The organism is Shewanella sp. ENK2, from assembly GCF_043568515.1.
GTDB lineage: Bacteria > Pseudomonadota > Gammaproteobacteria > Enterobacterales > Shewanellaceae > Shewanella > Shewanella japonica.
In genome coordinates, this window is record NZ_CP171406.1 from 57,672 (window position 1) to 173,014 (window position 115,343).

General features: G+C 40.4%; 94 protein-coding genes, 4 tRNA genes and 8 pseudogenes (1 of these 106 only partly in view). 32 read left to right on the forward strand and 74 right to left on the reverse strand.

Going from position 1 to position 115,343, the window contains the following annotated elements; all coding sequences use genetic code 11:
• The 9 genes from fdx to trmJ form a co-directional block, all read right to left on the reverse strand.
• Positions 1-336, reverse strand: coding sequence for an ISC system 2Fe-2S type ferredoxin (fdx, locus tag ACGEDC_RS00280; RefSeq protein WP_055024663.1), 336 nt, complete (start codon positions 334-336; stop codon positions 1-3).
• A gap of 8 nt (positions 337-344) precedes the next feature.
• The gene (gene hscA / locus ACGEDC_RS00285; RefSeq protein WP_055024664.1) at positions 345-2,207 is read right to left on the reverse strand and encodes a Fe-S protein assembly chaperone HscA; all 1,863 of its coding nucleotides are present in this window, start codon (positions 2,205-2,207) and stop codon (positions 345-347) included.
• Between the two features lie 78 nt (positions 2,208-2,285).
• Positions 2,286-2,810, reverse strand: coding sequence for a co-chaperone HscB (gene hscB / locus ACGEDC_RS00290; protein ID WP_055024665.1), 525 nt, complete (start codon positions 2,808-2,810; stop codon positions 2,286-2,288).
• Between the two features lie 56 nt (positions 2,811-2,866).
• Positions 2,867-3,190, reverse strand: a complete 324-nt coding sequence (iscA, locus tag ACGEDC_RS00295; protein WP_055024666.1) for an iron-sulfur cluster assembly protein IscA — start codon at positions 3,188-3,190, stop codon at positions 2,867-2,869.
• A 13-nt stretch (positions 3,191-3,203) separates the two neighbouring features.
• The gene (iscU, locus tag ACGEDC_RS00300; RefSeq protein WP_055024667.1) at positions 3,204-3,587 is read right to left on the reverse strand and encodes a Fe-S cluster assembly scaffold IscU; all 384 of its coding nucleotides are present in this window, start codon (positions 3,585-3,587) and stop codon (positions 3,204-3,206) included.
• A 39-nt stretch (positions 3,588-3,626) separates the two neighbouring features.
• Positions 3,627-4,841 carry an IscS subfamily cysteine desulfurase gene (locus tag ACGEDC_RS00305; protein WP_055024668.1) on the reverse strand — a complete coding sequence of 405 codons (1,215 nt, stop codon included), beginning with the start codon at positions 4,839-4,841 and terminating at the stop codon, positions 3,627-3,629.
• Positions 4,842-4,920: 79 nt separating this feature from the next.
• On the reverse strand, positions 4,921-5,382 hold the full coding sequence (iscR, locus tag ACGEDC_RS00310) for a Fe-S cluster assembly transcriptional regulator IscR (protein ID WP_055024669.1): 462 nt from the start codon (positions 5,380-5,382) through the stop codon (positions 4,921-4,923).
• 356 nt (positions 5,383-5,738) lie between these two features.
• Complete coding sequence (gene cysE, locus ACGEDC_RS00315; protein ID WP_055024670.1) at positions 5,739-6,560, reverse strand: serine O-acetyltransferase; 822 nt, start codon at positions 6,558-6,560, stop codon at positions 5,739-5,741.
• 55 nt (positions 6,561-6,615) lie between these two features.
• A complete protein-coding gene (gene trmJ, locus ACGEDC_RS00320) occupies positions 6,616-7,359 on the reverse strand; it encodes a tRNA (cytosine(32)/uridine(32)-2'-O)-methyltransferase TrmJ (RefSeq protein ID WP_394495726.1) in 744 nt (247 codons plus the stop codon).
• Positions 7,360-7,510: 151 nt separating this feature from the next.
• Here trmJ and suhB point away from each other — a divergent pair, with 151 nt between their 5' ends.
• The 5 genes from suhB (at position 7,511) to ACGEDC_RS00345 (ending at position 10,657) form a co-directional block, all read left to right on the forward strand.
• Positions 7,511-8,314, forward strand: coding sequence for an inositol-1-monophosphatase (gene suhB / locus ACGEDC_RS00325; RefSeq protein WP_055024672.1), 804 nt, complete (start codon positions 7,511-7,513; stop codon positions 8,312-8,314).
• 188 nt (positions 8,315-8,502) lie between these two features.
• Positions 8,503-8,913 carry a phosphate-starvation-inducible protein PsiE gene (locus ACGEDC_RS00330; RefSeq protein ID WP_055024673.1) on the forward strand — a complete coding sequence of 137 codons (411 nt, stop codon included), beginning with the start codon at positions 8,503-8,505 and terminating at the stop codon, positions 8,911-8,913.
• A gap of 133 nt (positions 8,914-9,046) precedes the next feature.
• Complete coding sequence (locus tag ACGEDC_RS00335) at positions 9,047-9,349, forward strand: PilZ domain-containing protein (protein ID WP_080916054.1); 303 nt, start codon at positions 9,047-9,049, stop codon at positions 9,347-9,349.
• Positions 9,350-9,463: 114 nt separating this feature from the next.
• Positions 9,464-10,129, forward strand: coding sequence for an AAA family ATPase (locus ACGEDC_RS00340; protein WP_055024675.1), 666 nt, complete (start codon positions 9,464-9,466; stop codon positions 10,127-10,129).
• Positions 10,130-10,330: 201 nt separating this feature from the next.
• Positions 10,331-10,657, forward strand: coding sequence for a VF530 family DNA-binding protein (locus ACGEDC_RS00345; RefSeq protein WP_055024676.1), 327 nt, complete (start codon positions 10,331-10,333; stop codon positions 10,655-10,657).
• A gap of 243 nt (positions 10,658-10,900) precedes the next feature.
• On the opposite strand, the gene ACGEDC_RS00350 is transcribed toward ACGEDC_RS00345, so the two are convergent.
• From ACGEDC_RS00350 to ACGEDC_RS00365, 4 genes are all read right to left on the reverse strand, one after another.
• On the reverse strand, positions 10,901-11,428 hold the full coding sequence (locus tag ACGEDC_RS00350) for a hypothetical protein (RefSeq protein WP_394495730.1): 528 nt from the start codon (positions 11,426-11,428) through the stop codon (positions 10,901-10,903).
• On the reverse strand, positions 11,425-11,751 hold the full coding sequence (locus ACGEDC_RS00355) for a hypothetical protein (protein WP_394495732.1): 327 nt from the start codon (positions 11,749-11,751) through the stop codon (positions 11,425-11,427). Before ACGEDC_RS00355 ends, ACGEDC_RS00350 begins: the two co-directional genes overlap by 4 nt.
• 50 nt (positions 11,752-11,801) lie before the next feature.
• A complete protein-coding gene (gene ribA, locus ACGEDC_RS00360; RefSeq protein WP_055024678.1) occupies positions 11,802-12,416 on the reverse strand; it encodes a GTP cyclohydrolase II in 615 nt (204 codons plus the stop codon).
• A gap of 84 nt (positions 12,417-12,500) precedes the next feature.
• Entirely contained in the window at positions 12,501-12,857 is a 357-nt protein-coding gene (locus ACGEDC_RS00365; protein ID WP_055024679.1) for a YibL family ribosome-associated protein, read from the reverse strand.
• Between the two features lie 266 nt (positions 12,858-13,123).
• Between ACGEDC_RS00365 and ACGEDC_RS00370 the strand changes: the two genes are divergently transcribed.
• Positions 13,124-13,741 carry a prepilin-type N-terminal cleavage/methylation domain-containing protein gene (locus ACGEDC_RS00370; RefSeq protein WP_055024680.1) on the forward strand — a complete coding sequence of 206 codons (618 nt, stop codon included), beginning with the start codon at positions 13,124-13,126 and terminating at the stop codon, positions 13,739-13,741.
• 9 nt (positions 13,742-13,750) lie between these two features.
• On the opposite strand, the gene nrdG is transcribed toward ACGEDC_RS00370, so the two are convergent.
• From nrdG to rssA, 3 genes and pseudogenes are all read right to left on the reverse strand, one after another.
• Positions 13,751-14,233, reverse strand: coding sequence for an anaerobic ribonucleoside-triphosphate reductase-activating protein (gene nrdG, locus ACGEDC_RS00375; RefSeq protein WP_394495735.1), 483 nt, complete (start codon positions 14,231-14,233; stop codon positions 13,751-13,753).
• A gap of 206 nt (positions 14,234-14,439) precedes the next feature.
• The gene (gene nrdD / locus ACGEDC_RS00380) at positions 14,440-16,560 is read right to left on the reverse strand and encodes an anaerobic ribonucleoside-triphosphate reductase (RefSeq protein WP_055024682.1); all 2,121 of its coding nucleotides are present in this window, start codon (positions 16,558-16,560) and stop codon (positions 14,440-14,442) included.
• A gap of 210 nt (positions 16,561-16,770) precedes the next feature.
• Positions 16,771-17,741: pseudogene (gene rssA, locus ACGEDC_RS00385) on the reverse strand (patatin-like phospholipase RssA).
• A gap of 132 nt (positions 17,742-17,873) precedes the next feature.
• Between rssA and ACGEDC_RS00390 the strand changes: the two are divergent.
• The 4 genes from ACGEDC_RS00390 to ACGEDC_RS00405 all read left to right on the forward strand — a co-directional run bounded on the left by ACGEDC_RS00390 (position 17,874) and on the right by ACGEDC_RS00405 (position 21,004).
• A complete protein-coding gene (locus ACGEDC_RS00390; RefSeq protein WP_055024684.1) occupies positions 17,874-19,259 on the forward strand; it encodes a DEAD/DEAH box helicase in 1,386 nt (461 codons plus the stop codon).
• A gap of 79 nt (positions 19,260-19,338) precedes the next feature.
• The gene (locus tag ACGEDC_RS00395) at positions 19,339-19,776 is read left to right on the forward strand and encodes a DUF3010 family protein (protein WP_394495738.1); all 438 of its coding nucleotides are present in this window, start codon (positions 19,339-19,341) and stop codon (positions 19,774-19,776) included.
• 160 nt (positions 19,777-19,936) lie between these two features.
• Entirely contained in the window at positions 19,937-20,536 is a 600-nt protein-coding gene (locus tag ACGEDC_RS00400; RefSeq protein ID WP_394498188.1) for a YgjP-like metallopeptidase domain-containing protein, read from the forward strand.
• Between the two features lie 33 nt (positions 20,537-20,569).
• On the forward strand, positions 20,570-21,004 hold the full coding sequence (locus tag ACGEDC_RS00405; protein WP_080916059.1) for an HNH endonuclease: 435 nt from the start codon (positions 20,570-20,572) through the stop codon (positions 21,002-21,004).
• A gap of 72 nt (positions 21,005-21,076) precedes the next feature.
• Here the strand turns inward: ACGEDC_RS00405 and ACGEDC_RS00410 are convergent, their stop codons facing one another.
• The 20 genes and pseudogenes from ACGEDC_RS00410 to smc form a co-directional block, all read right to left on the reverse strand.
• The gene (locus tag ACGEDC_RS00410; protein WP_394495740.1) at positions 21,077-22,366 is read right to left on the reverse strand and encodes a peptidoglycan DD-metalloendopeptidase family protein; all 1,290 of its coding nucleotides are present in this window, start codon (positions 22,364-22,366) and stop codon (positions 21,077-21,079) included.
• Positions 22,367-22,777: 411 nt separating this feature from the next.
• Positions 22,778-23,302, reverse strand: a pseudogene (locus tag ACGEDC_RS21290) (SbcC/MukB-like Walker B domain-containing protein); the annotation flags it as partial.
• Between the two features lie 1,424 nt (positions 23,303-24,726).
• A complete protein-coding gene (locus ACGEDC_RS00420; protein ID WP_394495745.1) occupies positions 24,727-25,200 on the reverse strand; it encodes a hypothetical protein in 474 nt (157 codons plus the stop codon).
• Positions 25,137-25,673 carry a hypothetical protein gene (locus ACGEDC_RS00425; protein WP_394495747.1) on the reverse strand — a complete coding sequence of 179 codons (537 nt, stop codon included), beginning with the start codon at positions 25,671-25,673 and terminating at the stop codon, positions 25,137-25,139. The genes ACGEDC_RS00420 and ACGEDC_RS00425 overlap by 64 nt, the downstream gene beginning before the upstream one ends.
• 140 nt (positions 25,674-25,813) lie before the next feature.
• Positions 25,814-26,488, reverse strand: a complete 675-nt coding sequence (locus ACGEDC_RS00430) for an AAA family ATPase (protein ID WP_394495749.1) — start codon at positions 26,486-26,488, stop codon at positions 25,814-25,816.
• Positions 26,488-27,747, reverse strand: a complete 1,260-nt coding sequence (sbcD, locus tag ACGEDC_RS00435) for an exonuclease subunit SbcD (RefSeq protein WP_394495751.1) — start codon at positions 27,745-27,747, stop codon at positions 26,488-26,490. The genes ACGEDC_RS00430 and sbcD overlap by 1 nt, the downstream gene beginning before the upstream one ends.
• 78 nt (positions 27,748-27,825) lie before the next feature.
• Positions 27,826-28,586: pseudogene (locus tag ACGEDC_RS00440) on the reverse strand (TSUP family transporter).
• Positions 28,587-28,790: 204 nt separating this feature from the next.
• Positions 28,791-30,170, reverse strand: a complete 1,380-nt coding sequence (locus tag ACGEDC_RS00445; RefSeq protein WP_055024691.1) for an SLC13 family permease — start codon at positions 30,168-30,170, stop codon at positions 28,791-28,793.
• Positions 30,171-30,607: 437 nt separating this feature from the next.
• Positions 30,608-31,525, reverse strand: a complete 918-nt coding sequence (locus ACGEDC_RS00450) for a M14 family metallopeptidase (protein WP_119969390.1) — start codon at positions 31,523-31,525, stop codon at positions 30,608-30,610.
• Between the two features lie 103 nt (positions 31,526-31,628).
• Positions 31,629-32,093 (reverse strand): GNAT family N-acetyltransferase, encoded by a 465-nt coding sequence (locus ACGEDC_RS00455; RefSeq protein ID WP_055024693.1) that lies wholly within the window; start codon positions 32,091-32,093, stop codon positions 31,629-31,631.
• Positions 32,094-32,171: 78 nt separating this feature from the next.
• Complete coding sequence (locus tag ACGEDC_RS00460; RefSeq protein WP_394495755.1) at positions 32,172-33,692, reverse strand: serine/threonine protein kinase; 1,521 nt, start codon at positions 33,690-33,692, stop codon at positions 32,172-32,174.
• Positions 33,693-33,742: 50 nt separating this feature from the next.
• Positions 33,743-34,156: a nuclease-related domain-containing protein gene (locus tag ACGEDC_RS00465; RefSeq protein ID WP_394495757.1), complete on the reverse strand. Its 414-nt coding sequence runs from the start codon at positions 34,154-34,156 to the stop codon at positions 33,743-33,745.
• Between the two features lie 244 nt (positions 34,157-34,400).
• Entirely contained in the window at positions 34,401-34,793 is a 393-nt protein-coding gene (locus ACGEDC_RS00470) for a ribonuclease E inhibitor RraB (RefSeq protein ID WP_080916064.1), read from the reverse strand.
• 10 nt (positions 34,794-34,803) lie between these two features.
• The gene (locus ACGEDC_RS00475; RefSeq protein ID WP_055024696.1) at positions 34,804-35,037 is read right to left on the reverse strand and encodes an RNA-binding S4 domain-containing protein; all 234 of its coding nucleotides are present in this window, start codon (positions 35,035-35,037) and stop codon (positions 34,804-34,806) included.
• Between the two features lie 118 nt (positions 35,038-35,155).
• Positions 35,156-35,992: an SDR family oxidoreductase gene (locus tag ACGEDC_RS00480; RefSeq protein WP_394495760.1), complete on the reverse strand. Its 837-nt coding sequence runs from the start codon at positions 35,990-35,992 to the stop codon at positions 35,156-35,158.
• A 212-nt stretch (positions 35,993-36,204) separates the two neighbouring features.
• Complete coding sequence (locus tag ACGEDC_RS00485) at positions 36,205-37,398, reverse strand: HD-GYP domain-containing protein (RefSeq protein WP_394495762.1); 1,194 nt, start codon at positions 37,396-37,398, stop codon at positions 36,205-36,207.
• 294 nt (positions 37,399-37,692) lie between these two features.
• Positions 37,693-38,154: pseudogene (locus ACGEDC_RS00490) on the reverse strand (DUF2919 domain-containing protein); the annotation flags it as partial.
• Between the two features lie 177 nt (positions 38,155-38,331).
• Positions 38,332-40,338: an NAD-dependent DNA ligase LigA gene (gene ligA / locus ACGEDC_RS00495; protein ID WP_394495764.1), complete on the reverse strand. Its 2,007-nt coding sequence runs from the start codon at positions 40,336-40,338 to the stop codon at positions 38,332-38,334.
• A gap of 79 nt (positions 40,339-40,417) precedes the next feature.
• Positions 40,418-41,503 carry a cell division protein ZipA gene (zipA, locus tag ACGEDC_RS00500; RefSeq protein ID WP_394495766.1) on the reverse strand — a complete coding sequence of 362 codons (1,086 nt, stop codon included), beginning with the start codon at positions 41,501-41,503 and terminating at the stop codon, positions 40,418-40,420.
• A gap of 20 nt (positions 41,504-41,523) precedes the next feature.
• Complete coding sequence (gene smc, locus ACGEDC_RS00505; RefSeq protein WP_394495768.1) at positions 41,524-45,009, reverse strand: chromosome segregation protein SMC; 3,486 nt, start codon at positions 45,007-45,009, stop codon at positions 41,524-41,526.
• A 188-nt stretch (positions 45,010-45,197) separates the two neighbouring features.
• On the opposite strand from smc, the gene cysZ reads away from it, so the two are divergent.
• The 3 genes from cysZ to ACGEDC_RS00520 all read left to right on the forward strand — a co-directional run bounded on the left by cysZ (position 45,198) and on the right by ACGEDC_RS00520 (position 48,608).
• On the forward strand, positions 45,198-45,962 hold the full coding sequence (gene cysZ / locus ACGEDC_RS00510) for a sulfate transporter CysZ (RefSeq protein WP_055024702.1): 765 nt from the start codon (positions 45,198-45,200) through the stop codon (positions 45,960-45,962).
• 293 nt (positions 45,963-46,255) lie between these two features.
• Positions 46,256-47,230: a carbohydrate binding family 9 domain-containing protein gene (locus ACGEDC_RS00515; protein WP_394495771.1), complete on the forward strand. Its 975-nt coding sequence runs from the start codon at positions 46,256-46,258 to the stop codon at positions 47,228-47,230.
• A gap of 247 nt (positions 47,231-47,477) precedes the next feature.
• Complete coding sequence (locus tag ACGEDC_RS00520) at positions 47,478-48,608, forward strand: hypothetical protein (RefSeq protein WP_394495773.1); 1,131 nt, start codon at positions 47,478-47,480, stop codon at positions 48,606-48,608.
• A gap of 77 nt (positions 48,609-48,685) precedes the next feature.
• Here the strand turns inward: ACGEDC_RS00520 and ACGEDC_RS00525 are convergent, their stop codons facing one another.
• From ACGEDC_RS00525 to ACGEDC_RS00535, 3 genes are read right to left on the reverse strand one after another with little or no spacing between them, the layout of a single operon-like run.
• Positions 48,686-49,069 (reverse strand): GGDEF domain-containing protein, encoded by a 384-nt coding sequence (locus ACGEDC_RS00525; protein WP_394495775.1) that lies wholly within the window; start codon positions 49,067-49,069, stop codon positions 48,686-48,688.
• Positions 49,060-49,917, reverse strand: coding sequence for a response regulator (locus tag ACGEDC_RS00530; RefSeq protein WP_394495777.1), 858 nt, complete (start codon positions 49,915-49,917; stop codon positions 49,060-49,062). Before ACGEDC_RS00530 ends, ACGEDC_RS00525 begins: the two co-directional genes overlap by 10 nt.
• A 19-nt stretch (positions 49,918-49,936) precedes the next feature.
• Positions 49,937-51,058 (reverse strand): beta-ketoacyl-ACP synthase III, encoded by a 1,122-nt coding sequence (locus ACGEDC_RS00535; protein ID WP_055024705.1) that lies wholly within the window; start codon positions 51,056-51,058, stop codon positions 49,937-49,939.
• Positions 51,059-51,428: 370 nt separating this feature from the next.
• Here ACGEDC_RS00535 and cysK point away from each other — a divergent pair, with 370 nt between their 5' ends.
• From cysK to ACGEDC_RS00550, 3 genes are all read left to right on the forward strand, one after another.
• Entirely contained in the window at positions 51,429-52,394 is a 966-nt protein-coding gene (cysK, locus tag ACGEDC_RS00540) for a cysteine synthase A (RefSeq protein ID WP_055024706.1), read from the forward strand.
• Positions 52,395-52,714: 320 nt separating this feature from the next.
• Positions 52,715-53,788, forward strand: coding sequence for a methyltransferase (locus ACGEDC_RS00545; RefSeq protein ID WP_394495780.1), 1,074 nt, complete (start codon positions 52,715-52,717; stop codon positions 53,786-53,788).
• Positions 53,789-54,385: 597 nt separating this feature from the next.
• On the forward strand, positions 54,386-57,064 hold the full coding sequence (locus ACGEDC_RS00550; protein ID WP_055024708.1) for a TonB-dependent receptor: 2,679 nt from the start codon (positions 54,386-54,388) through the stop codon (positions 57,062-57,064).
• Positions 57,065-57,144: 80 nt separating this feature from the next.
• On the opposite strand, the gene yfcC is transcribed toward ACGEDC_RS00550, so the two are convergent.
• The gene (yfcC, locus tag ACGEDC_RS00555; protein WP_225442274.1) at positions 57,145-58,623 is read right to left on the reverse strand and encodes a putative basic amino acid antiporter YfcC; all 1,479 of its coding nucleotides are present in this window, start codon (positions 58,621-58,623) and stop codon (positions 57,145-57,147) included.
• 307 nt (positions 58,624-58,930) lie between these two features.
• Entirely contained in the window at positions 58,931-59,359 is a 429-nt protein-coding gene (locus ACGEDC_RS00560; RefSeq protein ID WP_394495782.1) for a MarR family winged helix-turn-helix transcriptional regulator, read from the reverse strand.
• A gap of 100 nt (positions 59,360-59,459) precedes the next feature.
• Here ACGEDC_RS00560 and ACGEDC_RS00565 point away from each other — a divergent pair, with 100 nt between their 5' ends.
• On the forward strand, positions 59,460-59,975 hold the full coding sequence (locus ACGEDC_RS00565) for a DUF2798 domain-containing protein (RefSeq protein WP_080916075.1): 516 nt from the start codon (positions 59,460-59,462) through the stop codon (positions 59,973-59,975).
• Between the two features lie 89 nt (positions 59,976-60,064).
• On the forward strand, positions 60,065-60,391 hold the full coding sequence (locus tag ACGEDC_RS00570) for a DUF3861 domain-containing protein (protein WP_055024711.1): 327 nt from the start codon (positions 60,065-60,067) through the stop codon (positions 60,389-60,391).
• Between the two features lie 202 nt (positions 60,392-60,593).
• Here the strand turns inward: ACGEDC_RS00570 and focA are convergent, their stop codons facing one another.
• Positions 60,594-61,595 carry a formate transporter FocA gene (gene focA / locus ACGEDC_RS00575; RefSeq protein ID WP_080916077.1) on the reverse strand — a complete coding sequence of 334 codons (1,002 nt, stop codon included), beginning with the start codon at positions 61,593-61,595 and terminating at the stop codon, positions 60,594-60,596.
• A gap of 649 nt (positions 61,596-62,244) precedes the next feature.
• On the opposite strand from focA, the gene pflB reads away from it, so the two are divergent.
• A complete protein-coding gene (gene pflB, locus ACGEDC_RS00580) occupies positions 62,245-64,527 on the forward strand; it encodes a formate C-acetyltransferase (RefSeq protein WP_055024713.1) in 2,283 nt (760 codons plus the stop codon).
• A gap of 85 nt (positions 64,528-64,612) precedes the next feature.
• Positions 64,613-65,347, forward strand: a complete 735-nt coding sequence (gene pflA, locus ACGEDC_RS00585) for a pyruvate formate lyase 1-activating protein (RefSeq protein ID WP_119969429.1) — start codon at positions 64,613-64,615, stop codon at positions 65,345-65,347.
• Between the two features lie 18 nt (positions 65,348-65,365).
• On the opposite strand, the gene yfbV is transcribed toward pflA, so the two are convergent.
• On the reverse strand, positions 65,366-65,809 hold the full coding sequence (gene yfbV / locus ACGEDC_RS00590) for a terminus macrodomain insulation protein YfbV (RefSeq protein WP_055024715.1): 444 nt from the start codon (positions 65,807-65,809) through the stop codon (positions 65,366-65,368).
• Positions 65,810-65,984: 175 nt separating this feature from the next.
• Here yfbV and ackA point away from each other — a divergent pair, with 175 nt between their 5' ends.
• Complete coding sequence (ackA, locus tag ACGEDC_RS00595) at positions 65,985-67,184, forward strand: acetate kinase (protein WP_394495786.1); 1,200 nt, start codon at positions 65,985-65,987, stop codon at positions 67,182-67,184.
• Positions 67,185-67,247: 63 nt separating this feature from the next.
• Positions 67,248-69,392, forward strand: coding sequence for a phosphate acetyltransferase (pta, locus tag ACGEDC_RS00600; RefSeq protein WP_055024717.1), 2,145 nt, complete (start codon positions 67,248-67,250; stop codon positions 69,390-69,392).
• A 90-nt stretch (positions 69,393-69,482) separates the two neighbouring features.
• Here the strand turns inward: pta and ACGEDC_RS00605 are convergent, their stop codons facing one another.
• The 5 genes from ACGEDC_RS00605 to sigZ form a co-directional block, all read right to left on the reverse strand.
• Positions 69,483-70,157 (reverse strand): hypothetical protein, encoded by a 675-nt coding sequence (locus tag ACGEDC_RS00605; RefSeq protein WP_394495789.1) that lies wholly within the window; start codon positions 70,155-70,157, stop codon positions 69,483-69,485.
• Positions 70,158-70,168: 11 nt separating this feature from the next.
• A complete protein-coding gene (locus tag ACGEDC_RS00610) occupies positions 70,169-70,594 on the reverse strand; it encodes a hypothetical protein (RefSeq protein WP_394495791.1) in 426 nt (141 codons plus the stop codon).
• Positions 70,595-70,707: 113 nt separating this feature from the next.
• Positions 70,708-71,937, reverse strand: a complete 1,230-nt coding sequence (locus ACGEDC_RS00615; RefSeq protein ID WP_394495793.1) for a MalY/PatB family protein — start codon at positions 71,935-71,937, stop codon at positions 70,708-70,710.
• A 106-nt stretch (positions 71,938-72,043) separates the two neighbouring features.
• On the reverse strand, positions 72,044-73,495 hold the full coding sequence (locus tag ACGEDC_RS00620) for a glutathione synthase (RefSeq protein ID WP_394498191.1): 1,452 nt from the start codon (positions 73,493-73,495) through the stop codon (positions 72,044-72,046).
• A gap of 247 nt (positions 73,496-73,742) precedes the next feature.
• Positions 73,743-74,291 (reverse strand): RNA polymerase sigma factor SigZ, encoded by a 549-nt coding sequence (sigZ, locus tag ACGEDC_RS00625; protein WP_394495795.1) that lies wholly within the window; start codon positions 74,289-74,291, stop codon positions 73,743-73,745.
• A gap of 612 nt (positions 74,292-74,903) precedes the next feature.
• Here sigZ and ACGEDC_RS00630 point away from each other — a divergent pair.
• Positions 74,904-75,353 carry a hypothetical protein gene (locus ACGEDC_RS00630; protein ID WP_055024720.1) on the forward strand — a complete coding sequence of 150 codons (450 nt, stop codon included), beginning with the start codon at positions 74,904-74,906 and terminating at the stop codon, positions 75,351-75,353.
• 589 nt (positions 75,354-75,942) lie between these two features.
• Here the strand turns inward: ACGEDC_RS00630 and hrpA are convergent.
• Both hrpA and ACGEDC_RS00640 read right to left on the reverse strand, forming a co-directional pair.
• The gene (gene hrpA / locus ACGEDC_RS00635; protein ID WP_394495798.1) at positions 75,943-79,818 is read right to left on the reverse strand and encodes an ATP-dependent RNA helicase HrpA; all 3,876 of its coding nucleotides are present in this window, start codon (positions 79,816-79,818) and stop codon (positions 75,943-75,945) included.
• A gap of 141 nt (positions 79,819-79,959) precedes the next feature.
• Entirely contained in the window at positions 79,960-80,376 is a 417-nt protein-coding gene (locus ACGEDC_RS00640) for a CBS domain-containing protein (RefSeq protein WP_055024722.1), read from the reverse strand.
• Positions 80,377-80,924: 548 nt separating this feature from the next.
• On the opposite strand from ACGEDC_RS00640, the gene ACGEDC_RS00645 reads away from it, so the two are divergent.
• On the forward strand, positions 80,925-81,110 hold the full coding sequence (locus ACGEDC_RS00645) for a DUF6435 family protein (protein WP_394495800.1): 186 nt from the start codon (positions 80,925-80,927) through the stop codon (positions 81,108-81,110).
• Positions 81,111-81,407: 297 nt separating this feature from the next.
• Here the strand turns inward: ACGEDC_RS00645 and ACGEDC_RS00650 are convergent, their stop codons facing one another.
• Positions 81,408-82,823, reverse strand: coding sequence for a DUF4397 domain-containing protein (locus tag ACGEDC_RS00650; RefSeq protein ID WP_394495802.1), 1,416 nt, complete (start codon positions 82,821-82,823; stop codon positions 81,408-81,410).
• Between the two features lie 339 nt (positions 82,824-83,162).
• Between ACGEDC_RS00650 and ACGEDC_RS00655 the strand changes: the two genes are divergently transcribed.
• Positions 83,163-83,723: a hypothetical protein gene (locus ACGEDC_RS00655; protein WP_394495804.1), complete on the forward strand. Its 561-nt coding sequence runs from the start codon at positions 83,163-83,165 to the stop codon at positions 83,721-83,723.
• Between the two features lie 264 nt (positions 83,724-83,987).
• Positions 83,988-85,177 (forward strand): IS3 family transposase gene (locus tag ACGEDC_RS00660; RefSeq protein ID WP_394493236.1). Its coding sequence is split into 2 segments (ribosomal slippage): positions 83,988-84,246 and positions 84,246-85,177, totalling 1,191 coding nucleotides; the frame shifts between segments, so codons are not numbered across the junction.
• Positions 85,178-85,181: 4 nt separating this feature from the next.
• Here ACGEDC_RS00660 and ACGEDC_RS00665 read toward each other — a convergent pair.
• Positions 85,182-85,364, reverse strand: a pseudogene (locus ACGEDC_RS00665) (IS4 family transposase); the annotation flags it as partial.
• Between the two features lie 925 nt (positions 85,365-86,289).
• Entirely contained in the window at positions 86,290-87,315 is a 1,026-nt protein-coding gene (locus ACGEDC_RS00670) for an isoaspartyl peptidase/L-asparaginase family protein (protein ID WP_394495806.1), read from the reverse strand.
• A gap of 231 nt (positions 87,316-87,546) precedes the next feature.
• On the opposite strand from ACGEDC_RS00670, the gene ACGEDC_RS00675 reads away from it, so the two are divergent.
• The 3 genes and pseudogenes from ACGEDC_RS00675 to ACGEDC_RS21295 form a co-directional block, all read left to right on the forward strand.
• Positions 87,547-89,298 carry an autotransporter assembly complex protein TamA gene (locus ACGEDC_RS00675; protein WP_394498193.1) on the forward strand — a complete coding sequence of 584 codons (1,752 nt, stop codon included), beginning with the start codon at positions 87,547-87,549 and terminating at the stop codon, positions 89,296-89,298.
• Positions 89,298-90,473, forward strand: coding sequence for a hypothetical protein (locus ACGEDC_RS00680; protein WP_394495808.1), 1,176 nt, complete (start codon positions 89,298-89,300; stop codon positions 90,471-90,473). Before ACGEDC_RS00675 ends, ACGEDC_RS00680 begins: the two co-directional genes overlap by 1 nt.
• A 1,600-nt stretch (positions 90,474-92,073) precedes the next feature.
• Positions 92,074-93,249 (forward strand): annotated as a pseudogene (locus tag ACGEDC_RS21295) (translocation/assembly module TamB domain-containing protein); the annotation flags it as partial.
• A 142-nt stretch (positions 93,250-93,391) separates the two neighbouring features.
• On the opposite strand, the gene rplY reads toward ACGEDC_RS21295, so the two are convergent.
• From rplY to ACGEDC_RS00700, 3 genes are all read right to left on the reverse strand, one after another.
• The gene (gene rplY / locus ACGEDC_RS00690) at positions 93,392-93,679 is read right to left on the reverse strand and encodes a 50S ribosomal protein L25 (RefSeq protein ID WP_394495812.1); all 288 of its coding nucleotides are present in this window, start codon (positions 93,677-93,679) and stop codon (positions 93,392-93,394) included.
• 200 nt (positions 93,680-93,879) lie between these two features.
• Entirely contained in the window at positions 93,880-94,428 is a 549-nt protein-coding gene (locus tag ACGEDC_RS00695) for a DUF882 domain-containing protein (RefSeq protein WP_394495814.1), read from the reverse strand.
• A 152-nt stretch (positions 94,429-94,580) separates the two neighbouring features.
• The gene (locus ACGEDC_RS00700; protein WP_394495816.1) at positions 94,581-96,038 is read right to left on the reverse strand and encodes a L,D-transpeptidase family protein; all 1,458 of its coding nucleotides are present in this window, start codon (positions 96,036-96,038) and stop codon (positions 94,581-94,583) included.
• Positions 96,039-96,189: 151 nt separating this feature from the next.
• Here ACGEDC_RS00700 and ACGEDC_RS00705 point away from each other — a divergent pair, with 151 nt between their 5' ends.
• Positions 96,190-96,555: an HU family DNA-binding protein gene (locus ACGEDC_RS00705; protein WP_225442276.1), complete on the forward strand. Its 366-nt coding sequence runs from the start codon at positions 96,190-96,192 to the stop codon at positions 96,553-96,555.
• 637 nt (positions 96,556-97,192) lie between these two features.
• Here the strand turns inward: ACGEDC_RS00705 and ACGEDC_RS00710 are convergent.
• From ACGEDC_RS00710 to ACGEDC_RS00720, 3 genes are all read right to left on the reverse strand, one after another.
• A tRNA-Leu gene (locus ACGEDC_RS00710) sits at positions 97,193-97,278 on the reverse strand.
• A gap of 196 nt (positions 97,279-97,474) precedes the next feature.
• Positions 97,475-98,071, reverse strand: coding sequence for a uracil-DNA glycosylase family protein (locus ACGEDC_RS00715; RefSeq protein ID WP_394495818.1), 597 nt, complete (start codon positions 98,069-98,071; stop codon positions 97,475-97,477).
• A 48-nt stretch (positions 98,072-98,119) separates the two neighbouring features.
• A complete protein-coding gene (locus ACGEDC_RS00720; protein ID WP_394498196.1) occupies positions 98,120-99,472 on the reverse strand; it encodes a leucine-rich repeat-containing protein kinase family protein in 1,353 nt (450 codons plus the stop codon).
• 180 nt (positions 99,473-99,652) lie between these two features.
• On the opposite strand from ACGEDC_RS00720, the gene yqfB reads away from it, so the two are divergent.
• Together yqfB and ACGEDC_RS00730 are read left to right on the forward strand one after the other, a co-directional pair.
• Positions 99,653-99,967, forward strand: a complete 315-nt coding sequence (yqfB, locus tag ACGEDC_RS00725; protein WP_394495820.1) for a N(4)-acetylcytidine aminohydrolase — start codon at positions 99,653-99,655, stop codon at positions 99,965-99,967.
• 93 nt (positions 99,968-100,060) lie between these two features.
• On the forward strand, positions 100,061-100,804 hold the full coding sequence (locus ACGEDC_RS00730; protein WP_394495822.1) for an SGNH/GDSL hydrolase family protein: 744 nt from the start codon (positions 100,061-100,063) through the stop codon (positions 100,802-100,804).
• A 58-nt stretch (positions 100,805-100,862) separates the two neighbouring features.
• Here ACGEDC_RS00730 and ACGEDC_RS00735 read toward each other — a convergent pair.
• The 15 genes and pseudogenes from ACGEDC_RS00735 to ACGEDC_RS00805 form a co-directional block, all read right to left on the reverse strand.
• Positions 100,863-101,924, reverse strand: a pseudogene (locus ACGEDC_RS00735) (alcohol dehydrogenase family protein).
• Between the two features lies 1 nt (position 101,925).
• Positions 101,926-102,441, reverse strand: a complete 516-nt coding sequence (locus ACGEDC_RS00740; protein WP_394495824.1) for a TetR/AcrR family transcriptional regulator — start codon at positions 102,439-102,441, stop codon at positions 101,926-101,928.
• Between the two features lie 484 nt (positions 102,442-102,925).
• Positions 102,926-103,011: transfer RNA gene (locus ACGEDC_RS00745), tRNA-Leu, on the reverse strand.
• 50 nt (positions 103,012-103,061) lie between these two features.
• A tRNA-Cys gene (locus ACGEDC_RS00750) sits at positions 103,062-103,135 on the reverse strand.
• Between the two features lie 14 nt (positions 103,136-103,149).
• Positions 103,150-103,225: transfer RNA gene (locus tag ACGEDC_RS00755), tRNA-Gly, on the reverse strand.
• 181 nt (positions 103,226-103,406) lie between these two features.
• On the reverse strand, positions 103,407-103,955 hold the full coding sequence (pgsA, locus tag ACGEDC_RS00760) for a CDP-diacylglycerol--glycerol-3-phosphate 3-phosphatidyltransferase (protein ID WP_055026385.1): 549 nt from the start codon (positions 103,953-103,955) through the stop codon (positions 103,407-103,409).
• A 45-nt stretch (positions 103,956-104,000) separates the two neighbouring features.
• Complete coding sequence (gene uvrC / locus ACGEDC_RS00765) at positions 104,001-105,833, reverse strand: excinuclease ABC subunit UvrC (RefSeq protein WP_394495827.1); 1,833 nt, start codon at positions 105,831-105,833, stop codon at positions 104,001-104,003.
• 48 nt (positions 105,834-105,881) lie between these two features.
• Positions 105,882-106,526, reverse strand: coding sequence for a UvrY/SirA/GacA family response regulator transcription factor (gene uvrY / locus ACGEDC_RS00770; protein ID WP_055026383.1), 645 nt, complete (start codon positions 106,524-106,526; stop codon positions 105,882-105,884).
• A 312-nt stretch (positions 106,527-106,838) separates the two neighbouring features.
• A pseudogene (locus ACGEDC_RS00775) lies at positions 106,839-107,434 on the reverse strand (hypothetical protein).
• Positions 107,435-107,689: 255 nt separating this feature from the next.
• The gene (locus ACGEDC_RS00780) at positions 107,690-108,709 is read right to left on the reverse strand and encodes an HD-GYP domain-containing protein (protein WP_394495830.1); all 1,020 of its coding nucleotides are present in this window, start codon (positions 108,707-108,709) and stop codon (positions 107,690-107,692) included.
• 53 nt (positions 108,710-108,762) lie between these two features.
• Positions 108,763-111,537, reverse strand: coding sequence for a PAS domain-containing hybrid sensor histidine kinase/response regulator (locus ACGEDC_RS00785; RefSeq protein WP_394495832.1), 2,775 nt, complete (start codon positions 111,535-111,537; stop codon positions 108,763-108,765).
• The gene (locus ACGEDC_RS00790; RefSeq protein ID WP_394495834.1) at positions 111,525-113,192 is read right to left on the reverse strand and encodes a PAS domain-containing protein; all 1,668 of its coding nucleotides are present in this window, start codon (positions 113,190-113,192) and stop codon (positions 111,525-111,527) included. The genes ACGEDC_RS00785 and ACGEDC_RS00790 overlap by 13 nt, the downstream gene beginning before the upstream one ends.
• 124 nt (positions 113,193-113,316) lie before the next feature.
• Positions 113,317-113,460, reverse strand: a complete 144-nt coding sequence (locus ACGEDC_RS00795; RefSeq protein WP_394495836.1) for a hypothetical protein — start codon at positions 113,458-113,460, stop codon at positions 113,317-113,319.
• Between the two features lie 49 nt (positions 113,461-113,509).
• Complete coding sequence (locus ACGEDC_RS00800; protein ID WP_394495838.1) at positions 113,510-115,105, reverse strand: hybrid sensor histidine kinase/response regulator; 1,596 nt, start codon at positions 115,103-115,105, stop codon at positions 113,510-113,512.
• Between the two features lie 61 nt (positions 115,106-115,166).
• Positions 115,167-115,343 carry the final stretch of a potassium channel family protein gene (locus ACGEDC_RS00805; protein WP_394495840.1) on the reverse strand. It continues 483 nt past the right edge of the window, so only the last 177 of its 660 coding nucleotides appear in the window; its start codon lies beyond the right edge, outside the window — the gene reads right to left on this strand; it ends in the stop codon at positions 115,167-115,169.

The window sequence follows — 115,343 nt, forward strand, 5'->3', positions numbered from 1 at the left end:
TTACCCTTCACTTACCATATTAATGGTGTACTTAGGGATATCAATCACCATATCACAGTCAACAACTTTAGCCTGGCAAGATAAACGGCTTTCTGGCTCTAACCCCCATGCTTTATCAAGCATATCGTCTTCTAGCTCATCACTTTCTTCAAGCTCATCAAAGCCTTCACGAACAATACAGTGACATGTAGTACATGCACATGACTTTTCGCAAGCATGTTCAATATGGATACCGTTTTTAAGTGCAACATCTAAAATAGTTTCACCTACTTCAGCTTCTAACACAGCACCGTCTGGGCACAGCTCTTCATGGGGTAAAAAAACTAACTGCGGCATTTTATCACCTATATATTATCGACAGACTGACCTTTCAGTGCTGCTCGAATAGAATTATCCATACGACGTGAAGCAAACTCTTGGGTTTGTTCATCTAGTGCTTCAATCGCTTTTTCAATAGCATCGGTATCATCACCTTGAGCGGTTATTTGTAACTGTTCAATGGCAGCATGAATTTGTGCTTGTTCTTCGGTATTAAGTAAATCTGCGTCTTTTGCTAATGCAGCAGATAAAGTTTCAACCACTCTTGAAGCTTCAACTTGTTGTTCTGCCAGCATTCTGCGCGTGATGTCATCTTTAGCATGCTTCATTGAATCTTTCAGCATAGTCGCTATTTCAGTATCAGATAAACCAAATGAAGGTTTTACTTGAATCGTTGACTTAACTTCCGTCGACTTTTCCATCGCTGTGACACTCAGTAAACCATCAGCATCTACTTGGAATGTGACACGAATGTGCGCAGCACCTGCCGCTAGTGCAGGAATACCATTTAAAGTGAAACGTGCTAATGAACGACAGTCATCCACTAACTCACGTTCACCTTGGACCACATGGAAAGCCATGGCAGTTTGGCCATCTTTAAATGTGGTAAACTCTTGAGCTCGTGCAACAGGGATAGTGGTATTACGGGTCACGACTTTCTCAATCAGTCCCCCCATAGTCTCAATGCCTAACGACAGTGGAATAACATCAAGCAATAATAAATCTGATTCAGGTTTATTGCCCACTAAAATGTCAGCTTGAATCGCTGCACCAATAGCCACAACACGATCGGGATCAATTGATGTTAATGGCGTTTTACCAAAGAAACGTTCAACTTGCTCACGTACTAAAGGTACACGAGTAGAACCACCAACCATAACCGTTTCAATGATCTCATCAGTGGTGACTTCAGCGTCACGTAATGTTCTACGGCAACTGGCAATCGTTTTCTTAACAAGTGAGCCGATAAGCCCTTCAAATTCAGCTTTAGAAACATCAGCAGTTAATACGTCACCGTTTTCTAACGTAATACTCGCTGTGCTGGTTTCATCATTAGTTAGCTGCTCTTTGACTCGTCTAGATTCAATCAATAACTGTCTATTTAATGAAGCAGTTAATTCAGTCAACCCCATTGCGCTTTGCAAGTGATTACGCAACAGATGATCAAAGTCATCACCGCCAAGCGCTGAGTCGCCGCCAGTAGCTAATACTTCAAACACACCTCTATTCAAACGAAGAATAGAAATATCGAAGGTTCCCCCACCTAAATCATAGATGGCAATAACGCCTTCTTGTTTAGTGTCTAAACCGTAAGCAATAGCAGCAGCCGTGGGTTCATTTAATAAACGTAAAACTTTAACTCCCAGAAGCTCTGCTGCATCTTTAGTGCCTTGACGCTGCGCGTCATCGAAATAAGCAGGTACTGTAATGACAACACCTTCTAAGTCACCGCCAAGGGTTTTTTCGGCTCTTGAGATTAACGGCTTTAAAATTTCAGCTGAAACTTGGACTGGATTCACTGCGCCTTGCGCCGTGTTAAATACAGGTAGCCCGTTTTCACTTGCGGTAAAATCATATGGCAAGTTTTGCTCTGCAGACTGAATGTCTTTTAAGCTGCGCCCCATAAAACGTTTGACTGAGACAATGGTATTTTTAGGATCTTGTGCAGACTTAACTTGTGCCGCGTAACCCGTTTCGACACTATCAGAGCCGTAATGAACCACAGAAGGAAGTGAGTGTTGATTGTCATTATCTGGCAAGGTTGACGCTTCACCACTTCTAACAGCTGCAACCAAAGAGTTAGTTGTACCTAAATCGATGCCAACTGCAAGTCTGTGCTGGTGAGGTGCGGCGCTTTGGCCGGGCTCTGCAATTTGAAAAAGGGCCATATTAATCCAGTTATTTTGAGGGAAAAAGAACCATTAATTGTAGATAGCAAAAAGCTCTGTAATTGACAGAGCTCAGCGTTAATCTAGCAATGAATCTTCAACTCTTGCTAATTCATCCTGCAATTTTGCCATAAATTTCAGCTTTCTGATCTGATCAGCTGCAGATAAATCATCATTTTCTGCATTAGTGGCTAATAATTGGGCAAGGGATTGCGATAGGGTTTTCTCGTAGTCAGCAAATGATTGATATAAATCTTCGATTAAGTCATCAGCTTGCTGGCTATCTTTAATATCTTCTAACGCTTCACGCCATTCCATTTGCTGCATTAAGAAAGCAGTATCTTTCACTGTTGTAGTTTCATGGCTAATATCAACACCACGAAGACTTAACATATGTTCAGCGCGCTTTAATGGGTTTTTAAGCGTTTGGTATCCGTCGTTAACTTGCGCAGTGCGTTGCACTGATAACAGTTTTTGTTGTTCAGACTCGCTGGCAAATTTATCAGGATGAACCGCCCTTTGCAGCTCGCGATAGCGCTCTGCAAGGTTGGCGGTGTCGATATCAAAGGAAGGTGTTATTTGAAATAATTCAAAGTAATTCATTGGCAGATATCATGCTCTTTTTGGGTAAATGACAGTAAAGCTTTATGTGTATTAGATTACACAGTAAAGCTTTCACCACAACCACATTCACCTTTGGCATTAGGGTTGTTAAATTGGAAACCTTCGTTCAGGCCTTCTTTAACAAAATCTAATTCAATGCCTTGTAAATAAATAAAACTCTTGGCATCGATGATGATATTAACGCCTTCTATTTCGTAAATCTCATCATCGTCGTTTGCTTCATCAACAAACTCAAGCACATAAGCCATACCAGAACAGCCAGATGTTCTTAACCCTAGGCGTAAACCCAAGCCTTTTCCTCGATTAACTAGGAAAGATTTCACTCGTTCAGCCGCAGCTGGGGTCATTGTAATTGCCATCTTAACTCCGGTATTACTTGTCTTGCTTTGATTTGTACTCATCTAATGCTGCTTTAATAGCGTCTTCTGCTAAAATAGAGCAATGGATTTTAACAGGAGGTAAAGCAAGCTCTTCTGCGATATCAGCATTCTTAATTGTTGCTGCTTCATCAACACTTTTGCCTTTAACCCACTCAGTTACGAGCGAACTTGACGCGATTGCACTACCACAACCATAAGTTTTGAATTTAGCGTCTTCAATGATGCCGTTTTCGCCAATTTTAAGTTGAAGCTTCATCACGTCACCACATGCTGGTGCACCAACCATACCTGTTACCACTGAAGGGTCATTTTTATCAAATGAACCAACGTTACGTGGATTTTCATAATGTTCGATTACTTTTTCGCTGTAAGCCATAACAATTCTGCTCCGTTTATTGCTATCGATAATAATGTATTAGTGATGTGCCCACTGAACTTGGTCCAGATCGATACCATCTTTAAACATCTCCCAAAGTGGAGACATTTCACGTAACTTACCGATAGAATCATCAATTACTTTAATTGCATGCTCGATTTCTTCATCAGTCGTAAAGCGACCAATTGAGAAACGAATTGAGCTGTGCGCCATTTCATCATTTAAGCCTAATGCACGTAGTACATAGCTAGGCTCCAAACTTGCAGAAGTACAAGCTGAACCAGACGATACGGCTAAATCTTTAAGGGCCATCATTAATGATTCACCTTCAACAAAGTTGAAGCTCACATTAAAGATGCCGCTGTAGCGCTGTTCCATATCGCCATTAATATAAGTTTCTTCGATATGTTTAATGCCATTCCATAACTTGTCACGTAGACGCAAAATGCGCGCATTATCTTCAATCATATCTTGCTTAGCGATAGCAGCGGCTTCACCTAAACCAACAATTTGGTGAGTTGCTAATGTACCACTTCGCATACCACGTTCATGACCACCGCCATGCATTTGAGACTCTAAACGAATACGTGGTTTACGGCGTACGTAAAGTGCACCGATACCTTTAGGTCCATACATTTTATGGCCAGAAATAGAAATCAGATCAACTTTAACTGTTTTAACATCAATCGGTAATTTACCTGCACTTTGCGCAGCATCCATATGGAAGAAAATACCTTTAGAGCGACATAGTTCACCAATCGCATTGATGTCTTGAATGACACCAATTTCGTTGTTCACGTGCATGATGCTCACTAAAATAGTGTCGTCACGCATTGCACCTTCAAGCACAGACATTGGGATAATTCCATTGTCACTTGGCTCTAAATACGTAACTTCAAAACCTTCACGCTCAAGTTGACGACAAGCATCAAGTGTTGCTTTATGCTCTGTCTTACTGGTGATGATGTGCTTGCCTTTCTTATTATAGAAATGTGCAATACCTTTGATTGCTAGGTTGCTTGATTCAGTCGCACCAGAAGTGAAAACGATTTCACGGTGATCAGCATTGATTAAATCAGCTACTTGGTTACGAGCAATATCAACTGCTTCTTCGGCTTGCCAACCATAACGGTGAGAACGAGATGCTGGGTTACCAAACACACCGTCCATTGTCATAAATTGAACCATTTTGTCGGCAACACGTTTGTCGACAGGGGTTGTTGCGGCATAATCTAAATAGATAGGAAGCTTCATCATACACTCCGTACTGAGCGGTCATCTGTGCGACCACTTACAACGTACATATAATTGTTATCGATACATCAACACAAAATTACAAAGTAACTCTATGCTCATTCTGCATTTCGTCTTGCTTTAGTGAGATAAATTGCACATCGCGTTTATCCATTAATCCAGCAAGGGTAATGCCATCTAAAAATTCTGAAATCTGTTTACTTAAATCTCCCCACAAAGAGTGAGTGAGACAGCGGGAGCCACTTTGGCAATTCCCTTTTCCCTGACAACGAGTTGCATCAACTGACTCGTCTACAGCATGCACGACCATGCCAACAGAGATATCATTCGCTTCTTGCCCTAGGCGATAACCGCCACCTGGACCACGAACACTAGATACGAGACCATGTTTACGAAGTTTAGCGAAGAGTTGCTCAAGGTAGGAAAGCGATATTCCCTGCCTTTCAGAAATATCCGCTAAGGGAACTGGCCCGGTGGCTGAGTGAATAGCAACGTCCAGCATAGCTGTCACTGCGTAGCGACCTTTTGATGTCAGTTTCATAACGTATTTTGCTCCCATAAACTATAGGGCAATTTCATCATACCTGAGTATTTTAGTCAAGTATTTAACCCACTAAATTACTCAAGTATTTCCTCTCGTTCGCGTCTAACAATTTTAGGTCTAAAAATTTGCACGGCTATTTAACCTTTTTATAGTGCAAGATTCAATGCCAGTTACTCATTTATTAGGCGATAATGTGATAAAACGGCGCTGTGTCATAAAAATTTACATTGATCTTATTTATCTGCTCAAATAATAAAGCCGATACCCAAAATATGGGGATCGGCTTTATCGTTTTCAAGCTTCAAAAAGAATAAACAAACAAAAATAAATTGCCAGATAATTCAAAAAATGACCTAGATAATTGGGTCAAATTTGTCTATCTCTTGTTTACGTTTTTCAGCCGCTTCTTGTTCTGCTTCTGTAAAGTCATCAACATTCAACTCCGGCAATTTTTCAGTGCAAACTTCACCGCCCATGGTTTGCACCGCTTGACAGATTTCTTGCACTTTTGAGTCCATCAAATGCATATGATCAAGCATTTGGCCAATTGCACTCGCTACAGGATCTGGGTTATCTGGTGATACCGCATAGGCATCAAACCCATACTTCTTCGCCATCGCACTGCGACGCTCAGTTTGCTCTTTTGACTGTGCCGAAGGCGAAGCTACAACCCGACCAGGGATCCCGACCACGGTAGTATCTTTGGCCACGTCTTTAACAACAACTGAGTTTGAACCAACCCTTGCGCCGTCGTGCATAGTAATTGGACCCAGTATTTGTGCCCCTGCACCAATAACTACATTGTTCTCTAATGTTGGGTGACGTTTACCTGCTTGCCAAGTTGTCCCACCTAAGGTGACACCATGATATAAAGTGCAATCATCGCCAATTTCTGCCGTTTCTCCAATCACAACACCCATGCCATGATCGATAAAAAAGCGTCTCCCTATGGTTGCACCAGGATGTATTTCAACGCCAGTTAACCAACGCGAAAAGGTCGATAAACATCGTGCCAATAAATGCCACTTTGCATTCCATAGCTTATTACTAATGCGATGGATCCATATCGCATGCATGCCAGGATAGTTTACTAAAATTTCAAAACTACTGTTCGCCGCAGGATCGCGGTGATAAATAGATTCGATATCTTCCTTTAATCGCGCTATCACGCCCATGTTACAGTCCTTCTTTTACCACTCAGTTGTACGTCAAATTTAAGTTAACAATGGCTTATGAAGCTTTATCGTCTTTGCTGTTTTCTTGTGGCATTTTTTTATCAATAGAAGTCAAAATGCCACGTAAAATATTCATCTCAGCGGTTTCAATTCGAGCACGACTGAATAAACGCTTTAATTTAGTCATGATTTGGCCTGGATGATTTTTGATAATAAAATTTGTTTTCGTCAGGGTAGACTCTAAATGAACATAAAAGCGCTGTAGATCCTCAGAAAGTGGATATTCTTCTTCAATCGTCTCTTGCTCATCTAATGTTAAATGCGCCATACGGGTTTCGTAACAAATAATTTGTACGGCTTGAGCCAAGTTTAATGAACTGTACTCAGGATTAGCAGGAATAGACACATGATAAGTACACTCTTGCAGTTCTTCATTGCTCAGACCATGGTTCTCACGACCAAATACTATGGCTACCGGCCCTTTAGCGCTTTCTAATGCTAATTTTTCACCAGCTTCTTTTGGAACAAGCATTGGCCAATCAAGAGTGCGACTACGTGCACTGGTCGCAATAACCAAGCTACAGTCTTTAATCGCCTCAGTTAACGAGTCAACAATGGTGATATCTTTTATCAAGTCAGCTGCACCTGCAGCAAGTGCAATTGACTGACCATCAGGTTGAACTCGTGGCTCGGCTAAATATAAGTTAGATAAGCCCATGGTTTTCATAGCTCTTGCGGTAGAGCCGATATTTCCGGGATGAGAGGTCCCAACTAAAACAACGCGAATATTAGTTAACATCAAACTACTTTTTCATTCAAAAAAACACTTTGCGGATAGTAACACAAGCTGCAAATAATTCCTTATATGAAAATCTGCATTTGATAAACCTGCTAAAATGCGTATAATTGCGCGGCTGATTTATTCGTTCTTTAACATCCAGGGGATTGCTATGCATCCGATGCTGACTATTGCCACGCGCGCCGCACGCGCTGCGGGCCAAACTATTATGCGCGCCTATACTGAACTCGACAAAGTTGAAGTTGATTCAAAAGGTCTAAATGACTTTGTAACAAGTGTAGACAAGGAAGCAGAAGCTACCATTACATACCAGATTCGTAAATCTTACCCAGATCATACGATTGTTGGTGAAGAGGCCGGTGAAAATCGCGGCACTAATAAAGATTATGTATGGATAGTCGATCCTTTGGATGGTACCAACAACTTCGTTCGTGGTATCCCACATTTCGCAGTATCTATCGCAGTTCAATATAAAGGCAAAATTGAAGTTGCCGTTATTTATGATCCTGTTCGTGAAGAATTATTCTCTGCAGTTCGTGGCCAAGGTGCTAAATTAAACGAATTCCGTTTACGCGTAACTGGCGTTAATGAGCTAACTAATACCGTTATTGGTACAGGTTTCCCGTTCAAGTCTCGTCAACACACCGAAACTTACATGAACATCCTAGGCGAAGTATTCCCTGTATGTGCTGATATCCGCCGTGCGGGTTCTGCAGCACTAGACCTTGCGTATGTTGCTGCTGGTCGTTTAGATGGCTTCTTTGAAATTGGTCTAAAGCCATGGGACATCGCAGCTGGCGACTTAATTTGTCGTGAGTCAGGCGGTACTGTTACTGACTTTACCGGTAACCATAATTACTTAGCTTCAGGCAACGTTGTTGCAGGTTCACCAAAAGTGACTTCTGAACTGGTTAAAATTATGCGTCCTTTATTAAATGAAGGCCTAAAACGCTAGTCGTTATCCCTTTTTTAAAAACCGCCTTACATCCGTAATTGGCGGTTTTTTTATGCCTGTAATTTGCCTCAATTGTATCGACAACTTCAGATAAATTTACCTTTTATGATCTGGATCACTGAGCAAAGTCTCGCCTAGCAGAATATACTGAATTATCAATTAGATTCTAATAAGAGATATCCATTATTATGCCGCTCCCTATCCTTCGCCAAATCGGCATCAAAAGTTTGAAAAGTGTCGAACATGTCGTTTTGTTCATTATTTCTGTCGCCACGGTATTTGCTATCGGCGAAGAAATCATGCACATGTTCGAGATAAGAACTGTAGAACTAGCTGATTTACTGCTGTTATTTATCTATCTCGAAGTACTAGCCATGGTCGTTAACTACCTCGAGTCAGGTAAGTTACCTATTCGTATGCCAATTTATATTGCGATTGTTGCTCTAGCTCGTTACTTGATTCTTGATATGAAAGGCATGGATGACTGGCGAATATTGGCAATTTCAGTATCAACCATTGTTCTTGCTTGTACCGTTATTGTCATACGTTGGGGACAGTTGAAGTTACCTTACCCCAAAAATAAAGATTTAGATCATTAGAATGACACGAGATAAAGCGTAACCTTAAAAGCGATAAGTGACTAACTTATCGCTTTTTTTGTCGATGTTGATTAGTATGAATTAGCTACAAACTGAATAACACAGAGCAAACATAAAACGGAGTTGCAATCTCATGTCTAACGAACACACTGGATTTGAAGAAAAACGTCAATCTTTACGCGTCGACATGGAAGCAGAGCGTATTTTACTGCATTGGATTGATGCAAATGGTCAGTCACATGAAGACTTTGGTGTATGTATCGATTTAGCCCGAAAAGGCATTCTCATCGACTATAAAACTGCATTCTCATTAGGCGATTTAATCGCAATTACCTTCAATCATCAAACTGACAAGCAAAACACCATTAAGGGGCAAGTTTGTCGATGCACTCAAGCGTCTGAACATAGTTATCATATTGCGATGCAATTGCTTTAAATTGATGTTGATTAAAATTGCGCAATAAATATAAAACTGATGATTTAAAAAGTAATTATTGAACTATCCTTAGATAAAGAAGACGTTAACCATCATCTTAATAAAGGCAAGGTTATGATAATACTCGTTGGTGGAGAAAAAGGCGGTAGTGGAAAAAGTTGTTTAGCACAAAACCTAGCCGTCTATGTAACAGAGACATTTAACGCTAACGTGTTAATGGTGGATTGTGACCCTCAACGCACCACATCAGATTGGATACAAGCTCGTAATACCAAAGCCGAACTGAAACCCATTAATTGCATTCAGCTTTACGGTAAAATCCGCAATGATTTACTTAGTCTCGGCGAGCGCTTTGATTATGTCATTGTCGATTGTGGCGGCCAAGATAACCTAGCGATGCGAGCAGCAATGTCTGTTGCAACCTACGTTGTCATCCCATTAAGACCTAAGCGCCGCGATTTAAAAACCTTACCGCATATGGAAGATATGCTAAGCACCTGTAAAATGGTCAACCCGAAAATGGTCGCCACTATTGTTATCAGTCAATGCCCTTCTCTACCCTCACAATTTAAGCGTATTTTAGAAGCTAAAGACGTGGTTAAATCATTTGGCTTAACAGCCCTTGATGCCATTACCTTTAACCGTAATATCTATGATGACAGCGAAGAAAGTGGTGCCTCAGTGCTTGAAGTTGACCCTGAAGGAAAAGCGGCTCAAGAAATTCGTGCAATCGCGAAAGAGTTATTTGCTATTCCACCTGATAATAATTTTGAGTTTTAAGCGTTTAATCTCATTGTTTTATGCATTTAATATTATTTGTTTTATGCCTCAACTATAAGTGCAACAAAAGACAACCTAAATGAACTCAATGAAAACCTCCCTTTCGACTCTCATATACCTCACTTGTGCCTAAGTAAAGTTATCGAGTTAATGGTATCATTAGGCTAATTTTAAGATTTTAATCTGAGTGAACTCTGAGTCATGACACAAGCTAACAATCCACTGCATGGTATGAAACTTGAAACTATCGTCACTGAGCTTGTCGATAAGTATGGGTGGGAAGAACTAGGCAGCCGTATCAATATCCGCTGCTTTAACGATAACCCGAGTATCAAGTCTAGCCTAAAGTTTTTACGTAAAACGCAATGGGCTCGCGATAAAGTTGAATACCTGTGGCTTAAAACGAATAAGTTGCCTTTACCCGCACCTAAACCTTATGTCGAAAAAAGTGACAATAAACCCGCAACAAGCACGACACACACTAATAAGAGCACTGCTGGCGTGAATGCAGACATCTGGGGCAAGTAACAGCGAGCCTAAGACGTACCGCACTGTTTTCAATATTTGGCGCTAAACTTACTTGGAGCGGCTATAAAGTACAAAGTGATTATAAGGTACGAAGTGATGTTCGTTGAAAGTGATTCATGCTATCGCGTTCAGATAAGCCCGGTACGGTTCACGATGACTCATTTGCATTACATTCACAGCGGATACGCTGTGAATATCGCCGCCAATAAAAACGTAACCCAGAAAGCACCACAGCACTCAGCATTACATCGGAAATTCGAATATTAAACGCCAGACTTGTAGCTCACCATCCGTTTGGTAACTTACCCCAAATCTATTTGTACTAAACCAGCCCCAACCTAGCGGCTTAGACAGAGCCAATGTCGCACCGATTTCGTAAGTACTTGATGTTTGTAAATCATCATCTAATGGCGTTATAAATTTTAGCTTATTGAAGTACCAGCGGCCCGCAACAAATAACCGTGGTTCAACGGTATACTCGCCCCAATCCCAATGTTGCCCTACACCAAAATCTAGACCAGTTTGAAGCACTGAATAACTTTCTGAGCTATCGTTGATACTGCTTTTATAGCCAGCGTAGTAAACACGATTTACCCAAATAGGCGTGTACTTGGGTTCGGCGACTTCATATAAAGCCGATATACCTGTTGAGAATATGCCAACATTACTGGATTTAGAAAAATTGTGGCCATAGCCTAAATCAAGGTATGACTCTAAGGTTAGTTGCTCATCATAAAACCATTTATACTCAATACCTGGCGTAATGGTCATGGTACCAACATTGTCAGGTAATTCACCTTCAGGAAGATCGCTGAAAGAATAATCAAAAAGCCTAACGAAATAGGTAACCTTAACGTTAAAACATGGTCTTCTGATTCTTCAATATCAAATGCAAAGGGAATATTGACTACTGCAGCATTTTGCCCAGAGGCTCGGTATATACCGCTACCTATGTAGTTAGCAAACGCATAATGGTTCACATCTGGGTTATTCGAGTCAGCGGCATAACACGTTACACAAACCGACAAACCAATAAAAAGCGCTGCAAATGCTTTTGCAACGCTTCTTGATGTGTCTGAACAGGTAGATTTCAATTTTGTAAAAACCATGGGTTAACGATGATGTCCAGAATGATTATCTACTCTCATTTCTCATCATCGATAAAATGGTGCTCAGTCATCATATGACCCAGCTCAGTAGATTTTGTTTTCAAGTAATCCTCATTGTAGCGGTTTTTACCCACTTGCAAAGGCACTCTTTCAACAACTTCGATGCCAACGGCTTGCATCGCTTTCACTTTGCGAGGGTTGTTAGTCATCAACTTAACCTTACTGACACCAATTTGTTTCAGCATTGGCTCGATCATGTCGTATTTACGCATATCAGCTTCAAAACCTAAACGTTCATTAGCTTCGACGGTATTCGCGCCTTGATCTTGTAATTCATAGGCGCGAATTTTATTCAGCAAGCCTATACCACGCCCTTCTTGACGCAAATATAAAATAAAGCCTTGGCCTTTTTCAGCAATATTTTGCATTGCTGTTTGTAACTGGAACCCGCAATCACAACGTAAACTAAATAGCGCATCACCCGTCAGGCATTCAGAGTGAATGCGGCCTAACATGGCTTCAGTTGAGGTAAGTTCGCCATAAGTTAACGCCACATGTTCTTTACCAGTTTCTGTATCTTCAAAACCATGCATAGCAAATACGCCCCAAGGCGTAGGTAACTTAGAAGTGGCGATATATTTAATCGACATGGATAAACCTTTAAGACAACGCTCAATCCTTGAGACTGATCATCCTTGAACTGACGTTATGTCATGAAAACTTCGAATACTGGATTAGAATTTTGCAGGAGCAAAACCAGTAACAACTTTGATATTCATTTCACGGCCTACAGCCGTCATAGGATGAACAACCACTAGACCTTTTACCGATTTTTTTAATTTACCCATGTCAGCTTGTTCAGCTTTGGTGAGCTCACGGCTAAATTTCAAACCTTTGATATCTTGGCCTTGCTTGTTCAATAAACGAGACTGCTGATTTTTCAAACTGGCAATACGTTTAGTCACTGTCGCAATTTCTTTCTTAAACTGCATGATAACGGCTTTGTCTTCACGAGCTTCAGCGGCAGCAAGCTTACGACGAAACTTCTCTGCTTTATCATTTAATGTTTGCAGTTCTTGTTTTAAATTCATTTCTTTACCTTAAATTCTTTCATGCTATCGATAGCAAAAAGTTGTTTTGTTATCGAACAACACTTTTTCGAACGCAAATTATATACCTAAAGCGGCTGAATAAGCTAACTTCAAAACTTGTTACAGTGCATAATTTTGTGCATTACTGCAGCTAAATTGACCTTTAAGTTCAATAAGGTGTTAAATGCACTATCATTAATTGAGCCTGATGGATCTGTGGCCAAGTGATTAACGGACTCAATTTTCCTTTTGGGATATTCTTTAATATGCATAACAATAATAATTTACATCAAAATCTATCTAATCAAACCCAGCATCATGCAGGTTTTACTTTAATAGAGTTAGTTGTGGTCATCATTATATTGGGGATCATTGCTGTTATTGCTGCACCGAGGTTTTTATCCGTTGCTGATGAAGCTCACGCATCAGGAATACAAGGTGTATCTGGCGCTTTTGAAGGCTTTGATGAATTAGTATTTGCCAAGTCTGCCATATTAGGGATCGAGAAAAATGATCGAAATAGTAGTTCAAGCTCTACTGACAGCCAAGGTGGATTTTATTTAGAAACAGGTGAATTTGTCCAAACCATATTTGGCCACCCTTGGTTATATAATCAAGATGCATTGACGTATTTACTTGATGCGAGCTTACAAGATGAAGGCCAGAATCAACCTGATAAAGAATGTGTTACCAATAGTGATTTTTGCTTCATGCTATTTGAAGGCTCCAGTGGGCCCACTAGCATTGGAGTTGCCTATATCCCCGGTAACTCTGTCGCAGTTTATTACCCTTCTTACAGCGTAAGTGACCAATGCTTTGCTTACTATGTATTTGACAGAACAGACAATAATGTCATTATCGGTGAAACGATTACCGGTTGTTAAATATGCCGACTAACTTAGTATAATCAACTGACTCAAATCGTGAACCACTTGATTAGCGCTACCTTTCCATTTAAGGCTTGGGTCGGCAAGATCTTGCTCAAATTTGCCATCAATTAACACATCTACGTAAGCTAGTACTTGTTGCTGCTTTAAAGACATTTCCGCTAATTGGTAGCCACTCCACAACCAGATATCTTTATCTGGGCACTCACGCTTCACTCTTTTTACTAGCGCTAACATGGCAGGCAAATTATCCGCAAATAAAGGATCACCACCAGATAAAGACAAACCACGACGTTTAATCCGTGTATCTTGTAAATCTGCAATCACTTGATCTTCCATCGCTTGAGTAAATTCATTACCTGAGCGTGGGTCCCAAGTTGATTGGTTATAACAGCCACGACATTGGTGCTCACATCCAGCTACGAATAAGGTACAACGCGTACCAGGTCCATTTACCACATCGACTGGGTAATACTGATGAAAATTCATAACTTTAACCCTTTAAAAAGCTAATGCACTGTAGTCAACTGTCTTAAAATATGCTGTTTAATACCATATCTAGCACTTAGTGACTTATTCCTAGCAGTCCTATTTCAACTCGCCTTATTTGATCTCGACCTTTTAAGACTTTAGCCACTCAAAAGATAAGGCGCTATTCAGCGCCTTATTGTTTTTGATATGACATAGAACGAGTACTAGATGTGTTTAACGCGGCGTTTTACTTCTTCTTGCTTACCATGGTTAAACGGTCTGGCGTCTGGGCTACCTAAGTAACCACATACTCGACGAGTTACTGACACTCTACTTGGCTCATGGTTGCCACATTTAGGACAGACAAAGCCTTTACTTGTACAGTTAAACTCACCAACAAAGCCGCAATCATAACATTCATCAATAGGTGTATTGGTACCGTAGTATGGCACTCGGCTATAGCTGTAATCCCAAACGTTTTCTAATGCTTCAACGTTATGTTGCATATTAGGGAACTCGCCATAACAAATAAATCCACCGTTTGTTAGCTCAGGATATGGCAATTCAAAGTCAATTTTATCGTATGGGTTTACTTTCTTTTCCACATCTAAATGGAAACTATTGGTGTAGTAGCCTTTATCAGTCACACCTTCAACCACACCAAACTGTTTTGCATCCAACTGGCAAAAACGGCTGCATAGATTTTCGCTTGGCGTGCTGTATAAACTAAAGCCATAACCTGTTTCAGCCTTCCACGACTCCGTGGCACGCTTCATAACATTAATAATTTCAACGGCTTTAGTACGCAGTAGCTCACTATCAAATACATGCTCTTCTGTGCCGTAAAGAGCATTAATTGTCTCATGAAGTCCGATATAACCTAATGAAATAGACGCACGACCATTTTTGAAGATTTCAGAAATATCATCATCAGCTTTTAAACGAACACCACATGCGCCTTCCATATATAAGATTGGCGCTACGCGGGCTTTAACACCGACAAGACGAGCAATACGAGTATCTAACGCTTTACGCGCTAAAGTCATCCTCTCATCAAGTAATGCAAAGAAGGCTTTTTCATCGCCTTTAGCTTCGATTGCGATTCTAGGTAAGTTAAGGCTAACCACACCTAAATTATTACGACCTTCATGAATTAACTCGCCATTCTCTTCATATGTACCTAAGAAAGAGCGACAGCCCATTGGCGTTTTAAACGAACCAGTAACACGCTCAACTTGCTCGTAATTTAAAATATCAGGGTACATGCGCATCGTGGCACATTCTAAAGCCAACTTTTTAATATCGTAATTACTGTCAGCCGCTTTATGGTTAACGCCATCACGAATAGCAAATACAAGTTTTGGGAACACCGCGGTTTTACGGTTTTTACCTAGGCCTGCCATACGTACTGTTAGAATTGATTTTTGAATTAAGCGTGACTCCCAACTCGTGCCTAGACCAAAACCAAACGTCACAAACGGAGTCTGTCCATTAGCAGTGTGCAGAGTGTTCACTTCATATTCTAATGACTGGAATGCGTCATGACATTCTTTTTCAGTTTGCGCCATAGCAAATGCTTCCACATCGCTCACGCCCCACTCTTTACCAATCACCAGTTGTTTCTGGTAACTCTTTTGCACAAATTCCGCTAACACTTCATCGATACGGTTAATCGTTGTGCCGCCGTAAATATGGCTAGCAACTTGGGCAATAATCTGTGCAGTGACCGCTGTGGCAGTTGAAATTGATTTTGGTGTATCAATTTCGGCATTACCCATTTTAAAGCCATGGGTCATCATGCCTGCTAAATCAATTAACATGCAGTTAAACATCGGGAAGAAAGGCGCATAATCTAAATCATGATAATGAAGTTGACCCGATTCATGAGCAGCTACAATGTCTTTTGGTAACAAGTGTGATTTAGCATAATGTTTGGCTACAATACCCGCGAGTAAGTCGCGTTGTGTAGGAATAACTTTAGCGTCTTTATTGGCATTTTCGTTCAAAATTGAGCTATCACTTTGCTCAACTAACCCACGAATTTCACAGTTAAGTTTACTTTTTGCTTCACGGCAAATATCACGATCATGACGGTATTCAATATAATGACGTGCAACCTCTTTATGAGGCCCTTCCATTAATAGATTTTCCACTAAATCTTGTAAATGGTGAATTTGTACTTCTTCTTCGTTCGCGACTTGATTTCGGATTACACCCGCAATGGTAGCGGCGTAATCAACATCAGCATGACCTGTAGCCGTCGCCATAGCAGCAACGATGGCATCCCTAATTCTAGACTCATCAAATACAGTCCGACAACCGTCCCTTTTAATTACTACAGGCATTACTTTTACTCCATTTATGCACAGGATATAAACACTATATATCCACAACAAGAAACCAATAAACACTAGATATGGTGTATTAAGCTATAACGAAGACTAGAAATCTATGATCTGGATCATAGTTTGATGAGGGGAAGTGAAATGAAAAATATTACTGCCAAGCTCTGCACTATTTGGCAAAACAGAGCTTGACCGAGTAATTGAAAAACGTTATCGCCCTAAAGCAGAGTTGATTAAATGAGCAGTTTGACGCACAGACTGCCTGCCAGCTTCAATGGCTTCTGCCGCACGATGAAACTCCATGGTGCCTATATCAGCAAGCTGAGGAACTAAGCAAACATCAGGTGGATCGCCCATCAGTCTGGCACGTTTATGGCGCTGCTCTAGAATATCCATTGACTGAGACATCACTGCAATCATGCCAGGATGGGATTTAGTCGACATCGAAAACTTCTCTGAAAAGCTAGCAATGTACTCTTTACCTTTACCCAGAATATCCATAAAAGCAGAGTCTGGCTCTTTGGCTTCTTGTTGTTGTTTTTCTAACGCTGTAGGGGCACGGCTTTTCATCTGTTGTGGCAACATATGCATACTGTTACGGCGATGGCCGTTTAAATCAACAGCAATGACCACATCAACTCCCATCGCACGACACATTGATACTGGAACAGGATTCACCACAGCGCCGTCGACTAGCCATCTGTCTTCTAGTTGAACAGGGGTAAAAACCCTGGCATTGAACATGATGCTCTAACAGCGTGTCGTAAATCCCCTTCTTTAAACCAAATTTCTTGTCCGGAGTATAAATCAGTTGCCACCGCTGAGAATGGTTTTTTCAGTTGTTCAATTTTTAGCTCACCAATTCGGCCAGCCAGCACATCAAAAACTTTTTCACCGCTTATCAGTCCGCCTTTACGCCAGCTTAAATCCATCAGACCTAAAACATCCCAACTGGAAAAACCACGCACCCACGCTTCTAGCTCATCAAGATGATCATTGGCATACGCTGCACCTACCAATGCACCAACTGAACATCCTGCAATTTTATCTGGATGTATTCCCATTTCAGCCAGTTCTTTCAACACACCGATATGGGCCCAACCTTTAGCTGCGCCACTACCCAGTGCCACACCGACTCTTAATGGTTTATTCACCGCAGGCTCATTTTCATGCTCCGACATCTTTTACATCCCTTGTAGCTTAATTTGACTCAATTAATCTTATAAACTCAGCATAACTGAGCCTTTAGCTGTTGGCTATCGCCTAGCATACACGTTATAATATCTGGCTATCATTTTTTAGGGGATTTACCTTTGTTATTTACCGATTTTTCTTTAGACAAACGCTTACTTGAAAGTCTAAAGCATATGGGCATTTCTGAGCCAACCGAAATTCAGCAGCAAGCCCTGCCAATTGCCTTAGCAGGTAAAGATTTAATGGCATCTTCAAAAACCGGTTCAGGTAAAACCTTGGCGTTTTTGTTACCCGCACTTCAGCGTGTTATTTCAACAAAAGCGCTTTCTAAAAAAGACCCTCGTGTATTGATATTACTACCGACAAGGGAATTGGCTCAGCAAGTATACGGTCAATTACGTTTATTAGTGGCAAATACCCAGTATAAAGCGGTGAGTATTTTAGGAGGGGAAAACTTTAATGATCAAGCTAAATCGTTATCTCGTGACCCTCATTTTATTGTGGCTACACCCGGGCGTATCGCTGATCACTTAGAGCAACGTCATCTTTACTTAAATGGGTTAGAGCTCCTTATTCTTGATGAAGCCGACCGAATGCTTGATTTAGGTTTTGCGCCGCAATTAAAAGCCATTAACGAAGCTGCAGATCACAAACGTCGACAAACATTAATGTTTTCAGCCACGTTAGATCATGACCATATTAATGATATTGCTGCCACATTACTTAAAACGCCGAGCCATGTCGCCATTGGGGCATCTCATAACGAGCATAAAGACATTCAGCAACGTGTGTATTTAGTTGACCACTTAGATCATAAGCAAGCCCTATTGCAGCACATTCTCAAAACCGAGCAGCATAAACAGGTCATCATATTTACAGCGACGCGTGCTGATACCGACCGATTAGCTAAATTACTTGCTGAGCAAGGATTGGAAACTGCCGCATTAAGTGGTGACTTAAACCAATCAGCTCGTAATCAGATCATGGACAAATTTAGCCGTGGTCAGCAGAAAATATTAGTTACAACGGATGTCGCCTCTCGTGGCCTAGATTTATTAAACGTGTCATTAGTGATTAACTTTGACATGCCAAAATTTGCCGAAGAATACGTCCATCGCATTGGCCGTACAGGTCGAGCAGGCGCAAAAGGTGATGCGATTTCTTTAGTTGGTCCTAAAGACTGGGACAGCTTTAAGAAAATCCAAGTATTTTTACGCAAGAATTTCGACTTTTCGACCATAGAAGGTCTTGAAGGAAAATTTAAAGGCTTAAAAGATAAGCCAAAAACGGGTAACAAAAATACCAAGGCCAATGACCCTAAAGCTGCCAATAAAAAGCGTAACACGGCTAAAAAGCCTAAAATTGCACCTAAACGCGATAAACGCTTTATTACTGGCGTCGATATTGGTGATGCGCCAATGCGTCGTAAAGCTAAGCCAGCCAAAATTGTTGAAAACGACAACAGCATTGTTGAAGACAATGAACACGAGCTTGGCGAAGAGTAAACCTCATTAAAACATCATGCTGTTTTAACAGTAAATCGGCATGATAAAGATTTAAACCAGATTAACAGTAAGGTGAAACATGAAAATTTGTGGTGTGGAATTAAAAGGTGGCGAAGCCATCATTAGCTTATTAACTTACGAAGTGGAAACATTCAACGTACCTGAGTGTCGTCAAATTTCTTTCAGCATTTCAAAATCAGCTGAAACAGAATCAATCCGTGAGTTTCACTTTGCTTTCCACAAATTAATGGAAGATTACAAAGTTGATGAAATTGTCATCATTGAACGTGAGCAAAAAGGTAAGTTCGCCGGCTCTGCGACCAGTTTTAAACTCGAAACCGCAATTCAAATCACTGACTTGCCTGTTGGCATAATTAGCCCTGTTACTATCAAAGAAGAGCTTAAGCGTAATCCGCCTCAAGCAGATTTAGATACTTTAGGCCTAAAGCGTGTTCAGCTGCCAGCATTTGAAGCCGCTTACGCACAGCAAAATCGTCGTATGTACGGTAAAGTCTAAGCTCTAGACAAATTTGCGAGCCTACCTGTTAACTTAACAAACACGTTAATTATCAATGGGTAGGCTTCATAATTAGAACACCCTATTCACCCCTATCAAGCGAGCTAACTCAATGAGCTCAAACAAACCTGCTAAATCGCCTCGAAAAGCACCTCCCCAAATGCCCATTAAGGTAAGTTCTGCAAAAGTGGCAGCCGCAAGAGATAACCTTGCAAGCTTAGTTACCAGTAAAGATGTAAAAGCCAAACAGCAACAAGAGGGGCAGCTTAAATACATCAAAGGCTACTCAGCCAACACGATTGAACAAGTTAAACATCATATTGCCAACGATACCCTCGGCAGGCTTTTACTAAATCGCTACCCAAGGATCCATGATATTCGCACTGATAAAGCGTTATATGACTATGCGATGGGATATAAACAGGCTTATCTAAAACAATCAGCTCCTTTGTCAAAGGTCATTTTTGATGAAAAAATCAGTTTAAGCCATCAAGCGTTAGGCCTTCATACCTATGCTAACCGTGTACAGGGCAGTAAAGTTAAAGCTAAAAATGAAATTCGGATTTCATCAAAACTTAAGTTTATCCCTGAGCCATTATTGAGAATGGTGGTCGTGCATGAACTTGCACACCTAAGAGAAAAAGAGCACAACAAAGCCTTTTACCAACTCTGTGAATATATGACAGCGGATTATCATCAACTTGAGTTAGATTTACGATTATTATTGACATGTATTGAGTTAGGCAAGTCACCGTATTAATCTGATTAAATAATAAAGTATTGGAGCGTTATCATGTATGTAGCAACCTATAGAGGTGAAGGGCGCAGAACCAAGCATTATAAATCAGAAAAGGCTGCACTAAAGTCTATCCGTTCCTGGTTAAAGATACATAGTCAACAGGGGTATTCTGTCGGGTTAATGGGGCCTGACATTTCCCCAACTGAATACCATGAGTGGGAACTGATACCATATGATGAACCCAAAATACTTTCGTTTTATAACAGCAAAAAATGGAATGACTTAAAAGCTGAGGCTTTTGAGCGATACGGAAATAAATGTGCCTGTTGCGGCCGCTCTCCTGAACATAATGTCATTATGCATGTAGACCATATTAAACCTCGATCAAAGCATCCAGAACTCGAATTAGACATAAACAACCTACAAATTCTTTGCGAGCACTGTAATACAGGTAAATCCGACAAGTTTGAAACAGACTGGAGAACATAAAAAAACCACTTTTAATATCGAATTAAAAGTGGTTTATATTGGATTAATACAGAGGTCTTAACCCTGTAAAGATTAACCTAGATCCATCATCATTTTTTTACTGCTGACCAATTGTTTAAATTGGTCCATTTGATTTTTAGGCAGTACCGAAGCTTCAACAATACTTACTCGCATTGGATCTGCTGGTCGACCGTTCACGTGAAACTCGTAATGTAAATGTGGTCCTGTCACTCGCCCTGTATTACCTGTTAAACCAATAACTTGACCGCGTTTAACCCGCTGGCCTTTGCGCACAAGAAACTTAGATAAATGTAAGTAGCGGGTTCTCACATTGTTATCATGCTCGATAACGATATATTTTCCAGCAAATCTATGATTGGTGACCATAGACACAACACCATCACCAGGAGCGACGACTCGAGTTCCAATTGGGGTGGCAAAGTCTGTACCGTTATGAGGCGAAACACGTCCAGTAACCGGGTGTTTACGCGTCGGATTAAAGCGGGAAGATAAACGGTATTGACGCTCTAATGGAATACGCTGGAAAGCACTCGCTAACCCTTGTCCACGTTCATCATAATAATTTCCATCCACGTTCTGAAACGCATTCACATTATTTCGACGAGTGTTAATTCTTACAGCTTGTAACTGTGTCGCACCTGTTGACTCACCTTCGATGTATTGATCATTCATTAGTACATTAAAGGTGTCTCCTGCACGCAGATCACGGGAGAAGTCTAATTTACTCGACAATAGGTTTTCAATGGTTTGAATTTCACGAGCATTTAACCCCGCACGTTGAGCGGAGAGGTAAAATGAGCCATTGATTTCACCACTAATTATCCTATTTTGCCAAATACCTTCGATATTGATTTCTTCAACACCAAAACTACCATCGTCAAAACGAGTAAAAACAACTTGATAAGCAGGATTAAAATACAGTTCTAACTTAGTCAGTTGTTGCTGGTCATCTTGAAAAAATTGTATCCGATTACCTACTGCTAAGGTATCTAACGCAAGTACATTCAAATCAGCTTCAAGCACTTTATACATGGTTTGCTGACCAATGCCCGCAAGCTCGAATAAATGGCCTAATGTGTCGCCATTTTCAATAATACGTTCGAAACTCGGTTTTTCGGGCTCAATAACATCTATTGGTGCAGAATCAGATAAATTCGGGATCAATGATTCGATGTCTAAAGCCACAGGAATGCGTTGAGAAGAGAACTCTTGCGGTGTTGGCCACAACAAAGCTGCTGCCACTACGAATACGCTGGCAAGTAATAATTTTCTGTGTATTGCAGGTAAGCCTTGCACCTTATTAAATCGAGCTTGGCCCCTGCTTTTATTTGCTGAAAGCAATCTTGCATCCGCCTTAATACTGAATAAAAAATAATACCTTCTAGCTAAACCGATAGAATATTAAAAATGGGTACTTAAGCACTAGAAGATATATTAGCGAACTGTTATATCAAAAATAGTTACGAATAAAAATACAAACTGTCGTTTGAACTGCATAAATTTGAACTCTGCACAGTTCAAATGAACACTTCTAAAGCGAAAGTAAATGGCATGGGAAGGGACTGTTACTAGAAGTTTGCAACCATATCAAGACTGCATAAGTCGTGCATATTTAATGACGATTAATGAAATCTAGGTAGAATTATTACCCTCAACTTACTGAAATCAGCATGAATATTTCAGTAAGTGAGAGATTTGCTTTCGACGTAATGGCTAATCCATTGTAATAATAAATCGGGCTTGAGCTACAAATTATGTCTCAGCTGAGTCGAACTTATAGTCAGCCTGTAATCGACTCACCCCAAGGCCATTCATCTTATTTACTTTAATTTGCACACTTATCCGCTCTTTCATCGCCTCAATATGACTGATAACCCCAATCATTTTGCCAGAAGCATTCAGGTTATCGAGCGCATCAAGGGCAGTATCTAGTGTTTGACTATCAAGCGTACCAAAACCTTCATCTAAAAATAACGAGTCAATGCTGGTTTTATGGCTGACTAAATCCGATAATGCCAACGCAAGTGCAAGACTTACAAGAAAGCTTTCACCGCCTGACAAAGTACGCGTATCACGCACTGCATCACCCTGCCAAGTATCCAGTACCTGTAGCTCGAGTGCTTCTGATTGTTTTCTTTCTAATAAATAACGACCTTGTAGCCTATCTAATTGTCGATTCGCCAACACCACAAGGTGATCAAGAGTGAGTCCCTGAGCAAACTTTCGGAATTTGTCACCCTTTTGCGATCCAATCAATGAGTGTAAATAAGCTATATCATCAAAGTCCAGTTTAGCTTGAGTAAGCTCAGCCACCAAGGTTTGTTGAGTGGTGCGGTTTTTCCCATCTTCACTTAATAAGTGTTTTAACTGCCAAACCTGCTCTTTCATGGCTGAAAGACGGGCTTCTGTTTGCTCATGCATGATGGCAACATCAGCAATATCTGCCTGATGATATTTAGATTCATCACCCAGCTTTACTAACTCAGCCTGTTGAGCCCTTGTTTGCTCAACAACCGTACTAGCTTTCAAAATACGAGTATCAAGCCCTTGCTTAAGTTGCTGTAGTGCTTGTATTTGCGCTACAGGCATCAATGCTTGTTCAAATTCAGTTTGATCAGCAAATGGACTGGTTGATAAAGCCAAGGTAAAAGTGTTTCTAGCTTCGGATACATCATTGACTGTGCGTTCTAGCTGCTGTGTAACGGCCTGCTCTTGTGCAGCGAATTTATCGAACTCTTGCTGTAGTTTGCTTTGCACTTGAGCCTGCTGAGTAAATTGCAACTCTGATTGCTGCAACGCTTGCTGACTACGCTGCTTTTCATGACTGATTTGTTTATCGCCAAAAACAGCGAATCGTTGCTGCTTTACACTCGTTAGCTCAAGATCCGTTTTCTGCAATAACTCATCGAGTTGTGATATTTGCTGAATTAACTCATCCTGCTGCTGAGTGAGTGTTTGAACTTGTTGCATTAATAACTGTTGCTGCTGAGTTAATTGTCCTTGCTGCTCAACTGCCACAGCCCATTGACCGACATCGGTTTGTAAATCAGCTAACCAGGTTTCCAGTTGTGAAAAGTCATTTAAAGTTAATCCAGCTTGATAAAATTGTTGCTGACAGCTAGATTCGAGCTCAGTAATGTTTTGCTGTATTTGGCTAAGCTGCTGCTTTGACTCAGTTAATTGCTGTTGCTGATTTTGCTGCTGCTGAGTGAAAAGTTGTAATTGATGTTGCTGCTGCTCTAGCAAAGTCAGTGTTTGCTGGTATTGCTCAGCACAGGATTGTTTAGCCTGAGTAAGTTCTCGAATATCAGTTAATTGCTGATGCAAATACTGTTGGCGACTAGCCGATTGTTCAACAAAATGAGTCAATATTGCGCCATCAATTTCAGTTTTTGTGGCGATCAGTTCTGGCTTAGATAATTGCTCAGCTAATTGCTGGTACTCAACCAAACAATCTTCAATCTGCTGATGTAACATCGATTGTTTATCAGCGCACAGTTCAAGTTGATGCTGTAACTTACTTTGCTGCAGCTTTAATTGCTCACCTTGACGCTTAATTGATTCAAGTTCTGCTGACCTGGCTTCAAAGCGTACCTCGGTATCAGAAACATCAAGCGCTTGGTAATGCTCAACTAAAGGGTGCTCTTTGGAACCACACAAGGCACAAGGCTCACCTTGAATGAGCTTAGCTCGCTCTTGGGTTAAATTAACGATTTGCTGCTCTTGTTTAAGCAGCATTTGTAAATCTTTAACCTGCTGATTTTTTCACTCCAAGCACTACGTACTTGCTGTAATTCTTGAGCAATCGCAGAGATCTGCGCAGCAAAATGCTGATTTTCATTAGTCGCGTTATGACTTTGCGTCACTAAGTCAGTATGTGCAACTTGTAACTGCTGTAATCTAGTACGGGAGACTTGCTGTTCAATCAAATTTTGGTACTGAGCTTGTAAATCCGCTTCTGAGCTTGTACCTAAACACTGAGTTAATTGCTGCTCACTATGTGTTAATGCTAACTGCTTTGTCTGTAATTCAGCGTTAAGTGACGCTAAAGCCTCATTTTGCTGCACCAACTGCTGTTGGTTAAACATGTCTTGCTGAGATAGCGTTGAAATTAACTGCGATAATTCATTTTTTTCAGCTGTAATCCTGACAAATTCATTGCTTGCTGCTGCCAAGCTGCAATATTGCTTTGAATTAATTGTCCTTGAGGATACAAGGCAATCACTTTGTCATTATCTGAAAGTGACTGGTTTAACTGATTTAAGTTTTGAGTTAGCTCAAGCTGAGACTCTGTGATTTTTTGCTGTTGAATTGTTTGTTGATACTTATTTTTCGATTGTTGATCACATTGAAAATTCAGTTGCTCAATTTTATTATCAAGCGGTTGAACTTGCTCCTCAATCAAGGTGAGCAACTCAGTGTGTTGCAGCTTTACTGAATCAAATTGCTCTTGTCGTTTTAAATGTTCTGTCTTAGCGGCTTCAAGGGATAATTGCGACTGTTGCTGCGCTTGGGATAGTGTCAGTTGCTCTGTTTGCAATTGATTTTGCTGCTGTTCGAGTTTGGTTAAGCTTTCAAATAATGGAGCAAGCATCTGAGCAGGCTCACTTGCTTCTAGTTTAGCGAGTGACTCAGCTTGGGCGGTCAATTCGCTTTGTGCAACGTCCAGTTCACGTTCACTTTCAGTCAGTTTTGCGGTGTTTTGTTCAAGCTGTTTTGCCCAATTAAGTTGCTGCTGTTGCTGATTTAACAGGCTTTGTAACTTAGCAGATTGCAGCTCTCCTTCGCTTAGCTGTTTGTTTTTTCAGCAATATCCACATCTGATAACAGTTCTACATTATCAGTTTTGGCTTCAAGTAAGGTTAAGGCTTGTTTCGCTTGTGTAAAATTAACATGCACTTGCTCTGAAATCTGACCATAAATTTCAGTTCCCGTTAACTCTTCGAGTAACTCAGCCCTATCATTAGCATCCGCATTTAAAAATGCGGCAAACTGACCTTGCGATAACATCATCGACTTGGTGAAACGAGCAAAATCTAATCCGGTTATAGCTTCAGTTAGCTCGGTCTTTTGCTTTACCTGGCTAGCGATAATTTTACCAGAATCAAGTTCAGCTAATTCCACCTGTGCATCTTGTAAATTGCCATCAATTTGACCACGTGAGCGGCGTTGACTCCAAAAGGCACGATAACCTTTACCTTTCACTTCAAACTCAACCTCCGCTAAACACTCACTGGTACCTCGGGTCATCAATTCATTCGTGGATTTTGAAATCACTTTTAATCTGGGGGTGCGATGATATAACGCTAAGCAAATGGCATCTAAAATCGTGGTTTTACCCGAACCTGTCGGCCCTGTAATCGCAAACAGTCCATTTTCTTTAAATGGCGATTGAGTAAAATCAATTTTCCATTCATTTTTTAATGAGTTTATATTTTTAAATCTCAGGCTGAGGATTTTCATTATTTATCCTCCAGCGTTGATTGCTCGGCAACTTGAGCCACCACTAGGGCAAACTGTGACTTCACTCTTTCAAGCCGCAGTTGTTGCTCAGCCTCAGTAAAGTCCTCTTGTGCTAAACGTCGCTCAAATACATCATTCACGGACAACTCTGATAAGGTTTCATTTTCAAGTTGCTCAATTTGTTGATGACGTTGCTGCCTTGCACGCTTTAATTGCAGGACTTCAACCGCTAAAGGCTCGGTAATATCCGCAATACGTGTTTGTAAATCACTCAAGAAGTCTTGTTGCGCCACCTCAATGCTAAGCCAAGTTAGCTCAATATCCTGATGACAACCATCTGTTGGTTTTAACGAAAACTCAGACAATAGCTGCTCAATTTCAGTCAAGCTACCTTTAATATTTGCCATAGGTTGAAAGCGAGGCACTTCAATTGGTGTAACCTGAGCTAATTTATCCTTGTCAAAATCCACTAAAAACACACTCTTTTGACCTGCAAGTTCATCAAAACTTAATGGGATCGGAGAACCGCTATAACGAATATGCTCCGTTTTGGCAATTTTTTGAGGTCGATGAATGTGCCCAAGCGCAATATAATCAGCTGCAGGGAATAACGATGCATTAAACGCATCTAAACTGCCGATATAGATATCTCGTACTGATTCACTCGTACTTGCCCCAACTGTGGTGAGGTGGCCGGTCGCAATGATAGGTAAAGCTTGTGATTGTTCACTATTCAATGTTTGTGCGTATTCAAAGCAGGATTGATAAAGCGCAGCAATTTCGTTACCTAGTTTGCGCTGTTTATCTGAGCTAGATTCACCTGATTGACTTAATACCATATCTCTAGGGCGCAAATAAGGTAAGGCGCAAACAATGGCACAAGGTTGCTGGCTTTTATCCTTCACTAACAATACATGTTCGCGAACATCATCTAACGCGCCGGGGATAACACTTGCATTGAGACAAGCCAGTAATTGTTTTGATTCGCCAAGTGTTGCCACTGAGTCGTGATTACCGCCTAATACAATAAGCTGGCAGCCAGTTTTTTGTATATCGACAATAAACTGATTATATAAACTGCGGGCATAACTTGGTGGTGTGCCAGTATCAAAAATATCACCCGCTACAATTAGCGCATCGACATCATGTTCACCAATCTGCTCAAGCAGCCAATGCATAAATAATTGATGTTCATGTGCACGACTTTTACCATAAAAATTTTGCCCAAGGTGCCAATCTGAAGTGTGAATAATGCGCATGAAAACCTATTTCAATAACTGTTGAATGTGTAGTAACAGGATATACCTGAAAGCGAATACCTTAGTGTTAGGATACGCCTAACCGTATTGAGACCACAGTAACTTAAAGCTCATCAAAAATGACATAGTAACCACTAAAGGTTTAATAATTTTTACCCCTTTCGTCATCACAAGTCGTGAGCCTAACGTTGCCCCAATGGCTTGGCCTACCAACATAATCAGACCAAGTACAATCGCAACTTGACCACCAATCAAGAAGAAAATCAATGATGAAATGTTGGTAGCAAAGTTTAGAATTTTGGCGTGAGCAGTTGCTTTAGCAAGGCCATAGCCCGCTAACGAAACAAATGCTAATGCAAAAAACTGCCCGTTCCAGGCCCAAAGAAACCATCATAAAACCCTACCCCTAACGCTGCTGTAAAGGCGAATACAGTCGGTGTTAATACTTGCTGCTTATCGTTTTCGGATATTTTTTTCGAAAATAGAAAATAACAACCGATAGCCAGAATCAAAAATGGCAAGACTAACTCAAGCACGGACACATCAATCATTTGAACTATGATAGTTCCCACTGCTGCGCCAGCGAAAGCACAGACGATAGACAACTTAGCTTGCTTTAAATCAACCATGCCTTTGCGTATAAAATACAAACTGGCAAAAAAACTACCACCACAGGCTTGTAGTTTATTGGTACCAAGCGCCGCTGCAGGAGGTAAACCTGCCCACATTAATGCAGGAATAGTCAGTAAACCACCGCCACCAGCAATGGCATCAATAAAGCCTGCTAAAATGGCAACAAAGAATAAAATGACTGCGATCTGTAGGGTGAGTTCGAACATGAAATTGATCTTAAATTATTATTAATAGGCCATTAGACCTGCTTTAAATACAAAATTCAAAAGCTATCTGTTACAAACGTAAAATTGGTAAATTTACAAAACTAATTGCAAGAATTCATTAACATTTTTGGCGGTTAATTAAACTGCAAATAGCAAAAAAGCAGCCTAAGCTGCTTTTTGGTTAACGCTATTTTTGTCTATGGCTTAAAAACCCCAAAAGAAGTTAGTGATCATAAAGAGCACAAACATACTGATAAAGTTAATAATGACACCTGCTCTCATCATTTCTGATTGTTTAATATAGCCCGAACCAAACACAATCGCGTTAGGCGGAGTTGCTACAGGCAACATAAACGCACAAGAAGCCGCTATACCAATCACCACCGAAATCATTACAGGTGACAAGCCTAATGGTTCTGCAATTGCGGCAAAAACAGGAACTAATAACGCAGCGCTTGCGGTATTACTGGCGAACTCTGTCAGCATGACCACAAAGGCAATCACTGCAATAATAAACAATGCCATGTGCGCGTTACCAAAAATATCAGTCACAAAATGTGCTAAGAATACACTGGTGCCTGTTGCTTTAAGCACCGCACTCAAGGTTAACCCACCTCCGAATAAAATCAGTACGCCCCAATCTGTAGTTGATTCAATTTTCTTCCAATCAACCAGTTTTAAGCTCGCAAGCACCACGACAGCACCTAAAGCGACAATCGTGTCGAATTTGCTAATTCCACCTAAGGCCTGAGAAATCGGCTTACTGAATATCCAACAACAAACTGTCGCAAGAAATATCACTAAGGTCAGCTTGCCACTTAATGAAAGTGACGTATCTTCAGCTTTCAGTTCACACCTTGCTGATAAATCAGGTTTCAGAAAGATATATAACGCCACCAGCATCGCAGGTAGCATTAACGCGACTGTCGGTAACCCAAACGCTAACCAGTCACTAAACGTTAAACCAACTTGCGCTGCAGCAATAGCATTTGGCGGGCTGCCGACTAATGTACCAATACCGCCAATGTTTGCTGAATAAGCAATGCCAAGTAAAACAAACAAATAAGTGGTTTTATGCTCTTTAAAATCTAATTGATGCAATATACCAAGCGCTAGAGGTAGCATCATGGCTGCGGTGGCAGTGTTACTGATCCACATCGACAATACTGCAGTAACCACAAACAACAATAGACACGCGATACCTAACTTGCCTTTAGAGAACAACAACACTTTTTGGGCAATTAAACGATCAATACCCTGATGATTTAATGCTGCAGCTAATACAAAGCCACCAAAGAACAAATAAATAATAGGGTTAGCAAAATTGCTCATTGCTGTTTGGGTATCAAATACGCCCAAGAACACGGCCAAAATAGGTATTAATATTGCCGTAATACTGATATGAATCGCTTCAGTCAGCCACAAAATCGCAGCAAAAATAAGCAGTGATAGCCCTGTATTAATGCCTTGTTCAAATGGCAGAAAGTTATACAACAACGCAAATAGTGCGATGTTGCTAAACAAAATAATAAAATGTCGTTTATTAGTCACTTCTGTAGGTGACTTATTGGGTATGTTTTCCATTGAAGCGCCCTCCCTTATTTTTTAATGTGGACAATGTAGATCACACTCATAAAGAAGATAAAGCTTTGTTTTATGGTTAATTAATTACACCCTAACAAGTTAACAATGTGACAAACTGCTCACCAAATACCTTTTTTGTGATTACAACGAACAATAACCATGAGCGATGTGTGGTAATAAAGTTTCATTTATCGCATTTTATGTTCTAGACCGCTTAAAAAAGAATGTTTATGAGCAACCAAAAGTGTGATCAGTGTCTAACAAAAAAATCACAGTCTGCTTAGTGCATGCTTATGGCGGATTCCGTGATCAAGATCGCCACAGCATCACCGGAAAACACCATAAAAAAACCTACCAATAGGTAGGTTTTATCTTTAAAAACGAAAAGCTGGTGATATCAACTGGCTAGCTAGCCAATAAACAAGCAACTTATGTTGCTAACGCTTTGCCAGCAAATAATCTAGACCACTGCAAATCGCTGCCACTTGAGCCAAAATACAATTTTCATCATCTGATAGCGGACTGTCCGGATAAACTTCCGTCGTGGTTTTGTATTGAGCTTGGGTTAACCCTGCACATAAGCCAAGTTCACTGCACGGATAGTTAATCACTCCAAACTGTGACAATTCAACACCAATCAATTTGCCATCATCATCTGCAGGCGCGATGTGCGTCACTGCAGCAACGCCTTTTATAATCGCCGTTTGAAATTCATCCTGTGGGTTTTCAGAATCACCAACTAAATAGAAACCATCTGGAATATTCCAGTTATGATTAACTGTGCCCTCTCTAGCGGCAAGCGCAGGTCTAAATTCTGAATTATCAGTATCTGTGGTTTCATGCAGATCAATATGAGCAAGAAAATCTACACCTAAATCTGACACAGCGTTAAGCAATGAAGCAGACTCTTCAGCTGGGCTATTAGGGTAAAACGAGCGATTAGGATCGACTGCGTTAGGGTTCCAACGGTTGATCGTCTCATAACCCCATGGGCTAACACATGGTGCTATGACTAAATTGAAATGTTCTGCGTAGGCTTTGGCTTTAGTTTCGACAAAACGAATCGCCCCTTGAACACCACTGGTTTCATAGCCATGAACGCCACCAGTCACAAGCACAACAGGCTTATTGGCATCCCACTCACCTTTGATAAGAAATAAAGGGTATTTAGCTTCATCGTACGATAGCGCACCATATTGAGTAACAGTAAAAGACTTTGCTAATGCTTCTATTTTACTCACAACCTCTTGCTGATAACTGCGTTTAATTTGTTGCAGCGAAAACCATTGCTGCTTATCTTCATCAGTCCACTTCTGACCCTTACGGCCAATGTGATACATTTCGCTTTGTTGCATATAGGACCTACTTTTATATTTATTATTTTTTGCTCAGTAAAAAGCGTAAACCTGCTGATTGAGATAATCCGTTAATGCCAACAGGTTTATTACCGAATGCAGCTTAACAAACAGCTTGATGGTCGTTAATAGATAAACTGTAAGAGAAAAATCGCGTGTCTTTAACAAAGCCTATTTTTTCATAAACCGATTGGGCTGGAAAGTTAACCTTTGCAGTCCCTAAATCCACTCTTACCGCATTCAGGCCTCTTGCTAACTCAATAGAGCATTGAATTAATCGATTGGCAACGCCTTGATTTCGAGCGTCAGGATCAACGAACAAATCGTTAAGCACCAAAATCTTACCTAGCTCAACTGTTGAAAAGCTTTGATAATTTAATACGAAACCAACGGGATTACTTGCTTCGTCGTACGCTGCAAAAATGAAAGCTTCTTGCTCACGCAAACGCGCGGTTAAATACTCGATATATTGATTTTTTGGTAACTCAACACCATAAAAAAACATATATTGCGAAAAGAGCGGCAAGATATCGTCAATGTCTGACATTGTGACACGGTTTATTATCATTATTTCCCTCATTTATTATTGCTGGTAAAGCAAGTATTGGGTGCAAACATCCTTAATTGCACCCTTGTAAAATACTGTTTATAAGCCTGAATTTTCAAGCTCTTGTTCATCAAGACCTAATTGCTTAGCGTAACTCACATTAGGCACTATGCGCATTTCAAATTTTAAAATTTTATAGCAAGCATCGTAAAATGCTTCACCAAGCCATTGCTTATCATATTGCTCTAGTGCTCGCAGCATCGCATCTGCAGAAGAGCCCTGTTTAATCGACTCAGGTGCCATCGCATCAATAAAACTTGCTACTAAACCGTACAAGTCTTTTTCTGCATCACCTTCGACCGACCAAAGTGTCGGATCGGCATATTGCGCGGCATAATGAGTTGCCGCAATATCAGAACCAATACCAAAGTTTACTAATGTGGCTTTTTCATCACGACAAATGATGTTTTTAGGGCAAATGGCTCCATGGTGTATATCTAGACTATGTAAATATTGCAGCGCAGTTAACAGTTGCACAAACCATAATCTAGGTTGGCCTACCTCGATAGTTTGCACTTCATCAAGTCCAACACCCTGAACCCAATCACGTGCGATAAACAAGTCATCAGATTGAGGTAACTGTCCAAACGCTAATACTCGTTCTACATGAGGATGATAAATCTTCGCTAAACTACGATACATATTACTTAACGTGTGCCATTGATTGTCAACATCTTGATAGACACTGACACAGCAAGGGTAGTTACCTTGGATATGCAATGCTCGCCACAACTGACTACGTGAAGTGGCCGAGATAAAATGATCTAACCGATAGTGATGGTCAATAACAGCACCTTTTTCTATTTCGACCTTCTGCGGCAGGGTATCACATACACCCAAGTCAATTAACGCCGATAAATCACAGCGAATGGCATCTAAATCTATCGTACTGCCATTGGCTGCAGCGCGGTACCATTGGTAAATTCGAGGTTGCAGTGTTTTTTCAGCTAAAGATAAAAACGCTTGCGCATAGGCTTTAATATCTTCGCTGGTGTTAAGTGAATCTTTAATATCAATAAATTCAACATCAGCATCTTCTGAGATAAAGATACAATTGTCGGCCCAGCCACCGATGGTATAACCTCGACGATGGATCTGTTGAAGCCCTGTCACGCTGCGTCTTAGAATTTCAAGTAGTTGATAGGTGGTTTGTTTATCTACTTCAAAAATATTAAGCGGCACACCACGTGGCATTCTTATCGGTAGCACAACTTGCTCACCATCTTGAATTAACGGCGCGCAAAAAGGAACACAACTGCAGCCTGATAATGACTGAATACGCTTAAATTCATCTCTAAGTTTTTGCTCATGGTTAGTTGCATCAATACTGTGCTCAAACTGGCTTGTCACGAGAATTTTTAACAGCCAAGGGGCTGTCCAACCACCTGGATTGTACTCAGATTGCCAAACCTCTAAACCTTGTTGTAAAAAGAGACATTTAAGCTTAATAAAATCTTGGATCTTATTATTACGCTGCTCAACTAACGCCACTTGGCCAATCGTATCCAACACCATTTCTTTTTGCGTTTCAGTTACAGGGTGGATATGAGGCGCCGTCAAGCCCCACTCTTTTGTCAATGCTTCAATGATTTTCGCTGGGGTATAAATACTTAGTTTTCCGGTGTCTTTCTCGACCAGAATTTCTTCCCTTTTCGGCCAGTAACAAACACCATGCCTTGACACCAAGGAGCGTAAACCCCCACTGGAATTTTATTTTTAAGCTTACCCGCAAGGACTCGAGCAACATAGTTAGCTTTAGACAAGCTATTATCAACATGGCGTCCATCGAGTGACCAAGCATGGAGACCTGCATTCAATCGACCGATGTAGCCTTTTACATCGACAACATAAACGCCAAATTCACCCACAACTAAGGCATCAACTTCCATGGCTTGGCCGGTATGAGTTGGAATTTCAACGTTTGTGAGAAGTAAATAATCTTCAGGAAGTTCGTCTGATAATAAAGAGAATGCCCAACGTTCGGCGTCGTTAACTGGGGTACCAAAGCTAATATGTCTTGCCATTGAGAATGCGACTCCACTAATAATTATTATTTCTGCATGTGGCTACATCCTATAATAGAAAGGCACAAAAAAACCACCATAAAGGTGGTTTTTGTTTTCATAATATTAACAGTCATTACATCATATTATTTTTGCTTACTGCTTACTGCTCACTGAGATAAGACATAGTTCATCTAGGTTTAGCAAGCCATAATTAGCAATGAATGCGAGCTCATCGAGCTAACAGCGTTAACGTGATGTCTGACTAGTGAGAATGCGAGCAGTTATCATCACACTCATGGTCATCGTCAGCAAATTCGTCATCACCCTCTTGGTGTTGCATCACGCCCCAACCATCTGTCATGCCATCAAACTCTTGAGCAAAATCATTTAGCTCAATTTCTTTTGCGACTAAAGTTTCATATGCTGGAACCATATTCAGACAAACAATCAGCTCCCACTTTTCAATCTCTTCACTAAAGTTAAGCTCAAGCTCACCTTTTAGATCCGTTTGCGCTAACGCTTCAAGCGCTGATTCAGCATCACGTTGATCATCAAAAATCAAAAAGAAATCAACATCTAGTGCAACGCTCAAATCAATACCTGATTCGGCCATCGCCGCAAGCATTTTACCATTATCATCATCAGGGAATTGCATGATTGTATCCTTATACGCTGGCAACGATTTTAATACGTTCACCATTAAACTCGATTACGTCTCCAACCACACACTTCTTGCGTTTGCGGGTATCAACGTCGTTGTTTACTTTTACAAGACCCTCAGAGATAACGTGCTTAGCTGCGCCGCCACCATCTACTAAACCTTGTACTTTTAATACTTTATATAACTCTACAAACTCATCGCCACTCAATAGTGGAAACTCTGCAACGTCGCTGCTCATTCAATATTGGCCTTTAATCATAAATATACTGCGTATTATACCTGATCAGGGATTAATACCAATCTTAAAACGCATTGAATCATGCAAGCTTACTGCGTTGCTTGTCATCATTAAAGCCTTAGCAAGCATCTAGCATCAACATCGGGTCACTGTGAATATAGTTAAATGCGAGTTGCTGGCAAATTAAATCACCAACAATCACTTTGCTGGGTTGTTTATCGTCATTAAAGCTTGGCTCGGCTAACCCCAAATGCTTAGCTGCATACCGATAAAATTCGCTGCGAGTCGGATGCTTAGGCGCGGCAAGGTTATAGGTCTCATTTACTGCTTGGTGAGCGCTTGTTGCCTTCACAATTGACGTCACCGCTTGAATACAATCATCAAGGTGAACTAGGTTTACCGCAACATTACCCCCTGCAATATTCTCTCTACCAGCAAAGAACTTACCAGGGTGCCTTTTGGGGCCAATTAAACCAGAGAAACGAAGAATACAGCTGTTGTTCATAGCAGCAAATTGCGATTCAGCCTTAAGTAATATGGCACTTTTATCATCATAAACCTGTGCATCATTTTCTGTCATATCTTTATCAATGGCAGGATAAACCCCAGTGGTACTAATAAAGATTACACGCTGGTACTGACGCTCACCAATCAATGAAATTAATCGCTGAACATGGGTCAGGTACTGACTTTCTCCACGTCTGAGTCCCGGCGGGATATTCACGATTAACATGTCTACATCGAAAAGCCCCGCATACGTCATGGCCTTTGACTCGAGTTCATTATCATTAATGGTACTTAAATCGAGTTCAAAAGGATTAATTTTATGCGATAACAGCGACGCACATCCTTCAGCAGTCCGCTTTGTTCCTGAAACATTAAAGCCTTGCTCAACAAGTAGTTTTGCCAGAGGTAATCCGAACCAGCCGCAACCAACAATCGCAATATCGTTCATACTTTCACTTCCGTATTCAATGATTCTTAGGTGGGAGATTTACTTATAAAATGAGCGAGTATAAAGCGTGTTTGGTAATATTGAACAGGGCTTTCAACAATTTATGCAATGTTAAAACAATCCTATTAGGGCTTACTCAGTTTCGGTTTTGGCGATGAGTTACCTGTTAAGTGATAAGAATACTGCAGTTACTGAATAAATTTGTGACTTGTTTAATCTTCAATATGGCTCACATAAAAACACACAGGACTTTTAGCTTGAAGCGTATCGATGACTTTTTCAGGTAATGTATCTATCTTAACAGTTTCAACGATGCTCACACCTTCATCTGTTAAACAGCGGATGGCAGATTGGCCTCCTCGTTCATTACAGCTATAAACTTGGGGTAATTTTGATTGGCGAGATGTCATGATAACTTTTGCAAAATGGCCATCAGATAACTTTACGACAGAGCCTGGTGGATAAATGCCTAACACTTTGACCAATATTTCAATGTATTCCTTTGCATGCTTACCGACTCGGGTTTTGAACAAGGTTCCTAATGCCACTTGAGGCGAACCCGTTTTCAGTAATAACCCTGCATAATCATTAGCAAGCGCAACAATTTGAGTTAATGCTGGAATTTTTTTCCCAGACAATTTATCAGGGTAACCGCTACCATCAATGAATTCGTGATGATGCAAAACAATATTCAGCATAGGCGCAGGAAATAACCCACTGCGATTGAGCATCTCATAACCCAAGTTAGGGTGTGTTTTTTGGTAATTTATTTCTACAGAAGTTAGATCCGTGCGCTTACGTCGAATTGCATCAGGGATTTTTAATTTGCCTATATCATGAAACACACAACCCAATGCAATATCTCTAAGCTCAGTAGGTGTTAGCCCAAGACTTTTTGCCATCATCATAGACAATACAGCAACAGATACGCTGTGCTGGGTCATACTAGGCTCTTTATCCACACTGGTTACAAGCACAAACTCAGGATGCTGAGTTTCAGAAAGGTGCGTCATTAACTGTTCAACCACAGACGAAGATTCACGATAAGACACTTCGGCGTCACTGACGACTTTACTGAAAGCGGGTCTCAAATCGCTGGCGGCTTTATTAAAGCGCTGTTGGCTTGAACGTATTGATTTTCTAATGGCGCCCTGAATATCAAACTCAACGACAGGCTCGATAGCCTCAACCACTTCTTCAGGCTCATCATCAGCTAATAAATGCATCCCGCTAATAACGGTAACGTAACTAATATCCAAACTGTTAATTAATTCGATTTCAGCTTGCGAGGTAACAGGGACTTTGTTGCGAAAAAATGGATTGTTAAACCACGACAAAGGCAGCTTTACCGTTAGCCCGACAACAATCTGCGACAAGGGAATATTGATAGGTTCCGTTTTTGACACTATTAGCTACCTTTGCAGTCCATACAGTTCATATTAATGCGAAATTCAATAATCGTTAATTCACATTATGATAAATGTAACGTATTGCATCAAATATACTATAAATAACGTCAAAAATATTGCAGCTTATCTAACAAGTTGATAAAACCGCTAGTTTTTTTCGTGAGTTTGCTCAATTGCGGACGGATTTTTAGGTCGATTGTATTGTTTTGCTTGATGCGCATCGAGCGTCTTTTCAATCAATTCGGTATTACTGTCTTTTTGATGATGTTGCTCAGCATTAAGATAGTCAGTTTCATTTTGCCAATCTTTAAAATAGTAATGTAACCGTTTTGATTTTAATAAATAAATTGCAGACCAGAAAATAAATAACGCATCAAGCGCAAAGCTCACACGAAACAAAAAGTCATCATGAACAAGTCGCTGATTCAATATGATGGCATCGACAATCAATAATAACCAAAGTCCATATTTAATCTTATTAAAAAAAGGCCTTGCGAGCTGAGGCGCCCGTTTTCTTTCCGCTATAATCAGCCCGTATATGATAACAGCGCCGACGCCAGCCATTAATGCCATTAGGAAGTCAGATTTCTCGGGATAAAATAATCGTACTAAACCAGCACGATCATTAAACTGAGTGAGTGATGCGATAAAAACACACCAACCACGAGCCAGAAAGACCAGTATCAGATATAAAAAAATGGGGGGTTTTATGTGCCCTTTTTCATCGAGCCAAGTGATATTACTGAAATTCACAACTTACCTATCAACATGCTTATAGTTGAACCTATATCAACTTGGTTAACCTGCTTTACTGTTTAAACCGACAACATCAGTGTAAAGCAGTGCTTGTTAAAGAGATAAGGGTTAAATCTCATAAAACAAGCACCCAAGTGATACATTCTTATCTGCAAACTGATTTGTGTGTATGGATTATGCCTTTAATAAAGTTAATAGCTCGTCTTCATTAATCACTTTAACGCCTAAATCCTGCGCTTTAGCCAGTTTAGAACCAGCGGCCTCACCCGCCACTAAGCAGTCAGTATTTTTTGATACACTCCCCGCTACTTTCGCTCCCAAGGCTTGTAATTGAGCTTTAGCATCATTTCGATTTAGCTGAGTTAAGGTGCCTGTTAACACCCACGTTTGGCCTTTAAGACTTAATTCTGCCTCATCAACCGCTTCAATCGCAGGCCAATTCACGCCTGCTTCAATTAACTTATCAATGACTTCAAGGTTATGAGGTTGAGCAAAAAAGTGCGCAATATGCTTTGCCACAATTGTCCCGACATCATCCACTTCAATTAAGGCATCAATATCTGCCGCTTTAATTGCATCCAGCGTTTTATAGTGACTTGCTAAGTTAGCGGCTGTTGCCTCGCCCACTTCACGGATCCCCAAAGCATAAATGAATCGAGCTAACGTCGTGGTCTTCGCATCATCTATCGCAGCAATTAACTTTGTCGCTGACTTCATTGCCATACGTTCAAGCATGGTCACCATTGATGCAGTTAAAGTAAACAGTTCAGCAGGGCTTTGTACAAGCTCCTTGTCAATCAGCTGCTCAACGACTTTATCGCCCATACCATCAATATTTAACGCTTTTCGTGAAGCAAAATGCTTAATCGCTTCTTTACGTTGAGCCTCACAAAACAAACCACCGCTGCATCGAGCAACCGCTTCGCCCTCTATACGTTCCACTAAACTTTGACATACGGGACACTCTGACGGGAAAGTAATCTCAGTTGCATTATCAGGGCGTTTTTCTGGCACAATGGCCACGATTTGTGGAATAACATCACCCGCGCGGCGAATAATTACGGTATCACCAATTTTGACGCCTAAACGCGCGATTTCATCGGCATTGTGTAACGTGGCATTTGATACAGTAACGCCGCCCACGAAGACAGGTTTTAAACGTGCAACTGGCGTTACCGCACCTGTACGACCGACTTGAAAATCCACATCTTCTAGTAAGGTCATTTCTTCTTGAGCTGGAAACTTATACGCGATAGCCCAGCGCGGCGCACGCGCAACAAAACCAAGCACTTGTTGTTTAGCAATATCGTTAACTTTTATGACGACGCCATCAATTTCATAAGATAACTCACTTCTGCGAGCCATAATATCGGCATAATAAGCGAACACTTCTGGTAAAGACTCGCAGACTTTCACTTCTTGGCTTAACGGTAGTCCCCATTCTTTAAGCTGGTTTAGTTGCCCAAAATGGGTATCAGCTAGTGGAGTCACTTCACCTTCGACTACCCCTAATGCATAGGCATAGAAGCCTAGTGCACGTGTTGCAGTAATTTTACTATCTAGCTGTCTTAAACTACCTGCGGCCGCATTACGTGGATTAACAAAGACCTTTTCGCCTTTACTCAATTGACGTTCATTTAATGCATCAAAAGCCGCTTTTGGCATGATGACTTCACCACGCACCTCTAATAGCTCTGGAAAGTGTTCTCCACGTAATTTGAGTGGCACTGACTTAATGGTTTTAACATTATCGGTAATATCTTCGCCCACCGCTCCATCACCACGTGTTGCAGCCCGTTCTAATATACCGTTACGGTATAGAATACTGACAGCTAGACCATCTAATTTAGGCTCACAACAATAATGAACCGTATCGACTTTATCGCTAATACGTTTATTAAATGCCTCAAAATCAGCTTGTTCAAAAGCATTATCAAGGCTCAACATTGGCTTTAAATGGGTAATTTGATCAAATTTGGCCAGAGGAGCGCCGCCTACACGTTGCGTCGGAGAGTCCGCACTCATTAGTTCTGGGTGAGCTGTTTCAAGTGCGATTAGACGTTGCATTAAGCGGTCATACTCAGCATCTGGAATACTAGGAGCATCGTCAACGTAATAACGAATATTATGGCTATGCAGTTCACTGCTAATTTGCTGAATTTCTGTTTTAATGTCTTGCATAAAAATCACTCATCTAAAGACAAATAAGGCCGCAAGTGCGGCCTCATTCTATTATCATTTAATATTAAATTGTCGCCGCTTACGCTACAACTCTGATACGGCCTAAATACTCTTGTTTGGTGCTATCCGTCCAAGGTTGACGTTGGCCATCTAAGACTTCTGCACCTAAATCATCAGCCAACTGCTGAGCAGAATTAAGCATGATTGAGAAGTTCATTAATGGATCGCCGTGACAAGGCAGAGTCATAAACAACACCACACCTTGGGTGACAAATTGCTCCATGTTATCTGGATCAAATACACCCGGTTTAAGCATGTTTGCCATCGAGAATAGTACTTTGCCGTTGCCAGCATTATCTAAGTGACGGTGGAAAATATCCATGTCGCCAAATTTGAAGTTTAATGACAGCAAGCTTGGTAATAGCTCAGCACCATGCATTTGCTCACCTTCACGAGCAACCACATGAAGCACTAATACATCTTGAGGCTCACCTAACGGCTCTTCTGGTTCTGCTGTGTCTATCACAGCATCTTGCGAAGTCGTCTCTTGCAATGTCGGTTTAACTGTCTCATTTACTGCCGCTTGAGCAACACTCGCTTCTTGCTTACTCTCTGCAGGCTCAACGTCAGCGGTCGTGATGGTTTCCACTTGGCTCGATTGTGGTTGAGAATAAGAGTCTTCTGCAAACAACGCTTGTTGAGTTGGCACATGCTCTTCAACTGCAGGTTGAATTTCTGCAATAGTTTCTTGAACTGGCTCGCTTACTTTCAGTACTGGCTCTTTACGCTCAGGATGATAACTTGGCGCTTGAGTATTAACCGCAGATTGATTTTGTAAACCAATGCCTTTTTTAGATCCCACTTCATTGATTTCAACATCATTATTGTCGGGTTGATGGCCTGAAGGTGCAGGGATTGGGCTTGGTTCTACTTTAGCGCCTTCACTTTTATCACTGTCCACTTTAACTCGACGAACTTCGCCAATACCGTCAGCATCAAACCCTTGAGAATCTCGCTGCTGAGCTTGGTCTTTATAAAAACCCGTCATTGGGTTGTCTTTTAGGCTTTTTGGTTGTTGTTTACGAATAGACCAAAAACCATGAACCAGTACTGCAATTATCGCTATTGCACCCAGTACAAACAAAACCAGTTGAAAATCTTCCATTGGTAACCCTGTAATCCTGTTTAATCCGCGTCGGCTAGTGCCACCGCTTCATCGATATCTACTGCGACTATACGTGAAACTCCCGGTTCATGCATAGTGACACCTATTAATTGATCAGCCATTTCCATGGTTATTTTATTATGACTGATATAAACAAACTGCACACTCTGTGACATCTCTTTGAGTAAACGACAAAATCGCTCAACATTGGCATCATCAAGTGGTGCATCGACTTCATCGAGCATACAAAATGGTGCAGGATTAAGTCTAAATATGGCAAATACTAATGATAAAGCGGTTAACGCTTTTTCTCCACCACTAAGAAGGTGAATCGTACTATTCTTCTTACCTGGAGGTTGCGCCATAATGGTCACTCCAGTTTCAAGTAAGTCATCGTCGGTCAATGCTAAATACGCTTTACCACCACCAAAAACTTTAGGAAACAACCTCGATAAGTCCGCATTTACCGCATCAAATGTCACTTTAAAACGACTACGTGTTTCTTTATCAATTTTTCTTATTGCTTCTTCAAGACTGGCTAAGCCTTTGTTTAAATCATTATCTTGATTGTCTAAGTAGGCTTTTCGCTCGCTTTGCTGCTCAAACTCTTCAATAGCGGCTAAGTTAATTGCCCCTAAGTGACTTATTCGCGCCCTGACTTTATCTAAACTCTTTTGCCAAGCGCCAACTTTAGCCCCTTCAGGTATCTCTTTGAGTACCGCCTGAATAGTAATTTGTTGCTCTTCGAGTAATTGGTATTGACCGTTAGCTTGACCTTTTAAACCTTCACGCCGTAACTTTAACCCGCTGAGCGATTGAGTCAAGTTTTGAAGTACACCAAGCTGTTGTTTTTGAATCAATACCGCACTATCGACACGTGTTTGCAACTCAGCTTGTTGCGTCCTGTTGGAATTTAACAATTGTTGCTTTGTTTGTTGGCTATCTAATTGCTGCGATAGTTGATTTTGTAACTGGGCTAATTGCTGATCGCCCAAGGTTTCATTTGTTTGTTTTTGCAGCAATCGTAACTGTTCCGTTTTTTCAGCAAGTCCTTGGCAAACTTGCTGTTGCTTGCTTAATTGCGCAGAAATCACCGCAGATTGAGTTTGTAACGCCTGTGACTTTTGTTGTAACTGATTAACTTCACGTTCCTGCTGGCTACGTTTCGATTTGCATTCACGCAATTGATGATTCGCAGTCTGCCAGTCTTGATTTGCTTGTTGCTGATGCGTCAACTGCTGTTGGTGCTGACCGGTTAATTGTTCAACTTCACTGGATAGCTGTGCGACAGTTAACTGCCCTTGCTCTATTTGTTGCTGACAATTGACGACTTGCTGATCTAAATTGCTTTTGCGTCGCTGTGTTTCTTTTTGCTGTTTTTGTAAGCTAAGACTCTGTGCCTCAAATTTACTGCAATTAAGCTGCAACTGATGGCACTTAGCTTGAGACGCTGCCATTTGTCCGTGAACATCCGCCACTTGATGAGTAAGCTCGCTCACTGCAATTTGTTCAGCGAGCAGCGTTTGCTGCAGTTCAGTTATTTCTGCGTCGAGTTGCACAGCTTCATTTTTAAGTGCAAGCTCAGATTGCTGACCTTCTGATTTACTAATCACAAAACCTTGACCGACGAGATAGCCGTCTTTGGTAGCAATAATGGTGTTACGGGACATTCTATTCTCACGAGATACAGAATTGCCACGAGATAAAGAATTGTCACCAAACTCAGTATTAGCATTTGGGTGTTCGAGTATTAACTTTGCCTCGGTAATGGAATCAACCCAAACCACCTGTTCAAGCCAAGGTGCAAGATTCACCGGCGCTTGAATTTGCGCCTGACTCCAACCTTTATCACAGCTGACAAACCCTCGTTCATCCCAATTATCAAGCGTGTTGACTTCTGTCTGTAAAATGCCCTGCAAAAGCAAGTCTACGGCTTGCTCCCAACCTGGAGTGACATTAATCACCTGCCATAAGGCTTGTTGATGCTCAGGCTGATTGTTACTCAACCATTGATCAATCAACTCATGTCGGGCAGTCAGCGAGGTTAAATGTTGCTTATTTTGCTGATACTGTTCAGATACTTGCTGCAGTGATTGTTGCTTATCTTCTAGCTGTTCAGTTAACTGATGTTTGATGTCATCTTCTAGTGCTAACTCTTGGGTTAGTGATGTAATCTGTTCATCTAACGCCGCTAGCTCTGCATGATTATTTTCATCAGTGTTGTGTTGTTGCTCAGCTTTTAACGAAATCAGCTGTTGCTGCAACACAGATAAACTTTGCTGCTGATGCTGCAATTTGTTTTGAGTTAACGCCGCTTCCATTTTGGCATTTGACACCGTATCAGACAGAATACTCAGGTGCTGTTGCAGCCCTTCAGCTTTTTCATCAACTTCTTGCAGTTGTTCACCAATGATAGCTAATTCTTCATTTGCACTACTAAGCTGTGGCGTTAAAGACTCAATTTCTGACGTCAGTTGCTGTTCTTGTACTGATAATGTTTGCAACTCATTGCTGGCTTCTTGATGTTGTTTCGTCACATCAGCTAATTGCTGCTCAAGCTGGGAATCTTGTTGCTGTTGATGCTTCAATTGCTGCTCAAGCTTGGCAATTTCTGTCCCCGCTTGATAATATTGCTCAACGAGCTTTTGTTCACTATCTGATAAGTCAGTGAGTTGGGCCTTTAGCTGAGTTAGCGTAAGTTCGGTGGTTTCACCTTGGGCTTTTTCTGCCGCAATAGATAACTCAAGCTGATTAATTTCAGTCGCAATATTATCACTTTGGCTTTGCAGTTCTTGATATCGCATCACCAGCAATTGAGCATGAAAGTCACGCTCCTGCTGCTTAAGTTCACGATATTGCTTGGCCGCTTGAGCTTGTTGGTCAAGTTTTTCTAACTGAGTGCCAAGCTCTAACCGAATATCGCTCAGCCGTTCAAGATTTTCACGGGTATGGCGGATCCGATTTTCAGTTTCACGGCGACGCTCTTTGTAACGAGATATTCCCGCCGCTTCTTCAATAAATACTCTAAGCTCTTGGGGTTTTGATTCAATAAGCCGTGAAATGGTGCCTTGCTCAATAATGGCGTAACTGCGGGGACCAAGACCTGTACCCATAAATAAGTCAGTAATATCTTTACGGCGACACTTTTGACCATTAAGGAAATAATTAGAGTCGCCATCACGGCTCACCTGACGTTTAACAGTGATCTCTTGATAACTGGCATATTGACCAGCAAGTCGGCCATCTATATTTTCAAAACTCAGCTCAATACTGGCCACTGATACAGGTTTACGGGCGCTTGAACCGTTAAATATAACGTCCATCATAGAGTCGCCACGTAAATGCTTGGCGCTACTTTCACCCAGCACCCAACGTACAGCATCAATCACATTAGATTTACCACAGCCGTTTGGACCAATAATGGCAGTCAATGGTTGATTAAAAGGAATTTTGGTTGCGTCAACGAACGACTTAAAGCCAGCAAGTTTTATTTGTTTTAATCGCATGTTGCTTAAGTCGTCGTTCCGTTAGGATAAGTAAGTGATATAAAAGTATGAATCAGATATACAGCTAACTTTACCAATCGCGCTGCATTTTGTAACGATTTTTATGACTTAAACACACTTTAAGGCTTGTTTTCCGAGCAATGCGTCACCACAATCAGTAATAAGTAGTTTTTTCAAGGATGTAATGAATGGCAATCAAACCCGTTAAAAGTGGTGTAAATTATTTTATTGATGGCTTTAAGCTGATAAAACAGCCAGGGCTACGTACTTTTGTGTTTATTCCCTTAATGGTCAACTTAGTCTTATTTTCAACAGCAATTTATTTTGCTGTCGGCAAACTAGATGAACTCTTTGGTTGGATGAACAGCCAAATACCTGAATACCTGACTTGGCTTAACTTTTTCTTGTGGCCGCTCGCAATCGTCAGCTTATTAGTGGTGATGTCATTTGTATTTAGCTCTGTGATGAACTGGATTGCAGCCCCTTTCAATGGACTGCTTGCCGAAAAAGTTGAAATGCATCTAACGGGTAAACCACTCAATTCTGGGACTACAGTTGATCTTATAAAAGACTTACCGCGGATCCTAGGACGAGAGTGGATTAAGCTTAAATACTATCTACCAAGAGCATTACTTTTTTTAGTGCTATTTATTGTACCTGTTGTTGGTCAAACTGCAGCGCCTATCCTTTGGTTCTTGTTTAGTGCTTGGATGATGGCGATTCAATATTGTGATTTTCCTTTTGATAATCACAAAGTCCCTTTTAATGATATGAAATTTGCTTTAGCTCAAACTAAAGGCACCAGCTACAGTTTTGGCGCAGCGGTGACTTTATTTTCAATGATACCTATCGTTAACTTTATCGTGATGCCTGTGGCGATTTGTGGTGCAACAGCCATGTGGGTCGATAAATACCGTGAAGCGTATAAACATCCAGAAATCGCTCCCGAATAACCTATACGCCCCCTATCCTAATAAAAATGCCCAAGCTTGCTTAGGGCATTTTTATTTACAGGACTAATATATACAGGTCTAAAGTCTAAGCTTGATTAATCCCCCTTAATCAAACGAATCGATACAAAACAAACAACGCGAAAACTTACCTAATCTAGCAACGCGACAACGACCTCACACTCAAGCAAGACAATTTGGTTACAATTTGAAACCATTTAAACACAAATAGTTAACGATCTTATCGATGGATTTTGCGACAATTGCTCAAACTCATCATAATTCTTACGTATATTGTGAATAAAACTGTTTATTTTCATACTCTTTTATCAGGCTTCTTTGCCACATCCCTCAGTTTAAGTGCCCCAGTAAATGCTGGCGATCCTCAGCAATTCAATGTCACGATTCCGACATTAACTCAACACGCTGAGATAGATGGTGAATTCAATGAGCCACAGTGGCAACAAGCCGCCAATATTCAACTTAAATACGAAACCTCTCCGGGTGAGAACATTGCCGCATTAGTAACAACAGATGCCAAAATATTCGCAACTGAAACCAGCCTATTTGTTGCCTTTACAGCCCATGACAATAACCCTTCCCAAATTCGCGCTAATTTACGTGATCGTGATAATTCATGGGGTGATGATCAAGTCGGGATTAAGTTAGATACATTTAATAATGCCCGTCTGGCTTATCAATTTTTCGTCAACCCTTATGGCGTTCAAAATGACTCTATTGAAAATGAGCTCACTGGCCAAGAAAGTGATGCATGGGATGGGATTTGGTATAGCGCAGGTAAATTAACCGAGCAAGGCTACCAAGTAGAAATCGAACTGCCTCTTAGATTATTTAACTTTGATGATAAAAAAGACATTCAAACTTGGGGAATAGAATTAGTCAGATTTTACCCTCGCAATGAAACTCACCGTTTATCAACCAACAAAATTGATAGAAACGTATCATGTCAACTATGTCAATTAGGCACTGCAACAGGGTTAGCTGGCGCGCAGCAAGGCCAAGATATACAAATTACTCCATCTATTGTTGCAGCGAGAAATAGCCAACGAGAATTGAATCCAAATCAGCCATGGCAAGATGAAGATGATATTGAGGTTGGATTAGATTTACGTTGGGGTATTACCCCGACAACCTTGCTTAATGCCACAATTAATCCTGATTTTTCTCAAGTCGAGGCAGACTCAGGTCAACTCGATGTGAATAATAATTTCGCATTGTTTTACCCTGAAAAACGGGCTTTTTTTAGATAACAAAGACTATTTCGATACTCAATTAAGCCTATTACACACTCGAAATATTAGTTCGCCAGATTATGGACTTAAATTAACGAGTAAAACTGACGACCATACCATTGCTGTATTAGCGGCAAACGATGAACAAACCCAGTTTCTAGTACCAGGAAACTTAAGCTCAGACGTCGCCACCATAGATGAAGAAAGCTATAACCTTGCAGCTAGATATCGCTTTGATCCAAGCAGTGAGCTTTCTTTTGGTGGCTTGGTTACCGCAAAACAATCAGATAACTACCATAACTATGTCGCCAGTGTTGACACCAAATGGCAACCGACAAAACAAGATACATTTACTGCACAATATGTCTTTTCAGATACCGAATATCCTGAAGATTTCTTTCAGCAGTTTTGTAACGGCGATGACTGCTCAACTCCCCCACAAGGCTGTGAAATAGGCAATTGTGATTATAACGAGCGCGTACTGCGAACCAAAAAGCAAGGTAACTTTTCTGACAGCATGTATCGCATCAGTTATGACCATGAACGCCGAAATTGGCGTGCATTTTCACGCTATGAATCCACTGGCGAAGACTTTCGAGCAGACTTAGGTTTTATTGAACGCATTGACGCCAGTAAGTTTGTTGCAGGTGGCAATTACTATTGGTACCCAACGGACAACTTCTTTAGCAAGATCCAGTTTGGTGGTGATTGGGATATTACTCATAATCAAAATAATGAAAAAATTGAACAAGAAGCCGAACTATCAGTGAGCTTTGAAGGTGGCTGGCAAAGTTATATTGCTACAGGTATTGTCCACAAAGATCGTGTTGGTCGTCGTCTTGATAGTTCTTCACTTGCTATTGATGGCAATACAAGCATGTACACCATCGACCTAATGTGGTTTTACACTAACTTTGTGCCATTCGACTCGTTAAAAATCGAGTTCGATAGCAACTATGGTGACGATATTGATTACGCCAATGATCGCCCTGCCACAGTAACGATGTTTAACCCTGCGTTTGAATGGAAAATTACCGATTCAATTATTTTAGATATAGACCATAAATACCAAGCGCTTGATGTGGATGAAGGTCGATTATTTACCGCTAACCTAACTGATTTACGCTTAAATTGGCAAATAACCTTAAACAGTTTCTTACGTTTATCGAGTGTTTATACTGATATTGAGCGCGACCCAGACTTATATCAATATCAATCACCCAATAAACAATATCAAAATTTAGGCAACGAGATTTTATACGGCTATAAACTCAATCCTCAGTCGGTATTCTATTTAGGCTACTCTGATGGATTAATTTCTACCGATGAGATTGACTCATTAACTCAAAAAGATAAAACCTACTTTATGAAAGTCAGTTACGCTTGGTTGCTCTAGTAAAACCTTAGGTTAATGAATCAAAAAGGACTGCCGAGGCAGTCCTTTTTTATAACCATATAAACAATAAAGCGAGCTTATAACACCACTTTATTTCGTCCAGCTTCTTTTGCTTCATACAAACACAAATCAGCACGATGTAATAAAGTATCTAAATTAGTATCGGTCGACTCCGCTTTGGCAATACCACAACTAAAACTAATCGTTAGCTCACCCGCATCAGTGATAAAAGGCTGAGAATTAACTTGTTGTCTAAACTTATCCATCACTGTGAATGCACGGTCACCATCAAGTCCTTTAAAAGCCACGACAAACTCTTCACCGCCAAACCTTGCAACAGTAAAGTGTTGTCCGAAAGCATTTTTAAGTCGTTTAGCAAACTCAAACAACACTTGATCGCCCACATCATGTCCGTGAGTGTCATTGACCTTTTTAAAAAAGTCGATATCAATTAAGCCCAATGCAAATTGACCAGCATCAGAGACATCTTTTTCATGTTGGGTAAAAAGTAACGTCGAGTATAGGCTTTAGTTAAATAATCTCGGTTAGCTTGTTCCCATAAACTGCGGATCATGTCTAATGAGTCAAGGGTATTTAACACACGGCAATGAAACTCTTCGTGGACAAACGGCTTTTGCAAAAAGTCATTAGCGCCATTCTTGATGAAACGTGCAGACAGACTTTCATCCGTATCATTTGAAAGACCAATAATGGCTAAATCTTCACGGCTAAACTTTTCGCGTACTTTTAGAATTAACTCGAAGCCATCAACATTAGGCATGTTGTAATCAGTGATCAGCAATTGAATATCAGGAGTTTCATTTAATACCGTTATTGCCTCTGCGCCGTCACAGGCTTCGAGCACAGTAAAAAGTTGCTGCTCAAGTAAAACCTTAACGAACTTACGACTCACTACTGAGTCGTCTGCCACCAACACTTTGACATGTTGATTTTGATCCAACCTCGCCACAAGCTTAACCACGTACTCATAACTGAATCGATTTTCTTTTAACACGTAGTCAGCAATACCCAATTTAAGCAATTTTTTACGCTGACGAGCATCAAGGTTTGAAGATAAAACAATACAAGGAGTTTGGTAAGACATCAGCACCAGCTGGGCAATTTCGCCATCTGGTGCATCTGGTAGGTTCAATTCGGCAACCACAACAAAATAGGAATGTTGTTCTAGTAAGGCATTCGCTGATGAAACATCTGCCGCAATATCAACTTCACAATGCAGCTCTTGCATTAACAAATGCCGAAGTACTTTAGATACAGCTTCGTTATCTTCAACAATCAATATACGCAATTAATTCACCTATTTATTATTAGGTCTTTTCTAAAATGATGCTCCCAATAGAATAGCCAGCACCAAATGAACAAAGCAGCCCTAAATCACCAGTCGTAAAATCTTGATTATATTTATGAAATGCAATAATCGACCCGGCTGAAGCAGTATTAGCATATTCATCCAACACCACTGGGGCTTTCAATTTTGTAACATTATCACCGAGAAGTTTACGAACTACAAACATATTCATATTAATATTTGCTTGGTGGAGCCATAACCTCTTAAATTCATTGGCTTGGATCTGCTCTTCTGCCAGCTGTTTATCTAAATGTTGGTAGATCATTGGCAATAATTCTTTGAATACTTTTCGACCTTGCTGATGGAATAATTTATCAGGTTTTTCAGCATTGTTCGGATCGCAGCGGTTAATATGGCCAAAATTACTGCGGATATTATTAGAAAAGTCGGTAAAACATTGGCTAGAAAGTACATTAAATGCATGTTCAGATTGAGCAAGCGATGCACGTTCAACCACAACAGCTGTTGCCACGTCGCCAAAAATGAAGTGGCTGTCCCTATCCCGATAATTCACTTGCGGTGAGCAAATCTCAGGATTAATGACTAATACTCTTGATGCAGTACCTGATTGGACTGCATTTACAGCATTAACAATCGCAAAGGTCGCTGATGAACACGCCACCAGCATGTCATAGGCAAAACCTTTAGTGCCCATTGCTTGTTGAATTTCAATCGCAATAGCAGGATAAGAACGTTGCGTGTAAGCACATGCTACAATCACCAAGTCAATATCTTCTGCATTAAGCTGAGCTTGCTCTAATGCTTGTTGAGCGGCTTTAATGCCAATTTCAGCCTGCATTGAAAGCGCATCTGATGGTTTATCGGCAATTAATGGCATCATCACTTTAGGATCTAAAATCCCATCTTTGACCATCACATACCGGCTTTTAATCCCTGATGCTTTTTCAATAAACTCAGCTGAAGAATGCGATAAAGCGGCAAGCTCACCAGATTCAATTTCGGTACTGTGCTGCGCATTAAATTCGTCTACATAGGTATTAAAACTTAACACTAACTCTTCGTTACTTACGCTAAATGGCGGTGTGTAAAGGCCGCTACCTGAAATAACCACTTTGTTCATATTAGATCTGCCGTATCAATTTGGTGAAAACAACAATTCATCTCGGTGTTGAACCTTGAGCTGAAGCTTACCTGCTGAACAAGTAATGACTTTATTCATAACACCCAATAAGAAAGGATAAATTGCGCTTTTGTAATATCAGTCTATTACTATCTTTAGTAATCGCTAAGCACAAAATGCTGATTTAGCGATGGTCAGACCATCGAGCTCATTGAAGCGTGCTTAACTAAGACATTGTTATATAAGCAGATGCTTTATTATTATAATTGAGTTAACTTTAATAACTAAAAGGAATAACGAATAACAAAGTATCACTGTTAAAGCCTCTTAAACCGATTATCATTAGACAATGCCAACATAGGAGCAAACCATGAGCAACATTTACGAAGACAATTCATATACGCTAGGTAATACCCCACTAGTGCGCCTTAATCGAGTAAGCAATGGTAAAGTGTTAGCCAAAGTTGAAGCACGTAATCCAAGTTTCAGTGTTAAGTGCCGTATTGGTGCGAACATGATTTGGGATGCTGAGAAAAAAGGCACCCTAACAAAAGAAGTAGAATTAGTAGAGCCAACTTCTGGTAACACAGGTATTGCACTTGCATATGTTGCAGCTGCTCGTGGTTACAAACTTACCCTAACTATGCCAAACACAATGAGTCTTGAGCGTCGTAAGTTGCTTAAAGCACTTGGTGCTAACCTTGTGTTAACTGAAGGCGCTAAAGGTATGAAAGGTGCTATTGATAAAGCCGAAGAAATTCGTCAATCAGATCCTGCTAAGTACTTAATTCTTGGTCAATTCAGTAACCCAGCAAACCCAGAGATCCACGAGAAAACAACGGGTCCAGAGATCTGGAACGATACTGACGGTGACGTTGCAGCATTTGTAGCAGGTGTTGGTACTGGTGGTACTATTACAGGTGTAAGTCGTTACCTTAAAGCACAGAACAAAGATATTGTTTCTGTTGCAGTAGAGCCTGTTGACTCTCCAGTTATTGCACAAGCAAAAGCAGGCCAACCACTTCAACCTGGACCACATAAAATCCAAGGTATTGGCGCAGGTTTTATCCCTGGTAACCTAGATTTAGAGATGGTTGATTTAGTAGAAGCCGTCAGCAACGAAGATGCTATTGCTATGGCTCGTCGCCTAATGGAAGAAGAAGGTATCTTAGTGGGTATTTCTTCAGGTGCTGCAGTTGTAGCTGCAAACCGCATTGCTGAAAAGCCAGAATTTGCAGGTAAGAACATTGTTGTAATCCTGCCATCTGCAGCAGAACGTTACCTTTCATCTGCACTATTTGCTGGCGCATTTGGTGACAGCGAAAACGTACAATAATAAACAGTCAAAGATTGTTTTAGTAAAAGCCCAGCAATTGCTGGGCTTTTTTAAATCTATAACATTTCACAAGCATCACTTAACCTGTTTCAAAAACGACGAACGCTGTTCATTACAACAATTTGTCCGTCGCATTCTTAGTACACCGACATTGAAGAACACTTCTGATTGTCGCTATCAACTCCTATACTAAACATTGATAACCAAGATTAATTCGCTGTCGTATCGATATTTTTTATAACTGTAGAGCTAGATCAAAATTTGCTTTTGTTGTGTCTGATACTATCGCCGAAATTTTCTAATCATCCCAACATCCCTATATGTCTTTTTACCAATCTCCTAAATCTATATCCGCTTATGACGCTAAGTTTGAAGCCCAAAAAATTGCCTTCGCTCCTGTTAGTTTCCAAGTGGCCCGTTGTTTAAGCCAGTTTGGCTTACTTGCACAAATCGACAAAGCTGGAGAAGCGGGTATCAGCCTTACAGAATTAACTAACAACAATGACCTTTCTGAATACGCCATTCACGTGTTACTGGATATGGGATTAAGCATGGGGATATTTTGGTGTAAAGATGAGTTATATCGATTAGATAAAACAGGATATTTCTTACTGCATGACGATATGGCATCCAAGAACCTGAACTTTATCCATGATGTTTGTTATCAAGGTTTATTTGAGCTAGAAGCATCGCTTAAACAAGGAAACGCAGCGGGATTAAAACACTTAGGAGACTGGGAGACCATTTACCCAGGATTAAGCCAACTGCCAGAACAGACAAAACGTAGCTGGTTTGAATTTGACCATTATTATTCAGACCACGCATTTGACAGTTTACTGCCAATGATTTTCAAATCTAAGCCACAACATATAGTCGATGTCGGTGGCAACACAGGTAAATGGGCATTCGCTTGTACTGGCTATGATGCAAACGTCAACGTCACCATCATGGATCTACCAGGGCAACTGGCCGTAGCGATGGAGAACGCACGCAACAATATGGTCAATGATAGAGTGTTTCCATTTGAAACAGACCTATTAGACCCAAGCAAACCATTTTTTGAAGGCGGTGATTTATACTGGATGAGTCAGTTCTTGGACTGTTTTTCAAAGCAGCAAATTATCACCATTTTAAAACGTACAGTTGCCGCAATGAAACCTAACAGTGAACTGTGTATTTTAGAAACTTACTGGGACAGGCAACCTTACGAGGCAGGAGCATATTGCGTAAACGCCACATCACTTTATTTTACCGCAATAGCGAATGGCTATAGCCGCATGTATCACAGTAAAGATATGTTAAAGATGATCAGTGAAGCTGGTCTTTACGTTGATGAAGACATCGACAATATTGGCTTAGGGCACACCTTATTACGTTGTAAGGTAAAACCATAGGCTAAAACTCCACATTGTTTACACTTATCAAACTGTAACACCATTGAGTAATTACGTTAAAATCTCTCCATATTGGTAAACGCTTGAATTAAATTTAACATTTACATTCAAGCGATATTGCCTACAAATCCAGTAAACACCTGCCATGTAGCACTTGTTAAATCGTGATTAACCTCACAAAATCAATTTCGCAACATTAAATTTAACGCCTTTTCACTAATACATTTTGCAACATCTTCAAACGTCACCACTTTAGTTGAAGCTAATTATGCGTGACATTTCTTTACCGTAGTTACACAAAAAATCCACATTTGCGTTCAAAAAACAATCCGAGCGAGCTTTATCTATTCAGTTACACCCTCTTATCGTTCGTAACAAGATGTGACACCAAACACTCATGTTAATTTCAGAAACAAAAACAAGACATAATCACAACAAAAATAACAACTTACCCCTGTAACAGCCATGTTGCCAATGTTATTTAAGTATGATTTTATCCATCTTCCACAAAGACCTGTTAACCCCATTTACAAGTCAGCAAAGAGATTTACTAATTAAAAACGCGGCTTTGATAAAATCAATATAGGAAGAGATGAGATGCAGCTTAATTCAAAAGTAGCCAATGCAATTCGCATAGCATTGGTTGGCGGAGCATTCACCGCAGCGATAAGTTCTCCAGTAGTGCTAGCTGCTGAAGAAGGTGCAGATGTAGAACGCATTCAAATTACTGGTTCACGTATTAAACGTACCGACTTAGAAACAGCGACACCTGTCACTGTTCTTAGTGCAGACGATATGGCAAAGCAAGGCTTTACCACTATCCAAGATGCACTGCAAAACTTAACGTCGACCACAGGAGCCATGACAACTCAAGAAGTCCATGGTTTCACTCCTGCAGCATCTTCAATCAGTTTACGTAACGCAGGTGCAAGCCGTACATTAACGCTTATTGATGGTAAGCGCTTAAATCAGTACCCAAAACCAGCAGGCGGAACGGATAACTTCGTAGATACAGCTAATTTACCAATGGAAGCAGTTGAAAGAATTGAGGTTCTTCAATCTGGTGGTTCTGCAGTTTACGGTGCAGATGCTGTTGGCGGTGTAATTAACATTATCTTGAAAAAAGATTTTGACGGTGCAGCCCTTAAATATCGTCATGGCGATACTATGGAAGGCGGCGGAATGAATGACCGTATCGCGCTTTCATTAGGTTCTTCAAACGAGAAAGGCAACGTATCAACCTTCATTGAGTTCAGTAGCAATGAAGCATTACAAGCCACAGATCGTGAAAACTTCGGCCTACACACTGATAAAGTGCCACACAGTGACTACTCACAATACAGCTCTTATGGTGCGCGTATTGCCGGTACAGGCACAGGGGCTCGTTCACTGTCGCCTCAAGAATGTACTGATGGCGGCTTTTTCTGGGATGATGCACGCAGCATTTGTGGTTTTGACCGTTCAGAATGGCGTGACTTAGAGCCAGAAAGCTATCGCTTTATCAGTACGACTAACTTTAACTATGAACTATCTGACGATATCACTTTCTTAGGTCGTCTTGATTTTGCTAACGCTAAATCAACCACCAACTTTGAACCAATGGCAATTGATGATTACGATATCAATGTTTCAGGTGATGACTTAACCGTGAGCTACGGCGATTTGATGAGCAAGACATTCAGCAAATCAACCGGGCTTGGTGGTGACTTCGCTAATGCCACTGATGGCGATTACTACTATGTTCGACGTCTACACGAATTTGATAACCGTAGTGGCGAAACGAACACCAATAACTACTTTTTCTCAGCAGGTCTTCAAGGCGTTTTAGCTGATGAGTACGACTGGGATATGTCTGTAAACTACGGTCGCACCAACGTCGATGTTTATCGCAGCGGTTTTGCAACTGTTGGTGGCATGTTCGATTACATCACTGCAGGTGAAAACGGTAATTCATTACTTGAAAATATGTCTGACGAAGATGTTGAAGCAGCGTCTTACTCTCCATTTGAGCGTGCTCAGTCTACTCAAAAGAACGTTCAAGCAAACATCACTGGTATGGCGTTTGAAATGCCTGATGGCGATGCCATGTTTGCATTTGGTGCTGAATACACAGAACAAGACTATGAAACAGAATCTGATTCTGAAACCCAAAACGGTTCAGTGCTAACAACAGGTGGTTCATCTGGTGCTGGCGAACGTGATTTCTGGGCAACTTATGCAGAATTAAGTGTCCCATTAATGGACGAATTAACAATCGCTGCGGCGCTTCGTTACGATCACTACAGCGACTTTGGTGGTAATTTATCACCACAAGTAACCGTAGAATACCGTCCTGTTGACGAGTTATTGGTTCGTGGTTCTTGGAGTAGCGTATTCCGTGCCCCTGATATGCACCGTGTATACGGCGATGCGACAAACGGCTTCACTACAGTTATCGACTTTAAACAGTGTCAAGCAATGGGCGGACAGCCTGGTGTTACTAACCCTGATCCAACCATCAATGAAATTTGTAATGAGCTTCACATTGACACCACAACTGGTGCAAACAAAGATCTAGAAGCAGAAACAGGCTACACAGCTAACATCGGTGCAGTTTGGGGTGGCGATAGCTTAGAAGCATCGATTGACTTATGGGAATGGAAACTTGACGACATGGTAAGCGATATTAGCGCTTCGACTGCCGCTCAAGAATACGACACCTATGAAGATATGATCACTCGTGATGCAAGTGGCACAATCACTCACATCAACACTGTGGCTCAAAACTTAGCGTATCAAAAAGTGCGTGGTATTGATTTAACAGCTGGTTACAGCTGGGACTTCAATGATATGGGTGAATTACGAGTTAACTTTAATGGTACTTACATTTTGTTATCTGAAGGTCAGTTAAATCCAACTTCAGATGTTGATGACGACATTGAAGACGGCGGATTACCTCAGTACCGTGCCAACATGATCTTCACTTACTTCATTAATGACTTTGAAACCACGCTAGGTGCTTACCATACAGCACGTATGCACGGTGTGTCTTACAGCTCATTCATTGATGATGACGAGTTCAGCGAAGAAGATTTAGAAGTCGCATCACAGACTAAGTGGAATCTAACATCGGCTTATAACTTCACAGATAACATGAAGTTAACGGCTGGTATCGTCAACCTATTTGACGTAGGTCCTAACTTTGACCCAACTAACACATCATGGCCTCACTACCCTCGTAGCGTCTACAACGCTCGCGGACGTGAATGGTTTGTTGAAGGTGAAGTTAAGTTCTAGCGTTAATGTAATACAACTTTAAGTGTCTCCCGACTCTAACGGCATCAAAAGTATCTGATGCCGTTTTTTTATGGCTTTGATTAACTAAACCCAAAGTAATGAGCAGCAACAACCGTCATACTAGATAGTACAAATAAGCCCACCATAAAGCGCCAAATAAACTTAAACCAATTGCCCCAATCAACACGACATACCCCTAACGTCGCCATTAAAGAAGCAGACGTTGGCACCAATACATTGGTAAAGCCATCACCTAATTGAAACGCTAACACCGCAACTTGACGGGTCACTCCGACAAGATCAGCAAGAGGCGCCATTAAGGGCATAGTTAACGCTGCTTGACCAGAGCCTGAAGTCACAAAGAAATTAAACACCGACTGAAACAACAACATAAACCAAGCTGAAAGTGCTGTAGGTAATTGGCCAATGACATTCCCTGCACTGTGCAAAATAGTGTTCAGAACACTCGGTTCAGCAGCGCCAGCACCGCCGAGTAATAACAAGATGCCAGAAGCACAACCTACCAATACTGCAGGCTCAAGCATCGTGCCTGCACCTTGCTTAAAACTCACTGCAACCTTATTCATATTTAAACCATTTAGGTTAAATACAACCCCAATCACCCCCACGATAATTCCCATCGTAAAGAACTGGCTAGCAATTTCTGGAATAAACCAAGCATGTGCAATCACGCCCCATATCACCCAGGCAATTGTGCCTACTATAGTCAGTAGCACTAAAATATCACCAAGATTAAAACGACTGTCTTTGACATGACCTTGCTGGTTATCACGGAAAAATTGATCCGACTCGTAACTAAAAGATGCTGTTGGCGTTTGTTGAATTTTACTTGCATAGCGCATAGTAAAAGCAATACCAATTAGCGTGAAACCAAGCCACATTATGGCACGAACACCTGCACCAGAAAGTACAGGCACCCCAGCAATGCCTTGTGCAATTGCCACACTAAATGGGTTCATCCAAGAGCTAGCAAAACCAATTTGAGTTGCAACATAAGTCACCATCACAGTACAGATGGAGTCGTAACCTAATCGAATCATTAACGGGCAAATAATAATCGCAAATGCAATTGCCTCCTCGCCCATTCCAAATACTGCGCCGCCCAATGAAAACAAACTGAATATCACCGGAATAAAGAGTTTTTCATTGCCTTGAGTTTTATCAATTAACCGCAAAATACCGTTATCTATGGTGCCCGTTGCCATCACGACGCCAAAGGAGCCTCCAATGACGAGCATGAACATAATCACCCCGATGGCGCTGCCCCATTTAGAGCCAGACACCATACCTTCAAAGGCAAAATTAAAAAAACCAACCTCGCCATGACCTTTAAACAATGAGATAGGCTCAACTTTAGGCTCGCCAGCATCATCTAAAGCATATTGAAACGAATTAGGGTCGATTACCGTGCGTGTTTTTTCTGCTCCGTCGATAACATAATGAGCATCTAGAGTAGAAAAAGAACCGATAGGGATAATATAGGTCAGCAACGCAGCAGCAAGAGCAACAAAAAAGATAATCACCAAGGTATCTGGCATCTGCTTTGTGGTGTTACCCGTCAAATTGGTGGACTGTGCTTGAGGCGAATTGCCTTGGGATGAGTCGGAAGTTACTGGTTCTTGATGTGGCGAATTCATTTACAGTCCATTTTTAAGTTATTGTTATATGGATTAATGCCAACACATTAGGCATTTTTACGACACTGGCATACTACAATAGCTAATAAAAAATTCCCATATGCTTTGAAATCGCACCGAAAATAAACCGTAATTGAGTTATTGAACCACAGCATTAGCTGTCGAGTGACAGTCTGATTTTCAGTGAGATTTAAGCAGCGATTCAAATTCACTTTGTATTTAAATTAGCCACCATTTTTTGCGCAACAGTTTGAAAAAGAGTTAATTCATCATCAGCTAGCCCTTGCGTCATTTGTTGATATATCTGTTTATCAATCTGATTAATCTTACCCATGATAAGCTGACTTTCTTCGGTTAAACGCAAACATTGACTGCGCTTATCTTCTGGGTTCGGCTCTTTCACAATCAAGCCCTGAGTGATTAACGTGTTCAGTAACCTTGTTACCTGGGCTTTATCTCGATTTAAGAAGTTAGCAATGTCTATCGCTGTACACGGTGATTTTTTATTAATTATTTTAAGCACTCTGACATGCATTGGCGCCACATCTATATCAAGTTGTTCAATATTATCATGCAGTTGCCTTTTCAATACATGTACTAATTGAAACAAACCTTCTAAGGATTTTCGATCTTGCATAATTCACCTCCACCAAAAACTAGTTGACATTATCAACCAAAAAGAATATGGTTGACATTATCAACCAAATTAAGCCAAATCACAAGACAGGAGGATAACAATGAATCCACAAGCCGTAATGACCTCTTCGCAAATTGAACAAGTTAATGAGCCTAAAGTGAGTCAACAAAAAGCCTCGATTATCGTAAAAATACTCACAGTTATGGGAATGATGTCACTCATGGGCGGCACATTAACAGGCTTCATGACTTATATAAATCTTGGCTTGAGTGACACCTTTTTTGCAGACTGGTTTTCTGCTTTTGCTTTAGCTGCGGTCACTATCATGCCAATCGGTTTTACATTAATGGTGGTACTGACCAAACTCACCGAGAAATACCTGCCTCATACAAGTGAAAAAGTACGCAATGTATTAATCGGTCTCACGATGGCCTGTCTTATGGAATCGGGCATTGCCTTATCAACTGTCATTAACAATATCGGAATCAATGATATGCCTATCCTGCTTTCTACATGGGCGCAAACCGTGCTGGCAGCCATACCCGTTGCTCTTGTCATGATGATAACCGTCTCATTAACGATAAAGCCTAAAGTCGAAGCCATTCTTAAAAGCTAACCTTGATTTTAGCCTGGTTATTCAAAACATCATCAGTCATTTTTTATCGTGATAAATCCAGTATCACACTACATATAAAGGTATTAATTATGAATACGATTTTACGCAAAGGTCATCAGTACCGTATTACGATTGAAGAAATCAATCTAGCTGATAACCAAACCGGTCAAACGTTAGATTTTGAATTTCAAGATAGAGAAGATGTACTGAATGTCGTTGAAAAACTGCAAAAAGGCAGCGGCCTTGAGCCTCAAGAAGCCACTAAAGTGGCATTGGGATTAAGATTATTGGGCCCGATAATGATGCAAAACCGCAAGCATCCACTATTCGCCGAGTTTATGCCACATTTTAAAAACTTTATGCATCATCTAAAAAGCACTGTTAAACAGGCAGTAAAGCAGCAAGCGATTAATTAATGTGCCATAAGTTTGTAAGAGGATTAATGGTAGATCGCCTAATTATAAATTGTCTAAATGTAAATCACTTAGCTGTAAATAGCGTTGTAACTGGCGATGCTAACATCGATCACTCTTAGCTGATTTAAATTGGTTTTGAATGAATCAATACAAAAAGCCCAGCATTTGCTGGGCTTTTTAAAAGAGGGTAATTTGATAACGTTTATCTTAGCGAATCTTTTTGTTCCGCTTTAGTCACTAAGGACCCATGACTCGCACCCTGCGAACCAATAGTTAACTGCCCTTGTTGTACTAACCAAAAACCAAGTCCAATAAAGACCCCACCACCAACAATATTACCTAATGTCACAGGGATAAGGTTATTAAACACAAAGCTTAATAAAGTTAAGTCAGCATATTGTTCTGGGTTGATATTAAGCGCAACATAAAAACTTTCAGGAGCAAAAGCATGAATCGCAACCCCTAATGGCACCATAAACATATTCGCAATGCTATGTTCAAAACCACTACTGACAAACATTGCAACTGGCAGCATCATTAATAATGATTTGGTCAGTAAATCTTTTGTCGCAAAAGTCATCCAAACCGCTAGACATACAAGCATGTTACATAAAATGCCTAAAGTGAAAGCTTGTACCCAAGTATGATGTATTTTATGTTGGGCAATATTAAGTGCATTTAGCCCCCATTGCCCGCCATTTAACTCGAACATGCGTGACATCATAATCAGAAGCACCATCAATAAGGCGCCAACTAAGTTGCCTGCATAAACTCTCGCCCAGCATTGCAATTGGGTTGATGTTTTCACTTGTTTTTGTGCCCAAGGGATTGAGGTTAATACCGTACTGGTGAACAACTCAGCTCCACATACCACTACTAAAATTAGCCCTAAGCTGAAAGCCAGACCGCCAATAAAACGAGTCATTCCCCAATCACTGGTGCTTCCTGTCGTCACCGTGACATAAAATACAAAGGCAATGGCAATAAAAGCACCAGCAAAAATCGATAAAGTAAAAGATTGCCAAGGGCTTTTGGCTATTTTGGCTAAGCCAAATGATTCAGCTTGCTGATAGGTCGAATTTGATGGCGCTGGGGAGGTATTCACTGTTTTCGGCGGGCAATTAACCTGCTCATGCGATGTTGGGGTTATCTCATCGGCAATTTCAGCGTCTTGCTGTTGATCTTGCCCAGTTAATTTTTGCATAAAAACCTCAAATCGCTTTTTAAAAATAAACAACACTTACCATGCACATTTTAGGCGTATCAATATCATGCAACGAGTGTTGTGATAACCATTATTGAAACCCAAAATAAACACGCATCACTCTTATCAAGACTCACAAAAGTAAATTGGTAAGACCAAGATTACCAGTGTCAAAACTCAATCACTTTTGACAAATTTACAATTAAACATCGCTAATAAACTATCAGCTTATCTAAAAAATGCTATATATCAGTATAGCAAATCATCATCACAACAAGAAAGCATGACAAAGTGTACATTTGGAGTGTCGCAAGGGTAGTCACTCTTGGCTAAATAGAAAACTGTTTGCTCAAAAAGTGTTACCCAGCTAACATTTTTGTCGATATCTTACTCAATTTTGATTTAATTAAGTGATGTTGCATAGAAGCTATGATAATATTCATCAGGTAAATTGGTCTTACCAATTTATGATTTAACAAATTTTCGCTGACATTGTAAAAATATTATGGTGCTAGCACACAGATTAGATGCCCTTGCAATTATCCATTAATAGGGGTCTCAATTTTTTGAACTGCCAGCTTGGTTGTAACAGTTATCCATTACCATTAAATGGCAGATCAACAGTTAATTGACGAGAAGGTAAAATACCATGACCGATAAAACAGAATTATTTGCAAACGCTTGGCAAGGTTTTGAAGCTGGTGATTGGAAAACTGAAGTTAACGTTCGCGATTTTATTCAGAAAAACTACACTCCTTATGAAGGCGACGAGTCTTTTCTAGCTGGTGCTACTCAAGCAACTACCACACTTTGGGACAAAGTGATGGAAGGGATCAAGCAAGAGAATAGCACACATGCCCCTGTTGATTTCGATACTGAAATGGTATCAACCATTACCTCTCATGACGCTGGTTACATTAACAAAGAGTTAGAAACCATTGTTGGTTTGCAAACTGATGCTCCTTTAAAGCGTGCCATGCTACCTAACGGTGGTATTCGTATGGTTGAAGGTTCTTGCAAAGCTTATGACCGCGTACTAAACGAAGACATCAAGTACACCTATTCAGAGCTACGTAAAACACATAACCAAGGTGTTTTCGATATTTACACGCCAGAAATCATGGCATGTCGTAAATCAGGTGTATTGACTGGCTTACCTGATGCATACGGCCGTGGTCGTATCATTGGTGATTACCGTCGTATCGCGCTTTACGGTATCGACTACCTAATGCAAGATAAGTTTGCTCAATTCTCTTCACTTCAAGCTGGTTTTGAAGCGGGTGAGGATTTATCAAACACGATGCAATTACGTGAAGAAATTGCAGAGCAACACCGCGCCTTAGGCCAAATGAAAAAAATGGCTGCAAAATACGGCTGTGATATTTCATTACCTGCGACCAATGCTAAAGAGGCCATCCAATGGACTTACTTTGGTTACCTTGCCGCAGTGAAAAGCCAAAATGGCGCAGCAATGTCTTTAGGCCGTACTTCTTCATTCCTTGATATCTTCATTGAGCGCGATATTGCTAACGGTGTATTAACTGAAGAACAAGCGCAAGAAATGGTTGACCATTTTGTGATGAAGTTGCGTATGGTGCGTTTCTTACGTACTCCAGAATATGATGAATTATTCTCAGGCGACCCAATTTGGGCAACTGAATCAGTTGCAGGTATGGGTCTAGACGGCCGCACTTTAGTCACTAAGAACAGCTTCCGTTTCTTACATACCCTATACAACATGGGCCCAAGCCCTGAACCAAACATTACTGTGTTATGGTCGAATGCGTTACCACAAGGATTTAAAAACTACTGTGCAAAAGTATCTATCGATACTAGCTCTATCCAGTACGAAAATGACGACCTAATGCGTCCAGATTTTGAATCTGACGATTATGCTATTGCATGTTGTGTTAGCCCGATGATTGTGGGTAAACACATGCAGTTCTTTGGTGCTCGCGCTAACTTAGCAAAAACCATGCTTTACGCCATCAATGGCGGTGTGGATGAAAAGTTAAAAATCCAAGTCGCACCTAAAGCAGATGCCATCACTTCAGATGTACTTGACTTTGATGATGTAATGAACCGTTTAGACGGCTTAATGGATTGGTTAGCAACACAATACGTGACAGCGCTTAATTCTATACATTACATGCACGACAAATACTCTTACGAGTCTGCATTAATGGCGCTTCATGACCGTGATGTACGTCGTACTATGGCATGTGGTATTGCAGGTCTTTCTATTGCAGCGGATTCTTTATCTGCAATTAAGTTTGGCACTGTTAAGCCTATTCGTGATGAAGATGGTATTGCTATTGACTTTGATATTTCTGGTGAATATCCGAAGTTTGGTAACAACGACCCACGCGTAGATGACATAGCTTGTGATTTAGTTGAACGTTTCATGGCGAAAATCCGTACTAAGAAAATGTACCGTAACGCTATTCCAACGCAATCAATCTTAACCATTACCTCTAACGTGGTTTATGGTAAAAAAACAGGTACGACACCTGATGGACGTCCAGCTGGCGCGCCATTTGCTCCAGGTGCGAACCCTATGCATGGCCGTGATGAAAACGGTGCGATTGCGTCACTTACATCTGTAGCGAAACTGCCTTTTGCTCATGCACAAGACGGTATTTCTTATACTTTCTCTATCGTACCAAATGCGTTAGGTAAAGATGAATTAGGTCGCCGCGCCAACTTAGCATCATTAATGGACGGCTACTTTATGAGTAACGCCAATAGCGAAGGTGGTCAGCATTTAAACGTTAACGTGATGAACCGTGAAATGTTAGAAGATGCCATCGTTAACCCTGAGAAATACCCTCAATTAACCATTCGAGTTTCAGGTTACGCTGTTCGCTTTAACGCTCTAACACCTGAACAACAGCAAGATGTAATTACACGTACTTTCACTAAAGGCTTGTAATAATTCTTAAAATTGGTTGTACTTAACTTTATTAGTGTTTCATTAATAAAAACGAGTACAACCTCTTTTTTGCTTGTTTGGAGACATCATGACCACAGGTCGTATCCACTCTATAGAATCATTTGGTACCGTTGATGGTCCAGGCATTCGTTATGTCGCCTTTATGCAAGGCTGCCTAATGAAATGCCAATACTGCCACAATCGCGATACGTGGGATTTAGACGGCGGCAAAGAAGTCACTGTTGATGAACTAATGAGCCAAATCATTAGTTACAAACCTTTCCTACAATCTGGTGGAGTAACTGCCACTGGTGGTGAAGCTATCCTTCAAGCTGAATTCGTTAACGAACTTTTCAAAGCATGCAAAGCTAATGATCTGCATACCTGTCTTGATACCAATGGTTTTGTGCGTAAATACACGCCCGTCATTGATGAATTACTCGACAATACCGACTTAGTGTTACTTGATATAAAACAAATGGATGATGCTAAGCACATCGATTTAACCAAGGTGAGTAATCAACGAACATTACAGTTTGCAAAACATTTAGCGAAGCGCAATCAAAAAACCTGGGTGAGATATGTAGTAGTTGATGGTTTTACTGAGGATATTGACTCAGCGAAAGCTTTGGCAGACTTCATACAGCCTATGGAAAATGTTGAAAAAGTAGAATTATTGCCTTATCACCAACTTGGCACGCACAAGTGGGAAGCATTTGGTGAAAGCTATTCGTTAACAGACATTAAGCCACCCAGCAAAGAGACTATGGAAGCCATAAAAGCTGTCTTTACTGAGCGTGGAATTAAAGCAGATTATTAATCGTTGGCGAGCAAAAACTTACAGTTGCTCCCAATAACTTTTATCTAAACGTTCAAATGCCATTTTGAGTATCAGCGCCATATCTAAATAACACGCTTTAGCCCCAAGGGGTTGGCAAGATATGCCCATTGAACTCATTTTGGCGGTTAACTGATTTGTCCAATCAAATAAGGTTATCGGCAAAGGATGACGAGCACGCCAGCCCAGCCAGAGTAAACCTTGGATAGGCAAACTGATAAAAAATAGCATTAAGGCAATAGCTTGGGGTAAAAACGCCCAGCCATTAACATACACTTGGCTACAAGCAGCCAAGATAGCAAATAACGGCATCAATAAAATGCCAAGATGGGTTGCTCTGACAACACGATATTCAGGGAAATAAAACCCAAGTTGCCGAACCATAGGCCACGTCTTCATGTAACGTCGACCGTCACCTATGATTTTGAACACGTTTACGTTCAACGGTATGCCCTACAAGTTAGAAATAAATATGCACCATAGCACACAGCGATATTGAGCCCCAAATTTACGGTAAATTTATCGGCTGTTTAGTAAATCATTAACTATGATTGATAGTTGAAATAACACATTTCACATCAATTTTAATTTTGCTCGATCAGACTAATAAGGTCTCAACATGTCAGAAAAACTCGTACTGGTACTCAACTGCGGTAGCTCTTCTTTAAAATTTGCTGTTATTGATGCTGTTTCAGGTGATGATCACATATCAGGACTTGCTGAATGCTTCGGTTTAGAAGATTCACGCATAAAGTGGAAAGTTAACGGCGCTAAAAATGAAGCTAAATTGGGCGCATTTACTGCTCACCGTGAAGCAGTTGAATTTATCGTTAATAATATCCTTGCTGATCAGCCAGAGCTTGCAGCTCAAATTCAAGCTATCGGTCATCGTATCGTTCATGGTGGCGAAAAATATTCTCGCTCAGTGATCATTAATGAAGATGTGATCAGTGGTATTGAAGATTGTGCTTCACTAGCGCCACTTCATAACCCAGCGCATTTAATTGGTATCCGAGCTGCTATGGCTTCATTCCCTGCTCTGCCACAAGTTGCTGTTTTTGATACCGCATTCCACCAAACCATGCCTGACCAAGCTTATATCTATGCCCTTCCTTATAAGTTATATCGTGAACATGGTATTCGCCGCTACGGCATGCATGGCACCAGCCACTTATTTGTAAGCCGTGAAGCGGCAAAAGTGCTAAATAAAGACACCACTGATACGAATGTGATTGTTGCACATTTAGGTAACGGCGCTTCAGTTACGGCCATAAAAGGCGGCAAAAGTGTCGACACTTCAATGGGATTAACACCATTAGAAGGTTTGGTTATGGGCACACGTTGCGGAGATATGGACCCATCAATCATTTACCATTTAGTTAACCAACTTGGTTATACCATTGATGAAGTCAATAACTTATTGAATAAGCAAAGCGGCTTATTAGGTATTTCTGAGTTAACCAACGATTGTCGTGGCATTGAAGACGGTTACAAAGATGGCCATAAAGGCGCAACCTTAGCACTGGAAATTTTCTGCTACCGTTTAGCGAAATACATTGCCTCTTACACTGTGCCATTAGGCCGTTTAGATGCCGTTGTATTTACTGGTGGTATCGGTGAAAACTCAGACATTATCCGAGCAAAAGTGCTTGAAATGCTGGCTATCTTTAATTTCAAAGTAAACGAAGAGAAAAACCTAGCCGCGCGTTTTGGTAAAGATGGCATCATTACCGAAGAGAACAGCACTGTGGCAATGGTTATCCCGACAAACGAAGAGTGGGTCATCGCAGAAGACGCTATCAAACTCATTAGCGCTTAATCCCCTTGCCCGACATAAAGCCTGTTAACTCTGGCTTTATTCACGCTCAGTTTAGAGGTAAATATGTCTCGTAATATTATGTTAATCCCGATTGGTACAGGTGTAGGTCTAACGTCGCTAAGCCTTGGGATGGTTCGTGCGCTAGAGCGCAAAGGTGTTAAAGTTCAATTCTTCAAGCCAATTGCACAAATCCGTAATGGCGACAATGGTCCTGAACGTTCAACCACCATTTTAAGTCATTCACCGACTGTTAATCCGCTTGAACCATTCACTATGGAACATGCTGAAAACTTAATTCGTTCAGAACAAATCGATGTGCTTATGGAGCAAATTATTGCTCGAGCCAGCGAATGTGCCGACAATACCGAAACGATTGTGATTGAAGGTCTAGTGCCAACTCGTAATCACCCATTTTCTGATGACATTAACTTTGAAATTGCTAAAGCATTAGATGCTGATGTGATTTTCATTGCAACACCAGGAAATGACACACCCAATGGCTTAATGAATCGCCTAGAGATTGCTTATAATTCTTGGGGCGGCGTTAAAAACAAACGTCTTATTGGCTCAATCATCAATAAAATTGGCGCTCCAGTTGACGATGAAGGTCGTGCGCGCCCTGATTTATCTGAAGTCTTTGACCATGCAGAAGTATCAACAACGGATACCTCAGCAATGTTCCAGCTACCGGGTAAAAGCCCGCTGCGCATCTTAGGTAGTGTGCCATATAACTTAGACCTTGTTTCACCTCGAGCTTCTGATTTAGCAAAACACCTCAATGCTAAAATCATCAATGCTGGTGAAATGAATACGCGACGCTTACGTAAAGTTACTTTCTGTGCCCGCAGTATTCCTAACATGGTTACTCATATCCGAACCAACTCATTGCTAGTGACATCGGGCGATCGCTCTGATGTGATTGTGTCTGCTTGTTTAGCGGCAATGAATGGGGTCAAGATTGGTGCCCTATTGCTGACGGGTGGATACGAGCCAGAACCTGAAATCATGGCACTGTGTGAACGTGCTTTTGAAACAGGCTTGCCAGTATTTTTGATTAATACAAATACATGGCAAACCTCGTTAAATATTCAGCGTTTTGATCATGAAGTCCCTGTTGATGATGCTGTACGAATTGACCGAGTACAAGAGTATGTTGCCAGTCATATCGATCAAAGCTGGATTGAAAGCGTAACGCAAAACTCACCTCGTGAGCATCGTTTATCGCCACCAGCATTCAGATACAAATTAACTGAACTTGCTCGTGCGGCTAAAAAAACCATCGTACTGCCTGAAGGTGAAGAGCCAAGAACCATTAAAGCTGCCGCCATTTGTGCTGAACGTGGTATTGCTCGCTGCGTACTCTTAGGCAACGAAGAAGAAATTCTGCGTATTGCTTCATCACAAGATGTGGTACTAGGCGAAGGTGTTCAAATTATTGATCCTCTACAAGCTCGTGAGCGCTATGTTGAAGGCATGCTAGATTTACGTCGTCACAAAGGGCTGACTGAAGTCGTGGCTAAAGAGCAACTTGAAGACAATATGGTATTAGGTACCATGATGCTTGCTCAAGATGAAGTTGATGGCATTGTATCTGGGGCAGTCAATACTACAGCTAACACCATTCGTCCTCCACTGCAGTTAATTAAGACTGCGCCAGGGTCAAGCTTAGTATCTTCTATCTTCTTTATGTTGATGCCAGATCAGGTTTTAGTCTACGGTGATTGTGCGATTAACCCAGATCCAAATCCTGAACAATTAGCAGATATTGCCATTCAATCAGCTGAGTCTGCCGCTGCTTTTGGTATTGAGCCTCGTGTCGCTATGATCAGTTACTCAACAGGTACATCTGGTACAGGTTCAGATGTTGATAAAGTGCGTGAAGCGACCAAAATCGCCAAAGAAAAACGCCCAGATCTGGTGATTGATGGACCACTGCAATACGATGCTGCAGTCATGGAAAATGTAGCACGCTCTAAAGCACCAGATAGCCCTGTTGCCGGTAAAGCGACAGTATTCGTATTCCCAGACTTGAACACAGGTAACACGACATATAAAGCAGTTCAACGTAGTGCAGACTTAATCAGTATTGGCCCAATGCTTCAAGGTATGCGCAAGCCTGTCAACGATTTATCTCGTGGCGCTCTCGTTGATGATATTGTCTACACCATTGCTTTAACAGCTATACAAGCGGCGCAGAATGAGCAGTAAACACAGATTGTGTTAATGCTTAAACAAAAAAAGCACTGCTTAGGCAGTGCTTTTTTGTAGATTAACGAATTTAAAGCGAGGGAAATAAAACTATTTTCGCCAGAGAGTTATTGGCAAACTTTGAGGAGATAACTTTGAAACGACAATCCAATCATTACCTTCCCCATGTGCCCCTTCGATATACCAATCCATTCGGATAAATAAATCTTGGTTGCCATCTAGATTAAAGTCAGCTTTTGCCAGTAAATTATACTCGATAATCATGTTATCGTATGACACTTTAATGTTGTATTTTCCAGAATCAATTAACTCAATATTAGCGTCACTTAGCCTTTTACTATCTGATACTAAATTATCACCCCCAATATATGGAATAACATCAGAAGCAAATGTTGTAAGTAACGAATAGTCCCATTTCGATGGCCAATAGCTTAAAGCTGAATTAGGGGCTTTATAGTAACGATTAACAGCTTCGCAGTTAGTTTTTAAAAGGTCCCAATTTGTAAAAGATCTCTCCGAAATGTTGTGACTGCCAAAAGCTAAGACATCAATACAGTTTGTTAATTTTATCGCATTGTTTTCTATATCTAAGAACTGCTTTTCAAATTCAAAATCATACACTGTCATTCCAATTGTTGAGGTATTTTCAAACACTTCTACGTTAAACCAACGTGGCTCTTGAACGTCACTCACAACAGAAACCTGACAAGCGCTCAAACTAAGTAAAACGCTTAATAAGCCTATTAAAAATAGTTTATTTTTCATCCTTAATTCCTTTAAGGCACTTTAGTAATTTTTTGTTGAGCTAATTTAAGTAATTTCATAACGTATTGATTTCTTATTGGAGAAATACCAACACGATTACTTTGCTTTGCAGCTTCAGCCCACTTTTCTTGTTTAATCAAGGAATTAAATTTTACATATTGATTTTTCAACTTAGTTATCCCTAAATTAAACACCATATCAAATAATGCCTGTTGAGCTTCAATTGGCATATTATCAAATGATTTATTAAAGCCATTCGCTACACTGTAATACCTTAACAGCTCTTTATAGAAAGATTGGATATGCTTTTCACGTTGGATATCAATATCGACATCCTTAATAATTAAACTCGAATGCTTTTTAAAAGAGTTGGCACTATAGTTTCTTCCAAAAGGAAGCTTTTTAATCACATCGAATTCTGCTTCCTTATTAGCCAAACTTGCTATGCCACTACAGATATCTAATTTACTTTGGTTAAACTATTATACAAATTAGTATTCCACATCAATAAATACACACTTTTTAGTAGGTATTCTCCTTTAAGTTTTAATCATTTAGCAGGTTTAATATCTGCTATACCTTTTTTAAGCTGCTCAAATGAAGCCTGTACTTGCTCTAATGGCGAGGCAAAATTCATTCGATAAAAGTTTTCATCCTTTTCACCAAACCAAGTGCCAGGGGTTAGTGCCATTTTAGCTTGTTTAGTCAATAACGTTTTTAATTGCTCAGCGGTTAGATTTAACCCGGTAAAATCAAACCAAATCTGGTTAGTGCCTTCTGGCACAAAGGTGATAACTTGCGGCAGCTCTGTGGCCATAAAATCAACAATCCAATTACGGGTCGTTTGTGTATAAGTAAGAAAAGCATCAAACCAATCCTTGCCATGCTGATAAGCTGCAATCGTCGCATGGGTGGTAAACGCATTGCCATGATCAAGAGACATTGAAGCTGATGTTGCTTTAATTATTTCACGTAACGACGGATTATCACTATAAATATATCCGTTAGAAATACTATTTAAGCCAAAGTTTTTAGCGGGTGAACCAATAATTGTTAAGCTATTTTCATAGGCTAATGAGGCCATACTCGTAAATTGTGAACCTTCAAATACAATATCTGCATGGACTTCATCACTCACAATCAGCACATGATATTTTTTGGCAATAGTCGTTAACTGCTGTAATTCTGACTTGCTCCATACTCGTCCCACTGGGTTATGTGGATTACATAACAGCACCATACCCACATTACCGCGACTTAACTTCTGTTCAAAATCATTAAAATCAAAAACATATCGCCCGTTCTCAATCTTAAGCGTATTATCTACAACTGTGCGTCCGGCCGACTCAATCAACCTACGAAATTGATGATAAACAGGAGTTTGTATTAACACCCCTTCACCTTCTTGAGTAAAGTCTCGAATTAACATAGCAATCGCACTCAGCACACCTGGTACTTGAACAAAGTGTTCAGGAGTTAATTCAAGGTTATGACGGTCTTTATTCCAAGCGGAAATGGATTCGAACACGGTTGTAGAGTCAAACTCATAAGAATAAGTCTCACGACTAACTAATTGCTGCATTGCTTGAGTGATTGGCGAAGCTATCGGGAAGTCCATATCAGCAATCCAATATGGTTTTACATCAGTAGTACCATAAATTTGATTGAGCATATTGCTGTCGTGCTTAATAAATTTGTCACTAATATCTTGGCGCTCAGGACTTGGGGTAAACACTTGGCTATTGACGATATTCTTACTGTTTTTAAAAGGTTTGATCATTTCAGTATCTCTTTGGAATATTAAGTTGTTTTTACTTCATTGCCTTTAAGACGTAAAAAACTCAATAAGGATGCAAAATAATTCTAAATATCGAAATTAATTAAACTCAATCCACTAAAACCAATGAGTCTAATATCCCTTGACCACTGTGTATTCCACCTTCATTTTCACTAGCTGGTTTACTGCGAATAAGGTATCCCGCATACCCATTTAACGCTGTCACGGGTTGTCCGTCAAAATATGCCGTAAATAAGCCTATTTCACTGACAAGATCGTTCACCCACGTTTGTTCACTATCTCGCACGGCAATGGTAGCGACTTCTCGTTCATGAGGAAACAAACGTTGCATTAACGCCCAAGCATCGTACTCTTTCGGTGTCAGAGAATTTAATTTAACACTAATATCTTTACCGAATACACAATGTCCTCCACCTTCTCCTTGATTTTTTAGCACCCACTCTTGTTTATTGGGATGATGATTAAACCAATTAATGGTGTCTGTGTTAATCGGTTTCATCTCTGCTAAAACACTTTTTACTAAGTGAGCTTCCTCTAATGTCAGGCCCCAGCGTGAATAAGCTTCAGCAGGCATTATGGTCAACAGCATTTGCACTGTTTTACTGGTAGCTAGCTGTTGACTGAAAGTCGCATTCACTGCGACATGATGCTGCTCAATGAACAATCTTGTTTGACTTAATGCCTCACAACAAATGGCTTCATCTCGTTGTGGCGAGTAATAGTCGGCATATTGGTAACCCGCTCTAAGATAAACAACATCAATCCCGCCAAAGCCCTCTAGAATTAAGCGCTGATGATCTCCTGTAGAAAATTGCGAACTTAACTGCTCAAACGTCCTTCTTACAGTGCGAATACCACGTTGCTGTAATGCCACTTCCAATAGATGTTGATCATAAACATTATCTTCGTTTTCTTGCACAACCATTAAAAACGTCGGTACTGTTTGAGTTTGTGCATTTCCTCCGCTGAACTTAACTGCAAAATCAGCAGCGACTTTTTGAGCTGCTTGGGCAATACCAGAGGCAAGTTGTGTCAGGCCTTTATTGTCAGCGCTAACTGATTGCTTATGCTCTAAAAAGCCCTCAAATTCTTGTGGCCATTGCAGGCGTAAGAAATCATGTAGCTCTGTAGCACGTTGCCCAAATGGTGCCATACCTGCAGCAATGCCATTAAACTCTATCACTTTGGCGCCATGCTCACGATCATCCATATAGTCCGTTCGCATAAGTAGTAGGGGTTTACGTGCTGGCGTTAAACGTTGATTTTTACTGCCATGCACTTGATGATGCAAAGACAGTAACCGCTTAAAAAAAGGATCGGCTTTAGCCACATCCGCAAGTTGTGTTTGCAAGAAATCATGATCTTCAGAGACCCTATCGATTAACTTAGTCAATAGTGGAGTGACTTTGGTTAAGTGCTCAAACACGGGCCGCTGCATTGTCATCGGCGCAATACTAAATGGACAGTGCCTTGCAGTATTATCATCTCGGCGAAAAGCCACCCCATGCATAATCGCCCACTCACAGGCTTCATTTAGCATTTGCTGAGAAATTGTTGGCTTTGATTGCGTTAATGCTCTTGGCTGGAACAGTGACTTCATAGTTTCTCCTAAAAAAGCAATAAAGCTCCTACACGAGTATTAGCCACGTGATGTTAAAAAGGAGCATGTTGGAATACGGGAGTAACGTTTCCGAACGCTAGATGAGGCAGTTAGGGCTCTCTAAGTCAGTTAAGACTAAGTCCTGATAAATGAGTCAACACGATTCAAGGTTTTATCAGTAAACCCATTATGGTGATTTACATTTTTTTCTGTGGTTTGCGTCTTTGGGTGTGTAGCCCGTAATCCCGCCTTGACCTACTTCGAAGTCACAACATGCCATCATTTGTTGCCTAAATTTAACTCGGCCTCTTTGGATTCTACTCTTCGCTCCAGATAAAGATAAACCAAGTTGTTCTGCAATCCTTTGTTGAGAAACCCCCTCAAGCTCAGCGAGGCGCAATGGCTTAGCATATTTTTCTGGCAACTCGTCAATTAAAGGCCCTAAACATTGAGCGAGCTCCTCTCTTGCTTCTTTACCTGTATCGAGCTCTTCAGCCATTAAATCTTCTGGCAAAGATTCAAATTGTTGCCGCTCTCGATAAAAGTCCATAATCGTATTATGTGCAATACGATATAACCAACTTTTGAGGCTGCCTCTGGATTTTAACTGATGTAAATTACCACTGGCTTTGATGTAAACCTCTTGCAAAATATCATCAACGGCACTGTCGTCATCAATGCGTTGACTTACATAACCGCGTAGCTGTGTTTTATGGTTTTGCCATTCAGATATCATATAAAGTTAATCTCAACTCGATAAAAAACGTTACTCAATACCCTAGACGCAATAAAGAATAAAAAGACGCAAATATCATTCATTTTTTGGTAAGTGTTAAATCTCGCTTATATGTTTATCTTAGCGATAATCAATGGCCGAGAAATCGGTTTTCTGACGGTTCTGCAATCTATTTTGTTAATTTCATCAAGCCAAAATCAGTGCTATTTGAAATTGATTAATTTTGCTTAATCTAACGTTTCTTGCGCGAAATATTTTTAAATAGCAAGCAATAAATTGCATAAAGAAACATAATTTAGGAGATAAAATGAATAGTTTAGCACAGGAAAAATTGAGGTGTTATTTTTTAACCAGCGTCAAAAAATGTTGAATTTCATAACCTTGCAACTAAGGCTAATAGTATTCAACATAGTTGTCCACAGATTCTGTGGATAACATTAAGTTATACACCGAGTTGTTACCACAGGTGTATATTGAAGTTACTTAAGGTATGACATGTGTTGATTGATGAGTCAAGAATTTATTCAATTTTAATGCTTTGATCATAGGTAACTTGTATCGTCGCATTGAAATAGCGATACTAATACTACATAACAATAATTCCTGATTAATATGCATAAAATTTTTGTTCTTATTAGCCTATTTTTCTTCGCTGCGTGTACCCCCTCTGAAGAAAGACAACAAGGTCGCCTTGAAAAAGCATTGTCACCTGAAGAAGTTTCTTTAGGTTTTTTCCGTGCTATATATGTTGATAAAGATGTCAATAAAGCGAAAGTGTTTGTCAATCAAGAACTCAAAGACATCATGTCTCATTACCATATTGCATCGGCAGTCCAGCGTCATGTACTTGGGCTTTCAATGACAGATGTGAACATGTCAATTGATGATATTGATATCGACTTTTTCCGTAAATTTACTGATGAAGTTGATGTTAAAGTGAAAATGGAAGGTTTACGTGGTGGTAGCCCATGGGTCGATGACCGCACCATCAAGTTAGTCAAAAATGGTAAGAGTTGGATTATTGTGGAAGTGCTAACAGAAAAAGGTCGAATTGAAGGATAATTTCTTATCTTCAGATTCACAAGCATAAAAAAAACAGCCTAGGCTGTTTTTTTTATGCTTGTGAAAGAGCTAATAATATTAGTTCAATCAGCTTATTCTTCTTCGGTAGGTAGTGACTCTAGAACGTCATCTTTTACTTGATAATAAGCGTTTTCGTATTCATGAACTTCCATAGTAACTCCTATCAATCTTAGGCCGTTTTGTAGGGGTAAGGCATGTCTATTATATAGGGGGTGACATTTACCTTTACAGAGAAGCTGTAGCCATCTTTACTTCTTGAAACGGATTATAGCAATCTAACACCACCAATCCCACAAAAATTACGAAAAACTTTCAGAAATGTATGTTCGTTTTGTAAAATACTCATTTAAAGTGGCTTTTTTGATAGGCAAAACTGAAAGTGTTACATAACGGATCACACTTTCAGTGTTTTTCGCTAATTTAAAGTAACAATCGACACAATATGCTTTAACACTTGCTACTTTTCAACCAATACCAGATAAACACGATGAAAGAATAAAGCTATATACAAAAACGCCCAATACGAATTGTACTGGGCGTTTAACAGCTTAATCACGCATGACAAGTATTACACTTGACTGATTTGTACTACAATGCGTTTTTCAGAAATGGGATACGCTGTACCTAAGACTTGCGCAAAACATGAAACACGGAATTCTTCGATCATCCAACGTGCTTCAACTAATACTTCAGGTACAGGCTGAGTTTTAGGCACTTTGGCTAATTGCGCATTTAACAAGTCTTGTACTTTACTAATACTCTGCATATGAAGCCGATCACGAGTAGGATCAACCGGTAATTTATCCAAACGGTTTTCAATCGCTTTTAAATACCTCGCCACATCAGTAAGACGACTCCAGCCGCAGTGCTCAACAAAACCTTTAAACACCAATTTATCTAACTGGGTATTAATATCACTCATCGCAAACGCAATATCTAAACTGATTTTACCTTTTAAGCGCTTTTTAATACGTTGATATATCGTCAGAATTTGCTCAACTTGCAACGAGATTTGCTCAGCATAATCATTTAACTCCTGCCTCACCCAATCTTTAGCTTGCTCAAATTGCGCCTCATTACGCACATCTAGCTTTTTCTCATCCAACAGTTGTTGAACTGATGCAGAAATAATATCGTCAATTAATAATTGAACTTGACCAAATGGATTAAAGTACATCGCCAATTTTGCTTTATTTGGCAGGGCTTTTTGAAGATGTTTAACAGGCGAAGGAATATTAATGAGCAATAAACGACGTAAACCTGCTCGGTGCTGACGCTCGGCCTCAAATTCATCATCAAACAATTTAATAGAGACTTGATCTTTCTCATCAATTAACGCTGGATAAGCTTTAACTTCGTAATTACCTTTACGTTTTTGATATTGCTTTGGTAAATCCCCAAATGACCATGTTGTGATGTCTTTCTTTTCAATTCCCTCTTCCGCCACATTACGAATGGCTTTTGCCACCACACCTTGCAACTTATCTTTTAAAGAATCTAAATCACGCCCCTGATCCACTAGGCGGTGTTTATCATCTTCAATTTTAAAGTTAATTGTTAAATGAGCACTTAACTGAGTTAAGTCAAAATCATCACCACTTATACGTGTACCTGTCATGCGAAGTAACTGCTTACACATTGCATCAAGCAGCGGCATTGAAAAAGGCTCCATAGCTTGTACACAGGCGCGAGCATAATCTGGCGCAGGCACAAAATTACGTCGAAGATTTTTAGGCAATGACTTAATCAGCGCCACGACTTTTTCTTCACGAAGCCCTGGTACTAACCAATCAAAATCTTCAGTATCAACTTGGTTTATCAACGCCACAGGAATGTGCACCGACACCCCATCATCAACAGCGGCAGGCTCAAAGTGATAACTCACTTGTAAACCCAAGTTAGCTTTTTGCCATACTTCAGGGAAATCTAACGCTGAAATATGATCTGCACTTCGCTGCATCAATAAGTCTTGATTAAAGTCCAGTAGCTCTGGCGTTTCTTTACGTGCCTGTTTCCACCATTTAAAGAATAGTGGCGCATTATAAATACCTTGTGGAATAAGCGGATCATAAAAGTCCACCAGCACCTGCTCATCCACTAAAATATCACGGCGTCGAGATTTATGTTCTAACGATTCAATATCATTCAGCAGTTGCTGATTTTTAATAAAGAAAGGCTCTTTTGTGTGTAACTGCCCTTCAGCTAACGCGCTGCGAATAAAGATTTCACGAGCTTCAACAGGATCAATAGGCCCATATTGCACTCTACGGCGATTAACCACTGTTAGGCCATATAGCACCTGATTTTCAAATGCGATGACACTGGCAGGTTTCGCTTCAAAATGTGGCTCTAGATGATTTTTCTTAATCAAATGTGCAGCTAAAGGCTCTAACCACTCCGGTTGAATTTTGGCGCAGCATCTGGCAAATAAACGAGAAGTTTCAGTGAGCTCAGCCGCCATTATCCATTTCGGGCCTTTTTTCGCTAAAGGTGAGCCAGGAAATACAAAAAACTTACGGTTGCGGGCGCCAAGATATTCATTATTCGCATCTTTAAAACCAATGTGGCTTAACAAGCCTGATAACAGCGCTTTATGTAAATTATCGTAACTGGCTGGTGTGTCATTTAAACGCCATTTTAAATCGTGTACCGCTTGTTTAATCTGGGTATATAAATCTTGCCACTCACGTACACGCAAATACGCTAAGTATTCTTCACGACATTGCTTTCTGAACTGGCTTGCTGACAATTCGCTTTTTTGGTCTTTTAAGTAATTCCATAAATTAACCCAGCTAACAAAATCAGAGTCTTTATCGGCATAGCGACGATGGCACTCATCTGCGGCTTGTTTCTTTTCAATCGGTCTTTCACGAGGATCTTGAATAGATAAACCTGAAGCAATAACCATGACTTCATGCAAACAACTCATATCTTTCGCTTCAAGTACCATACGAGCAAGACGAGGATCGAGTGGGATTTTTGCTAAATTACGCCCAAGGTTGGTCAGCACTAACTCTTTGCGTTTTTGTTTAACGGCTTGCAGCTCTTCTAGCAGTAAGAAGCCATCGCGAATATGTTTTTGCTCAGGAGGCTGGATAAATGGGAAACCCGCAATATCGCCTAGTCCAATGGCTAACATCTGCAAAATAACCGAGGCAAGATTGGTACGTAAGATTTCAGGATCGGTAAACTCAGGACGCTGAATAAAATCAGTTTCATCATATAAACGAATACAAATACCTGGGCCGACACGTCCACAGCGACCTTGACGCTGATTTGCGCTGGCTTGAGAAATAGGTTCAATCGGCAAACGTTGTACTTTAGTACGGTAACTATAACGACTAATTCGAGCGGTACCTGGGTCAATCACATAGCGGATCCCAGGTACAGTTAATGACGTCTCAGCCACATTGGTTGCCAACACAATGCGACGACCGATATGACTTTTAAAGACTTTAGATTGTTCGCCATATGATAGACGCGCGTACAAAGGCAGCACTTCTGTATCACGGTACTTTTGCTTGCGAAGCATTTCTGCGGTATCACGAATTTCACGTTCGCCATTCATGAAAATCAAAATATCGCCAGGCCCTTCAGCCATTAGCTCATCAACTGCAGAGAAAATACCATCACTCACATCTAAGTCAGCATCGGTATCACGGACTAATGGTCGATAACGCGTTTCTACAGGGAAGGTTCGACCCGATACTTCAATGACTGGCGCATTATTAAAATGCTTAGAGAATCGCTCAACATCAATGGTTGCCGAAGTAATGATCACTTTTAAATCAGGTCGTTTTTTCAGCACCTGCTTGAGGTAACCTAAGATGAAATCAATGTTTAAACTACGCTCATGCGCCTCATCAATAATGATGGCATCGTATTGATTTAAAAATTTATCAGAGGTTAATTCTGCCAGTAAAATACCATCAGTCATTAATTTAACGTAACTGTCTGGACTTATGGCATCTGCAAAACGCACTTTAAAACCAACAACCTCGCCTAGCGGGCTGTTAATTTCTTCAGCAACGCGATTAGCAACGCTTCTTGCTGCAAGACGCCTTGGTTGAGTGTGGCCAATTAAACCACGTGTACCAAGGCCTAGCTCTAAACATATTTTGGGTAGCTGGGTTGTTTTACCAGATCCTGTTTCACCCGCAACAATGACGACCTGGTTATTCGCAATAGCTGAGGCTATGTCATCGCGTTTTTGAGAGACAGGTAAGGCATCTGGATAAGTGACTCTAGGGCTATTTTTTAGCCTTAGTTGAGCCTTTTCATAGGCTTGAGTGGCTTGTTCAGCTAACTTGGCTAAGACTTGACCTTTCTTTTCAGACTGCGGCTCTTTGTTTAATTGATACAAACGACGACGAATTCTTGCCGCATCGGTTTGATAACAAGAGTTTAGGTATGCTTTAGAGAGCGGGTGTTGGTCCGAATTCAAATCTAATTCCTAGCAAGTATTTCAAAAACTGCGATCCTAGCAAGGAACTAGACTGAATGGTATTAGTTTAAAGGAATCAAAACAAAGAGCCCTCGTTGACTCAGGCCAAAATTCTCTTTGTTAATCAGCTTTGCTGGCAACTTAGGCTGGCGTTAAATAACATTGCTGCATATAGATGTTCATTGCCTTTAGCACATCAGTTCGATTAATCGTACCAACGACTTTACTGCCTTCTACTACTGGATAAATTTTAGGTTTTGCCCCTAACATCTGTTCAGCCAACTGTAAGATACTGCCATCAGGTGTTGCTGTCAGTACATCCGTTTTCATGCAGTCTTTTACGGTTTCTGTCATATCGCAGTGATAACTGCTTTTCAGCATCACTGATAAGCAATCCTGCTGAGATAAAAAACCCACCAGCTGACCGTCATTATCAATCACAGCGGCACCTGCTTTGTTCTTCGTTAGTAAATGCTCTACAGCCGTTGCTAACGACATATTGGCTTTTAACAACACAGGTTGGCGGTCCATATATTCTGAAATTTGAATTGAATCCATATATTACCCCTTTAATTTTAACGTCAGCGCTCGTGTTCAATCGACGATTAATGTTTAGTCATTAACAATCAATACTCTAAATTTTCAGTATCGATGACATCTCATCTTTGGTTTAATTATCGTGCTAATAATCGTACTAATGATTGTACTAATATTAGTGTAGTCAAATTTAGCAAAATACGTTGATTGAATAACTCGATTGTCGTAACTGGATTTTAGGGGATGGAAAAAAGGTTGATGAGTAACAGACTTGCCTTAAAAGATGAGTCACAACCGATTACATATTTGTAGCCGTCATTCATCTGCATCAAATAAAGGCCAATAACATATCAGCAGCCGTTAATATTGGTACTGTTAGTGCTCAAGCTCGACATGCGTGAAACCTGCATGCTAGCTAAATTCAGAACATTAGCAGCAAGACACAAGCAACTGGGGCTGATTGGAAAGCCAACAGTTAAACTCTTCATAATAATTAATTGAAAAATATAAAAACTAAAACCTGTTTACAAACGTACTAATAATGCAAAAGCTATTTAAAAGTGATTGGTATGTTTTCTATATCTATATTCAAGCAAGACCCCATCAAAAAACTCAATAAAGCTTATGAAGCTAAACTTGAACAAGCCTTGTATGCACAAAGAAATGGCGATATAAAATCTTATTCAATGATAACCGCAGAAGCTGAAAACATTGTAAAACAAATTCAAGAGCTAGAGCGGCTAAAAAAGGAGTAACCTGATAGCGCTTCGGTGGATAAAATGCTCCTAAAATAAATGAGTTAATGTCCTATCGCCAATAGGCAAAGAAGTTAGGGGTTAGGAGTTAGGAGTTAGGAGTTAAACCTTGGCGCACAAGCATTTGATAGAAAAATAATGGCGTTTATTCTGTCTTCACTTATTTATCCCCGCTACATATTTAAGTACCAAACAAAGTTAACGCTAGATATAGATGGGGTTGATAGCCCCATCCAGATTCGCTACGGGTCTTATTTACTCAAAAAGTAATAAAGGATAAAAACACCATGTATTCACTTAATTGTTGAAATGCGTTTGCAATTCGTAAGGCGTGCCACCGTAGGCATAGTCAGTTGCAATTAAATTAATCACATCGCCTTTTTCAATACCGCGTAATGATGTTTCAATGATTAACTCATCAGTCGATGCGTTGTAGATATAAATATCGTAATCACCACTTTCCAATTCATAATCTTCATTATTCATATAACTTAGTTCGACTTGAGCAGAATAAGAATCAGGGTTAGCGCCTTCATTTAAAATTAAAACGTCAATCGCATTACTTTTTATGTCGCTAATATTGTGGCTAACTAAAATTTTCGCATGGGTATCTATAACGCGCAGATCTTCTTCATTATCATTGACAGTAATAGCTGATGATGTGTCACCAGACGTTAAGATAAGAGTACGACTACTTGGTTGCATATCAACACTAAATGTATCAATTTTATTTTCTGTCGTATTATCCATTAAGTAAAAGTTTCGAGTATCACCCGAATCAATATTTTCTATTTCAATATCAACTGAGTCAGACAAAGCACCAAATTCTAGGGCGCTGGCGATTAAGCTGGCTTCGTCTTCGTCATTGGCATCGGTTAAATAAATATCAAGATAAACGTCTAAGTAATCAGGAGCAGAAATACCATGTAAAAAGCGCACCTTAGCCGCTTGTGCTTCATTGGTGAGTTTACGGCCACCATCAGATTCAATGTTGACGATGGTATTGACTTGATCGTCTGATCCAGCAATCTGATAGCTAGTGAGTGCAAATATTTGAGCATCCCCGTCTGCTATCGTTATGCCGTCTGTCGATGCAATAATGATATCTGTGCCAGATTCAGTCAGTACCAGTTTGTAACTACCTGATTCAATTTCTATTTCATCACTTGATGCTTCATATGCCAATGTATAATCGGCGACTTTATTTAATAAATCTTCACCTTCGTTTAACCAGTAAACGTCAATATCAGCAGCTGAGTTCGATAGATTGATAAATTGAATGATTGCATCATAGTCTTCATCAAAATCTTCATCGTATAAATCCGAAATGTCAGTCGTCAATGTTAACGATAACGGCGCATCTGTATCACCATAAATAATATATGTGCTCGTTTTATTTTTGGATACACTAATACTATCGCCACTTGTAAATTCGTCATTCGTGGAGTTAGGTAAAATTTGATTAAACTCTAAGTCGTAGCTGTCATTACTGACTTGTTCGATACTGCTTGCATCACCGAACGCGAGTTCACCTATAGACTCATCTTCAACCATAATCTCAATGGCTGGTGATTGCGCGACTAAATTAACAAATTGATAGTAGCCCATTGAACTAGAGTCACTACTTTCCTCAAGTAATATCGTTTCCCAATCACACGCTGCTAACGTTAACGATATTCCGACAAATAAGGTTGCGGATAATATTTTTTTCATTTTTCCCTTAAACATAAGAAAATGTGCACCTAAATTGTAAATATGCGTTGATTATACTTTTGAATAGTGTGAATTTTCGTAAGCATTAAGGAAAAAGCGTGGAGGTTTAGTATAAGTAAGTAAATAGGTATTCGGCTCGGTTATTTATTAAACCTAATCAAGAGGTATCAAGTTTTTAATTAGCCTTGGAACATAAGCGTTTGATAGAAAACAATTCCACTCTACTTATTCTTGCCCTCACTTATTAAGTAATTCTTATGATATGTTTATGAAGGTAAATAATTAACAAGGAGTTTATCGTGACCTTCAAGGAGTTTTCACAAAGGTTACGCTAATAACATGGAAAAAATTATACAATTTATTGGTAATTCGATACTCATTTTAATTGCATTTAGCCTTTTTTTATCAGGAATCATTTCTGATGAAAGTACATTAGTAAGCTCAAATTTTCTTTACATTATATTAGGAGCTGGGGCTGCATATTTATTTTGGAAATTCACACCAGAATTACATTCTAATAAGAGTAAAAAAGAAAGAATTAAACATCGAATTTCGGCATTTCTTGTTTTTATTTTTATACTTGTTGCAGCACCACTTGCTACAGCTAGATACGGCCACATATTGCTCACTTGGGCCGGCCAAAGTAAAGAAGTTGAGTTAGAATTAACTGTTGATTATGTAAGTAGTACATATAGTAGTGCTTATTGCGCAGGGGCAATACGTTTAAAAGGTTATTCCAACTTTGGAACCGGTAGGCTCTGTGGCGTATCAAGGTCAATATGGTCACAATTGAAAAGTGGTGACCGTATTATAGTCCAAGGTTTAGAAACATATTGGGGCTTCGAATATACAAATTTTAAAAAAATCTCGATAGAGAAATTTATCAAAGTAAAACACTAAGGTTGCTTCAAGATTTTGATAACATGGATTCAAATAAAGCTTTTGCATTAGCTAGAGGAATTGATGGTCGCGAGGTAATTGGTTATTCACATTCATATAGTTCACTTCAAAAGGCCAAAGAAAGAGCGCTTAATGAGTGCCAAGCACAGATAGAATTACATAGCATCACAACTAAATGTAAACTTATTCTGTAGTGGCATAGTGATTTTGGCCACCTAATTAGAGGATGTTATGATTAATTCATAGCAGTATTAGGTGAAGATAATGGCTAAGAAGTCACGTAAAAATTTCAGTCCAGAATTTAGATTGGAAACGGCACAATTGGTGGTCGACCATGGTTACACTCATGAAGAAGCAGCCAAGGCCATGAATGTTGGTTTTTCAACAATTGGTAAGTGGGTTAAACAGTTAAAAGAAGAGCGCCAAGGTAAAGCCCCGAAAGCGACACCTATGACCCCTGAGCAGCTTAAGATACGTGAGCTTGAGAAGAAGATTGAGCGCATTGAATTAGAAAAGGAAATTCTAAAAAAGGCTACGGCTCTGTTGATGTCGGACTCACTGAACAATTCGAATTAATCGAAAAACTCAATCAGAGCCATAAAGCCAGATATTCGATTCAAACGTTGTGTGATGTATTTGATGTCCATCGCAGCAGTTATAAATACTGGTGCTTGCGTGATACGTCATTGCCTCCAGAAGAAATTAAGTTGCGAGCTGAAGTAAAGTCAGCGCATGAACTAAGTGGAGGCTCCGCAGGTGCAAGAACCATTGCTGAAATTGTAACGCAGCGTGGTTTTCAGTTAAGCCGATATCGCGCGACAAGGTTTATGAAAGACCTAGAACTGGTTAGCTGCCAATTGCCACAACATGCTTATAAGAAAGGCTCTAAAAAGCATGTGGCAATCCCTAACTTGCTAGAGCGTCAGTTTGATGTTACTGAGCCAAATCAAGTCTGGTGTGGTGATGTGACTTATATTTGGACTGGCAACCGTTGGGCGTACTTAGCAGTGGTAATTGACTTGTTTGCTCGTAAACCTATTGGTTGGGCTATGTCACATTCACCTGATAGTGAGTTAACCGCCAAAGTATTAACGATGGCTTATGAGCTTCGTGGTAGACCTGATAACGTTATGTTTCATAGTGACCAAGGAAGTCATTACACAAGCAGAAAGTTCAGGCAACGACTGTGGCGTTACCAGATAACACAAAGCATGAGTCGTCGCGGTAACTGTTGGGATAATGCACCAATGGAACGGTTCTTTAGAAGTTTGAAGACCGAATGGGTGCCAACGGTAGGCTATCGAAGTTTTAATGAAGCTAAGATAGATATAACGAAATATATTATTGGCTATTACAGCCACGTTAGGCCGCATCAACATAATGGCGGTTTAACACCAAACGAGTCAGAGAAAAGGTACTGGCTAAACTATAAAACCGTGGCCAATTTAACTTGACCACTACACGCTTAATCTTGTGCTTTTCCATGGCTTTACTATCAATGTCTCGACCAAGACCAGTAACAGAAATAGAGCCCCCATTCATCGAACTTTCGATGGCAGTAAATAGGCTCAGTCGACGAGTTTTGTGCATCATTGGGGTGACAAGTGATAGGCATTTTGATAAAACTTGCTTTGCATTCATGGCATTTGCTCGTGGTAATTTTTGTTTGGCGATAAATTTGATCACCAAATGCCATGAATGTTCCAACCTAATTTAAATATCTTATTGTTTCTGTATGTTATTTCGTGGGGATTCGTCAGGGTCAGAGTAAACTTTATAGGGTTGGTGAAAGGCACCTTTTATTGAATGGTTTTTCTTCCCTAAATGGCAAGCCCGATGACTGTATTCGAAGTTACCCAACGCTGTCCTTAAGCGGTTATACCTTAATATAATTTATACCATTAATTCAATGTTTTACTTGTTTTTTAAACTAAATTATCAAAGGTCATTACTTAAATCTAACCAATTGCCTGCCGCAGGCTTATATGCAGATACAACTGCGAGACGCTGCAAGTACGTCCATGTAAGCTCTGCCAAAACATCCATGTTTTGGAAGCTCGCTGCTGCATCTACACTGGGATTATTGTCTCTTCGATTTGACTGTATTCGTGACAATTTAAAGAGCTAAAAGGCCAAAGATCAAGTATGTAATCTGCTAGAGGGCTCAATTTGAATTGAGGACGTTGAAGAAAATAGCGTGATGCTCACATGGATGTGAGCATAGCTTTCGCGGTGCATGGATGCACCACTGGAAGCGTTAGCATTTTCGAATAAGTCTGAAGTTAGCAACAAACAAAGTTAAAAGCTGGCTCAATCCCCATCGAAAATTATGCGCTTTCCAGCATTTTTCGTTAGGGGTGCTGAGGGTTTGTTAAGGGGGACAAGCGCTTTCCCCTTGACTCTGGTGTGGGCGAAGCGCCACGACGTTAATCCAAACGGAGTTTGGAACACAAATAAGCTGCGACCTCAAACTCAACATAGGCTGAACTAAAAAGCACCAAGCGAATACTTGATGCTTTTATAAATCTCAATCGTGATTCATAACAATAACAAGGAAAGTTAAGGCTTACTTATCACGCCAAATCATCACTTGTGCTTCTTCCCCACTCTTACGCGTTGCGCGGTACATCCCTTCTGTATTAAATGGGGTCGCAATATTGCCGCGATGATCAATTGCTATCACGCCACCTGTACCACCAACGGTAATCAATCTTTGATTAATCACCTCATCGGCCGCCTGGATGATCGATTTACTTTGGTATTTCACCTTCGCGCAAATATCACCTGCGACTTGGTAGCGAATAAAATATTCACCATGTCCAGTCGCTGACACTGCGCACACTCCATTCTCAGCATAAGTTCCAGCACCAATAACGGGCGCATCGCCAATACGACCATAGCGTTTATTGGTCATTCCGCCGGTTGAGGTACCTGCACTAATATTACCTTGTTTATCCAATGCGACAGCGCCAACGGTACCAACTTTATATTCTGTCTCTAACTGTTGGTGCGCAGCTTGGTAATCTGCATTGGTTTTCGCTTCTGCCATTTTTGCTTTTGCACGCTGTAAACCTTGATAACGTTTTTGGGTATTAAAGGTTTCGTTAGCCACCAATTGGACCCCCTGAGTTAAGGCAAACTCTTCAGCCCCTTCTCCATAAAGCATGACATGGACAGACTCATCCATTACCAAGCGCGCTAAATCAATCGGATTTTTAATGTGTTTAACGCCAGCAACCGCACCTGCGTTCATGGTATTGCCATCCATAATAGACGCATCCATTTCATGCTGTTCATTATGAGTGTATACCGCACCTTTACCCGCATTAAAATACGGTGAGTTTTCTAATACATTAATTGCAGTGGTTACGGCACTTAAACTAGAGCCGCCTTTATCTAAAACAGCATAGCCTGCATCTACCGCTTCTTTTAGCTTCGCTCGATAGGCTTTTTCTTGCTCAGGGGTAAAGCTACTTTGCTGAATGGTCCCTGCTCCACCATGAATGGCTATCGCAAAAGGTTTAGTTTTTGCATTCGCAGAACCAGAAAATAAAGCCATTGATGCTATCAGTGCTAGTGTTATTGTTTTCATTTTAAGCAAGTCCTTGATCAGTTTGTATCTTTGTAACCATTTCAGGCGGTAATTTCAATCATAACCTTGCCTGATTGCGGTAATCTGGCGACAATAGGTAAACCATCTTTATTTGTTGATAAGCATTCAGTCATTGTTATCCAAGTCTTTACAATATTGCCTAGTCATTTGCGTTGCCCTTGTTTCATTGGCATCAAATTTTGCTTGGGCTAAAAAAATGAATGGCTAACGATTGAACTGCAGGGTGTTTCTGGCAGTTTGGCCAAAAACGTACGTGCTCACTTAGGTGATTCACCCACTTCTCAAGTTCAGCGCCGCGCATTTTTGTTTACCGTAGAAGATAATGTTACCGCTGCACTTGAATCAATGGGCCGATATCACGCAAAAGTGGATATTAATGTCACTGAATCCAAAAATTCCCCTTGGAAACTCACTATTAATATTGATGAAGGCGAACCGACTATCATTCAATGGATTGACATCAAATTCAGTGATGAAATGCTCGATGATAATAGCTTTAATCGCTGGATGGATCAGTTAACAATTAAACCAGGTGATACCCTTAACCATGGTGTTTATTCAGAATTAAAATCAAATCTAGTAACACTAGCACTGGCCAGAGGCTATTTTGATGGGGCTTTTACTCGCTCTGAAATTGAAATCAATCGTGATTTAAATACCGCTAAAATCCACCTCTATTTTGAATCTGGAAGACGATACAAAATGGGTGAAGTCACGTTTTCAGGCCAGACCATAAATGATGATTTACTTGAAAAACTCATTCCATTTGACCCTAATGCGAATTACTCAACCCAACGGCTAAATCGGCTTAATCGGAATTTAATTGATACCGGTTATTTCAGTAATATTAAAGTTTTACCTCAAATTGATAACATGTCTGAGACTAAAGTACCGATAAAAGTTGATTTAGCCCCAAGACCCACTCACTCTTTTGAAGTGGGTTTGGGCGCCGATATTGGAACCAATGCAGAAAAAACCGTTGAGCCAAGAGTTCGGCTTACTTGGCGTATGCCAGAAATTAACAGTTATGGTCATACCCAAGAAACCACAATGGAATGGTCGCCTGACAGACCCAAGTTTTTAACCACTTATACCATTCCGTTAACGCATCCTCTTGATGATCAGCTTAAATTTAGGGTTGGTTTATTACGTGATAAATACGGGGTGACGCAAGATTACAATGAAGATGACAGAAACTACGATTATACGGGGCAACTGGAATCTGAAAAACGCTTGTTTGGGATAATCAGGCAACAACGATTAGACAGCGGTTGGTTATTTGGCTACTCCTTAGAATATAACCATGAGTTTTATAATCAATCTGATACTGACTATGACCCGCAATTTGTATTGGCTGGTTTTGGATTAAGTAAAACAACGCGTGGAGACAACACCTTAGACCCTAAGTCAGGCTTTAGACAAACATACAGTCTGGAGTATGGCGATCCTAATTTAGGCTCTGAAATTCGCTTAACGAAAATCGAAGCAAAATTAAAATGGATTGATACTTTTTTTGAACGTCATCGTTTTGTATCACGTCTGGATTTAGGCGCAAATATTGCCGATAGTGATCAAATTGATCAAATCTCGCCTTCACTTCGTTATTTTGCCGGTGGCGATCAATCGATTCGTGGTTACGGCTTTCAAGAGTTAGGCCCTTATATCGAGTATGTTAACTCTGAGGGCGGCTTATCGAGGCAGGTTGTCGGTGGACGCTATTTAGTCGTTGGTAGTTTAGAGTATCAATATTATCTCACTGACACTTGGCGAGTCGCCACTTTTGTCGATGCTGGTAATGCTTTTGATACTGAACAATTTGAGCCTGTAGTCTCTGTTGGCGGCGGTATTCATTGGATTTCACCTATTGGTCCTATTAAGTTTGACTTAGGTGTAGGCCTAAAAGAAACTGAAACCATTGACCGTTCTTGGCGAATTCATTTAACCATGGGGACAGACTTATAATGACTGATTCTATGCCCCCTAAAACAGAAGATAGCAATCAACACGACAGTTCATCGTTAGCGCATATACCTGCATCAAAACCACCAAAATCATTTTTAGGTCGTTGTTGGCAAGCGTTTAAACTCTGTACTCGTACTGCTATTTATATCCCTTTACTGTTATTGATGCTGATAGCAATACTGATTGGCACTCCGATTGGTGCCCAGATCAGTGTGATGCTAGCCAACCAGTTTGTTCCTAACTTAGCGTTAAACTTAAAATCAGGCACTATAAACAATCAACTTGAATTTACTACTGCTCGTTGGTCAATGGACGGCGTCACTGTAGAGGTTGAAGGCCTGAGCCTCTCATGGGTTCCAACTTGTCTTTTTAACAAACAGATTTGTGTTGATAACTTATTTGCTGATGATGTTACTGTCATAGTACAAACCGATCAGTTTGCAGATGATGAACCTTCTAAGCCATCAGAAAATGACAACCCTAAAGACACCAATAATGAGGATGCCGCTGAGCAGCAATCCCCTTCACCGTTGATTTTACCCGTCCCTATTGGACTCAATCAATTAGATCTGAACGACGTAAAAGTCACAGTGAATGACATGCGTTACAACGCAGGTCGCCTGCAAGGTAAAGCGTTATGGAATAAGAGTGGACTCAGAGTAAATTACTTACATAGTGAAGGCTTATTAGTCGATATACCATTAGGTGAATCTTCCCAACAAGATACTGCCGATGCGCAAGAAACCTCAAGCCCAGATAATCAAGATAAAAACGTTTCATCATCAGAATTAGAAACCTGGGCCATGGCCAACTTGCCTGCCGTTTACATGACTTTTCCTATTTATGTTGATGAGCTCATTACCCATGACAGCGTAATGAAATTAGGTAATAGAACTGATAATTTTTCTCATATTTCACTAATTGGTAGCTATGTTGAATACTTAATTGATGTGCAAGCATTATCGGTCTCTCATGATTATGGCGAGGCTTATCTCGTTGGTGATATTAGTCTTAATCATGACTATCCAATGAATATTGATGCCAAGTTTAACCTTAGTAAGGTGACTGAAGTACCTGAGTTAACTCAACAAAAAATAGCGATTGAGGCCGAAAATGGTTTCGACAACTTATCGTTATTAGTGTTCTGCAACTGGCGATGTAGACATCGACTTTGAAGCAATTATTGAGTTAAGTAAGCCAGAAATGGATTATCAAATTGAAATTGCTCAAGCAAATATTAACTGGCCATTTGATAAGCCCGATTACACCGCGAGATTAAGTAAGCTCACCAGTAAAGGAAACATTCATCAACAGTCTGCCATTTTTAGTGGTGAGTTTTTAAGCCCGTATCACCCTCTTTTAGTGCTTGATGCCAATATTGAGCTTAGTCAAAATGAGCTCATTATCTCGCATCTTGATGTCGAGTCAGAAGCTGGAAACCTAGTAGCAGACGGCAACCTCAACTTTGATGATAAGGTCAGTTGGTCAGCACAATTAGCGACATCTTCGCTTCAACTAGACAAAGTCCCCTATCTTTATGAATTAACGGAACTTGCAAGCAATATTGATGGTTCACTGCTATCCGCTGGCGTTATTGATGATGAACAATGGCAAATAACCGTAGAAGATGCCGATCTCAGTGGAACATTAAATGATTTTCCGTTAACGGTGAAAGGGAATATCAAATTCAATGATAAGTTCGCCATCAATGCCGACAATTTACAGGCAAGTGTTTTAGGAGCAGAACTATTAATTAATGGCCAAGCTAGCCGTTTTTGGGATGTCGATGCTGAGCTTTCCGTACCTGATGTTAGCCAGTGGTTACCTAATGCTAAAGGCGAAATTTATGCAAAAATTGATGTGACAGGGGATGATACGCAACCAATCGTTGACGTAAGTGGCCGAATGAGTAATGTTAAATTTGCTGATATTGATATTGAACAGTTAACTCTTAAAGGCCATTACCTACCGTTAAATGAACATCAATTTACGCTTAGCATCAATAATAACCAGCTTTCATGGCAACAGATTGATTTATCAGAATTAACGCTTAGCGCCGAAGGAACCCTTGCTGAACAAAAAATTAAACTCAATACGCAAGGTGACATCGCATTAAACACTCAAATCAATAATCAGTTTAATGAACAAAAGCAAACCTTTAATACCGACATTAACTCACTTGTTATTTCAAATTTATTAGGTGCTTGGCAAATAAATAACCCTGTTAATATCCAATGGGATCAGCTCAATCAAGATGGAAAGATTACGCCTTTTTGCTTAATTCAAACCCATAGTAGTCTGTGCTTAAACCAGCAAGGTCGATTTGGTACTCAAGGCGATCTTTCGCTAAGTATCAATGGCCAACCAGGTAACTTGTTACAGCCGCTGCTGCCTCCTCGTCTAAACTGGACTGGTGAGTCCGACTTAGAAGCAACAGCTCAGTGGTCAGAAACTGACAAACTTAAAGCCAACATTGCGCTATTGCTTAATGGTGGGGATATAGCATTACGCCGCACTGAAAACGATCGAATCAACCTACACTACGATACCATCAAGCTGGATGCTGTGATTGATGAAACACAGCTCAAAAGCAGCCTTATTGTTAGCGCTGAGAATATTGCTGAAATTAACAGTCAAATCAGTATTAGTAATGATGAAGAACGCGCATTAACAGGCTTTATCAAAGCCGATACGATTAATATAGAGCCTCTGAGGGGCTTTTTCCCTAAACTCGCAACATTAGAAGGCTTATTCGCAGCGGACCTGAGTATATTAGGTAACCTAACTCAGCCTGAGGTGCAAGGAAGCTTAAGCTTAGAAAACGGGGCTTTAGCCACAACGAACAACCCAACGTTAATTGACGATATTACTCTAGCAATGCAGTTAAAAGGTCAACAGGCAAAAGTTGATGGCACGTTAGCAATGAGAGATGGTAAAGCTAGTGTGGCGGGTACGTTGGCTTGGCCTGATGGTCGATTTAGCGGTGATATTGATATTCTGGGTGACAAGCTCGCATTTATTCAACCTCCAATTGCGATATTAGATATTTCTCCCGACATCAATATTACTTTCGACACAACGCAACTGGCGATAAAAGGCAATGTCGACATTCCAACGGGTGAAATTACAGTTGTTCAGCTTGCAGAAGGCGGCGTTGCCGTTTCCTCAGATGTCGTATTTAACGATTCTATTTCTGAAAAAGAACAACAAACAAGCCCTTACGCAGTGGTCTCGGATTTAAATATTAAAGTTGGTAATGAGTTACTGATTGACGGTATGGGCCTTAGCGGAAAATTACGTGGCACCCTTTTGCTGCAACAACAAGCATTCAAGCCTCCCCTACTATTTGGTGATATTAAGGTCACTAATGGCTCTTATAAATTCATGGGACAAACACTGACGATTAGTACGGGCGAAGTACAATTCTCCGGCCCTACCGAAGTCCCTAATCTAAATATTGAAGCAGTCAGAGAAATTAAAGATGAAGACTTAACTGCGGGCGTACGAGTGACAGGTACAGCAATGCAACCTGAGGTCACCTTGTTTTCAAGTCCAGCAAAAGAGCAAGCAGAAATTCTCTCTTATATTATTACTGGCGCAGGATTTAGTAACTCCAGCAACGAGCAAAATAATGCCTTAATGATGGGAGCCGCATTAAGCTTAGGCTCGCAATTAGGTGGTGGAGCAATCAATAATATTGGCTCAACAGCCACAGGCTTGATTGAGAAATTTGGTTTTTCTAACGTCCAGCTTGATGCGAACGATGAAGGACGATTTGCCATTAGTGGCTACATTGGCGAAGACTTAATGGTGAAATACGGTATTGGTGTATTTAACCCAGGATATGAGATGACAGTTCGATACTATATTTTGTCACAGTTATATTTAGAAACCGTCTCAGGGACGATCAATCAGTCTCTTGATATTTACTACAGTTTTAACGTCGATTAATCCGCTAAAACGATAGCAACCGCTATTGCTATAAACCTAATACAGCTTGTCATTTCACAGTGAACTACCGTTACTTCAATGCCGCCAATTTACAGACACAAAAAAAGCGCCATTAAGGCGCTTTTTTCACTCAAACTAGCAATTAAGCAAATTTGAAATCAATGTGTTCGATTAGCGTTTTGTACGCATGACGTTGCATTGCTTGTACACGTACTTTAACTTCTTTACCGTCGATAACTAGTGTTAAATCAGTGTTGTAGAAGTCTTCATTCAATTGAATGTTTACGATATCTTTTTGAGCCATTTTGATTGACATTGGCTCTTTACCTGGACCGTAAATAACAGCAGGAACTAAATTCGCATGACGTAGGCGGCGGCTCGAACCTTTCCCGATTTCAGTACGGATTTCAGCTTGAATAGTGTAAGACATGTGTTTCTCACTTATAAAAAATAAATTGATGTTGTTATTTTCGACCAATAACAACTCGTGCTTGTTCTTTAACAAAGCGCGCGGATTCTATCATAGCCACCTTGACTCAACAAGTTATTAAGTAAAAATCATACCATTCACTCATGCTTCTCAAGATAGTATCAAGCAGTCACATCGTTAATAGTGTCAATATGAAAACACTACCAACTTCTTACAGGGCCACAATCCACATGAATAAAACCAGAACGTGGATAATAACCTACGCCACCCAATTTTAATGCCTTTGCAGCATCACGAAGGCTTTTAAGCTCAACGCCTGGGATTGCAAGATCCATCGCCATTCCTTTCATGTGGTAGCTTTTCTTTGCGACTCCATTACTCTTAGCTGCTAACATATTGTTGGTTTTTGGTGAGCGGTAACCGGAAATGACATGAACTTCATCAGTATTACCTAAAGTTTGTTGTAGCTGATAAATAAATTCGTATAAACGCTTATCCATAGGCGCTGATTGGTTTTGACGATGATCACGTAGTACTTCGCTAAATAATGACAAAGTATCTTGGTCATACTCACCTTCAACCCAAAACTGGCCTTTTTGACGCTCTCCGGTATGACGATTGTAAAAACTGAGTTCTCTAACACCTTGAGTAGAACGTCTTGCTTGAACTGGATTGGAAAACATTGAAGCGACAGCAACACCACTTAAACCTAACACTAATTGCCGACGGGCAGGACACACTAAAGACATTCACTCACCACTTTCAAATAATCAAAAATATGTGCATTTTTTACACAATTGAAAGCGAAGTTAAACGGAAAGTGAGACAATAGCAAGCATTCAAGCCGATAAAATCAGCTTAAATTATGAACAAAACAGCAAGTGTTAATCTGGTCAATAACTTAACGAGAAGACACTTGTAACGAAGTTGCTGCATTATTAGCCACTTCGGTTTGCTTAATGTTATTTAAATGATAAATGTCATTCCGGAACTGAGCGAGGTTAGTTTCATCAACCCACGCATTCCAGTAAACCAGGTGGACTGGCACTGTTTGAGAAAGTGAAAACCATTGCGTTTGCTCGCCTTGCTCCTGCATTCGATGCCAAGTGCGTTTATCAATCACCACATTTTCGGCAAACCACTCCGCTAGTTCTTGTACTTTTTCGATTCGAATGCAGCCAGATGATAATGCTCGGTCATCTTCATCAAACAAGGCTTTATCTGGCGTGTCATGTAAATAAATATTGAGATCATTTTTAAAGTGAAATTTGTAACGCCCAAGCGCATTTATCTTACCTGGCCTCTGCACTAACCGGTAAGGAAACGGGCCTGTTGAAACAATATCTTGCCACTCTGAAGCTGTTTTATTCACTTTAGTGCCAGTGATATCAAACACATCAAACTGCCTGTCAGTAATGTAATGTCCATCTTGGGCAACCTTTGGAAGAATATCTCGTCTCATAAGTTTTTTAGGAACGGTCCAAGTAGGGTTGATGACGATGTTGGAGATTTGCCCCTGCATCACAGGTGTTCGTCTATAGGCTTTGCCTACGATCACTCTAGAGCTCAATGCGATTTGGCTTTCATTGACTAATACCATTTCAAATGCAGGTATATTCACTAACAAGTAGCGCTCACCTAAGTCAGACAAATAACTGGTTTTTTCAACAAAATTGCTGGCTAATAATTCAGCGCGTTGCAGTGGCGTTTGATTAATCCAATGTAACGTTTTGGGGCCAATAACAGAATCAGCTTTCAAACCATGACGCTGCTGAAATCTCGCCACCGCCATCGCAATTGTATTGTCATAAGTGTATTGGGTTTCAGATCGAGAAGATAAATCTCCCAATAACCAGAGTCTTTGAGAAATCAAACTGATGGTCTTATGGCTGTCACCTGGCCTTAATAAGCCACCAGGTTGTATTTGAGGCCATTCATGGCGTTGATTCAGCCACAATAAGCGCCTAATGTGATTTTGAACACTAAGATAGTCTTCAACCGCAGGCTCTAAGGCATAAACCTGTCGTTTTTCGGACATAGAAGAAGTCAGCGAATCATAAGGCAAGCGTACATTTCGATCATGCCAGAAGCGAGCGATCTCTTGTTGAATTTTGTCTATGTACTCGAGTTTTTCCGCCTCACTGCCCTTTTGCAAGATAGTTAAGTAATCTTGCCAAATAACGGAAGACTCCACTAATGAAAGTAAAGTCACATGCTGAGCAAGTGTTTTGTATGTTGCTGGCTGAATTTGATCTTGTGACAGCCTTTGAACCTGCACTGCATGAGTTTGGCCTGCAAAAGCAATTGATAACAAACTAATAAAAGTGAAAGAGACACGTAGATAATACAAAATTCTCATTCATTTCTCTCCCGTCTTAACGCCATAGACAATTAAGTATGGCAAAAAAATATCAACCTTGTGTTACAGACTGTGACGTTCAGTTACAAGTTACTACGAAAGAAGGATAAAAATAGAACAAAAAACTTAACCGCTGACTACTAAGCAGCTAATTGAACTAAAGAAACTAGGAAAGGATTATAAGAACTGTTATAAACATGCCCCGCAAAAATTTTTTCAATATTTATTCACTGCAGCATTTATGAACAAGAAGCAATTATTACAAGTCATGGCGTCTGATATCGGCGTTTCTCAATCTCAATTAAAGCCACAGTTAGAGCAAATTCTTATCCAACTTCATAAAGCGTTAGCAGAAGGCGAAAAAGTGTATTTACCTCAATTTGGCACCTTTGAATTAAGATATCATTTGGCTAAGAATGGACGGAACCCGCAAACGGGTGAAAGCATCGAAATCCCAGGTTTTAATCAACCTAGCTTTAAACCAGCTCCAGCCTTTAAAAAATACATTAATCCATAAAAAAGTAGCGTCAAACGACAAATTAAGCCTCCTTTTTGGGATGATAGGAGGCTTTCATATCCTGTCTCACGTCATTTTCAAATCCTGCAAACGCGCGCTCACATGCGTCTTACAAAGCTTTTTATATTTTATCCATAGCGGCACATTAAACAGTGGCCCAGTTAGCCTACCTTAAAACGACGAGGGATTTATCTTTCGCCCTAGACGTAGAGGCAAATTCAAATTTTAGATACAACAAGCCCCGACTAATGTCGAGGCTTTCTTATAATGGTACCCGAGGCCAGACTTGAACTGGCACGCCCTATCTTAAAACGACGAGGGATTTATCTTTCGCCAACGCTCGAATTACAGACACAAAAAAGCCCCGACTAATGTCGAGGCTTTATTGTAATGGTACCCGAGGCCAGACTTGAACTGGCACGCCCTATCTTAAAACGACGAGGGATGTATCTTTCGCCAACGCTCGAATTACAGACACAAAAAAGCCCCAACTAATGTCGAGGCTTTCTTATAATGGTACCCGAGGCCAGACTTGAACTGGCACGCCCTATCTTAAAACGACGAGGGATTTATCTTTAGCCAACGCTCGAATTACAGACACAAAAAAGCCCCGACTAATGTCGAGGCTTTCTTATAATGGTACCCGAGGCCAGACTTGAACTGGCACGCCTATTAAGCGAGGGATTTTAAATCCCTTGTGTCTACCGATTCCACCACTCGGGCAAACTCTGGTAACTCGTCAAAACGCGTTACAAAATTTGTTTTTCAACGTAAGCAATCGGTTGCCGCCGCTGATGTGGTGCATACTTTACTGATTTTTCAGATAGGATCAACATAAAAATGAAACTTATTGTTCAAATGCCCATTTTGCGAGCAAATAGCATAAAAACACAGCGCGAAAGACTAATATATCACCGACTTATATAGACGACATCGTGAGCGCTTGATTGACTCGATGTTTGAGCTCAGGTAACAATTTCTCGGCAAACCACGGATTTTTTGCCAGCCATAAATTATTTCTTGGACTTGGGTGCGGTAAAGGCAGAATTGAATCGGGGTATTTTTGCCAGTCTTGTACTGTTTGAGTTAAAGACTGTTTGGTTTCATTTAAATGATAGTCTTGAGCATATTTACCAACAAGTACGGTCAGCTTAATGTGAGTCAACTCAGCTAAAACGTGTTCTCGCCAAGTTTGCGCACATATTTTTAACGGCGGTAAATCGCCACTTTTGCCCTTTCCTGGATAACAAAAGCCCATGGGGAGAATAGCGACTTTTTCGGGATCGTAGAATACAGCCTTATCTATGCCTAACCAGTCCCTTAGTCTATCTCCACTAGCGTCATTAAAAGGAATACCTGATTGATGCACTGCAAGGCCAGGAGCTTGCCCTGCAATTAAGATTCTCGCCTTCGAATGGATCTGTACCACAGGATTAACACCATGGGCTAACCTTGATTCACATAAACGGCATTCCTTGATCTGCTGGGATATGATGTCAATTTGAGCTTGTGTCATTCCATTCCTTTATCAATAACCAAGCTCGCATGTTTAAGCCGATATGGTTTAACGTAAACTTGATATTTGTTGAGTGAGTTCGTTGAAACTTGGGCGCTGACTCACTGAGTTATTTAAACATTGTTCTGTCAATAATAATAACGACGCGAATAGCGTTTTGTCAGCCAAGTCACTACTTTCATGTAGAGAAGATTGACTGTAATGTCCGAGAAGATCTTCTAACATATTGCCAAAGGCTCTCACTTCTATTGCTTGCATTTGATTGACTTGCGATACAGATAATTTATTTAAATCCGTCGCGGCGCCAAAGTCACCGAACAGAATATTTGCACTGTCATCTATCATAGTATTGTGCGCATAAATATCGCCATGACTGACTTTTTGTTGATGCAAATGGGCTAATGCACCAGCCATGCTCGCCATAACCTTTATAATGTTATCCAGTGAGATACTCATTTCATCGGCAAAGGTATCTCGTGTGCAGGTAATTAACGATGGTGGTAAACCTAAATTATAATAACCAGAAGGGATAATCTCCATAACTAAACCTAAGTCATCGTCCTCAGCAATTTGCGCTAACACTTTAATCAGATTTGGATGTTCACCTGCGGTTAAGCAACAATGAAGCTCATCTTTTGGGTATCCATCTGACGTAACAGCCCCTTTAAACATCTTTAACGCAACAGTTTGATGACTAGACGTTTGAGCACTATCCAATTGCGCCTTGTTCCATTGAGCTTGATATATCACCCCTGAAGCGCCTTGACCTAATTGATCGCCTAATACAAATTCAGACATGCTTGCTTGTAAAAAGTCTGCATGAGTTTCGCTACTTTGCGTCACAGGGTTTCCACTAAATGCCAGCCAAGCAAGCTTTGGGAGACTTAATAACCAATCAGGTACACTTGCTAACTTGTTGGCCGATATTCTCAGTAACTCAAGTTCATGACAGTTCTGCATTGAATCGGGTAATTGGGTAATCACATTCCCTGCTAAAGCACACTTTTTTAAGCGATGTAATTGCCCCATTGACTCTGGTAAATGGGTGATTTGATTGTCAGTCAAAATAAGCCAGCGGGTATCAACCGGAAAGCAATTCTCTGGTACCGATTCAATTTGATTGGCTTTAAAGCCAATCATTTCAAGTTTAGGGCACTGAGCAATGACAGATGGGATTTCGGTAAAACAATTAAATGAAAGGAACAGAATTTTAAGCTCAGCTAAGCAAGCAAACTCATCAGGTAAACTGCTTAGTCGGTTATTTGAAAGATCAAGCACTTCCAAAGAGTCCGACAAGGTTAAAATCTCTAACGGAAATGTCGTTAATTGCTCTGCTATTTGTAATCGCTTGATGTGTTGCTGTTTTAATTCACCGGACTGTAATTGAGCTAGCGTGTGCAATGGAAGTTCCTTCATCATATCGTCCATGGCAATGGACAAAAAAACGCACATGATATGTTATTCAGGTCGTTAAGTTAAGCTACCTGATTAGATTGTGAAATATGACGAAATTGAATCACTTGCTAGATGTATAATAAATATCGCAAAATGTTATCACTACAACACAAGAATATCCGTTAAATGCCTGAACTAACCCCTATTAGCTTTTTTAGTCGCTTTGAAGAAGATATTTTATCTGGTGCAAAAACGATTACCTTACGAGATGAATCTGAAGCTCATTTCATCGAAGGCGAAACCCTCAGAGTGTCGATATTTGAAGACGAACGCTGGTTTTGCAATATTAAGGTTATTTCGATAAAGAAAGTGGCATTTCATCAGTTAGATGACACTCACGCTATGCAAGAGAATATGCCTTTAGACATGCTGAAATCACTCATACAAGAAGTTTACCCAGGCGTTGAACAACTTTATGAAATCAAGTTTAGTCTGGTTTAATGCAATAACTTAACACAACAAACGGAAAGGACACCGACATATGCATTACCTTAGTTTATTACTGCTTTGGCCTGTCTATCTCGTGCAGGCCATTTGGGTAAAAAAACGACATTACCATTACCAGAAGCAACAGGACTGCGAGAAGGAGTCGATAATCTAGCGCCTCATGATGGCTCATTAAATCAGGCATTAAATCAAACAGTCGACCCATTAAACCTACTCATTGTCGGTGACTCTGCCGCTGCTGGCGTAGGAGTGGAAACCCAACAACAGGCGCTTACTGGGCAAATTCTGTCTCATTTAAAATCACGTCATTCGGGTGTTAACACCCATCACATTCGTCAAGTTCATTGGCAATTGATTGCTAAAAGCGGTAGCAATACTCAAGCGTGTGTAAATCACCTTAATAAAGTGATCCCTGATAACAGCTCAAAAAATATAGATATCGCGGTATTATCCTTAGGCGTTAATGATGTACTAAGCCCCATTACAAGCAGTACTTGGATTCTCCACATTGAGCAACTTTGCGATTTATTAAAAAGCAAACTTAATTGCCAACACATTATAATTACCGCAGTGCCGCCGATGGAGGCTTTTCCTGCTTTACCGCAACCTTTTCGTTGGTTTTTAGGCGCACGCGCCGCTGAATTTAATCTCGCTTTACAACTTTGGGTATCAAAAAGCGATTTCCCCTGTGAACTATTAAATATGCGCGAATCGCTCACTGATGCGGTCATGGCTGAAGATGGTTTTCACCCTAGTGCTGAGGTTTATCAACACTGGGGTAAAATGGTGGTCGACCTCATCGAAGTGAACCAAAATCAACAAGTCGGTTAACTAAAAGCCAATCAATGATGCTACAAGACATTGTTGGCCATCATTGCATTAAGCATACTTAGCCAACAGTGAGTACAATTTTCCCAACATGTTGTTTTTGCTCAAACATCAGCTGAGCATCGTTAATCTTAGCTAAAGGAAAAACCTCTGCAATCACAGGGGCTATCTTTTTCTGCTCAATAGCCTTAACTAAATTTGGAAACACGTCTGGTTCAAGCACTGTGCAACCATAAAAACTTAAATCTTTTAAGTATAAGGTTCTTACATCAAGCTCAACGATAGCACCACCAATAGCACCGGATACCGCATAGCGTCCTCCTGGCATCAAAATATCTAACAATTGTGGCCATTGCTTGCCAGCCACCAAATCAATCACCACATTGACACTGTTTCAGCCTAAGCTTTTCACTAAATCAATATTACGCTCCAAAACTTGATCGGCTCCTAATGCAAGAAGTTGCTCATTCTTACTTGGGCTGGTTACAGCAATCACCTTAGCACCACGTGCTTTTGCTAACTGAATTGCTGCGGAGCCAACACCTCCAGAAGCACCAGTGATCAATACCGTATCCTTGGCAGTCACTCTAGCTCGAGTTAGCATATTTTCAGCCGTTGAATAGGAACATGGAAATGATGCCAACTCCTCATTAGAGTACTCACTATCTATAGCATGGGCATGTTGATCGGCCACCACTGTATACTCTGCAAACCCTCCATCACATTCTGAGCCAAAATACCAAGGGCTCTCTAAACGTTTTCCTTTAGCGAAACGTAAACACGGCTCAATTAACACTCGCTGGCCTATTCTATTGCGGTTAACACCTGCCCCAACGGCCACTATCACGCCACACACATCCGCACCTTGGATCCGTGGAAAAGTTAATGCATTACCTGACCAGCTGGCATCGTCGCTATCAGCATCAGATTTCGAGTACCAAGCCGTTCTGGTATTAATGTCCGTATTATTCACACCAGCGGCTAATACTTTTATCACCACATCTTCATCCGTAAAACTTGGAACAGCAATGTCATTGTTTAACGTTAAGACTTCGGGCCCGCCATGGCCTAAAAGCTGAATCCCACTCATGGTAGGTGGCAATGATGTTGAAATGGGTGACATATTAGTGCTCCAGTAACGTGGTTATTGTGATTTTGGTTGAGATAAACGCATCAGCACCTAATAAAGGCGATACACTTGATACGCCCTCGTGCAAGATGAATAACTGAGTGGCCAGATCAGGTCGTTGACAAACATTACCTAAGTAATGCTTAACTTGTTGTTTATGCGTATCTACCGCGTCTTTGATCGCTTCATTTTCAGGAAAAGCAGCAATGGCATTCATCGACATACATCCGTTAGGCGCATATTGCTCCATCCACTGCTGCAAGCGATCAAAAATACACAGCACAGATTCTGTCGCAGAAAGTGATGTTGTATCTTGTTCCAAAAAAGATAAGTATCGTTGGTGACGATAATCTAACGCAGCGACAATCATTTCTTCTTTAGAAGGAAAATGTTTATACAAGGTTCTCAAACTCACATCACACGCTTTTTGTAACTGAGAAACACTCGGTTCAGCAAAACCAAACTGGCTAAACACATCTTCAAGACTCGCTGCAATTTGTTGTTTAAGCACAAAAACACCTACTAGTAGAATGAACACTCTACCCATAGTAGAGTGTTCATTCTACTTTGTGAACTTATATTGATTAAACTGTGGGCTTGTTCAAAAAACAGTTAATAGAAATGAGCAAGTAATGCCCCCAATTAGGCTTAAACAGACACAAGCGACTTTCATACGACAAAGTTTTAACAAGGCGAAAAATGTTAACTTTTCCCCAAGAAGCAAGTTTCAAATTTTAGATACAAAAAAGCCCCAACTTTCGTTGAGGCTTTTCGCACCATACATCTTAATACTAAGTTGTATGTAAATGATGGTACCCAAGGCCAGACTGGAACTGGCACGCCCTATCTTAAAACGACGAGGGATTTATCTTTTGCCCTAGACATAGAGGCAAATTCAAATTTTAGATGCAAAAAAGCCCCGACTAATGTCGAGGCTTTTTTGCACCATACACTTAATACAATAAGTCGTATGTAAGCTCTTCATAGAAGAATAATGGTACCCGAGGCCAGACTTGAACTGGCACGCCTATTAAGCGAGGGATTTTAAATCCCTTGTGTCTACCGATTCCACCACTCGGGCAAAAGTGTTGTTTTAACTGTATCTAAATCAATACAATTAAACAAAATTTGTGGAGGCGCGACCCGGAGTCGAACCGAGGTCGACGGATTTGCAATCCGCAGCATAGCCATTCTGCCATCGCGCCGTATAGAGAATGATTGGAGCGACATATCGGGTTCGAACCGATGACCTATACCTTGGCAAGGTATCGCTCTACCAACTGAGCTAATGTCGCAATCATTTGCTTATCTTCTCAAATAAGCCTTGATGTCATCTTGCTGCAACCTTGCGGTTATATGCTAGAGCATCTCTGTCTACGGGGGTGCATTCTACCGATTTCACTGTCGGTGTCAATTGCTGTTTTCAACAAAACTAACTGAATGAACACTAAATAAACTTATTGAACTTTTATTAAGCTACTCTGCCGTTAAGTCTTTCCAAGCTGCTGAAATATAACTCATCATAGACCAGAAAGTCAGCACTGCAGCAATATAGAATAATCCATAAGCCACATTGGTCAAGAATTCATTAGGCTGCCAAATTAAGCCAACAATCGCGACCATTTGAGCTGCTGTTTTATATTTACCAATCCAAGAAACCGCCACAACACCCCGTTTGCCGATTTCAGCCATCCACTCACGTAATGCGGAAATAACAATTTCACGGCCAATCATGAATAATGCAGCCAATGTAAGATAAATATTGTCATTTTGCTGAACCAGTAACACAAGCGCTGTTGTTACCATTATTTTATCCGCAACCGGATCAAGAAACGCCCCAAAACGCGTCGATTGCTTTAACTTTCTTGCTGCATAGCCATCTAATGCATCTGTGACTGCTGCCAGCCAAAAGATAAATGCAGAAGCAAACGGCGCCCAAGAATATGGAAGATAAAAAACAATCACAAATACCGGTAAAAGTAATAACCGAAAAAGTGTTAGCGCTATAGGTAAATTAAAAGGCATGAAAGAAACCAAATAGTCAGAAACAGCGCCAATCTTGCCTTAATTTTATCCCCCTCGCAATGCATCATGGATTGTTTGTGCCATTTCTAGGCTAATTCCGGGCACTTTTGTTAATTCTGCCACGCTAGCGCCCTTCACTTCTTGAATTCCACCTAAATGTTGTAACAATAACTTACGTCGTTTTGGCCCAACACCAGTGATTGACTCTAGTGTTGATGTGTTTCTGGTTTTTTGACGTTTATTACGATGCCCAGTAATAGCAAATCGATGTGATTCATCACGAATATGTAAAATTAAATGAAAAGCAGGTGAATCACTAGCCAGCTCAAAGGTTTGTTCATTATTACCAAATACAAAGGTTTCTAAGCCTGCTTTACGGCCCTCACCTTTTGTTACCCCAATCAATAAAGGAGGATTATCAAGATGCACACACTTTTCATCAACGATTGCCTGAGCAATACGTAATTGCCCTAAACCACCATCAATAAATACAATGTCAGGCACCTTTCCGTTGTTATCAATTTTATCAAAACGTCGCTTTAAGGCTTGCTCCATCGCAGCATAGTCATCGCCCCCTGTTATACCGTTAATGTTATAACGGCGATAATCTGCCTTGTGTGGACCTTCGCGATTAAACACCACACAAGAAGCAACAGTACTCTCACCCATAGTATGACTGATATCAAAACATTCCATCCGCGATATAGGCTTGGTGAACTCTAATGCTTCTTCTAGTAGCTGAAAACGTTGTTCGACGGTATTTTTGTGGGACAAGCGAGTATTAACGGCATTACTTGCATTGGTCACAGCCAAACGTAAAAAGTTAGCTCGCTCACCACGTACATGGGTTTTGATTTCGAATTTGCGTTCAAGTGCTGTTGATATGGTGGTTTCCAAAACGGCTTTTTCAGCAAATGATTCACTGATTAACACTTCTTTAGGAATAGTACGTTGAATATCGGCATTTAAATAAAACTGCCCAATAAAAGACACCAATACTTCTTCAAGTTCGGTTTCAGCAGGTACAGATGGGTAATAGCTTCGACTGCCAAAAATTTTACCATCTCGAATAAATAACAAATGAAAACACGCAATACCCGAGGCGTAGTGTACGCCAATCACATCCATATCGCCCTTGTGGTTCGACACTTCTTGTTGCTCCGCAACTCGCCTTAGTGCGGTGATTTGATCTCGATATTGGGCTGCCGACTCATATTCCATTTCGGTTGCAGCATGATCCATCTTAGCAACCAGTTCAGTGATCACCTGCTTATCTTTGCCACGTAGAAATAACCCTGCAAGTTTAACTTGCTCTGCATAGTCGCTATCAGAAACAGCGCCAACACATGGCGCACTGCAACGAGAGAGTTGGTATTGTAAACAAGGTCGAGAGCGTGACTTATAATACAAGTCATCACATTGACGAATAGGAAACAATTTTTGCATCAGGTGCAAACTTTCGCGCACCGCTCCACCATTGGGGTAAGGTCCAAAATAATGGCCCTTCTCTCTTTTAGGACCTCGGTGATACGCCAAACGTGGGTGTTTATGACCACTCAATAAAATATAGGGATAGGATTTATCATCTCGAAGCAATACATTGTATTTAGGCATGTATTGCTTGATGTAATCATTTTCCAGTATCAATGCGTCAGTTTCACTGTGAGTCAGTGTGACATCGATATTGGCAATGCGAGCTACAAGCGCTTGGGTTTTTACATTAGGTAAATTAGCGCGAAAATACGAAGAAAGGCGCTTTTTGAGATCTTTTGCTTTACCAACATAAATCACTTCGCCCTTGTCATCGTACATACGATAGACACCAGGCGAAGAAGAAACGGTTTTTAAAAATAAAGCTGAATTAAAACGAGATGGCATTCACTATCCTAGGATAGGTGTTAATACCATGGGCATAACACCTAGCGTTTAAAAAGAACTGGCATCGAGCATTTTGTAGCGAATTGCGAGACGGGTCAACTCCACATCACCACCGATATCTAACTTAGCAAACAAACGGTAGCGATAGCTGTTAACTGTTTTAGGGCTTAAATTGAGTTTCTCAGAAATATCATTTACTTTTTCACCATTGGTAATCATCAACATGATTTGCAGCTCTCGTTCAGACAAGCTGCTAAATGGATTCTCATCTGAATGGCTAAATTGACTCAATGCCATTTGCTGGGCAATTTCTGGTGATAAATAACGTTGGCCACGAGAAACTTGCTGGATAGCACGTAATACTTCAGGTGAAGTGGAACCTTTGGTTAAATAACCCGATGCGCCAGCTTGCATAACTTTAGTTGGAAATGGGTCTTCTGTTTGGACCGTTAAAACAATGATTTTAGCTTCTGGTTGATATCGTAAAATCTTACGTGTGGCTTCTAATCCACCCATACCCGGCATATTCATATCCATCAAGATTACGTCAGCTTCGTTTTGACGCGACCATTGCACAGCAGTCTCTCCGTCTGGGGCTTCCCCAACAACTTTAATACCTCGCTCATCTTCTAGTAAGCGACGAATACCGGTTCTAACTAACTCATGATCATCAACTAAATATACTGAAATCAACTTCAACCCACCTTAAAAACATTCGTCCTGAACATCATTTTAATTTTTATTATATTAACTAGGGTAATTTATCTTATTGAGCGACTCACGGAAAGCGAAAAAGGCGACAATCACTGTAGGAATATGTATAGAGTGTCATTGAAGCTCGAACAATTTACGTTTGGAGCGACAACCTAACAGTCCCTTTAGGTTGATTAGCCTATTAAACAGACAATAAAAAACCGTAATGATAATGTTCATTACGGTTTCATATCTTGCTTTGGTCAGTGTGAACTAAAGACGCTGACTAAAACGTCATAGTCACTCTGTCGATTACTTTTCATCATTTTCGATGAAATCATCAGTAAAGTCAGTTGGCCAATATTTGTAACCTTGTACGGTTGCCTGAGCAGCAGCCCCCATCAAGTTGACTTGGTATGTTTTTACACCGCTCACGTCAACAGATTGGTTTGCAGACGCTTGATCACCGCTTTCTTCATACTTAGCACTGGCTTCTGCTTGTGCTTGACCTTCATAGCCGGATTCTTTAAAACGTGTCATTGCATCGTTATCCATAAAGGCTTGAACGAATGCCATTTGCTTCCAGCCAATACCAGCGCCAACACCACCTGTAGCAAAACGATAATAAGAGTTTTGTCCATTTGACGTTAATACACACACACCACCGCCAGTAGAAAGAGCAAATAAGTAACTGTTGCTCCCCGTACAAACAACATAGCCAACAGATTGTGCAACTGCTGTTTTAGCACCACTATGTTCAGCATAAATTTCTTGTAATGCCGCTTGTGTTTCTTTACGCGCATTGGCTTTTTTGACTCTGGTGTGTCGCCTGTAGCACAACCCGTAAGTAAAGCCGGTACCATCACTGCAGCTAAAAGACATTTTTTACTGAATAAAGTCGTAGACATAGGTGTTTTCCTCTATGGAGTAAATTGCAAAGTTTTATGACATCAGTCACTGTATTTTTAATGCACGTTGAGCGATGACTTACCCTAATATTGGCTCGGCTTCATCAAAAAATGGCTTGAAATACTATCAGCACTAATTGATTGAACAGCAGCTTCTCAACGACTTGATATGCAACAAGTATAATCTTGGTTATCTGACATTAGTTACCATTTTATGCCAACCCGTTAATACATCTGCCAGTTACACCAATCTAATTAACCTTCATCTCTAAATTTAGCCTTAATTTCTACAACTTGCTCAATATTTTCAACAAACAATTGCACTAATTTAGGCTCAAAGTGACTGCCTGCTTCTCGTTTAAGTAAGGCTACAGCTTCCTCAACAGACCAAGGTTTTTTATAAGGGCGCTCACTGGTCAAAGCATCAAATACATCTGCCACAGCCACAATCCGGCCATAAAGGGGAATTTCTTCACCTTTCAGTCCATTGGGATAACCTGTTCCGTCCCACTTTTCATGATGAGTCAATGCCACCTCTTGTGCGATTTTTAAAAGAGGTGAATCATTATCGCCAAGTATTTCAGCTCCAATGACACAATGATGTTTCATTTCATCAAATTCTTCAGCGGTTAATTTGCCAGGCTTTTTTAAAATGGCATCTGAGACGCCAATTTTGCCAACATCATGCATAGGTGCTGCATGCATTAATACTTCTGCATCTGCTTCATTGATACCCGCTGCTAACGCCAAAATATGCGTGTAGTAGCTCATACGAATAACATGCATTCCTGTTTCATTGTCTTTGTATTCAGCCGCTCGGCCTAGCTTTCTAATAACATCGAGTTGATTTTGCGCAATTTCAGCCGTTTTTTGCTGCACTTTTATCGCCAGCATACGATTTTGATCTGTCAGCGCTAACTGAGTCTGCACTCGACGTTGAACAATAGGAGGATTAAACGGTTTGGTAATATAATCAGCCGCGCCAATATTTAGTCCTTTAATTTCATCATCTGCTGAAATTTTAGCAGTAACAAAAATGACAGGTATATGGTGAGTTCTTTCATCCGCTTTTAATTCCTGACAGACCTCATAGCCATCTATTCCCGGCATCATTATGTCGAGTAAAATTAAATCCAACGGAATCGCTCTAGCAATCTTCAGCGCTTGCTCACCATTTTTTGCGATTTTGATATGATAATCAGCCTTCAGCACACCCGCGAGAACATCAATATTTGCTGGAGTATCGTCTACCACCAATATCGTTTGTTTTTCCATCTGTTCTCCTATCGCTTAATGTTATGTAAACAAGGTGCTGACGAAAATGTCAGCTAAGAATCAAGTTGATTTAATTGCTCAATCATTTGCTTAGCTATTTCCATAGCCGTATCTAATTCATATTCGCTTAACTGCTTTTCTAATAATTTATAATTATGAAGTAATGGCTCGACATTCAAGCAATCACCGTGGTCGTCTAAATACTCAGTTGCTTCCATATCAAAGCTTTCAAGCATCGTAATCAGTGCTGATAAGGTTTTAATCGCTAATGGTTTATCTAAGGTTAAACTATTTTGTTGAGCTGATAATGTCGGCATTGAGTTATTAATCTCTGTGCATACTTCACTAAGCGCTTTTTCCAATATAAGAACAGTCTTAACATTACTCTCTGCTAACTCTTGCTCAAGCTTAGCGGCTAATTCTGCTAAGTGTTCAGCGCCAATCATTCCAGCAACACCTTTTAAAGTGTGCACAAGTCGCATTGCTAACGTCTCATCGTTAATTGCTATCGCACGGGTGAAAGCCCCCACAAAACCCGATTGCCCAGCAACAAATTTTGCCAACAGTTTACGGTAAAGCGCTACATCGCCTTGCGTTCTTTGCAGACCTTGCGCTGCATTTATCGATTTAAATGGATTAACAAAATCATGATCGTTATTTTTATCAATTGTCAGGCTATTCACATCAATAGGATTTGCTGGCGATATCCATTTAGCCATTGTGATAAACATTGCTTCTACATCAATAGGTTTAGGGATATGATCATTCATGCCAGAGGCTATGGCTTTTTCTCTATCGCCAGCCATAGCATTTGCAGTCATCGCAATTATCGGTAAATCAGCATTTTCAGCAATGGCTCGTAATTTTGATGCCGCTGTATACCCGTCCATTACAGGCATTTGGCAGTCCATTAAAATACCGTCAAACTTTTCTTTAGCTGCCAAATCCAGTGCTTCTTGCCCATTTTGAGCTAACGTGGTGATAATTTGTTTGCTGTTTAATAGTTCTTCAATCAATTCTTGATTCAAATCGTTATCTTCAGCGATTAACACACTGGCACCTGCCAAATCAGTTAAAGCTTGTGTTAATTCGCTTTTAGAGGTGGTATCTGCAGCATAAGGGCTAGCATCTGACAAAACGTAAGATAAGGTTTTCACCAAATTAGTCTGAGTTTGTGGCTTAGTTAAAATACTATCAAAGTGCACATCAGATGCACTCATGAGTAAGTCTTCTTTGCCGTATGCAGTAATCATAATGAGCTTAGGCTTTATCTCAGGCTCAAGCTCACCAATAAAGCGTGCGACATCTAAGCCACTGACTTCGGGCATTTGCCAATCGACGATCGCCACATCTGGCCGCTCACCTGCATTAATTAAATCTAATGCTGCCTGGCCTGATTCAAGCGCTTTTACTTTCATGCCCGCTCTCATCAACAAGCTTGATAACACTTCACGGGCAGCTTGATTGTCATCGACTAACAATACTGACTTCCCTTCAAAACTTACAAGATGATTTGCATTTCGAGGAGAAGAGGCAATTGGGTTTAAATCAAAAGGAGTAGAAAGATTGAACGTACTCCCAACCCCTACTTCACTACTTAATGTGATGCTGCCGCCCATCAATTCAGCTAGATTTTTACATATGGCTAAACCTAAACCTGTGCCGCCATATTTTCGTGTTGTTGAAGCATCTGCTTGTGAAAAGGCATTAAATAATCTCGATTGCTGCTCAAGGCTCATGCCAATACCAGAGTCTTTCACAGAAAATGTTAAATAAGCTTGAGTTGACGTGAGCTTGTCTAGCATCACCGAGATAATGATATTGCCATTGTCTGTAAATTTAACTGCATTATTGGCTAAATTAATTAATACTTGGCCAACTCGTAAGGGATCACCAAGTAAGTTTTCAGGGATCTTGTCATCAATATCAAATAGCAGCTCTAGTCCTTTCTCTGCCACCTTTATACCAATTAAATTACTCACATTATTAAGTAAGTCATCAATACTTAGGTCAATATTTTCAATATCTAACTTGCCAGCTTCAATCTTAGAAAAATCAAGAATATCGTTAATAATCCCCAATAATGATTGGGCTGAGTTATTGGTTTTTTCAATATAGTTACGTTGCTGACGGGTTAACTCTGTTTCAAGCGCTAAGTGAGACATACCAATAATCGCATTCATCGGCGTACGAATTTCATGACTCATGTTCGCTAAGAAATCACCTTTTGCTTTATTAGCATTGTCAGCCTCAGCAATGGCGTCCGCTAGCTCGCGCTCCAATTCTTTTGCAGCGTTAACATTAATATGTACTCCACTAATACGTTCAGGCATGCCTTTGTCATCAAATTCTGACGTCTGACCGATACTTAGAATCCAGTCATAGCTACCGTCTTGTCGAAGCAACCTGAATTCCTGACGGACAATCTGATTTGGGTCGTGTTCAACAATGGAGTTAGCGTCAAAAATATCAGCTTCATCATCGGGGTGAACTAGCGATGCAAATGTATCTACACCATTTTTTAATGGCGACCATTTATCTTCGTTGGCGCAAACATCGAGTTGGCGATACCCTAGCATTTCACTGTACATTCGATTAACGACAACACGATTTTGATTCGGATAAAAATCCCACATTCCCATCTGAGCACTTTTTGCTGCGACTTCAAGCTTCTCTTCTGAATCAAGTAATAAGTTTTCAGCTAATTTCTGTTCAGTAATATCAAATACTGTACCGTCGAAATAGCATTCTTGCTCATTATCAGTTAATTCGAATTTCGCCATAATCTGGACATAACGTAACTCGCCAGAGCGATTCATAATTCGCATATCGAGTAATACTTTGCCGTTTTGTAATGCAGCTTCGCGAACCTTTTCAAAAAACCTTCGCCGTCGTTCCCTACTGCCAAATCAACGAAACGCCTTACAGGGTTCTTACCAATAAAGTCACTCACTGGATAACCGGTAATATGTTCAAAATTCGGGCTAATATAAAAAACGGTAAAGTTATTTTTCTTCAAATCAACGTAATTACAACGAAATACTGCTCCTTGTATATTCTCAACTAAGGTCTGATATTGCTGCTGATTCTTCAGCATTTCAGCCCTGACAGTCTCTTGTTCGTTGACATCGAGCAGCGCTAAACGGATCTCAGCTAAACTTCCATCGGGATGAAACTCGGTTCGTACCGATAATGACACCGCTAATGCGCCACTTGAGTGAGTGTGCAAATACAATCTCGCATCTGAGGTATCTTCCCCTTGTAATGCCGATTCAAAAATCTGTTTACCTTCACCATCATCTGTTGCTAATACATCCATCCATTGCAATGTCGCAAATGCTTCACGGTCATGACCGGTTATTTGAGAAAACTGCTTGTTATGCTTGGTAAAATTGCCATTTTTATCTAAGGTGGCATAAGCTACAGGCGAGTTTTCATATAAATCCCATAACCTATTTTCACGTTCTTGCAGATCTTTGGTTCTAATCGAAATGGTTTTTTCTAATTTTTCATTATTGATTTGCAATCGCTGCAATACATGACGACTCAGCCACAAACTGGCAGACGTGAGCAATAAACAAGACAAAGCAATAATGCAAATTAGGGTAATAATGATATTTTTGAAATATTGAAAATTACTGCTCGCTTCGTCAATACTCATTTCTGTCACAATGCCGAAACCGTATCGCTCATCCCACTTCCAGGCACCGATAACTTCGACACCTAAATAGTTTCGATAACTTTTAAAAGAGTTACCGTTATTTTGCGAACTCACTTGCTCAGCAGCATAGGTTAAACGTCTTTCATTATGACTTTCGGCAGCGGGTTCATCTGGCGTTAACTCTCGCTGAGGGTTAGTGACATAAAGATTAAGTACTGACATTTGACCAGGCTCTAATAAGCCAAGCGAAACTAATTTATTTTCATGGCGACTGTGAGATAACATTCTGCCCATGTGATCAACAAAGTATGACTCGCCAGTATCGCCCACAGCACCACTTTGGGTTAAGTTTGCGAACTCTAAATATGGATCAATTCGTAACGATAACACTGCTGTAATTTCACCGTTATCTTGAATAATTGGACTGAGTACAAACATGGTGGGAGTATCTGAACGGGTAATCCCCAAGGGGTTTAACAAGGGAACATCTGAGCGCATTGGCGGGGTTATGACGATTTTACCGCTTATTGCTTCATTAAATAAATTAGGATAGATACGTTTTACAATGTTAGTTAAACCAAGGTTTGTATCTCGGCTAGACGCGAGATTTTTACCATCTAAGCTAATAATAAAAAAACCTAATGAACCAAAAGAGTCACTGTAACGTTCATAAGCATCCCTAGACCAAATTAAGTGCTCACTGTCTAGTAACTCTTCTTTATCTGCGCCAATATTTTCTAGTTTAATGGCTCGCTTTAATAACAAAGGATTTGTCGCAACCGCATTGACACGGTCTTCCCAACCTTTTACCCATGACGACAAGGCGGCATCCGTCGTTAAGGCTACAGATTTTAGTGCTTCAGAGCTTTTTCAATATCATGTTTATAAGCAATGTTAAGCCCGATGTTGGCAATCGTTGTCATTAATGCCAAAAAACTACAGACGATTAAGCCAATATAAAGGCGGTTTTTGTCATTGGAAAAAAACGCGTAATATCTTCATTTGCTTCGGTGCGCAAACGTAAAAATAGCCAACCTAAGAAAATAAGTAATCCTACTGAAGCCAACATCAAAAACGCATTGATTTCCATAACCTTCCTTAATTTCGGGCGCAACCCCTGAATCTACATAATGACTTAATTACTCATGCGGGAGATACACTGACACGCTAGTCGTTTGGTTTACATCATCAACATCTAATGCCACTTTACCTTGCTGAGCCTCGGCAAGTAATTTGGCTGAATATGTCCCAATTCCTGTGCCATCTCTTTTGCCTGCTGAGACATACTTTTGCCAAAAATGTTGTCGGATATCTTCATCCACGACACCAATATTTTGAATACTCACTTTTAAGAAGGCTTGTTTGGTTTCAGGCTCCTGCTCACGTTGTAGCATCACCGAAACTCGTGTTTTACTTGGCGCAGCTTCACATGCATTCTTTAATAAATTGAATAACATGGAATAACTTAAACTTTCATCACCCATTGCAACATAATCTTCATCACCGTCTTCTTCGCAATCAAGATAGATAAGCAGGTGCTTAACCTGAAACGTTTTCTTTAACACAGCAATGATTTTTTGGATAAGGGCAAGTATAGAGAATCGTTTAGGGCTTAACACAAAACGCCCCGTTTCAATTTTATACAGTTCACTGGACATATTAATCATGTTCAACAACTGAAATGTCATGTCCTCAGCAATCGTCGCATTTTCAGCGTTATTTTTAGAAATATGTGGGTCTGACTTGATTTGCTCAATCAATGCCATTAACCCTGCAATAGGCCCCTTTAAATCATGCTGTAAAACTTGCTGTACTTCTTGTTTGAGTTTTTCATTTGCCACTAAACTGTCGAAATCTGATTGCAAATTCTTATGCATAGTCACATAAGCCATCAAATTCCGTACTCTTAATTTGAGTAGTTCGGGTTGTATTGGTTTACTGATATAGTCAACCGCCCCACCATCAAGTCCTTGCAGTTGATACTTATCTTCTGTAAGTGCTGTGACAAAAATGACGGGAATATGCTCCGACAATGGATGTTTTCGAAGTTGCTTTAACACCTCAAAGCCATCCATATCTGGCATCATAATATCTAATAAAATAATATCTGGAGGCGTGTCAGACTGAGCGATTTCAAGCGCCTTCGCCCCTTGTTTAGCCAGCTTAACTTGGTACTCGTCTTTTAATAATCCACCTAATAAGGTTAAGTTATCGGCAGTATCATCAACAATGAGTACTGATGATTTTTGATGTTTATCTTGCTTATTAAGATTGAGAGCTATATCACTTTCTGCATCTGATTGCTCACTCGTCGATGTTGCCTCTTGTGCTACTACACCAGCTTTATTACTCACAAAACCTTGTAAGCATTGAGTGACCCTTTGTTGCAATATCATGCTGTTAAATGGTTTGATAACAATATCAGTCACACCTTCTGCAATGGCCTGACTGACGCGTTCTCTGGCAGCTTCTGCCGTGATCATTAAAAAAGGAATATATTGAAATTTTGGTGTGCTTCGAACCACACAGAGTAATTCAATTCCAGACATGACCGGCATGTTCCAATCGGAAATAATAAGGTCAACATGGGTGTTTTTAAGTATGTGTAGTGCCTTAGCGCCATTTTCAGCTTGATAAATTTGGCCAACCCCAAAGCGACGTAATTGATCAGAACTAATTTTGCGAATAGCGTCCATATCATCCACTATTAACACGGTTTTCTTCGCTAATTCCATGAAACCTCTTCTATCTGAATCAAGCCACCAAACTGAAAGATAACGCTTTATTAGTTCGCCTTTAAGAGTCTGTTTGTGACATTTTTGCCCCGACTAAGCTTGCCACAATAATTGCCATATAAAATTGCCCACAAATCGCCTCTGAAAAAGCAAAAAAGCGAGCAATGGGCATATTTGGAGAAATCTCACCATAACCTACGGTCGTGAGGGTGATATAGCTGTAATAGATTGCCGTCGA

Excerpts from the sequence above, each read along its gene's own strand:
- fdx (WP_055024663.1), bottom strand. The coding sequence starts at position 336 with ATGCCGCAGTTAGTTTTTTTACCCCATGAAGAGCTGTGCCCAGACGGT.
- hscA (WP_055024664.1), bottom strand. The coding sequence starts at position 2,207 with ATGGCCCTTTTTCAAATTGCAGAGCCCGGCCAAAGCGCCGCACCTCAC.
- hscB (WP_055024665.1), bottom strand. The coding sequence starts at position 2,810 with ATGAATTACTTTGAATTATTTCAAATAACACCTTCCTTTGATATCGAC.
- iscA (WP_055024666.1), bottom strand. The coding sequence starts at position 3,190 with ATGGCAATTACAATGACCCCAGCTGCGGCTGAACGAGTGAAATCTTTC.
- iscU (WP_055024667.1), bottom strand. The coding sequence starts at position 3,587 with ATGGCTTACAGCGAAAAAGTAATCGAACATTATGAAAATCCACGTAAC.
- ACGEDC_RS00305 (WP_055024668.1), bottom strand. The coding sequence starts at position 4,841 with ATGAAGCTTCCTATCTATTTAGATTATGCCGCAACAACCCCTGTCGAC.
- iscR (WP_055024669.1), bottom strand. The coding sequence starts at position 5,382 with ATGAAACTGACATCAAAAGGTCGCTACGCAGTGACAGCTATGCTGGAC.
- cysE (WP_055024670.1), bottom strand. The coding sequence starts at position 6,560 with ATGGGCGTGATAGCGCGATTAAAGGAAGATATCGAATCTATTTATCAC.
- trmJ (WP_394495726.1), bottom strand. The coding sequence starts at position 7,359 with ATGTTAACTAATATTCGCGTTGTTTTAGTTGGGACCTCTCATCCCGGA.
- suhB (WP_055024672.1), top strand. The coding sequence starts at position 7,511 with ATGCATCCGATGCTGACTATTGCCACGCGCGCCGCACGCGCTGCGGGC.
- ACGEDC_RS00330 (WP_055024673.1), top strand. The coding sequence starts at position 8,503 with ATGCCGCTCCCTATCCTTCGCCAAATCGGCATCAAAAGTTTGAAAAGT.
- ACGEDC_RS00335 (WP_080916054.1), top strand. The coding sequence starts at position 9,047 with ATGTCTAACGAACACACTGGATTTGAAGAAAAACGTCAATCTTTACGC.
- ACGEDC_RS00340 (WP_055024675.1), top strand. The coding sequence starts at position 9,464 with ATGATAATACTCGTTGGTGGAGAAAAAGGCGGTAGTGGAAAAAGTTGT.
- ACGEDC_RS00345 (WP_055024676.1), top strand. The coding sequence starts at position 10,331 with ATGACACAAGCTAACAATCCACTGCATGGTATGAAACTTGAAACTATC.
- ACGEDC_RS00350 (WP_394495730.1), bottom strand. The coding sequence starts at position 11,428 with ATGACCATTACGCCAGGTATTGAGTATAAATGGTTTTATGATGAGCAA.
- ribA (WP_055024678.1), bottom strand. The coding sequence starts at position 12,416 with ATGTCGATTAAATATATCGCCACTTCTAAGTTACCTACGCCTTGGGGC.
- ACGEDC_RS00365 (WP_055024679.1), bottom strand. The coding sequence starts at position 12,857 with ATGAATTTAAAACAAGAACTGCAAACATTAAATGATAAAGCAGAGAAG.
- ACGEDC_RS00370 (WP_055024680.1), top strand. The coding sequence starts at position 13,124 with ATGCATAACAATAATAATTTACATCAAAATCTATCTAATCAAACCCAG.
- nrdG (WP_394495735.1), bottom strand. The coding sequence starts at position 14,233 with ATGAATTTTCATCAGTATTACCCAGTCGATGTGGTAAATGGACCTGGT.
- nrdD (WP_055024682.1), bottom strand. The coding sequence starts at position 16,560 with ATGCCTGTAGTAATTAAAAGGGACGGTTGTCGGACTGTATTTGATGAG.
- ACGEDC_RS00395 (WP_394495738.1), top strand. The coding sequence starts at position 19,339 with ATGAAAATTTGTGGTGTGGAATTAAAAGGTGGCGAAGCCATCATTAGC.
- ACGEDC_RS00400 (WP_394498188.1), top strand. The coding sequence starts at position 19,937 with ATGCCCATTAAGGTAAGTTCTGCAAAAGTGGCAGCCGCAAGAGATAAC.
- ACGEDC_RS00405 (WP_080916059.1), top strand. The coding sequence starts at position 20,570 with ATGTATGTAGCAACCTATAGAGGTGAAGGGCGCAGAACCAAGCATTAT.
- ACGEDC_RS00430 (WP_394495749.1), bottom strand. The coding sequence starts at position 26,488 with ATGAAAATCCTCAGCCTGAGATTTAAAAATATAAACTCATTAAAAAAT.
- sbcD (WP_394495751.1), bottom strand. The coding sequence starts at position 27,747 with ATGCGCATTATTCACACTTCAGATTGGCACCTTGGGCAAAATTTTTAT.
- ACGEDC_RS00445 (WP_055024691.1), bottom strand. The coding sequence starts at position 30,170 with ATGGAAAACATACCCAATAAGTCACCTACAGAAGTGACTAATAAACGA.
- ACGEDC_RS00450 (WP_119969390.1), bottom strand. The coding sequence starts at position 31,525 with ATGCAACAAAGCGAAATGTATCACATTGGCCGTAAGGGTCAGAAGTGG.
- ACGEDC_RS00455 (WP_055024693.1), bottom strand. The coding sequence starts at position 32,093 with ATGATAATAAACCGTGTCACAATGTCAGACATTGACGATATCTTGCCG.
- ACGEDC_RS00465 (WP_394495757.1), bottom strand. The coding sequence starts at position 34,156 with ATGGCAAGACATATTAGCTTTGGTACCCCAGTTAACGACGCCGAACGT.
- ACGEDC_RS00470 (WP_080916064.1), bottom strand. The coding sequence starts at position 34,793 with ATGCAATTCCCTGATGATGATAATGGTAAAATGCTTGCGGCGATGGCC.
- ACGEDC_RS00475 (WP_055024696.1), bottom strand. The coding sequence starts at position 35,037 with ATGAGCAGCGACGTTGCAGAGTTTCCACTATTGAGTGGCGATGAGTTT.
- ACGEDC_RS00480 (WP_394495760.1), bottom strand. The coding sequence starts at position 35,992 with ATGAACGATATTGCGATTGTTGGTTGCGGCTGGTTCGGATTACCTCTG.
- ligA (WP_394495764.1), bottom strand. The coding sequence starts at position 40,338 with ATGCAAGACATTAAAACAGAAATTCAGCAAATTAGCAGTGAACTGCAT.
- zipA (WP_394495766.1), bottom strand. The coding sequence starts at position 41,503 with ATGGAAGATTTTCAACTGGTTTTGTTTGTACTGGGTGCAATAGCGATA.
- smc (WP_394495768.1), bottom strand. The coding sequence starts at position 45,009 with ATGCGATTAAAACAAATAAAACTTGCTGGCTTTAAGTCGTTCGTTGAC.
- cysZ (WP_055024702.1), top strand. The coding sequence starts at position 45,198 with ATGGCAATCAAACCCGTTAAAAGTGGTGTAAATTATTTTATTGATGGC.
- ACGEDC_RS00535 (WP_055024705.1), bottom strand. The coding sequence starts at position 51,058 with ATGAACAAAGTGGTTATTTCAGGTAGCGGCCTTTACACACCGCCATTT.
- cysK (WP_055024706.1), top strand. The coding sequence starts at position 51,429 with ATGAGCAACATTTACGAAGACAATTCATATACGCTAGGTAATACCCCA.
- ACGEDC_RS00545 (WP_394495780.1), top strand. The coding sequence starts at position 52,715 with ATGTCTTTTTACCAATCTCCTAAATCTATATCCGCTTATGACGCTAAG.
- ACGEDC_RS00550 (WP_055024708.1), top strand. The coding sequence starts at position 54,386 with ATGCAGCTTAATTCAAAAGTAGCCAATGCAATTCGCATAGCATTGGTT.
- yfcC (WP_225442274.1), bottom strand. The coding sequence starts at position 58,623 with ATGCCAGATACCTTGGTGATTATCTTTTTTGTTGCTCTTGCTGCTGCG.
- ACGEDC_RS00560 (WP_394495782.1), bottom strand. The coding sequence starts at position 59,359 with ATGCAAGATCGAAAATCCTTAGAAGGTTTGTTTCAATTAGTACATGTA.
- ACGEDC_RS00565 (WP_080916075.1), top strand. The coding sequence starts at position 59,460 with ATGAATCCACAAGCCGTAATGACCTCTTCGCAAATTGAACAAGTTAAT.
- ACGEDC_RS00570 (WP_055024711.1), top strand. The coding sequence starts at position 60,065 with ATGAATACGATTTTACGCAAAGGTCATCAGTACCGTATTACGATTGAA.
- focA (WP_080916077.1), bottom strand. The coding sequence starts at position 61,595 with ATGCAAAAATTAACTGGGCAAGATCAACAGCAAGACGCTGAAATTGCC.
- pflB (WP_055024713.1), top strand. The coding sequence starts at position 62,245 with ATGACCGATAAAACAGAATTATTTGCAAACGCTTGGCAAGGTTTTGAA.
- ackA (WP_394495786.1), top strand. The coding sequence starts at position 65,985 with ATGTCAGAAAAACTCGTACTGGTACTCAACTGCGGTAGCTCTTCTTTA.
- pta (WP_055024717.1), top strand. The coding sequence starts at position 67,248 with ATGTCTCGTAATATTATGTTAATCCCGATTGGTACAGGTGTAGGTCTA.
- ACGEDC_RS00605 (WP_394495789.1), bottom strand. The coding sequence starts at position 70,157 with ATGAAAAATAAACTATTTTTAATAGGCTTATTAAGCGTTTTACTTAGT.
- ACGEDC_RS00615 (WP_394495793.1), bottom strand. The coding sequence starts at position 71,937 with ATGATCAAACCTTTTAAAAACAGTAAGAATATCGTCAATAGCCAAGTG.
- ACGEDC_RS00620 (WP_394498191.1), bottom strand. The coding sequence starts at position 73,495 with ATGCTAAATGAAGCCTGTGAGTGGGCGATTATGCATGGGGTGGCTTTT.
- sigZ (WP_394495795.1), bottom strand. The coding sequence starts at position 74,291 with ATGATATCTGAATGGCAAAACCATAAAACACAGCTACGCGGTTATGTA.
- ACGEDC_RS00630 (WP_055024720.1), top strand. The coding sequence starts at position 74,904 with ATGCATAAAATTTTTGTTCTTATTAGCCTATTTTTCTTCGCTGCGTGT.
- ACGEDC_RS00640 (WP_055024722.1), bottom strand. The coding sequence starts at position 80,376 with ATGGATTCAATTCAAATTTCAGAATATATGGACCGCCAACCTGTGTTG.
- ACGEDC_RS00645 (WP_394495800.1), top strand. The coding sequence starts at position 80,925 with ATGTTTTCTATATCTATATTCAAGCAAGACCCCATCAAAAAACTCAAT.
- ACGEDC_RS00650 (WP_394495802.1), bottom strand. The coding sequence starts at position 82,823 with ATGAAAAAAATATTATCCGCAACCTTATTTGTCGGAATATCGTTAACG.
- ACGEDC_RS00655 (WP_394495804.1), top strand. The coding sequence starts at position 83,163 with ATGGAAAAAATTATACAATTTATTGGTAATTCGATACTCATTTTAATT.
- ACGEDC_RS00670 (WP_394495806.1), bottom strand. The coding sequence starts at position 87,315 with ATGAAAACAATAACACTAGCACTGATAGCATCAATGGCTTTATTTTCT.
- ACGEDC_RS00680 (WP_394495808.1), top strand. The coding sequence starts at position 89,298 with ATGACTGATTCTATGCCCCCTAAAACAGAAGATAGCAATCAACACGAC.
- rplY (WP_394495812.1), bottom strand. The coding sequence starts at position 93,679 with ATGTCTTACACTATTCAAGCTGAAATCCGTACTGAAATCGGGAAAGGT.
- ACGEDC_RS00695 (WP_394495814.1), bottom strand. The coding sequence starts at position 94,428 with ATGTCTTTAGTGTGTCCTGCCCGTCGGCAATTAGTGTTAGGTTTAAGT.
- ACGEDC_RS00700 (WP_394495816.1), bottom strand. The coding sequence starts at position 96,038 with ATGAGAATTTTGTATTATCTACGTGTCTCTTTCACTTTTATTAGTTTG.
- ACGEDC_RS00715 (WP_394495818.1), bottom strand. The coding sequence starts at position 98,071 with ATGACACAAGCTCAAATTGACATCATATCCCAGCAGATCAAGGAATGC.
- yqfB (WP_394495820.1), top strand. The coding sequence starts at position 99,653 with ATGCCTGAACTAACCCCTATTAGCTTTTTTAGTCGCTTTGAAGAAGAT.
- pgsA (WP_055026385.1), bottom strand. The coding sequence starts at position 103,955 with ATGCCTTTTAATTTACCTATAGCGCTAACACTTTTTCGGTTATTACTT.
- uvrC (WP_394495827.1), bottom strand. The coding sequence starts at position 105,833 with ATGCCATCTCGTTTTAATTCAGCTTTATTTTTAAAAACCGTTTCTTCT.
- ACGEDC_RS00780 (WP_394495830.1), bottom strand. The coding sequence starts at position 108,709 with ATGGAAAAACAAACGATATTGGTGGTAGACGATACTCCAGCAAATATT.
- ACGEDC_RS00785 (WP_394495832.1), bottom strand. The coding sequence starts at position 111,537 with ATGCGAATTATGAATCGCTCTGGCGAGTTACGTTATGTCCAGATTATG.
- ACGEDC_RS00795 (WP_394495836.1), bottom strand. The coding sequence starts at position 113,460 with ATGGAAATCAATGCGTTTTTGATGTTGGCTTCAGTAGGATTACTTATT.
- ACGEDC_RS00800 (WP_394495838.1), bottom strand. The coding sequence starts at position 115,105 with ATGGAATTAGCGAAGAAAACCGTGTTAATAGTGGATGATATGGACGCT.